At 64.4% G+C, this 110,973-nt stretch carries 116 protein-coding genes, 3 tRNA genes, 2 pseudogenes and 1 other annotated feature (1 of these 122 only partly in view); of the genes and pseudogenes, 60 read left to right on the forward strand and 61 right to left on the reverse strand.

Annotated features, from left to right (window positions below):
* From ET21_RS28090 to ET21_RS27980, 10 genes and pseudogenes are all read left to right on the forward strand, one after another.
* Positions 1–1,319 (forward strand): annotated as a pseudogene (locus ET21_RS28090) (hypothetical protein); the annotation flags it as partial.
* Positions 1,320–1,343: 24 nt separating this feature from the next.
* Positions 1,344–1,739: a hypothetical protein gene (locus tag ET21_RS0123925; protein ID WP_030541647.1), complete on the forward strand. Its 396-nt coding sequence runs from the start codon at positions 1,344–1,346 to the stop codon at positions 1,737–1,739.
* On the forward strand, positions 1,736–3,343 hold the full coding sequence (locus ET21_RS0123930; protein WP_030541648.1) for a hypothetical protein: 1,608 nt from the start codon (positions 1,736–1,738) through the stop codon (positions 3,341–3,343). The genes ET21_RS0123925 and ET21_RS0123930 overlap by 4 nt, the downstream gene beginning before the upstream one ends.
* Before the next feature lie 11 nt (positions 3,344–3,354).
* Positions 3,355–4,287, forward strand: coding sequence for a DUF3800 domain-containing protein (locus ET21_RS0123935; RefSeq protein ID WP_030541649.1), 933 nt, complete (start codon positions 3,355–3,357; stop codon positions 4,285–4,287).
* A 101-nt stretch (positions 4,288–4,388) separates the two neighbouring features.
* Positions 4,389–5,117 (forward strand): hypothetical protein, encoded by a 729-nt coding sequence (locus ET21_RS0123940; protein WP_030541650.1) that lies wholly within the window; start codon positions 4,389–4,391, stop codon positions 5,115–5,117.
* Between the two features lie 20 nt (positions 5,118–5,137).
* Positions 5,138–5,572: a hypothetical protein gene (locus ET21_RS0123945; protein ID WP_156029347.1), complete on the forward strand. Its 435-nt coding sequence runs from the start codon at positions 5,138–5,140 to the stop codon at positions 5,570–5,572.
* A 62-nt stretch (positions 5,573–5,634) separates the two neighbouring features.
* Positions 5,635–6,150 (forward strand): TIGR02594 family protein, encoded by a 516-nt coding sequence (locus ET21_RS0123950; protein WP_022681144.1) that lies wholly within the window; start codon positions 5,635–5,637, stop codon positions 6,148–6,150.
* Entirely contained in the window at positions 6,147–6,317 is a 171-nt protein-coding gene (locus ET21_RS27975; RefSeq protein WP_022681143.1) for a hypothetical protein, read from the forward strand. Before ET21_RS0123950 ends, ET21_RS27975 begins: the two co-directional genes overlap by 4 nt.
* A complete protein-coding gene (locus ET21_RS0123960) occupies positions 6,317–6,799 on the forward strand; it encodes a hypothetical protein (RefSeq protein WP_030541652.1) in 483 nt (160 codons plus the stop codon). Before ET21_RS27975 ends, ET21_RS0123960 begins: the two co-directional genes overlap by 1 nt.
* Positions 6,753–6,926, forward strand: a complete 174-nt coding sequence (locus ET21_RS27980) for a hypothetical protein (RefSeq protein WP_156029348.1) — start codon at positions 6,753–6,755, stop codon at positions 6,924–6,926. The genes ET21_RS0123960 and ET21_RS27980 overlap by 47 nt, the downstream gene beginning before the upstream one ends.
* Before the next feature lie 25 nt (positions 6,927–6,951).
* Here the strand turns inward: ET21_RS27980 and ET21_RS0123970 are convergent, their stop codons facing one another.
* Both ET21_RS0123970 and ET21_RS27985 read right to left on the reverse strand, forming a co-directional pair.
* On the reverse strand, positions 6,952–7,275 hold the full coding sequence (locus ET21_RS0123970; protein ID WP_030541653.1) for a hypothetical protein: 324 nt from the start codon (positions 7,273–7,275) through the stop codon (positions 6,952–6,954).
* A gap of 1 nt (position 7,276) precedes the next feature.
* Positions 7,277–7,453 carry a hypothetical protein gene (locus tag ET21_RS27985; protein ID WP_156029349.1) on the reverse strand — a complete coding sequence of 59 codons (177 nt, stop codon included), beginning with the start codon at positions 7,451–7,453 and terminating at the stop codon, positions 7,277–7,279.
* A gap of 165 nt (positions 7,454–7,618) precedes the next feature.
* Here ET21_RS27985 and ET21_RS0123980 point away from each other — a divergent pair, with 165 nt between their 5' ends.
* Positions 7,619–8,473 (forward strand): DNA adenine methylase, encoded by an 855-nt coding sequence (locus ET21_RS0123980; RefSeq protein ID WP_037471853.1) that lies wholly within the window; start codon positions 7,619–7,621, stop codon positions 8,471–8,473.
* 70 nt (positions 8,474–8,543) lie between these two features.
* On the opposite strand, the gene ET21_RS0123985 is transcribed toward ET21_RS0123980, so the two are convergent.
* The 7 genes from ET21_RS0123985 to cyoA all read right to left on the reverse strand — a co-directional run bounded on the left by ET21_RS0123985 (position 8,544) and on the right by cyoA (position 15,456).
* On the reverse strand, positions 8,544–9,095 hold the full coding sequence (locus ET21_RS0123985) for a response regulator transcription factor (RefSeq protein WP_030541655.1): 552 nt from the start codon (positions 9,093–9,095) through the stop codon (positions 8,544–8,546).
* The gene (locus tag ET21_RS0123990) at positions 9,088–10,428 is read right to left on the reverse strand and encodes an ATP-binding protein (protein ID WP_021237910.1); all 1,341 of its coding nucleotides are present in this window, start codon (positions 10,426–10,428) and stop codon (positions 9,088–9,090) included. The genes ET21_RS0123985 and ET21_RS0123990 overlap by 8 nt, the downstream gene beginning before the upstream one ends.
* Positions 10,407–11,114 (reverse strand): SURF1 family protein, encoded by a 708-nt coding sequence (locus tag ET21_RS0123995; protein ID WP_030541657.1) that lies wholly within the window; start codon positions 11,112–11,114, stop codon positions 10,407–10,409. The genes ET21_RS0123990 and ET21_RS0123995 overlap by 22 nt, the downstream gene beginning before the upstream one ends.
* Positions 11,111–11,485, reverse strand: a complete 375-nt coding sequence (cyoD, locus tag ET21_RS0124000; RefSeq protein ID WP_030541658.1) for a cytochrome o ubiquinol oxidase subunit IV — start codon at positions 11,483–11,485, stop codon at positions 11,111–11,113. The genes ET21_RS0123995 and cyoD overlap by 4 nt, the downstream gene beginning before the upstream one ends.
* Positions 11,482–12,126: a cytochrome o ubiquinol oxidase subunit III gene (gene cyoC / locus ET21_RS0124005; RefSeq protein ID WP_021237913.1), complete on the reverse strand. Its 645-nt coding sequence runs from the start codon at positions 12,124–12,126 to the stop codon at positions 11,482–11,484. Before cyoC ends, cyoD begins: the two co-directional genes overlap by 4 nt.
* Positions 12,127–12,132: 6 nt before the next feature.
* Positions 12,133–14,151, reverse strand: a complete 2,019-nt coding sequence (gene cyoB, locus ET21_RS0124010) for a cytochrome o ubiquinol oxidase subunit I (protein WP_030541659.1) — start codon at positions 14,149–14,151, stop codon at positions 12,133–12,135.
* Between the two features lie 165 nt (positions 14,152–14,316).
* The gene (cyoA, locus tag ET21_RS0124020; RefSeq protein ID WP_030541660.1) at positions 14,317–15,456 is read right to left on the reverse strand and encodes a ubiquinol oxidase subunit II; all 1,140 of its coding nucleotides are present in this window, start codon (positions 15,454–15,456) and stop codon (positions 14,317–14,319) included.
* Positions 15,457–15,619: 163 nt separating this feature from the next.
* Here cyoA and ET21_RS0124025 point away from each other — a divergent pair, with 163 nt between their 5' ends.
* Positions 15,620–16,951 carry an MFS transporter gene (locus ET21_RS0124025; RefSeq protein WP_030541661.1) on the forward strand — a complete coding sequence of 444 codons (1,332 nt, stop codon included), beginning with the start codon at positions 15,620–15,622 and terminating at the stop codon, positions 16,949–16,951.
* A 13-nt stretch (positions 16,952–16,964) separates the two neighbouring features.
* Here ET21_RS0124025 and ET21_RS0124030 read toward each other — a convergent pair whose 3' ends face one another.
* From ET21_RS0124030 to ET21_RS0124040, 3 genes are all read right to left on the reverse strand, one after another.
* A complete protein-coding gene (locus tag ET21_RS0124030) occupies positions 16,965–17,804 on the reverse strand; it encodes a glycosyltransferase family A protein (protein WP_030541662.1) in 840 nt (279 codons plus the stop codon).
* Between the two features lie 4 nt (positions 17,805–17,808).
* Positions 17,809–19,077 carry an ammonium transporter gene (locus ET21_RS0124035; RefSeq protein WP_037471868.1) on the reverse strand — a complete coding sequence of 423 codons (1,269 nt, stop codon included), beginning with the start codon at positions 19,075–19,077 and terminating at the stop codon, positions 17,809–17,811.
* Between the two features lie 90 nt (positions 19,078–19,167).
* Positions 19,168–19,878, reverse strand: a complete 711-nt coding sequence (locus ET21_RS0124040; protein ID WP_236613012.1) for a head GIN domain-containing protein — start codon at positions 19,876–19,878, stop codon at positions 19,168–19,170.
* A gap of 151 nt (positions 19,879–20,029) precedes the next feature.
* Between ET21_RS0124040 and ET21_RS0124045 the strand changes: the two genes are divergently transcribed.
* From ET21_RS0124045 to ET21_RS0124055, 3 genes are all read left to right on the forward strand, one after another.
* Positions 20,030–21,610, forward strand: coding sequence for a M28 family metallopeptidase (locus tag ET21_RS0124045; RefSeq protein ID WP_030541665.1), 1,581 nt, complete (start codon positions 20,030–20,032; stop codon positions 21,608–21,610).
* A gap of 86 nt (positions 21,611–21,696) precedes the next feature.
* Positions 21,697–22,692, forward strand: coding sequence for a porphobilinogen synthase (gene hemB, locus ET21_RS0124050; protein ID WP_030541666.1), 996 nt, complete (start codon positions 21,697–21,699; stop codon positions 22,690–22,692).
* Positions 22,693–22,695: 3 nt separating this feature from the next.
* Entirely contained in the window at positions 22,696–23,277 is a 582-nt protein-coding gene (locus tag ET21_RS0124055) for a gamma carbonic anhydrase family protein (RefSeq protein WP_030541667.1), read from the forward strand.
* A 66-nt stretch (positions 23,278–23,343) separates the two neighbouring features.
* Here the strand turns inward: ET21_RS0124055 and ET21_RS0124060 are convergent, their stop codons facing one another.
* From ET21_RS0124060 to zwf, 5 genes are read right to left on the reverse strand one after another with little or no spacing between them, the layout of a single operon-like run.
* Complete coding sequence (locus ET21_RS0124060; RefSeq protein WP_030541668.1) at positions 23,344–23,859, reverse strand: hypothetical protein; 516 nt, start codon at positions 23,857–23,859, stop codon at positions 23,344–23,346.
* A gap of 42 nt (positions 23,860–23,901) precedes the next feature.
* On the reverse strand, positions 23,902–24,519 hold the full coding sequence (gene eda / locus ET21_RS0124065; protein ID WP_030541669.1) for a bifunctional 4-hydroxy-2-oxoglutarate aldolase/2-dehydro-3-deoxy-phosphogluconate aldolase: 618 nt from the start codon (positions 24,517–24,519) through the stop codon (positions 23,902–23,904).
* Positions 24,519–25,535 carry a glucokinase gene (glk, locus tag ET21_RS0124070; RefSeq protein WP_272945243.1) on the reverse strand — a complete coding sequence of 339 codons (1,017 nt, stop codon included), beginning with the start codon at positions 25,533–25,535 and terminating at the stop codon, positions 24,519–24,521. Before glk ends, eda begins: the two co-directional genes overlap by 1 nt.
* Before the next feature lie 38 nt (positions 25,536–25,573).
* Positions 25,574–27,400 carry a phosphogluconate dehydratase gene (edd, locus tag ET21_RS0124075; RefSeq protein WP_030541671.1) on the reverse strand — a complete coding sequence of 609 codons (1,827 nt, stop codon included), beginning with the start codon at positions 27,398–27,400 and terminating at the stop codon, positions 25,574–25,576.
* Positions 27,393–28,856, reverse strand: coding sequence for a glucose-6-phosphate dehydrogenase (gene zwf / locus ET21_RS0124080; protein ID WP_030541672.1), 1,464 nt, complete (start codon positions 28,854–28,856; stop codon positions 27,393–27,395). Before zwf ends, edd begins: the two co-directional genes overlap by 8 nt.
* A gap of 195 nt (positions 28,857–29,051) precedes the next feature.
* Between zwf and ET21_RS0124090 the strand changes: the two genes are divergently transcribed.
* Positions 29,052–29,136 (forward strand) — tRNA-Leu (locus ET21_RS0124090).
* 256 nt (positions 29,137–29,392) lie between these two features.
* On the opposite strand, the gene ET21_RS0124095 is transcribed toward ET21_RS0124090, so the two are convergent.
* The 6 genes from ET21_RS0124095 to ET21_RS0124120 form a co-directional block, all read right to left on the reverse strand.
* Entirely contained in the window at positions 29,393–30,538 is a 1,146-nt protein-coding gene (locus tag ET21_RS0124095) for an aminotransferase class I/II-fold pyridoxal phosphate-dependent enzyme (RefSeq protein WP_030541673.1), read from the reverse strand.
* Positions 30,539–30,585: 47 nt separating this feature from the next.
* Positions 30,586–31,275 (reverse strand): 6-phosphogluconolactonase, encoded by a 690-nt coding sequence (pgl, locus tag ET21_RS0124100; protein WP_030541674.1) that lies wholly within the window; start codon positions 31,273–31,275, stop codon positions 30,586–30,588.
* Positions 31,276–31,278: 3 nt separating this feature from the next.
* Entirely contained in the window at positions 31,279–31,752 is a 474-nt protein-coding gene (locus ET21_RS0124105) for a YbaK/EbsC family protein (RefSeq protein WP_030541675.1), read from the reverse strand.
* Positions 31,749–32,753 (reverse strand): UDP-glucose 4-epimerase GalE, encoded by a 1,005-nt coding sequence (gene galE, locus ET21_RS0124110; protein ID WP_030541676.1) that lies wholly within the window; start codon positions 32,751–32,753, stop codon positions 31,749–31,751. The genes ET21_RS0124105 and galE overlap by 4 nt, the downstream gene beginning before the upstream one ends.
* A gap of 156 nt (positions 32,754–32,909) precedes the next feature.
* On the reverse strand, positions 32,910–35,087 hold the full coding sequence (locus ET21_RS0124115) for a 3-hydroxyacyl-CoA dehydrogenase NAD-binding domain-containing protein (RefSeq protein ID WP_030541677.1): 2,178 nt from the start codon (positions 35,085–35,087) through the stop codon (positions 32,910–32,912).
* Positions 35,088–35,191: 104 nt separating this feature from the next.
* Entirely contained in the window at positions 35,192–36,400 is a 1,209-nt protein-coding gene (locus tag ET21_RS0124120) for an acetyl-CoA C-acetyltransferase (RefSeq protein ID WP_030541678.1), read from the reverse strand.
* 136 nt (positions 36,401–36,536) lie between these two features.
* On the opposite strand from ET21_RS0124120, the gene ET21_RS0124125 reads away from it, so the two are divergent.
* Positions 36,537–38,198, forward strand: coding sequence for an MFS transporter (locus tag ET21_RS0124125; protein WP_030541679.1), 1,662 nt, complete (start codon positions 36,537–36,539; stop codon positions 38,196–38,198).
* Between the two features lie 11 nt (positions 38,199–38,209).
* Here the strand turns inward: ET21_RS0124125 and ET21_RS0124130 are convergent, their stop codons facing one another.
* On the reverse strand, positions 38,210–38,791 hold the full coding sequence (locus tag ET21_RS0124130; RefSeq protein ID WP_021237937.1) for a nucleotidyltransferase family protein: 582 nt from the start codon (positions 38,789–38,791) through the stop codon (positions 38,210–38,212).
* 180 nt (positions 38,792–38,971) lie between these two features.
* Between ET21_RS0124130 and folE the strand changes: the two genes are divergently transcribed.
* On the forward strand, positions 38,972–39,580 hold the full coding sequence (gene folE / locus ET21_RS0124135; RefSeq protein WP_021237938.1) for a GTP cyclohydrolase I FolE: 609 nt from the start codon (positions 38,972–38,974) through the stop codon (positions 39,578–39,580).
* Complete coding sequence (locus ET21_RS0124140; protein WP_030541680.1) at positions 39,577–40,419, forward strand: SDR family oxidoreductase; 843 nt, start codon at positions 39,577–39,579, stop codon at positions 40,417–40,419. The genes folE and ET21_RS0124140 overlap by 4 nt, the downstream gene beginning before the upstream one ends.
* A 491-nt stretch (positions 40,420–40,910) precedes the next feature.
* On the opposite strand, the gene ET21_RS0124145 is transcribed toward ET21_RS0124140, so the two are convergent.
* The 4 genes from ET21_RS0124145 to ET21_RS0124160 form a co-directional block, all read right to left on the reverse strand.
* On the reverse strand, positions 40,911–42,443 hold the full coding sequence (locus tag ET21_RS0124145; RefSeq protein WP_162180728.1) for a hypothetical protein: 1,533 nt from the start codon (positions 42,441–42,443) through the stop codon (positions 40,911–40,913).
* A gap of 325 nt (positions 42,444–42,768) precedes the next feature.
* Positions 42,769–42,843: transfer RNA gene (locus ET21_RS0124150), tRNA-Thr, on the reverse strand.
* A 32-nt stretch (positions 42,844–42,875) separates the two neighbouring features.
* Positions 42,876–43,736, reverse strand: a complete 861-nt coding sequence (locus ET21_RS0124155) for a hypothetical protein (protein ID WP_030541682.1) — start codon at positions 43,734–43,736, stop codon at positions 42,876–42,878.
* Positions 43,733–44,605, reverse strand: coding sequence for a LysR family transcriptional regulator (locus ET21_RS0124160; protein ID WP_030541683.1), 873 nt, complete (start codon positions 44,603–44,605; stop codon positions 43,733–43,735). Before ET21_RS0124160 ends, ET21_RS0124155 begins: the two co-directional genes overlap by 4 nt.
* 321 nt (positions 44,606–44,926) lie before the next feature.
* Between ET21_RS0124160 and ET21_RS0124165 the strand changes: the two genes are divergently transcribed.
* The 5 genes from ET21_RS0124165 to ET21_RS0124185 are packed head-to-tail and all read left to right on the forward strand — an operon-like array spanning position 44,927 to position 50,802.
* Positions 44,927–46,078 carry an acyl-CoA dehydrogenase family protein gene (locus ET21_RS0124165; RefSeq protein WP_030541684.1) on the forward strand — a complete coding sequence of 384 codons (1,152 nt, stop codon included), beginning with the start codon at positions 44,927–44,929 and terminating at the stop codon, positions 46,076–46,078.
* The gene (locus tag ET21_RS0124170) at positions 46,075–47,676 is read left to right on the forward strand and encodes a carboxyl transferase domain-containing protein (RefSeq protein ID WP_030541685.1); all 1,602 of its coding nucleotides are present in this window, start codon (positions 46,075–46,077) and stop codon (positions 47,674–47,676) included. Before ET21_RS0124165 ends, ET21_RS0124170 begins: the two co-directional genes overlap by 4 nt.
* 5 nt (positions 47,677–47,681) lie before the next feature.
* The gene (locus ET21_RS0124175; RefSeq protein WP_030541686.1) at positions 47,682–49,523 is read left to right on the forward strand and encodes an acetyl/propionyl/methylcrotonyl-CoA carboxylase subunit alpha; all 1,842 of its coding nucleotides are present in this window, start codon (positions 47,682–47,684) and stop codon (positions 49,521–49,523) included.
* A complete protein-coding gene (locus tag ET21_RS0124180; protein WP_030541687.1) occupies positions 49,523–49,975 on the forward strand; it encodes a MaoC family dehydratase in 453 nt (150 codons plus the stop codon). The genes ET21_RS0124175 and ET21_RS0124180 overlap by 1 nt, the downstream gene beginning before the upstream one ends.
* Positions 49,972–50,802 carry a CoA ester lyase gene (locus tag ET21_RS0124185; protein ID WP_030541688.1) on the forward strand — a complete coding sequence of 277 codons (831 nt, stop codon included), beginning with the start codon at positions 49,972–49,974 and terminating at the stop codon, positions 50,800–50,802. Before ET21_RS0124180 ends, ET21_RS0124185 begins: the two co-directional genes overlap by 4 nt.
* Here ET21_RS0124185 and ET21_RS0124190 read toward each other — a convergent pair.
* On the reverse strand, positions 50,799–52,100 hold the full coding sequence (locus ET21_RS0124190; RefSeq protein ID WP_030541689.1) for a replication-associated recombination protein A: 1,302 nt from the start codon (positions 52,098–52,100) through the stop codon (positions 50,799–50,801). The genes ET21_RS0124185 and ET21_RS0124190 overlap by 4 nt on opposite strands.
* Before the next feature lie 77 nt (positions 52,101–52,177).
* The gene (locus tag ET21_RS0124195) at positions 52,178–53,356 is read right to left on the reverse strand and encodes a glycosyltransferase family 1 protein (RefSeq protein WP_021237949.1); all 1,179 of its coding nucleotides are present in this window, start codon (positions 53,354–53,356) and stop codon (positions 52,178–52,180) included.
* A gap of 123 nt (positions 53,357–53,479) precedes the next feature.
* On the opposite strand from ET21_RS0124195, the gene ET21_RS0124200 reads away from it, so the two are divergent.
* From ET21_RS0124200 to rnr, 3 genes are read left to right on the forward strand one after another with little or no spacing between them, the layout of a single operon-like run.
* Positions 53,480–53,698, forward strand: a complete 219-nt coding sequence (locus ET21_RS0124200) for a DUF2945 domain-containing protein (protein WP_021237950.1) — start codon at positions 53,480–53,482, stop codon at positions 53,696–53,698.
* 42 nt (positions 53,699–53,740) lie between these two features.
* Positions 53,741–54,463, forward strand: coding sequence for an MOSC domain-containing protein (locus tag ET21_RS0124205; protein ID WP_081796363.1), 723 nt, complete (start codon positions 53,741–53,743; stop codon positions 54,461–54,463).
* A 7-nt stretch (positions 54,464–54,470) separates the two neighbouring features.
* Positions 54,471–56,765 carry a ribonuclease R gene (rnr, locus tag ET21_RS0124210; protein WP_030541691.1) on the forward strand — a complete coding sequence of 765 codons (2,295 nt, stop codon included), beginning with the start codon at positions 54,471–54,473 and terminating at the stop codon, positions 56,763–56,765.
* Positions 56,766–56,772: 7 nt separating this feature from the next.
* Here the strand turns inward: rnr and ET21_RS0124215 are convergent, their stop codons facing one another.
* Positions 56,773–57,228, reverse strand: a complete 456-nt coding sequence (locus tag ET21_RS0124215; RefSeq protein ID WP_030541692.1) for a universal stress protein — start codon at positions 57,226–57,228, stop codon at positions 56,773–56,775.
* Positions 57,229–57,432: 204 nt separating this feature from the next.
* On the opposite strand from ET21_RS0124215, the gene ET21_RS0124220 reads away from it, so the two are divergent.
* The 4 genes and pseudogenes from ET21_RS0124220 to ET21_RS28865 all read left to right on the forward strand — a co-directional run.
* On the forward strand, positions 57,433–58,725 hold the full coding sequence (locus ET21_RS0124220; RefSeq protein WP_030541693.1) for a pyruvate dehydrogenase complex dihydrolipoamide acetyltransferase: 1,293 nt from the start codon (positions 57,433–57,435) through the stop codon (positions 58,723–58,725).
* Positions 58,725–59,135 carry an acyl-CoA thioesterase gene (locus ET21_RS0124225; protein ID WP_021237955.1) on the forward strand — a complete coding sequence of 137 codons (411 nt, stop codon included), beginning with the start codon at positions 58,725–58,727 and terminating at the stop codon, positions 59,133–59,135. The genes ET21_RS0124220 and ET21_RS0124225 overlap by 1 nt, the downstream gene beginning before the upstream one ends.
* A 27-nt stretch (positions 59,136–59,162) precedes the next feature.
* Positions 59,163–60,560, forward strand: coding sequence for a dihydrolipoyl dehydrogenase (gene lpdA / locus ET21_RS0124230; RefSeq protein ID WP_030541694.1), 1,398 nt, complete (start codon positions 59,163–59,165; stop codon positions 60,558–60,560).
* A gap of 286 nt (positions 60,561–60,846) precedes the next feature.
* Positions 60,847–61,095 (forward strand): annotated as a pseudogene (locus ET21_RS28865) (phosphatase PAP2 family protein); the annotation flags it as partial.
* 54 nt (positions 61,096–61,149) lie between these two features.
* On the opposite strand, the gene ET21_RS0124240 reads toward ET21_RS28865, so the two are convergent.
* Both ET21_RS0124240 and ET21_RS0124245 read right to left on the reverse strand, forming a co-directional pair.
* Positions 61,150–62,637: a DUF2142 domain-containing protein gene (locus ET21_RS0124240; RefSeq protein WP_030541696.1), complete on the reverse strand. Its 1,488-nt coding sequence runs from the start codon at positions 62,635–62,637 to the stop codon at positions 61,150–61,152.
* Positions 62,638–62,724: 87 nt separating this feature from the next.
* On the reverse strand, positions 62,725–63,456 hold the full coding sequence (locus tag ET21_RS0124245) for a folate-binding protein YgfZ (RefSeq protein WP_030541697.1): 732 nt from the start codon (positions 63,454–63,456) through the stop codon (positions 62,725–62,727).
* Between the two features lie 49 nt (positions 63,457–63,505).
* Here ET21_RS0124245 and ET21_RS0124250 point away from each other — a divergent pair, with 49 nt between their 5' ends.
* Positions 63,506–64,837: a dihydroorotase gene (locus ET21_RS0124250; RefSeq protein WP_030541698.1), complete on the forward strand. Its 1,332-nt coding sequence runs from the start codon at positions 63,506–63,508 to the stop codon at positions 64,835–64,837.
* A 3-nt stretch (positions 64,838–64,840) separates the two neighbouring features.
* On the opposite strand, the gene rarD is transcribed toward ET21_RS0124250, so the two are convergent.
* Positions 64,841–65,710, reverse strand: coding sequence for an EamA family transporter RarD (rarD, locus tag ET21_RS0124255; RefSeq protein ID WP_021237960.1), 870 nt, complete (start codon positions 65,708–65,710; stop codon positions 64,841–64,843).
* A 29-nt stretch (positions 65,711–65,739) separates the two neighbouring features.
* Positions 65,740–65,961, reverse strand: coding sequence for a hypothetical protein (locus tag ET21_RS0124260; protein WP_030541699.1), 222 nt, complete (start codon positions 65,959–65,961; stop codon positions 65,740–65,742).
* A gap of 155 nt (positions 65,962–66,116) precedes the next feature.
* Here ET21_RS0124260 and ET21_RS0124265 point away from each other — a divergent pair, with 155 nt between their 5' ends.
* The 6 genes from ET21_RS0124265 (at position 66,117) to ET21_RS0124290 (ending at position 70,244) form a co-directional block, all read left to right on the forward strand.
* The gene (locus ET21_RS0124265) at positions 66,117–66,863 is read left to right on the forward strand and encodes a hypothetical protein (protein ID WP_030541700.1); all 747 of its coding nucleotides are present in this window, start codon (positions 66,117–66,119) and stop codon (positions 66,861–66,863) included.
* Between the two features lie 67 nt (positions 66,864–66,930).
* Positions 66,931–67,314 carry a fluoride efflux transporter CrcB gene (gene crcB, locus ET21_RS0124270; RefSeq protein WP_030541701.1) on the forward strand — a complete coding sequence of 128 codons (384 nt, stop codon included), beginning with the start codon at positions 66,931–66,933 and terminating at the stop codon, positions 67,312–67,314.
* The gene (locus ET21_RS0124275) at positions 67,311–68,615 is read left to right on the forward strand and encodes an RluA family pseudouridine synthase (protein ID WP_030541702.1); all 1,305 of its coding nucleotides are present in this window, start codon (positions 67,311–67,313) and stop codon (positions 68,613–68,615) included. The genes crcB and ET21_RS0124275 overlap by 4 nt, the downstream gene beginning before the upstream one ends.
* Positions 68,612–69,271 carry an HAD-IA family hydrolase gene (locus tag ET21_RS0124280; RefSeq protein ID WP_030541703.1) on the forward strand — a complete coding sequence of 220 codons (660 nt, stop codon included), beginning with the start codon at positions 68,612–68,614 and terminating at the stop codon, positions 69,269–69,271. Before ET21_RS0124275 ends, ET21_RS0124280 begins: the two co-directional genes overlap by 4 nt.
* Positions 69,268–69,552, forward strand: coding sequence for a hypothetical protein (locus tag ET21_RS0124285; protein WP_030541704.1), 285 nt, complete (start codon positions 69,268–69,270; stop codon positions 69,550–69,552). Before ET21_RS0124280 ends, ET21_RS0124285 begins: the two co-directional genes overlap by 4 nt.
* Positions 69,549–70,244 (forward strand): ATP12 family chaperone protein, encoded by a 696-nt coding sequence (locus tag ET21_RS0124290; protein WP_030541705.1) that lies wholly within the window; start codon positions 69,549–69,551, stop codon positions 70,242–70,244. Before ET21_RS0124285 ends, ET21_RS0124290 begins: the two co-directional genes overlap by 4 nt.
* 73 nt (positions 70,245–70,317) lie before the next feature.
* Here ET21_RS0124290 and ET21_RS0124295 read toward each other — a convergent pair whose 3' ends face one another.
* The 3 genes from ET21_RS0124295 to ET21_RS0124305 all read right to left on the reverse strand — a co-directional run bounded on the left by ET21_RS0124295 (position 70,318) and on the right by ET21_RS0124305 (position 72,822).
* Positions 70,318–70,989, reverse strand: a complete 672-nt coding sequence (locus tag ET21_RS0124295; protein ID WP_030541706.1) for a murein L,D-transpeptidase catalytic domain family protein — start codon at positions 70,987–70,989, stop codon at positions 70,318–70,320.
* Positions 70,990–71,076: 87 nt separating this feature from the next.
* A complete protein-coding gene (locus tag ET21_RS0124300) occupies positions 71,077–71,367 on the reverse strand; it encodes a hypothetical protein (protein ID WP_021237969.1) in 291 nt (96 codons plus the stop codon).
* 3 nt (positions 71,368–71,370) lie between these two features.
* A complete protein-coding gene (locus ET21_RS0124305) occupies positions 71,371–72,822 on the reverse strand; it encodes a murein L,D-transpeptidase (RefSeq protein WP_030541707.1) in 1,452 nt (483 codons plus the stop codon).
* A 58-nt stretch (positions 72,823–72,880) separates the two neighbouring features.
* Here ET21_RS0124305 and ET21_RS0124310 point away from each other — a divergent pair, with 58 nt between their 5' ends.
* Positions 72,881–73,792: a histone deacetylase gene (locus ET21_RS0124310; protein WP_030541708.1), complete on the forward strand. Its 912-nt coding sequence runs from the start codon at positions 72,881–72,883 to the stop codon at positions 73,790–73,792.
* A 23-nt stretch (positions 73,793–73,815) separates the two neighbouring features.
* Here the strand turns inward: ET21_RS0124310 and ET21_RS0124315 are convergent, their stop codons facing one another.
* The 6 genes from ET21_RS0124315 to hisB all read right to left on the reverse strand — a co-directional run bounded on the left by ET21_RS0124315 (position 73,816) and on the right by hisB (position 77,627).
* The gene (locus ET21_RS0124315) at positions 73,816–74,388 is read right to left on the reverse strand and encodes a hypothetical protein (protein ID WP_030541709.1); all 573 of its coding nucleotides are present in this window, start codon (positions 74,386–74,388) and stop codon (positions 73,816–73,818) included.
* Positions 74,389–74,453: 65 nt separating this feature from the next.
* Positions 74,454–74,780, reverse strand: a complete 327-nt coding sequence (locus tag ET21_RS0124320) for a phosphoribosyl-ATP diphosphatase (protein ID WP_021237973.1) — start codon at positions 74,778–74,780, stop codon at positions 74,454–74,456.
* Between the two features lie 48 nt (positions 74,781–74,828).
* On the reverse strand, positions 74,829–75,593 hold the full coding sequence (hisF, locus tag ET21_RS0124325; protein ID WP_030541710.1) for an imidazole glycerol phosphate synthase subunit HisF: 765 nt from the start codon (positions 75,591–75,593) through the stop codon (positions 74,829–74,831).
* Between the two features lie 40 nt (positions 75,594–75,633).
* Positions 75,634–76,371 carry a 1-(5-phosphoribosyl)-5-[(5-phosphoribosylamino)methylideneamino]imidazole-4-carboxamide isomerase gene (gene hisA, locus ET21_RS0124330; protein WP_030541711.1) on the reverse strand — a complete coding sequence of 246 codons (738 nt, stop codon included), beginning with the start codon at positions 76,369–76,371 and terminating at the stop codon, positions 75,634–75,636.
* 54 nt (positions 76,372–76,425) lie between these two features.
* Positions 76,426–77,043, reverse strand: coding sequence for an imidazole glycerol phosphate synthase subunit HisH (gene hisH / locus ET21_RS0124335; protein ID WP_021237976.1), 618 nt, complete (start codon positions 77,041–77,043; stop codon positions 76,426–76,428).
* The gene (gene hisB, locus ET21_RS0124340) at positions 77,040–77,627 is read right to left on the reverse strand and encodes an imidazoleglycerol-phosphate dehydratase HisB (protein ID WP_021237977.1); all 588 of its coding nucleotides are present in this window, start codon (positions 77,625–77,627) and stop codon (positions 77,040–77,042) included. The genes hisH and hisB overlap by 4 nt, the downstream gene beginning before the upstream one ends.
* A gap of 97 nt (positions 77,628–77,724) precedes the next feature.
* Here hisB and ET21_RS0124345 point away from each other — a divergent pair, with 97 nt between their 5' ends.
* The 3 genes from ET21_RS0124345 to ET21_RS0124355 all read left to right on the forward strand — a co-directional run bounded on the left by ET21_RS0124345 (position 77,725) and on the right by ET21_RS0124355 (position 80,044).
* Positions 77,725–78,201 carry an SspB family protein gene (locus ET21_RS0124345; protein ID WP_021237978.1) on the forward strand — a complete coding sequence of 159 codons (477 nt, stop codon included), beginning with the start codon at positions 77,725–77,727 and terminating at the stop codon, positions 78,199–78,201.
* Positions 78,202–78,267: 66 nt separating this feature from the next.
* Positions 78,268–79,653 (forward strand): class II fumarate hydratase, encoded by a 1,386-nt coding sequence (fumC, locus tag ET21_RS0124350; protein ID WP_030541712.1) that lies wholly within the window; start codon positions 78,268–78,270, stop codon positions 79,651–79,653.
* 40 nt (positions 79,654–79,693) lie between these two features.
* On the forward strand, positions 79,694–80,044 hold the full coding sequence (locus ET21_RS0124355; RefSeq protein ID WP_030541713.1) for a hypothetical protein: 351 nt from the start codon (positions 79,694–79,696) through the stop codon (positions 80,042–80,044).
* On the opposite strand, the gene ET21_RS0124360 is transcribed toward ET21_RS0124355, so the two are convergent.
* Positions 80,041–80,613, reverse strand: a complete 573-nt coding sequence (locus ET21_RS0124360) for a DUF2585 domain-containing protein (protein ID WP_030541714.1) — start codon at positions 80,611–80,613, stop codon at positions 80,041–80,043. The two genes, ET21_RS0124355 and ET21_RS0124360, sit on opposite strands and share 4 nt — an antisense overlap.
* A gap of 57 nt (positions 80,614–80,670) precedes the next feature.
* Here ET21_RS0124360 and gmk point away from each other — a divergent pair, with 57 nt between their 5' ends.
* Positions 80,671–81,336, forward strand: coding sequence for a guanylate kinase (gene gmk, locus ET21_RS0124365; RefSeq protein ID WP_021237982.1), 666 nt, complete (start codon positions 80,671–80,673; stop codon positions 81,334–81,336).
* On the opposite strand, the gene ET21_RS0124370 is transcribed toward gmk, so the two are convergent.
* The 12 genes from ET21_RS0124370 to ET21_RS0124430 form a co-directional block, all read right to left on the reverse strand.
* Entirely contained in the window at positions 81,324–82,409 is a 1,086-nt protein-coding gene (locus tag ET21_RS0124370; protein WP_030541715.1) for a class I SAM-dependent methyltransferase, read from the reverse strand. The genes gmk and ET21_RS0124370 overlap by 13 nt on opposite strands.
* Entirely contained in the window at positions 82,399–83,301 is a 903-nt protein-coding gene (lgt, locus tag ET21_RS0124375) for a prolipoprotein diacylglyceryl transferase (RefSeq protein ID WP_021237984.1), read from the reverse strand. Before lgt ends, ET21_RS0124370 begins: the two co-directional genes overlap by 11 nt.
* Positions 83,302–83,460: 159 nt before the next feature.
* Positions 83,461–84,873: an FkbM family methyltransferase gene (locus tag ET21_RS26810; RefSeq protein ID WP_051585599.1), complete on the reverse strand. Its 1,413-nt coding sequence runs from the start codon at positions 84,871–84,873 to the stop codon at positions 83,461–83,463.
* Between the two features lie 311 nt (positions 84,874–85,184).
* A complete protein-coding gene (gene rplI, locus ET21_RS0124390; protein WP_021237986.1) occupies positions 85,185–85,784 on the reverse strand; it encodes a 50S ribosomal protein L9 in 600 nt (199 codons plus the stop codon).
* A gap of 13 nt (positions 85,785–85,797) precedes the next feature.
* Entirely contained in the window at positions 85,798–86,022 is a 225-nt protein-coding gene (gene rpsR, locus ET21_RS0124395; RefSeq protein WP_004212076.1) for a 30S ribosomal protein S18, read from the reverse strand.
* A gap of 13 nt (positions 86,023–86,035) precedes the next feature.
* Positions 86,036–86,467, reverse strand: a complete 432-nt coding sequence (gene rpsF, locus ET21_RS0124400) for a 30S ribosomal protein S6 (RefSeq protein ID WP_021237987.1) — start codon at positions 86,465–86,467, stop codon at positions 86,036–86,038.
* A 154-nt stretch (positions 86,468–86,621) separates the two neighbouring features.
* Positions 86,622–87,023: a BLUF domain-containing protein gene (locus ET21_RS0124405; protein WP_223308153.1), complete on the reverse strand. Its 402-nt coding sequence runs from the start codon at positions 87,021–87,023 to the stop codon at positions 86,622–86,624.
* Positions 87,024–87,161: 138 nt separating this feature from the next.
* Entirely contained in the window at positions 87,162–87,524 is a 363-nt protein-coding gene (locus ET21_RS0124410) for an RcnB family protein (RefSeq protein WP_030541718.1), read from the reverse strand.
* A gap of 181 nt (positions 87,525–87,705) precedes the next feature.
* Positions 87,706–88,911: an ABC transporter permease gene (locus ET21_RS0124415; RefSeq protein ID WP_021237990.1), complete on the reverse strand. Its 1,206-nt coding sequence runs from the start codon at positions 88,909–88,911 to the stop codon at positions 87,706–87,708.
* Positions 88,912–89,041: 130 nt separating this feature from the next.
* On the reverse strand, positions 89,042–89,746 hold the full coding sequence (locus ET21_RS0124420; protein ID WP_021237991.1) for an ABC transporter ATP-binding protein: 705 nt from the start codon (positions 89,744–89,746) through the stop codon (positions 89,042–89,044).
* Between the two features lie 4 nt (positions 89,747–89,750).
* Positions 89,751–91,301, reverse strand: coding sequence for an efflux RND transporter periplasmic adaptor subunit (locus ET21_RS0124425; protein WP_030541719.1), 1,551 nt, complete (start codon positions 91,299–91,301; stop codon positions 89,751–89,753).
* Positions 91,298–92,743, reverse strand: a complete 1,446-nt coding sequence (locus ET21_RS0124430) for an efflux transporter outer membrane subunit (RefSeq protein ID WP_030541720.1) — start codon at positions 92,741–92,743, stop codon at positions 91,298–91,300. Before ET21_RS0124430 ends, ET21_RS0124425 begins: the two co-directional genes overlap by 4 nt.
* A gap of 176 nt (positions 92,744–92,919) precedes the next feature.
* Between ET21_RS0124430 and fabD the strand changes: the two genes are divergently transcribed.
* The 9 genes from fabD to ET21_RS0124475 all read left to right on the forward strand — a co-directional run bounded on the left by fabD (position 92,920) and on the right by ET21_RS0124475 (position 100,957).
* Positions 92,920–93,855 (forward strand): ACP S-malonyltransferase, encoded by a 936-nt coding sequence (gene fabD, locus ET21_RS0124435; protein ID WP_030541721.1) that lies wholly within the window; start codon positions 92,920–92,922, stop codon positions 93,853–93,855.
* Positions 93,856–93,887: 32 nt separating this feature from the next.
* On the forward strand, positions 93,888–94,313 hold the full coding sequence (locus ET21_RS0124440) for a GxxExxY protein (protein WP_030541722.1): 426 nt from the start codon (positions 93,888–93,890) through the stop codon (positions 94,311–94,313).
* 1 nt (position 94,314) lies between these two features.
* Positions 94,315–95,055, forward strand: a complete 741-nt coding sequence (gene fabG / locus ET21_RS0124445) for a 3-oxoacyl-[acyl-carrier-protein] reductase (RefSeq protein ID WP_030541723.1) — start codon at positions 94,315–94,317, stop codon at positions 95,053–95,055.
* Positions 95,056–95,260: 205 nt separating this feature from the next.
* Positions 95,261–95,494 (forward strand): acyl carrier protein, encoded by a 234-nt coding sequence (locus ET21_RS0124450; protein WP_007689016.1) that lies wholly within the window; start codon positions 95,261–95,263, stop codon positions 95,492–95,494.
* Between the two features lie 180 nt (positions 95,495–95,674).
* A complete protein-coding gene (fabF, locus tag ET21_RS0124455; protein ID WP_021236909.1) occupies positions 95,675–96,934 on the forward strand; it encodes a beta-ketoacyl-ACP synthase II in 1,260 nt (419 codons plus the stop codon).
* 10 nt (positions 96,935–96,944) lie between these two features.
* Positions 96,945–97,916 carry an endolytic transglycosylase MltG gene (mltG, locus tag ET21_RS0124460; protein WP_030541724.1) on the forward strand — a complete coding sequence of 324 codons (972 nt, stop codon included), beginning with the start codon at positions 96,945–96,947 and terminating at the stop codon, positions 97,914–97,916.
* A 252-nt stretch (positions 97,917–98,168) separates the two neighbouring features.
* Positions 98,169–98,224, forward strand: a sequence feature (sul1 is cis-regulatory element that is thought to sense ions involved in sulfur or methionine metabolism; They are found in Alphaproteobacteria).
* Between the two features lie 56 nt (positions 98,225–98,280).
* Positions 98,281–99,777 (forward strand): SulP family inorganic anion transporter, encoded by a 1,497-nt coding sequence (locus ET21_RS0124465; protein ID WP_021236907.1) that lies wholly within the window; start codon positions 98,281–98,283, stop codon positions 99,775–99,777.
* A gap of 129 nt (positions 99,778–99,906) precedes the next feature.
* On the forward strand, positions 99,907–100,446 hold the full coding sequence (locus tag ET21_RS0124470; RefSeq protein WP_021236906.1) for a peroxiredoxin: 540 nt from the start codon (positions 99,907–99,909) through the stop codon (positions 100,444–100,446).
* A 37-nt stretch (positions 100,447–100,483) separates the two neighbouring features.
* Positions 100,484–100,957: a 2'-5' RNA ligase family protein gene (locus ET21_RS0124475; protein WP_030541725.1), complete on the forward strand. Its 474-nt coding sequence runs from the start codon at positions 100,484–100,486 to the stop codon at positions 100,955–100,957.
* A 104-nt stretch (positions 100,958–101,061) separates the two neighbouring features.
* Here ET21_RS0124475 and ET21_RS0124480 read toward each other — a convergent pair whose 3' ends face one another.
* The gene (locus tag ET21_RS0124480; RefSeq protein WP_021236904.1) at positions 101,062–102,288 is read right to left on the reverse strand and encodes an NAD(P)/FAD-dependent oxidoreductase; all 1,227 of its coding nucleotides are present in this window, start codon (positions 102,286–102,288) and stop codon (positions 101,062–101,064) included.
* A gap of 172 nt (positions 102,289–102,460) precedes the next feature.
* Between ET21_RS0124480 and ET21_RS0124485 the strand changes: the two genes are divergently transcribed.
* The 3 genes from ET21_RS0124485 (at position 102,461) to ET21_RS0124495 (ending at position 105,030) form a co-directional block, all read left to right on the forward strand.
* Positions 102,461–104,356 (forward strand): potassium transporter Kup, encoded by a 1,896-nt coding sequence (locus ET21_RS0124485; protein ID WP_051209607.1) that lies wholly within the window; start codon positions 102,461–102,463, stop codon positions 104,354–104,356.
* Positions 104,357–104,443: 87 nt separating this feature from the next.
* Positions 104,444–104,731 (forward strand): type II toxin-antitoxin system RelE/ParE family toxin, encoded by a 288-nt coding sequence (locus ET21_RS0124490; protein WP_021236902.1) that lies wholly within the window; start codon positions 104,444–104,446, stop codon positions 104,729–104,731.
* Positions 104,731–105,030 (forward strand): HigA family addiction module antitoxin, encoded by a 300-nt coding sequence (locus ET21_RS0124495; protein WP_021236901.1) that lies wholly within the window; start codon positions 104,731–104,733, stop codon positions 105,028–105,030. The genes ET21_RS0124490 and ET21_RS0124495 overlap by 1 nt, the downstream gene beginning before the upstream one ends.
* Positions 105,031–105,091: 61 nt before the next feature.
* Here the strand turns inward: ET21_RS0124495 and ET21_RS0124500 are convergent, their stop codons facing one another.
* From ET21_RS0124500 to ET21_RS0124510, 3 genes are all read right to left on the reverse strand, one after another.
* Positions 105,092–105,580, reverse strand: coding sequence for a hypothetical protein (locus ET21_RS0124500; protein ID WP_021236900.1), 489 nt, complete (start codon positions 105,578–105,580; stop codon positions 105,092–105,094).
* A gap of 101 nt (positions 105,581–105,681) precedes the next feature.
* Entirely contained in the window at positions 105,682–106,113 is a 432-nt protein-coding gene (locus ET21_RS0124505; RefSeq protein ID WP_021236899.1) for a universal stress protein, read from the reverse strand.
* Between the two features lie 172 nt (positions 106,114–106,285).
* Positions 106,286–106,362 (reverse strand) — tRNA-Met (locus ET21_RS0124510).
* 234 nt (positions 106,363–106,596) lie between these two features.
* Between ET21_RS0124510 and ET21_RS0124515 the strand changes: the two genes are divergently transcribed.
* From ET21_RS0124515 to trxB, 5 genes are all read left to right on the forward strand, one after another.
* Positions 106,597–108,006: a circularly permuted type 2 ATP-grasp protein gene (locus ET21_RS0124515; RefSeq protein ID WP_030541727.1), complete on the forward strand. Its 1,410-nt coding sequence runs from the start codon at positions 106,597–106,599 to the stop codon at positions 108,004–108,006.
* 142 nt (positions 108,007–108,148) lie between these two features.
* Complete coding sequence (locus tag ET21_RS0124525; protein WP_030541728.1) at positions 108,149–109,081, forward strand: alpha-E domain-containing protein; 933 nt, start codon at positions 108,149–108,151, stop codon at positions 109,079–109,081.
* 16 nt (positions 109,082–109,097) lie between these two features.
* Positions 109,098–109,979, forward strand: coding sequence for a transglutaminase family protein (locus tag ET21_RS0124530; protein ID WP_030541729.1), 882 nt, complete (start codon positions 109,098–109,100; stop codon positions 109,977–109,979).
* A gap of 17 nt (positions 109,980–109,996) precedes the next feature.
* Positions 109,997–110,734 carry a peptidase gene (locus ET21_RS0124535; protein ID WP_021236895.1) on the forward strand — a complete coding sequence of 246 codons (738 nt, stop codon included), beginning with the start codon at positions 109,997–109,999 and terminating at the stop codon, positions 110,732–110,734.
* A 149-nt stretch (positions 110,735–110,883) separates the two neighbouring features.
* A protein-coding gene (trxB, locus tag ET21_RS0124540) for a thioredoxin-disulfide reductase (protein ID WP_030541730.1) crosses the window boundary here: on the forward strand, positions 110,884–110,973 show its 5' end (the start). The gene runs 873 nt beyond the window's last position; only the first 90 of its 963 coding nucleotides appear in the window; its start codon is at positions 110,884–110,886; its stop codon lies off the right edge, out of view.

The following is a 110,973-nucleotide window of genomic DNA, read 5'->3' on the forward strand; positions in this document are numbered from 1 at the left end:
CACACGTTCAACCAGTGAGGAACTGTCCGGGAATTAAGGGGCAACGACACCCGAAATATCGATCGGAGGCCAATAAGTGGGAATATGTCCAGTCCGAAGCGATTAGCTTCGAAAGTTACATTGCGATGGATGGCGAGCCCAAGGAAGAAGAGTATCTGTGTGAGCTCGTGACCGACAAGAACCAGGCGGCGCAGCTGACCGCCTATGAGCTGTTCAACCGGCGCGAGCTTTCAGGGATTAGCATCCCCTGCAAGCCCCGCATGTGGGAGGCCCGGTTGGGTGAAGCCTATCAGGTAATCGATCCGGACACGGGCCTTGATCGACTGTGCGTTGTGGCAGCGATCAGCAAGGATATCGCGAGTGGCACCGTCACACTGACCTTTGAAACGGAGACGACGGAAAAGCACGCTCTTGCTCTCGCCATGACCGGCACAGCGCCGCCTCCGCCGACGCTTGTCCCCCCTGGCGATGCCGATGATGCGAGTTGGGAGAATGGCGGCTCAGGCACGCCGGACGCGCCAACCGGCTGGTCGATGTCTGTTGAGGCGCTGGGCGGCAGTGCTGGCCTGTCGATCGTCGTCACCGGCAGTGCGAGCAGCAGCAATGCGGAGGAAATCACCTTTGAGTATCGGCCCTATGATGCGGGAAATGGTCCCGACGACAATTGGATTGGCGCAAGCCTCGAGCCGTCGACCACCACGACCAAGGTTATCCCTGGTGCCGTCGCCGGCGTCCGCTATGAAGTGTCTGTTCGCTACCGTGTGGCGGGCAATCAGGGCGATCGGCAGATTCTCGGTCCCGAGGCGATTAGCGAGTGGATGGGGGCTGCAGCGCTGATCGATGGCGGCAACACGACGGTCACGGCAGCTGGGGATGATATGTTCTCGATCGTCCGGTCTGTCGCCGGCCCTGGTTGGGATGCTTCGGCGGTCAGCACGACTGGCTTCATGGGCAATGCGGTCGCGCGGATAATCGCGCCGGAAGCGGCGTCCATAGTCATCGGTGGTCTTTCGGCCGCGCCAAACGCCACCGACGATTATGCGGTCGATTTCGGCTTCTTCTTCGATAGCGGAGGTGTGCTGAAGTCGATCGAGGGCGGCGGACAGAACGTCGTCGGGTCGTGGGCGCCCGGCGATGTCCTGTGGGTTGTCCAGTCTGCCGACGGCAGCGCGATATCCTACTGGCAAGGGGCTGAACTGAGGAGTGCCACGCTGCTCCGCTCGATCGGCACCTCCGCCGCGACCCTCTATTTCGACAGCAGCATCTACATCGACGCAGGCGCCGGTTTCTCGGCGGGCCTGTTCCAGCGCCGCACCTGACACCAGTCCACAATCGGAGCAATCATGACCGCCAGCCTCGACCTGACGGCCTCGCGCAACCTTGCGTGGGCGCCGACCATAGACCTGTTCTATCCGGGCGCGGAGCTCCCGCTGGATGGGGCGACCATCAAGATGGAGGTGCGTCTTTATCCGGGGCAGCCCGGCTCCCCGCTGATCATCGGGGAAAGCCTCGCCTTTCAGGATTTGCCGCCTTCGGTCCCCGGCGGGCAGCGCTGCCTTCGCGTCTTCCCCGGCGCAAATCAGGATGCGCTGGCCGCCATGCCGACCGGCCTCAACCAGCCCGAGCCGGGAGAGGCCGACGTCTACGCCTACGACATCATCCTGACCTATGCCGATGGCCAGCAAGACAAGCTGGCGCTCGGTCGCTTCATCCTCGAACCGGGAGTAACCCAGCCTTGAGCACGCAATATTTTAGCGCGCAGGTCGGCGGCCTGCGCGGCCCCGGCCTGACGGAAGAACAGCAGGACAGCGTCGATCAGGCGGTGGCAGATGCGGCCGATGCTGTCGGCAAGGTGTCGCCGATCGCGGACGTGGTGAAAACGGATAACCCCAACGGCTTTTCCGTCACTGATCCGACAGGTCGCGCGCTGCTGCTCGTGGACATGCTCCAGCGCCTCATCCTCGCAGGGCAGGCCAAGCTCATCACCGACCCGCTGGGCGGTGTCTCAGCGACCGATCCGCAGGGCCGGGCCATGTTCGCCTATGACCCGCTCCAGCGAGCTCTGACGGTGTCCGGCGAGATCCGCACGACGAAGAAGCTCAAGACACTGATGCTGGCGGAAATCAGCTTCTTCCCGGCCTATGGCCAAAGCTGGAGCATGGGCTTTGAAAACCTGCTGACGCAGCCGAAGATGCAGCGGTTCGACAATCTGATGTTCGTCGCCGGCGTCCGCACCCAGTCGTTCAACACCAGCGATCCGGACAATGCAGCGCGCTATGCCAGCCTTGCCCCCCTGACGGAGCGGCAGGACGTGGGGTCGCCAAAATACACAACCTTCCTGCCCAACGGTCTGGGGCAGACCATGGCGACCGCGCAGACCGACATGGTGAAGGAACTGCTGGCCTATCACAACAATCTGACGCCCCGCGACATTACGCATCGGCTGCTGTCGTCGACGCCCGGCGACGGCAATATGTCGATCGCGGATCTGTCGAAGGGTGGCGCCTATAATACCTATAACCGTCTGATCGCGCAGGTGGGTGCCGGATATGACCGGGCCGCTGATTTAGGGATGACCTACGACTTCCCGATGATGTCCTGGACGCAGGGCGCCTTTAGCGAAGAGTTGGAGGATGATTACGGCGCGGTGCTGGAGCAGCTGCGCCTCGATGTGCAGACCGACACCGCGGCCGTCTTCACGCGGCGCAATCCGCTGAAGCTGGTGACATGGCAGCGCTATTCGGAGCCGGGCATCACGCCCGCGACGCTCTATGAGGCCTATGTGCAGGCCGCCAAGGATCACGAGCATATCATCTGCGCCGCGCCGTCTTACTTCCTGCCCCGCGTGGCAGACGGCGCGACCCATATCAGCTCGGATGGGACGGATTGGCTCGCCGCCTATTACGGCCTCTCCTATTATCGAGTGGTCATCATGGGCCTGCCCAAGCCGCAGCCGCTCGATACTGTCGCCTTCTATCGCCAGGGCAAGCACCTGCTGGTCGAGTTCAACAATGACTATGCGCTGGAGTTCGATACCGACATCGTCGCGGCCGTGGCGAACATGGGATTCCAGCGCTTCACGTCGCTTGGCATAGAAGTGCCGATCAGCGCCGTCCAGATCGTTGGGCCGAACATCGTCAAGATCAGCTGCGCCACCAACTGGGCCGCATCCGACCGGCTAGTTTATGGCGGCAACGGTGCAGTCGGTGACGACGTTGGCCCCGTCACGGGGAACCGGGGAAATCTGCGCGACAGTCAGGGCGACTGGATCATCTATGACAGAGGATTCCGCAATCTGCCGATGCATAATTGGTGCGTCTGCTTCGACAAGGTCGTGGGCTGAGATGGTGATGCATGGCTCAAAACAATAAGATAAAGGCCTATTCTGCTTCTGCTCTGTTCGGTGGAAAGCTAGGGGGCGATTTACCGGTGAGATACATCTACATCGATGAAGCAGGCACGTCAGCAAACGAGCCCGTCACGGTTGTCGTTGGGGTAATCATCAGCCCAGATGAGCAATATTTCGAAGCTGAGAAGATGGTTGCTGAGGTGCTGGATCGCGTTCCTCTGCAATTCCGATCTAAATTCATCTTTCACGCAAAGAGCATCTGGGGTGATCCTAAATACCGAGACGGTTGGAGCCGCGAAGATCGTAAGAAACTCATCTTGGACATGTGCGATATTCCTCGCCGTCTACGACTGCCCATCGCGTTGGGAAAGGTTCGGAGGGACTCCGGCGGGCAGTCGGTCATAGATCAACGTAACATTCCGATGAAGTTATCTGAATGGCATCATTTCATGGCGTTTGCTGGCTGCCTCGTGCGAGCGGATGCCTACTTGCGCGACTCATGCGGCCCACGCGAGGTTGCTACAGTTATCGCTGAAGATGTGCCAACTATGCGGCAGCGACTGCGTGAAGCCGTCACTGTAGCTAAGGCGATGCGTCCAGCGCTGCCACCAGACCCCAATTTGCTCCGTCCGACGCAGTACGAGCGCGCAACGGGCCGGACGACGCAGCAGATACGCTGGGGTATTGAGCGGATCAGGGACGGCATTCACTTCGCCGAAAAGGGCGACGCGCCTTTTCTGCAAATAGCGGATGCTTGCGCCTTCGCTTTCCGGCGCTTCTTTGCTCAGCAGGATGGGGGTGATGAGCTCGTCCGATCCATCCTCGGATACTCACTTGCCGCTGCCGATTGGAGCGGTCCTATTTCCCAGTCGCTGTTTGACCCGCTCCCAACGGGTACAGTTGCATCGGCCTTTCGTGCCTCGCCTGATCCTATCTGACCGCTAGGCGGGGTCATTCAACATTCGTGAGACAGTGCCCGGAACGCGTTCCGGGCACGTCGCCTATCGCCTTCATCCCTCACTTCTCGGGAGACTTCTACATGCGAATTGAAATTCCCACGGCAACGGTCGTCGATCCTGCCGGCGTCACCGCTTACCCCTTCATCGAAAGCGCAACATCGCTGTTCATCCTCGGCGGCGGCGCACTGTCGTCCGTAAAGAACCGCGCCGGCGGGCCTGACGGCGTTGTCAGCGGCTCGATCCTCTATCAGCCCAGCTATGCCCGCTTCAGCGGCAGCAGCCAGACCAACTATATCCAGACATCTCAGGTCGACATCGGCTTGGCTGACGTGGCGCAGACCCTCATTTCCGTTTCCCGGATGCCGAACCCGGCCAGCGGTGACGCGGTGCCAGGGCGGAGCCTGTTTTCCTCATATAACGGCACCACGAATTTCGGGATTTCGCTGGTCAATACGGGTGGCCTGATGGCGCACGGTGACGGCGTCGATGCCGCCTATTTCGAGGATGGCGGCGCGTATCAGGAAGCGTTCTTCAGGTTCAAAGCTGTCGTCACGGCGCAGGACAATATGAAGCTGGTCGAAGTGGTCGGCGGCAAGCTGGTCATCAGCGAAGACATGGGCATTGAGAGCGCCGTGAATGGCGACAGGCCGCTGCGGATCGGTGGAGACTATTTCGCAGGCGGCTATGATGACACCTGCGATATCGCGATGGTATCGCGGCACGCTGCTAGCCTTACGCTGGAGCAGCTCCAGTATATCTACGACTATGTGAAGGCTTATTACGCCGCGCGCGGCGAGCGGGTGCTCTAAGCAGTTGAGGGGAGACGCGTGTGGCTGATGCGGGAACAGCGGGTGAGGCGGGCGGCATGGTGGCTGGCTGCGTTGCCCTTCTTTACGCCTTTGGCAAAGGGGCTGCCTGGGCGCTGAATTGGAGGGATGCCCGGGCCCGAACGCGGGCGGCCAAGCTGCAGGCGTGGCATGAAGAGCTACAGGCCCGCGAAGAGCAGCAGGACAAGCGCGATCGCGACTATCAGCAGCGGATCGAGACGCAGCTGCGGCGGCTGACGGTGGAAAACCGCGTCCTTCGCCGCGCCTTTGAACTGGTGGCGGAGCCGCTTCGGCGGCTGGAGCCGGATAATCCGAACCTCGCCCGGGCCCAGATGATGCTCGATCGCGCATTCCCGCTCGATCCGGCCATGCCCGAGGATATCGCCTCGCTCGCCGCGATGATCGACCGCCCGGCACCGGAGCCCGAGCGGGTCTGAGGCCGCCATAAAATCCGATCTTTCACGGGCGCTTTTAGCGCCCTTTTTAATGGGGGAATGTGATGAATTCGACCGATCCCGCGTGGCTGCTCGCCGCGCGGCAACTGCTCGGCACGCGTGAAGCTGCTGGCGCTGCCAACAACGGCACCATCCTTGGCTGGGCCAAGCTGCTCGGCATCAAGGTGCTGGGCATCCTCTACAATGCCGACAGCACGCCCTGGTGCGGCCTGTTCGTCGCGCACTGCCTGCGCGTCGCCGGCGTCAATCTGACGGCCATGAAGGTGGGCGTGCGGGCGAAGGCATGGGCGACCTGGGGCAGCGCGATCGCGGCCGATCGGCTCGCGCCCGGGGCAATCCTCGTCTTCGATCGAGCGGGCGGCGGGCATGTCGCCTTTTATGTCGGCGAGGATCCAACGCACTATCATGTGCTGGGCGGCAACCAGGGCGACCGCGTGAGCGTCATGCGGCTGGAAAAAAGCCGCTGCGTCGCGCGGCGTTGGCCGACGCTGGTGCCGGTCATCGGCGGTCCCGTGAAGCTCACGGCTGCCGGCGTGCCCGTGTCCAGGAATGAGGCGTGAGCGCGCTGCGCTGGCTGCGATCGCGCCTGCAGGAGCGATCGACCTTCGTCGGCATCGGGACCGCGATCGGCGCGGCTTCGGTGCTCCCGGCCCCTTGGAGTTGGCTCAGCCTCGCCGTCGGCACGCTCGCCGCGCTGATTCCTGACAAGAATTATGGAGGTGAGTGATGGGAGCGATCTTCTCGCGAATCTGGCCGCATCTGCTCGCCATCGCGGCGATCGCGGCCGTCATCTGGTATATCGACCATCGCGGCTATGAGCGGGCCCAGGCGGATGAGCGCCTTGATCGCGCTGAGACGGCCGCAACCTTCAACATCCTGCTGCGCCGGAGCGAGGGCCGCCTGGCGGCCGTCGTCACCTCGAACGACCGAACCTTGGCCGACAAGATCGCGGCCGTGCGGACCTATCACCGCACCATCATCCAGCCTGCCCTTGAAAAGGAGATCGCGCATGATCCGCTTCTCGCCCGTCCTGATGCTCGCCTGTCTGACGGCGTGCTCCGCGAGCTCAACGCCGCCCGCACCGGCAGCGCCTGTTCCCGCCGAACTGACGGCGGAATTGAGTGCGCCTTGCCCGTTGCTGTCTCAGATCTGGGATCCGCTGGTGGCGACGCTAGTGCGGGTGAGCCAGGTGGACGCCCGCCTCTATGAGGAATGCCGGCTGCATCACGCCGGCGTGGTCAATGCCTATGTGGAGAGCCGGGCCGAGATCATCCGGCACAATGAGGGGCGATCGCCTCCCGCGCCCGCGCGGGCGGACATCATCGACCCTCCCTGAACTGGAGGGGCTGGTCGGATGCCGGTCAGCCTCGGAACCGATTGACGATCCGCTTCCATTCCCGTTCGTCGGGGAGGGTTAGCGTGATTTGCGGGGGCGCATCGACCAGGTCGATCCCCTTCGGCCGAATGCGCTTGCCGAGTCGGCGGGCGCATTCCCGGCACCAGAATTTCTCGCGGGCCGCCCCGAAATTGTCGTCCCATCCTCGGCGGTGGAAGTGCCACCAGATGCCATGAGGGTGGAACAGGCCGAAGTGACCGCACCGGCAGATAACCTTCACCGTGCGGTGCCAAGCCGCCGCCTCGAACAGACAGGTGGCTACCTTCAGCCCGTCTCGATAGCGCGCCACGTCATTTCGTCATGGCGGCCAGTTCATCAAGGCTGGCGTAGCGAACCGCCACGAGCCTTTCCAACCGTGCCGCGATGACCTTCAGGTCGCGGCCGGTAAGGCCGCTATCGTCCACCGTTTCATCGTCCCGCCAGCGTTCGGCAAACTGCCGAAAGCGGGCCTTCAGTTCATCGTCCATTTGGTTCTCCATCCGGTGAGCCAGTGAGTTCCCCGCCTCGGCGGGGGTTGAGGCGCGCCAACGCCTCAAGCCGGCGGAAACGACCCGCCATGTCACCGGCTGGCCTGCCGGATTCATCCCGCCTCCCGGCGCTCGGGAGGGGTGAACAGATATGGAACAAACGTAATGGAGTCGAGTCCGCTTTTTGATGATTTCGTCGCGCCCGTGTCGCCCGTAGCGGCCTATATCGGGGGCAAGAGACGGCTATGGAAGCGCGTCACGCGCGCGATCGACCTGGTGCCGCACCAGTCCTATGGCGAGGTGTTCATGGGCATGGGCGGTGTCTTCCTGCGCCGTGGCAGGCGACCGCGCGCCGAATTTATCAACGACTGGTCGGAGGATGTGTCGACCTTCTTCCGGATCCTGCAGCGCCATTATGTCGCGTTCCTGGACATGCTCCGGTACCAGCTGACGACCAGGAGCAATTTCGAGCGGCTGATGCGGGTCGATCCCTCGACCCAGACCGACCTGGAGCGGGCGGCCCGGTTCCTCTATCTCCAGCGGCTGGCGTTCGGGGGCAAGGTGGCTGGTCGCAACTTCGGCGTCGATTCGGCGAACTCAGGCGCGTTCGATGTGACCAAGCTGCAGCCCATGTTGGAGCAGCTGCACGAGCGGCTTGCCGGCGTAACGATCGAGCGGCTGCCCTGGTCGGATTTCGTGCGGCGCTATGACCGGCCCGACATGCTCTTCTATCTCGACCCGCCTTACTATGGCAGTGAGGGCGACTATGGAGCCGGGATGTTCGATCGCGGCGAGTTCGCCGGGATGGCCGAGCAGCTGCGCGCGATCGACGGACAGTTCCTGATGAGCATCAATGACGTGCCGGAGATCCGCGAGGCTTTTGCCGGCTTCGCCATGGCGACCGTCGATCTGCAATATACGGTAGGCAACGGCTCGCCGGTCGCAGCGCGGGAACTCATAATCACAAACAGTCGTGAGGTGGCGATCGAGCGGCTGGTGCCAACTAATGGGCCGATTTGAGGCTTAGCGCGTCGCTGTCAGGAACTTATGTTTTTGGCTGGTTCCCTTCACCCGCTCCAAGCGTCCTCCTTCATCCGATCTGCCGCTTGGCGAGCTTCCGGGCGAGCGTGCGGCGGTGCATGCCCAGACGCCGCGCGGCTTCGGAGATGTTGAAGTCGCTGTCTTTGAGCACTTCATGAATATGCTCCCATTCCAGGGTCTTGATCGAGGTTGGCCGGGGCGCCAGCGGGGTGGACGCGTCACCCGCCGACCGGGCGAAAGCGGCCTCTATATCATCGGTGTTGGATGGCTTGGCGAGATAGTGGGACGCGCCGAGCTTGATCGCCTCGACCGCCGTGGCGATGCTGGCAAAACCAGTCAGAACGACGATCAGCATTGCCGGATCATGAGCGTGCAAGGCCTGAACGCATACAAGGCCGGATTCCGCGGCCAGTTTCAGGTCGACCACGGCATATTGCGGGTTATGGCTTTCCAGAAGCGCGTTCAGCGCAGCCTGATTGTCAGCGGTGAGCACGCGGTATCCGCGCCGCTCGAACGATCGTTTCAGGGTCCGGGCAAAGGCTTCGTCATCCTCCACCAGGACGAGCAGCCTGTCCTCGCTCCGGGGCTTTTCCTCACTCATCCGCCTGCTCCTCCAGCGCCACGGTGCCCAGCGGCAACCGCATCAGAATGAGCGCGCCGCCGTCCGCGCCATTGCTGGCGCTGACGCTGCCGCCCAGCTTGCGCACCACGTTCACGACCAGAAACAGGCCCATGCCCCGGCCATCGCTGCCCTTGCTGGAGCGGTAGGGCTTGCCGAAGTCGGCCAGCATCGCCTCGCTGAACCCGCTGCCATTATCCCGCACGGCGATGTTCAGCGAATGGCTGTCCCGGCCGACGAGCAGGTCGATATAGCTCGCGCCAGCCTCCCGCGCATTGTCCAGCAGGTTGCCGATCGCTTGCCGGATCACCGGATCGGCGACGATGCGTGGATAATCATGCGGGCCAAAGTCGCAATGCAGCGGCATGCCGGGATTGGCCGTCCGCCAATCCCTTGCAATGCCTTCCATGAAATCGCGCACGTTGGTGACTTCGGGCGCTTCGCCGCGCGCTTCGCCAGCGGACAGCAGAATGCCGGTCACGATCGCCTTGCAGCGTTGGACCGCCGCCTGCATTTCCTCCACCTCTTCCTTCAGCGCTGGGTGGCCGCTGATCTCCGGCATGTGACGCCAGTCGCCCAGTACCACGGCGAGTTGGGACAGCGGCGTTCCAAGCTCATGCGCCGCACCCGAAGCGAGCAGGCCCATGCGGACGATATGTTCCTCCTCTGCCGCCTGTTGCCGCAACCGCGCCAGATAGGCTTCGCGCGCCTGGAGGTTGCGGGCCACCGGGGTCATGAACAGCACCAGCAGAACCGCGATCATCGTCAGGCAGATCCATGTGCCTACGATGTGCAGGTCGAACAGATGTCCTTCCAGCGCGTCGGTCAGATGCAGCGGCCGGTAGACGAAGGACAGCATTGCAATACAGAGCGCCGACATGATGACGATGCCCCAGATGCTCCAGCGATCAAGCAGCACCGCGCCGAGAGCGACCTGTAGAAGGTAAAGCGAGATGAACGGGTTGGTCGCGCCGCCGCTCAGGTAAAGCTGCACCGTCAGCAGCAGGACGTCGAACAGCAGCGCCACGAACAGTTCCGCATGGGCAACGTCGGTGCGGCGGCGCAGCGCGGCGAAGGTGACGATGTTCACCGCGGCGGCGATGCTGGCGACCAGCAGCATCGCCAAGATGGGCAGGCTGATGCCCATGCCCCAATGCACGAACAATATGGTCACGATCTGCCCGGCGATGGCCACCCATCGCAGTTGCACCAGCAGCGCCATATTCTTGCGCCCAGCGGCATCCGCGGGCCACTGGCCCGGCAGCCAGCGGCCGCTTATAGATGGGCGCAGCTTCACGCGTGGCGCGCTTTCCATTCATGACGCATCACGACTATGTAGGCGCCCGCCACCATCGCCGCCAGCGCGAACCATGTGATCGCATAGGGCAGGTGATTGTTGGGAAAGCGGACCACTGTCAGTCCTCCCACAGGAAAGCCGTTGGCGGGAACCGCCTGCTCCTGATCGACGAAATAATTGGCCACCGGCGCAGGGAGGCTCTTGGCGCGCGCGATTGCTTCCACATCACGCGAATACCAGCGGCCGCCGCTGGGATCGTTGGCGCGCAGGAAGCCGCCGCCCGGCTCCGTCAGGCGCAACAGGCCGGTCACGCGCACAACGCCGCCGGGCCGCGCATAGCTGGAGCGTTCCTCGGATGGCACGAAGCCGCGATTAACGATCAGGGTAAAGCCGCGATCCGTGCGCAACGGCGTCATCACCCAATATCCCAAGCCGCGCACCGTCGATGCCTGCACCAGTGCCGCACGGTCATGCAGGAATGTGCCGCGCGCCGTGACTCGCAGATAGGCATCGTCGCTACCGGCGGATGAAGGGGCAGGGCGTGCCGGCGCATGGATGCGTGTTTCGACCTGATGGATCAGCGCCCGCTTCCAGTGGAGGCGCTGGATCTGCCATACGCCCAGGCTGACGAGCCCCGCGAACAGAAGGGCGGCGGCGATCGAAAAACCAATCAGGAAACCCGTCGCCCGCCGCCTTGCCGTCACGGCATCTGGCTCATGTCATGCGGGGACATGGCCTGCATCTGGGGCATCATGTTGGTGTTCAGGTGGTACATGACCCACATCGATCCCGCGAGGGTGATGACAACCAGGACGATGGTAAAGATCAGCGCCATCATCGTCCACCCGCTTTCCGACCGCGTATTCATGTGCAGGAAGTAGATCATGTGGACGATGATCTGCACCACGGCGAAAGCCATGATGACGATCGCGGTGGTCTGCGGATTGGCGAAGGCGCCGGTCATCACCAGCCAGAAGGGGATGGCGGTCAGGATGACGGACAGGCCAAAGCCGATCATGTAGCTGCCGAAGCTGCCATGGCTGTGCCCGGCGTCGTGCTGGTCGTGCGCGCTCATCGCAGCATCCCCATGAGATAGACGAAGGTGAAGACGCCGATCCACACGACGTCAAGGAAGTGCCAGAACATGCTGAGGCACATGAGGCGGCGCTGGTTCGCGGGGATCAGCCCTTTCTTGGCGACCTGCGCCATCAGCGTCACCAGCCAGATGATGCCGAAGGTGACGTGCAGGCCGTGCGTGCCGACCAGCGCGAAGAAGGCGGACAGAAATCCCGACCGCATCGGCGTCGCGCCTTCATGGATGAGATGCGCGAACTCGTACATCTCGATGCCCAGGAAGGCGAGGCCGAACAGGCCGGTGATGGCCAGCCAGCCCTGCGTGGCGGCGACCCGGTTCTTTTCCATCGACAGCATGGCAAAGCCGTAGGTGATGGAGGAAAAGAGCAGCATCGCGGTGTTCAGCGCGACCAGCTCCAGGTCGAACAGGTCCTTGGGGCCGGGCCCCGCCGCATAGCTGCCGCCCAGCACCGCATAGGTGGCGAACAGGCAGGCGAAGATGAGGCAATCGCTCATCAGGTACATCCAGAAGCCCAGCATGGTGCTGGACCCTTCGGGATGATGTGGTTCTTCCGCCAGGTGGAAGAGGGGATTGCCGTCCTTGTCCAGGAAGGCAGGGTCTATGGTGGATACACTAGCCATGATGGTTCAGCCCTGCATCGCGAGCTGACGCATGTGCTCGCCTTCGGTGCGTTCCACCACATCCTCGGGGATGTAATAGTCGCGCTTGTAGTTGAAGGTGTGGCCGATCGCGACGGCCAGGATGCCGATGAAGCTCAGCCCCGCGAGCCACCACATATACCAGATCATGCCGACCGCGAAGGCCACGGACAGGCCGCCTAGGATGATGCCCGTCCCGGTGTTGCTGGGCATGTGGATCGGCCGGTAGCCGCCCGTGGGCCGCTGATAGCCGCGCTTCTTCATGTCGGCCCATGCGTCGGTGTCGTGAATGACCGGCGTGAAGGCGAAATTATAGTCGGGCGGCGGCGAGCTGGTCGCCCACTCCAGCGTGCGGCCATCCCACGGGTCGCCGGTCGTGTCGCGCAGCTTGTCGCGGTTGATGATGCTGACCGCGAACTGGATGAACATGCAGGCGATGCCGCCAGCGATCATGAAGGCGCCCAGCGCAGCGATCTGGAACCAGATCTGCAAGCTTGGATCATCGAACACGCGCATGCGCCGGGTAACGCCCATCAGGCCCAATATGTAGAGCGGCATGAACGCGACCCAGAAGCCGACCACCCACAGCCAGAAGCTGCGCACGCCCCACTTCTTGTCCAGCTTGAACCCGAACGCCTTGGGCCACCAATAGTTGATCGCCGCGAACAGGCCGAACAGCACGCCGCCGATGATCACGTTATGGAAATGCGCGATCAGGAACAATGAATTGTGCAGCACGAAGTCGGCAGGCGGCACCGCCAGCAGCACGCCGGTCATCCCCCCGACCACGAAGGTCAGCATGAAGGCGACTGTCCACATCATCGGCAGTTCGAACCGGATGCGGCCGCGATACATGGTGAACAGCCAGTTGAACAGCTTCGCCCCGGTCGGGATGGAGATGACCATCGTCGTGATGCCAAAGAAGCTGTTCACGCTGGCGCCCGATCCCATGGTGAAGAAGTGGTGCAGCCAGACGAGATAGCTCAGGATCGCGATGACGACCGTCGCATAGACCATCGACGAATAGCCGAAGAGGCGCTTGGACGAGAAGGTCGATGTCACTTCGCTGAACACGCCGAACAGCGGCAGGATCAGGATGTAGACCTCCGGGTGGCCCCAGATCCAGATGAGGTTCACATACATCATCGGATTGCCGCCCATGTCGTTCGTGAAGAAGGCGGTGCCGACATAGCGGTCGAGGCTCAGCAACGCGAGAACGGCGGTCAGAACCGGGAAGGCGGCGACGATCAGCACGTTGGACAGCAGGGACGTCCACACGAAGATGGGCAGCTTCATCATCGTCATGCCGGGGGCGCGCATCTTGACGATGGTCGCGATCAGGTTGACGCCCGACAATAATGTCCCGACGCCCGCCACCTGCAAGCCCCAGATATAATAGTCCACTCCGACGCCCGGCGAGTAGGCGATGCCCGACAGCGGCGGATAGGCCAGCCAGCCGGTCCGCGCGAATTCACCCACGAACAGCGACATCATGGTGATGACGGCACCGGCCGTCGTCATCCAGAAGCTGAAATTGTTGAGGAAGGGAAAGCTCACGTCCCGCGCGCCGATTTGCAGCGGAACCATATAGTTCATGATCCCGGTGATCATCGGCATCGCCACGAAGAAGATCATGATGACGCCGTGCGCCGTGAAGATCTGATCATAGTGATGGGCGTTCAGATAGCCTTCCGAGCCATTGAACGCCCAGGCCTGCTGGATGCGCATCATGATCGCGTCGGCGAAACCGCGCACGAACATGATGAGGCCCAGGATCATGTACATGATGCCGATGCGCTTATGGTCGACGGTCGTGAACCAGTCGCGCCACAGCATGCCCCATAGCCGGTATTTGGTGACCAGCCCCAATATGGCGGCGCCCCCCACGGCGACCGCGAGGAAGGTGGCGATCAGGATCGGCTCGTGGATCGGGATGGCGCTCCAGTCGAGGCGGCCGAAGACCAGCTTCCAGATGCCGCTATTTTCGGAGGCGGGATGGGGAGACATAGGGTTCAGGGCCTCTGGAGAAAGGTGTGGGGGAGTGCTTGGTTCAGCGGCACATCGGGCGCAAAGGCCCGTTCGTTTCGAGCGCAGTCGAGGAACATTGGCATCGCGCTTCCCATGTCTTGGCTACGCGTGACACGAATGGAGGCAGGCGGGGCTGCCGGCATCTTACTGGCCATGATGCCCCATATGCCCATCGGCATCCTTCTGCCCCGGCGCTTCATTGCCCTGTGCTGCGGGCGTGCGCCCGGCGGCAGGGGTCATCCCTGCGGGCTGAGCGATTTCGCCGCGCTTTCCGGGCGGAAGGGGATGGAAGCCGCCGACATCGATCGTGCCGTCATGGCGCAGCCCCTGGGTGTCATGCGCCGACTCCTTGCCCGCGCCGCCATGCATGTCGGTCATCATGACCTCGTCCATGCAGCGCTTGCCCGGCTGGGCGCACATGTTGAGCGCGGCATGGAACAGCTTTGGCTCGACACTGCTGAAATAGAGCGGCGGCACTTTCTCGCTCGGCTGCTCCAGCTTCACATAGGCGGCCCGGTCCAGCTTCGCGCCGCTCGCCTTCACCTTGGCCACCCACTGGTCGAACCCGGCCTGATCCATTGCATGGAAGCGGAAGCGCATGTTGGAAAAGCCCGCGCCGGAATAATTGGCCGAAAAGCCTTCGAAATTGCCCGGCTTGTTCGCTACGGCGTGCAGGACGGTTTGCATGCCGGGCATGGCGTAAATCTGCCCGGCGAGCGCGGGCACGAAGAAGCTGTTCATCAACGTCGATGACGTGATCTTGAACTCGATCGGCTGATCGACCGGCGCGGCCAGTTCGTTGACGGTGGCGATCCCCAGTTCGGGATAGATGAACAGCCATTTCCAATCGAGCGCGACCACTTCGACTTGGAGCCGCTTCGCCGCCGGTTCGACCTTCCGCTCGGCATTGATGCGCTCGATCGGGCGATAGGGGTCAAGCAGATGCGTGCTGGTCCAGGTGATCGCGCCAAGCGCGATGATGATCAGCAGCGGCGCCGACCAGATCAGCAGTTCAAGGCTGGTCGAATGGTCCCAGTCAGGATCATAATCCTTCGCCTTCGCCCTTTCCCGGTAGCGCCACGCGAACCAGACCGTCATCGCCATCACCGGCAGGATGATCAGCAGCATCAGCAGCGTCGACACCAGAATGAGGTCGCGTTGCTGCACAGCGACATCGCCCGCTGGTGACATGACGACCCAGTCGCACGCGCCCAGAGGCAGCAGCAACACAGGGGCAAATCGGCGGAAAACAGCGGTTGACGGGATGAGTCGGCGAACGGTCATGCTGGCCGAATAGGGGGGAGGGGAGGGGTTCGACATTGGACCTTTTGTCCTATCCCCTCGCGGGTGCGAAATCATGCATGGCCCCTTTCGACCACCGGGATGATTCGCCGTGCCGCAGCGATGCTGCATGGATTTCCCGCAGCATGAAGGCCAGCGACACCCCATGACTTCCGCGACGACCACGCCGTCTTCCACGTCGATGGAGCGCGATGCCCGCAACGTCACCGCGCGTGACAAGCGGGTTGCGCCTGGCGAGATCGCCATTGGCGTGATCATCGGCCGGACTTCGGAATTTTTCGATTTCTTCGTCTATGCCATCGCGTCCTGCATCGTCTTTCCCGCGCATGTCTTCCCTTATCTGAGCCCGCTGTCGGGCACGATCTGGTCCTTCGCCATCTTCGCGCTCGCCTTCGTCACGCGGCCGATCGGCTCCTTCCTCTTCATGGCGATCGACCGGGCCTATGGGCGCGGCGTGAAGCTGACCATCGCGTTGTTCCTCCTTGGCGGATCGACGGCCTTCATCGCCTTTCTTCCGGGATATGAGACGATCGGCGTCTGGTCGGCGGTGCTGCTCGCCGCGTTCCGCGCGGGGCAGGGCATCGCGCTGGGGGGAACCTGGGACGGGCTGGCCTCGCTGCTGTCACTCAACGCGCCATCGAACAAGCGCGGCTGGTATGCGATGATGCCGCAGCTTGGCGCGCCCATTGCCCTGCTGGTGGCCAGCGGCCTCTTCGCCTTCTTCCTGTCCACCCTGTCACGCGCTGACTTTATCGAGTGGGGCTGGCGCTATCCCTTCTTCGTGGCGTTCGCGATCAATGTCGTCGCGCTGTTCGCCCGGTTGCGCATCGTCGTCACCCATGAATTTGAACGGCTGTTCGAAGCGCGCGAATTGCAGCCGTCGCCGGTCGTCGAAACGGTGCGCAACGAAGGCCGCAACATCGTGATCGGCGCCTTCGCCCCGCTGGCGAGCTTTGCCCTGTTCCACATGGTCACCGTCTTCCCGCTCAGTTGGATCGCGCTCTACACGGATCAGCCGCTGGAGCGCTTCCTCGTGATCGAGGCGATCGGCGCGTGCGTCGGCATCCTGGCCATCATCGTGTCGGGTTTCGTCGCTGACATGGTGGGCCGCAGGTCTCTGCTCGGCTGGTCGGCGCTCGGCATCGGCATTTTCAGCATTCTCGCCCCGCTGCTGCTGAACGGAGGAGAACTGGCGGAGATCGCCTTCATGATCCTGGGCTTCATCCTGCTGGGGCTGAGCTTTGGCCAATCATCGGGCGTGGTCGCCTCCAACTTCGCCAGCGCGACGCGTTACACGGGGTCCGCGCTGACGTCCGACCTTGCCTGGCTGGTGGGCGCGGGTTTCGCTCCGCTCGTCGCGCTGCTGCTGTCGAGCAATTTCGGGCTGGCGGCGTCTGGCGCCTATCTGCTGTCGGGCGCGATCGTCACGGGCCTTGCCCTGTTCATCAACAAGGAACTGGCTGGCAAGGATCGCTGAGGGTCGAGGGGCTCTATGCCCTCATCCGTTTCAGGGCTTGCCGGTCGAACCACCATGCCGTGCCGCGACGGGGTCTGAACCGCTCAAGCCAGAGCGGATATAGGTCGGCGAGGCGCGGGGGCAGCCCGTCCGGGCCGATGCGGCTCATAATGTCGGACACGATCCGGTTCTGGTAGAAGCGCACGGAATAGTTGATCAGCCGCCGATATTGCATCCGCCAGCTTGCCGGACTGGTCAGTCGCACCGGATCGCAGAAGAAACCAGCGTCTTCACAAGCAACTACCCGGTCAAGGCTCCAGGCCGCATCCGATTGCAGGTCCGTATAGGCCCAGGCCGCGACCAGACCATCATCGCCGATCAGATCCTGCGGCAGATGAAGCCCGCGATCGCGGATCCGCTGGACGAAGCTGCCCGACAGAGCATAAAGGTCCCCGAACAACCCGCCTTCCTCGCGCAGCATGCGGCGATAGTGGCTGGCGAGCCTTCCGTTCATCGGCATTCCGGCGGCTGCATTGACCTGAGGATGCCCGGCCAGAGCCGACAGCAGCGCATTGATGGAGCCTTCTGCGATCCGAGCGTCGCCGTCCATGCAGATGACCGCATCCTCATGTCCCGCGAGCAGGTCATGCACGAAATGATTCCACGTCCGCGACTTTCCGCCGAAAGTGAGGTCATGCACGATCACGTTGGCCCGTCCCGCCGCTGCCTCCCGCGCGCGTGAGGCGGTCGCGTCAGTCGATCCGTTCACCAGCACATGAAAGACTATATCGGCGCGGTCGAGCGGCAGCGAACGCAGGCAAGCGGCGATCCTCTGTTCCTCCTGATGCGCGAAGATGCCGGCGGCGATGCGCATGGTGTCAGCGGAAATCCCAGGCCTGCTGGCCATGCTGCACACTGTCCAGCCCGTCCGCTTCCTCCTGGGCCGTACCACGCATGGGCAGCAGCACGGACAGGATCAGCGCGGCGATGGCGGAACCAGCCATCGACCATAGCACCACCACCCCAACGCCAGCCGCCTGCGACGCGAGCGCGCCGGTCAGGCTGATGCCCGGCTCAAACCCGGCCCCGCCCATCACCGGCAGCACCATCACAGGCATCAGCATCACGCCGGTCAGCCCGCCCAGTCCATGGATCACGAAGACATCGCACCCATCGTCGATCCGTTTGGCGAACGCAGCCTTGCCAGCCCGGCAGACGAGCACCGCCACGATGCCGGTCAGGATCGCGCCGCCCGTACCGGCAAGAGCGCCCGAAGCGGATATGGCGGCAAGCCCCGTCAGCGCTCCCGACAACGGCCCCGTGGCGGACGGTTTCCCTCCCGCGAGGCGGTCTATGAGCATCCAGCAAAGCGCGCCGGAGCAGGCCGCGAAATGAGCGTTCAATATGGCGGCCGCCGCGTCGCCGGTAGCGCCCAATGCCCAGCCGCCGAGTGCTCCCGTCCATCCCATCCATATGAGCGCGCCGCCCGCGATGCTGAGCAAGGGCGCATGGCCAGCGTCCGGCGATGAGCGCCGCCGCCCGATCATCAGCATGAGCGCCAGGCCGGAAAAGCCCGCGCTGACATGGACCACCAGAGCGCCCGCGAAGTCCATGACGCCAAGCCCTGCGAGCCAGCCGCCGCCCCAGATCCAATGGGCCACCGGAGCATAGACGATGAGCAGCCAGAGCGGCGCGAGCGCAGCCATCCAGCCCAGACGCGCCCGCCCTGCCACCGCGCCCGGCAGCAGGCAGGCGGCGAAGACCGCCAGGCTCATCTGGAAAAGGACGAAAGCGGATTCGGGGACCGTCATCCCCTCTTGCAAGGGGTTGAGGTTCGCCAGCAGCATATTGGCTCCTCCGCCAAGCCAGCTGCTTCCCGGCGCATAGGCTAGGCTGTAGCCCGCAATCCCCCAGACCAGCGACGCACCAGCAGCCACGGCGGCGGTTTGCGCTGCGATGGCAAGGCCGTTGCGTACATTGACGAGCCCCATGTGCCGCAGCGCCAGTCCCGGCAGGGCGGCAAGCAGCACCAGAAGGCCGCACAGCATCATCCAGCCCGTATCGCCGCTATCGGCAACCGCCACCTGCGCACCGGCGGGCTGCGGGGCTGCGACGAAGAGGAAGAGGAGCAACAGGCGAGCGAACATCGGCATATCCGGCGGTCTATATTCCAGCCGTCCTACCCGCCGCCGGGTAAACAAGTTGATAAGCAAAGCGCCATGCGAGGGCGCAAGGCGCTAATAGGCCTTGCCGCCGCAGGAAATGCGTCCCGTGCCGCGATTTTCGACCTGGCAGGCGGCTTTGCCGAGGACAGTGACATCGCCCGATCCCGATGCGGTCACCTTTGCCGTGACATCGGCGGTCAACGCGATGTTGCCCGGCCCGTCATTGCCGACCGTCGCTTGCCTGACATGCAGTTCTTCCGCCGCCACCGCGCCGGGGCCGTTCACCCGCACCGTCGCCATGCCAGCCCGCCCGGCGAGCGTGACCCGGCCAGCGCCAGCAAGGCCCAGGTTCAACTGGTCGACATCGATGGCGGCAACGCTGATGTCGCCATTGCCGCCCAGGATGATGTCGCCGCGCCCGCCCCTGATCCGGCTGACCGACACGGACCCGCCGCCTGTCAGGACGATTCGCGACAGGTCCCCGGTGGAAAGGCGCAAGGTAGCGCGTCCGCCGCCCTTGTCGCCAGACGGGCTGCGGTCCAGCGACACCGTCAGCAAGCGTCCCGACACGTCGATGCGCAGCCGGTCGATCAGGCTCTGGTCGCCTTCGATCCGTGCCGAAGCGCCCGCTCCGGTGGTGACGATGACCTCGACGGGCGCATCGACCCGGATCGCGCTGAAACTGGTGATGGTGTAGCCGCGCGTCGCCGCCGCGGCAGGATGGCTGAGCAGAAGGATCGCACAGAAAGCGAACCAGTTCCTCGATAGCCTTGCGATGCGCACCAGCCCGTTGCTCCTGCCCGATAAGCCTTTAAGCTCCGACTGATAGCTTCCTCTGCTGGCGCTGCAAGGGCAGGTGGCGGCTTCAAGCCCCTTCGTTCGTCGGAGGCGTTGGGGCAAGATCATGTCCGGCGCGATGGGAGGCTGATCAATCATGCGCATATTGTTCCTGGCATTGGGCCTGCTGGCGATCGCCGATGCTCCTGCCATCGCGCAGGACAGGGCGGCGCGATGGTGGTCCCATGTCGAAGCGTTGGCGAGCGATGCGAATGAAGGCCGGGCGACGGGCTCCCCCGGTTATGATCGCGCCGCAGACTATGTGATCGGCCAGTTCCGCGCGCTTGGGTTGAAACCTGCCGGGGCGGAAGGCTACCGCCAGCCGATTTCCTTCGTCGAACAGAGAATATCGGCGGAAGAGAGCAGGGCAATCCTGATCGGGCCAACAGGGGAAAGGCCGCTTTCCACGCCGGGCGACATCATCTTTTCGGCCGCCGGTGGCCCCCTGCCGCAGTCGCTGGACGCGCCGTTGCTGTTCGCAGGTTATGGGCTGCATTTGCCGGAGGCCGGGCATGACGATTTCGCCGGGCTGGACGTCAAGGGCAAGATCATCGTCGTGATTTCGGGTGGTCCCAGGACGATTTCGGGCGCGCTTAAATCCCATGCCCGGTCCGATCGGGCGGCATGGCTTGCCCGCAGGGGCGCGGCCGGCCTCATTACGCTGGTCACGCCCAGGCAGGTGGAGATTCCATGGGAAAGGCGAATGGCGCTTTCCACTCAGCCAGCCCTGTTCTTCAAGGACGCATCGCTGCGCGACAGCGCCACGCCCTTCGTCACGGCGCAGTGGGACCCGGCCAGGTCGGCCCTCCTGTTCGAAGGCAGCGGCAAGGACTTTTCCGCCATCGCGGCGGCTGCCGATGCGTCCGCACCGGTGCCGTCCTTTCCACTTGCCCAGCGTCTGAAAGCCGACATCGCCAGCCGCCGCGCTGATCTGTCATCCTCCAATATCATCGCGGTCATGCCCGGCGCCGATCCGCAATTGAGGAACGAATATGTTATCCTGTCCGCGCATCTGGACGGCTATGGCGTGGGCACCCCGATCAGGGGAGACGCGATCTACAATGGCGCCCTGGACAATGCATCAGGGGTGGCGAGCCTGATCGAGATCGCGCGCGCCCTGCGGGAGGGGAAGGAAAAGCCTCGCCGCTCCATCCTCTTCGCGATCGTGACGGGGGAAGAGAAGGGGCTGCTTGGCTCGCGCTATTTCGCGCGGCGGCCGACGGTTTCGCGCAAGGCGATTACCGCCAACCTCAATTTCGACATGGCTCTGCCCATCTTTCCGCTCACCAGCGTCACGCCCATCGGCTATGACCAGAGCAGCTTGGGCGATGCGGCCGCCGCCGTCAGCACAGAGATGAAGCTGCCGATCACACCCGATCCCTTTCCCGATCGCAACGTGTTCATCCGTTCGGACCAGTATAGTTTCATCCGCGAAGGCATCCCCGCTCTCTTCTTCAAATATGGTTTCAAGGCGGACAGCCCGGAAGCCACAGTGGAAAAGGCGTGGCGCGCCAATATCTACCATTCGCCCTTCGATGACGCGCGGCAACCCGTCCTCCCCGCCGAGTCGGTCAAGCTCAACGACTATGTCACCGCTGTCACGCTGCGCGTCGCCAATGCGGATGAGCGTCCTCAATGGAACAAGGACAGCTTCTTTCGCCGCTTTGCCGGGGAATGAAAAAAATGCGCGTGTGCGGCATCGCTGCGGCGGGAAGGCTTCACCGGAACCTTGATCGGCCTCCCATGGCGGCCTAGACCGCGCGGATGAGCTATGCCCCTTATCCGGCGCTTCGCCTGCGCCGTACTCGCGCCGCGACATGGAGTCGCGCCATGCACGCGGAAAATCGCCTTCATCCCAGCGACCTCCTCTGGCCGTTGTTCGTGACTGATGGAGAAGGTGTGGAAGAACCCATCGCATCGCTTCCCGGCGTGTCGCGCTGGTCCGTCGACGGCATCGTCGCCCGCGCCAGGGAAGCACGGGACGCGGGTATCCCCTGCCTCGCCCTCTTTCCCAATACGCAGCCGGACCGGCGCAGTGACGATGGCGCGGAGGCGCTCAATCCCGACAATCTCATGTGCCGCGCGATCCGTGCGATCAAGGATGCGGTGCCCGGCATCGGCATCCTGACCGATGTGGCGCTTGACCCCTATACTGTCCATGGGCAGGACGGGCTGCTGGACGAGGCGGGCTATGTCGTCAATGACGCGACGATCGACGTTCTGATCGGCCAGTCGCTCAATCAGGCCGCCGCCGGTGCCGACATCATCGCGCCCAGCGACATGATGGACGGCCGCGTCGGCGCGATCCGCGAGGCGCTGGAGGAGGAGGGGCACGCCAATGTCCAGATAATGGCCTATGCCGCCAAATATGCGAGCGCCTTTTACGGTCCATTCCGCGATGCGGTGGGCTCGCGCGGGCTGCTGAAGGGCGACAAGAAAAGCTATCAGATGGACCCCGCCAACAGCGAGGAAGCGCTGCGCGAAGTGGCGCTGGACCTGGCCGAAGGCGCGGACAGCGTCATGGTGAAACCGGGGCTACCCTATCTGGACATCATCGCGCGGGTGAAGGACGCCTTTTCCGTGCCGGTCTTCGCCTATCAGGTGTCGGGCGAATATGCGATGATCGAGGCGGCCGCCGCTGCGGGCGCGGGCGACCGCGACGCGCTGGTGCTTGAAACGCTGCTGGCCTTCAAGCGCGCGGGTTGCTCGGGCGTCCTTACCTATCACGCGCTCCACGCCGCGCGCCTGCTGGGAGCCTGAGGCATGGCCGGTCATCTGTCCGCCGATCATCCCGGCGTCACCATCCTGCCCTTCAACGGCAAGACGCCGGTCATCGATCCCAGCGCCTTCATCGCGCCTGGATGCCACATTATCGGCGATGTGGAGATCGGGGCCGATGTCAGCATCTGGTATAATTGCGTGGTCCGGGCCGATGTGAACATCATCCGCATCGGCGCGCGCACCAATATCCAGGACGGCACCGTCCTCCATTGCGACAGCGGAAGTCCGGGTAATCCGCCCGATGGATGGCCCACTATCATCGGGGAGGAAGTGCTGATCGGGCATATGGCCATGGTTCATGGCTGCGTGCTTAAGGATCGCGCCTTTGTGGGCCTCGGCAGCATCGTCATGAGCGGATGCACGGTCGAAAGCGATGCCATGCTTGCCGCGGGCGCGCTGCTCGCGCCGGGCAAGACCGTGCCGCATCGCCAGCTATGGACCGGCCGCCCCGCCGGATATGCGAGAGACCTGACTGACGAGGCGCTGATCACCATGCGCGAGAGCGTCGACCATTATGTCCATAATGGGAAAGCGCATAAAGGCGCGCTCAAAGCGGACGGTTGACAGGAGGCGGCGGAGGCCGATGGCGCGGTCCGCGCTTCCTATCTAGGTAAGCTGACGGACAGGCGCTCAGGGCTGCGCGAGTCTGCTCTTGAGCGCATCGACCCGGTCATTCTGCGAATCCACGATCGCCAGCGCCGATGCGCGGGCGGCGTCGATCTGCTCCACGCCGCCGCTGGCCTTTCCATCGGCGATGGCGTTGTTTCGCTCGACATAGAGAACATCCAGGCTGGCGAGCGCCGATACGCTGTCGTTGCGCGCCGCTTCCAGCGCGCTGAGCGAAGTTTGCGCCGCCACCCATGCTTCGCTGGCGACCGCTGACCCCGATGCCGCGCGGACGGCGCGTTCGGCAGCCGGATAGGCCTTGTCGAAGGCGGCGGCTCCGGCTTGCGCCTGAGCGGTCAGCTTGCTGACCTGCGCCTGCACGGCGGGGTCCGTCTGCGCCACGGCAGGCGCGGCGGCGGCCGGTTCGCCCATCGGCGCATTCTCGATCGAACGCTTGGCGAGCGAGGGGTAGCCGGTCAGCGTCCCCGCGCAGCCGGACAGGAAAAGGGCGAGGGAGGGCAGCAACCGGCGCAGCATCATGGGGCACTCATCTAGGCAAGCTGCGGGCGGCGCGCAATGGCGTCAGCGCGCCAATGCAGCGGCTGTCCGCGCCAGCGCCTCGATCTTGTCCGCATCGACCGGACCCTTGGGCACGACCCAGCTGCCGCCGACGCATTTGACGAAGGGTTCCGCCAGCCATTTGGGCGCGCTCTCCGCCGTGATCCCGCCGGTGGGGCAGAAGCGCGCTTCGTGAAGAGGCGCGGCCAGCGCCTTGAGCGCGGGCAGTCCGCCAGAGGTTTCGGCGGGAAAGAATTTGAAATGGGAAAGGCCCATGTCCATGCCGCGCATGATGTCCCCGGCCGTGGTCGTGCCGGGCAGGAATGGCACGCCCGCAGCGACGGCGGCCTTACCCAGCGGCTCCGTAAGGCCGGGGCTGACGATGAAGCGCGCGCCCGCATTCATCGCGGCGTCCAGTTGCGCGGGATTGAGCACGGTGCCCGCGCCCACGACCGCGCCGTCCACTTGCGCCATTTCGCGGATCACGTCGAGCGCGGCGGGCGTGCGCAGCGTCACTTCCAACGCCGGAAGGCCGCCTTTCACCAGAGCGCGGGCGATCGGCAGGGCGTCCTCGACACGCTCCACCACCAGCACAGGGATGACGGGCGCCAGTTCCATCACTTGCGCAACGTTCAATTGCATCACTTCGTCTCCCGGAAGGCGGCGGCGGCGCCATACAATCCAATTTCCTCATGCAGCGCGAGGCGGATCGGCACCGTCGCCATCAGGCTTTCGAACCGGCCCTTGGCGATGAAGCGCCGGTGAAATCCGGTCTGCGGCAAAAGGTGGCGCATGCGCTGGGTAAGCCCCCCGGCAAGCACGACCGCGTGCGGGCCGTGCGCCAGGGCCAGATCGCCCGCCACTGACCCGTAGCAAAGGCAGAAGCGTTCGAACGCCGCCCGTGCGAACTCATCCGTGCCATCGACTGCCGCCTGCCACAGTTCGGCATCGTCCATCAGCATGACGCGCTCATGGCCGATCGTGGCCATCGCCTTGTAGATATTGTTGAGGCCGGGACCCGACACCATCCGCTCCGTCGACACGCGCAGGAACTTGTCGCGCAGATAGTCGAGGATCTTGTCCTCCAGCGGATCGACCGGCGCGAAGTCCTGATGCCCGCCTTCGGTCGCGACGATATGCGGTTCGCCATCGTCAAAGGCGATCATCGCCACGCCCAGGCCTGTGCCGGGGCCAAGGACGGTCACGCCGCCATCGCGCGGAAAGGGGCGGTCCTCGCCGAACAGCAAAGGCAGATTTTCCTGCGGCAGCCGCGCGACGGCATGTGCCACTGCCTCGAAATCATTGACCAGCCGCATCTGCTTGAGGCCCAGTTCCTCGTCCAGCGTTTCGGGCCGGATCATCCAGCTGCTGTTGGTCAGCTTGATCACGTCGCGCCCGATCGCCGTTGCAAAGGCGATGGAGGCGGCCTGCGGCAGATCGCCGCCCTCATCCTTGACGAAGGCCGCCCAGCAAGCCTGCAAGCTGGGGAAGTCCGCGACCTTATATTTGCGCACCTTGCCCAATGAAGGGACATTGCGCTCGTCCAGCCGCGCACGGGCGAAGCGGGCGTTGGTCCCGCCAATGTCGGCGGCGATGATATCGGTCATTGCAGGCACTTCCATCTCTTTTTTTTGCGTCGCATCGTCATGAGCGGACATCCGCGCGAGCGCCGCCGCCAGCATTGTGGCGGCGCCGATCACATTTCCGTTTCCATCGCCGCCAGGATCGGTGACGCGCCCTGTTCGGCAAGGTCGCTGTGATGGCGGAAGAGGGCGAACAGCTCGCGCCCCGTGTTGTAGGGCGGCGGCGGGGGCGCAGGCAGGTCCCGCGCATTCCATTCGGCGGCATCGACCAGCGCCTCGATCACGCCGGTTTCGGCGCAGACGCGGACCATGTCTCCATCCTTCAGCCTGGCGATCGGCCCGCCGCCCAGAGCTTCGGGCGACAGATGGATGGCGGCAGGCACCTTGCCCGAAGCGCCGGACATGCGGCCGTCCGTCACCAGAGCGACGCGGAAACCCCGGTCCTGCAACACGCCCAGCGCGGGGGTCAGCTTATGCAGTTCCGGCATGCCGTTGGCGCGCGGTCCCTGGAAACGCATGACGACCACCACGTCCCGCTCCAGCTCTCCCGCCTTGAACGCCCGCAGCACATCGTCCTGATCGTGGAAAATCGCGGCGGGGGCTTCGATCGTCCAGCGTTCGCGATCGACCGCGCTCACCTTCATGACGCAGCGGCCCAGATTGCCCGCGAGCAGGCGCATGCCGCCATCCGGGCTGAACGGATCGGAAACGGGGCGCAGGATCGAAAGATCGCGGGAAGCAGGAACATCGCGCCATTGCAGCGCCTCATCCTCGATCACCGGCTCCTTGCCGTAATCGGTCAACCCGTCCCGCGCGACGGTCAATATGTCCCGGTGCAACAGGCCATTGTCCAGCAACTCGCGGATCACCACGGACATGCCGCCCGCCGCATGGAAATTGTTCACGTCACCCGCGCCGTTGGGATAGACCCGCGCCAGCAGCGGCACGACATCGGAAATCTCCGCGAAATCGGTCCAGTCGATGGTGATGCCCGCTGCACGGGCGATGGCGGGCAGATGGATGGCGTGATTGGTCGATCCGCCCGTCGCCATCAGGCCGATGATCGCGTTGACGATCGCCTTTTCATCGATGCAATGGCCCAGCGGCCGATAATCGTCGCCGTCCCAGCCGATCGCCGTCACGCGATGCACCGCCGCGCGGGTCAATTCGCTGCGCAGCTTCGTGCCCGGATTGACGAAGGATGCGCAGGGCATGTGCAGGCCCATCACCTCCATCATCATCTGGTTGCTGTTGGCGGTGCCGTAGAAGGTGCAGGTGCCAGCGCCATGATAGCTCGCGCTTTCCGACTCAAGCAGTTCCTCCCTGCCTACCTTGCCCTCCGCATAAAGCTGCCGGATGCGCACCTTTTCCTTGTTCGCCAGCCCCGATGGCATCGGCCCGCCGGGCACCAATATGGTTGGCAGATGGCCAAAGCGCAGCGCGCCGATCAGCAGTCCCGGCACGATCTTGTCGCAAATGCCCAGCAGCAGCGCGCCTTCGAACATGGCGTGGGACAGCGCGACCGCCGTCGCCAGCGCGATCGTGTCGCGGGAAAAGAGCGACAGGTCCATGCCTGCCTGCCCCTGGGTCACGCCGTCGCACATGGCGGGAACGCCGCCCGCCACCTGCGCCGTCGCGCCGACTTCGCGCGCGGCGATCTTGATGGCTTCGGGATAGCGGCCATAGGGCTGATGCGCCGACAGCATGTCGTTATAGGCGGTGACGATGCCGATATTCATCGCCTGACCGGACCGGATCACCGGCTTGTCCTCGCCACTGGCTGCGAAACCGTGCGCCAGATTGCCGCAGGACAACTGCGTCCGGTTGGTGCCCGCGTCGCGCCCGCGCTCGATCAGGTCGAGATATTTGCGCCGCTGCGGCGCGCTGCGTTTGATAATGCGATCGGTGACCTTGGCGATCACCGGATGAAGGTCAGTCATGCCAGCTGGCTCCGTCTCGTTCGATAAGGGCAATGGCCGAGGACGGTCCCCAGTTCCCCGCTGCGTAGGGAGCGGGCTTCATCCCCGCTGCCTTCCAGCCGTCGATGATCGAATCGATCCAGGCCCACTGCGCTTCCACCTCGTCGCGGCGCACGAACAGCGTCTGGTCGCCCGCGAGCAGGTCCAGGATCAGCCGTTCATAGGCGATCCGGCGGCGCTGGCCCGCAAAGGCGGCGGTCAGCGACACGTCCAGCGTCACTTCCTCCAGATGAACGTCCCGCTCCAGCCCCGGCCTTTTGCTCATGATCAGCAGGCGGATATATTCCTCCGGCTGAAGGCGGATGATGAGCCTGTTGGGTTCCAGGCCGGACCCGCGCCCGTCGCGGCCGAAGATGGAATGACGAACGGGCTTGAACTGGATCTGGATTTCCGACTGACGCGTCGGCATCCGCTTGCCCGTGCGCAGGTAGAAGGGGACGCCCTGCCAGCGCCAATTGTCGATGAAGGCCTTGAGCGCGACGAATGTTTCCGTGTCCGATGGCCGCCCCAGCTCATCGGCATAGCCCGCGACGATCTCTCCGCCCACGGCCCCGGACGTATATTGACCGCGCACGCTCAGGGTCTTGACCGTTTCGGCCGTCATGGGCCGCAATGAACGCAGCACTTTCACCTTTTCGTCGCGCACGGCGGTCGAATCCATGCGGGCGGGGGGCTCCATGGCGATGATCGACAGGATTTGCAGCACGTGATTCTGCACCATGTCACGCAGCGCGCCGACGCCGTCATAATAGGAAACGCGGCCTTCCAGGCCGACCGTTTCCCCGACGGTGATCTGCACATGATCGATCGCCGTGGCGTTCCACAACGGTTCGAACATCACATTGCCAAAGCGCAGCGCCAGCAGGTTCTGCACCGTTTCCTTACCCAGATAATGGTCGACGCGGAAAATCTGGCTTTCATCGACCAGCGCGCCGATGCCGTCATTCACTTGCTTGGATGAAGCGAGGTCCTTGCCGATCGGCTTTTCCATGGCGATGCGCGACGTGGGCGTCAGCAGCCCCGCATCGGCCAGCCCTTGCGCAGTGGGCGCGAACAGCGACGGCGGGGTGGAAAGATAGACGGTCAGGCCCCGTTCGGCGCGTCCGTCCAGCCGTTCCGCCAGCTTCCTGAACTGCCCGGCATTGCCTGTTTCCACCGGCTGATAGACGATCATGCCGCACAGCTTGCCCGCGACCTCGGCATCATAGCGATCGGCGCCGACGAATTTCCGCAGGGCCTGATCGATGTCCTTGCGAAAGGCGGCATCGTCCATCTCTGTCCGCCCCGACGCCACGATCAGGAAGTCGTCCGGCAACAGCCCGTCCGCCAGAAGATTGTAGAGCGAGGGAAAGATCATGCGGTGCGCCAGGTCGCCCGTGGCGCCGAACAGCAGGAAGGTGGCAGACGGATCGGTCAAAGGATGCCCTTTTCCGTTGGAGTTGGTCATGTCTGCACGAAACCGCCCATATACCGGCGAAGTTTCGTTACGCAAGGAGGCTATAAGCCGTAGGGCGGGGACGCAACGGCAGATGGCGGAGCGATCGCATCCCGGCCTGATTTTTGTCTGGACGATGCGGCTCTATTTTGCCATTTGGCGCGAATATCCAGGCACGCGGGCGTGGTGAAACTGGTAGACGCGCCGGACTCAAAATCCGGTTCCGAAAGGAGTGTCGGTTCGATTCCGACCGCCCGCACCAAAGCGCAATCTGCTCCTGCGAAGGCAGGAGTTCAGATCGAACCTTGAAACTGGCTTCTTGTCATCGCCTGAAATAATTGATGGCGGCATGGACCTTGGCGCCAATAAAAACCCGATGGCCGAAGCCATCGGGTCAGGTGAGCTTTTACCAGGTAAAAGCCTCGGGTCGCATCGCCGGACCTACAGAAAAAATGTGACCGATCCACGAAAATCGGCCGGTCCATCCATATCGGACCAATTCATCCATTATTGAGAGATCAGGCGGTGACGTGCGCCGCCTGCGTCTTGAACCAGGGAATCATCCGGCTGATTGCATCTTGCACCTGGGCCGTGGACACGGCGAAGCTGAACCTTATATGCCGCCGCCCCTCATCCGGGTCGAAGTCGACCCCCGGCGCAGTCGCCACGCCGGTGTCATGAAGCAGCTTCCGGCAGAAAGCCAGGCTGTCGCCGGTCAGGTGGCCCACATCGGCATAAATGTAGAAGGCGCCGTCAGGCGGCGCGATTTCCCGCAGGCCCAGTGCTGGCAAGGCCGCCAGCAGCAGTTCGCGATTGCGCCTGTAGGTGGCGACATGGCCGTCAAGTTCGTCGCGGGCGTCGAACGCTTTCAAGCCCGCATGTTGCGCGAGGGAAGGGGGCATCAGGAACAGGTTCCCCATCCGCGCCCGCGCTGTTTCCACCAGGTCATGCGGCACCACGACCCAGCCCAGCCGCCATCCCGCCATGGAAAAATATTTGGAAAAGCTGTTCACCACCACCGCGCCGGGCGCATATTCCAACATGCTGCGGGCAGGCGCGCCATAGGACAGGCCGTGATAGATTTCGTCCGATACGATCCTGATCCCGCGCTGCGCGCACAGGCCGGCGATGCGCGCCATCTCTTCGGGCGGAATGATGGTGCCGGTCGGGTTTGCCGGACTGGCAACGATCAGCCCTTGTGGCGCGGGATCGATCGCCGCCAGCGCATCGGCGCTGATCTGGTATCGTTCCGCCGGGCCGCAGGCGACCTCCTCCGGCTCAAGGTACAGGGCTTTGATCGTGTTGCGATAGGCGACATAGCCGGGGCGGGCGATGACCACCCGGTCGCCGGGCATGAAAAGGCTGTTGAGCGCCAGGACCAGCCCCGGCGATGCCCCGCAGGTGAGCAGGATCTGCTCCGCCTCGACCGTCACGCCGTGCCGCTCGCGATAATGGCGTGCGATCCGTTCCTTGAGCGCGGGACTTTCCCAATAGCCCATGGGGTCCCTGTCCAGCACGCGATGCGCTTCGGCAATGGCGGCGGCGGGCGCGCCTGTCGACGGCTGGCCGAACTCCATGTGCAGGATCGATCGGCCTTCCGCCTCCAACCGATGGGCTTCGCGGCTGATGGCAATGGCGTGAAAGGGATCGATCTGCGCAACCATGCAGCTTGCCTAGGCGCGGAGGTGCCGGCCCGCAACCATCTTGACCGCTACTCGCTGATCCAGACCTCGACCGATACGCTCTGCTGGTTCAGCGCAAGGCGGATCGGCAGTTCCTCGACCGGTCCGCCAGCCAGTGCGCGATCGTAAATGGCGATCTTAGCCGCTCCGCTGATTTGCAGGAAGATATGGCGGCTGGACAATATCGCCCGTGCGCTCATCGACATGCGCTGGTGCGGCGCGGCGGGCGGCGTGACCGCGAGCGTCAGCGCCTCCGTCGAAATCCCTTCGGCCAACTCCTTCGCCTCCGGGAAGAGAGAGGCGGTATGCCCGTCTTCGCCCATGCCCAGCGCTATGATGTCGATCGGCCATGGCAATTGCGCGAAGGCGGCTTCGCAGGCGGGTTGCCCGGCATAGGCGTCAGCGGCGTCATTCTTCATGCCCACGAACCGCGCCTTGGCCGCTTCTCCCCGAAGCAGCGTTTCGCGGATCAGCCGTTCGTTGCTGTCCGCATGATCCGGCTCTACCCAGCGTTCATCGACCAGGGTGACGATGACCTTGGCCCACTCCAGCCTGGCCTGCGACAAAGCCTCCAGCACCGGCCGGGGCGACCGGCCGCCAGACAGGGCGATCGTGGCCACGCCGCGCGCCGCTATGGCGTCTTCCAGCAAGACGGCGATCCGCCGCGCGATGTCCGCTGCCGCCAGCGCGCTGTCGACGAAGCGATGTTCGGTAGGCATGGTTCAACTCTCTTCGGGAAGGGTGCAGATGTCGATCCATTTCGCACCGGTCAGTTCGGCAAGCCTTTCCGGCCTCAACTCGACGGAGGTGGTGCGCGATCCGGCAGCGGGAAACACCGTGTCGAAATCGCGCAAGGATATGTCGCAATAGACGGGCAGGGGTGTGGCGAGGCCGAAGGGGCAGACACCCCCTACCGGGTGGCCGGTCAGTTCCTCCACCTCCTCGCGGTCCAGCATGCGCGGCTTCGCGCCCAGCGCCGCCTTCGCCTTGCCATTGTTCAGCCGGGCGTCTCCCCGCGCCACGACCAGCGCGACCTCGTCGCCGATCCGCAGGGACAATGTCTTGGCGATGCGGGCGGGGATGACGCCCAGCGCTTCGGCCGCTTCCGCGACCGTGGCCGTGCTGACGCCCTGATCGATGACCGGCACGTCAGGCGCATGAGTGGAAAAGAAGGCGCGAACCGTCTCTTCGCTCATTCGCCGCGAATCTCGCTCAGCTTGCGTTCCCAGGCGAGCGCATGGGTCACGATCTGGTCCAGATCGGCATAGCGCGGCTGCCAGGGAAATTCCGCCATGATCGCGCGATTGTCGGAAATGAGCGAATCAGGGTCGCCCGCGCGCCGCCCTTCCATGCGGCGTTCGATCTTGAGGTTGGTCACCCGGTCGACGGCATCCAGCACCTCAAGCACGGAAAAGCCGCGCCCATATCCGCAGTTGAGCAGATAATTCTTGTCCGGCGCCGCCATCAGGGCGGCGAGCGCCAGGACATGCGCCGCCGCCAGGTCCGTGACGTGAATATAATCGCGCACGCCGGTGCCATCGGGCGTGTCGAAATCCGTGCCAAACACTGAAACGCCCTCGCGCTTCCCAAGCGCCGCCTCGACCGCCACCTTGATGAGGTGCGTCGCGCCCGCCGTCGACTGGCCCGACCGGCCGTCCGGGTCGGCACCGGCGACGTTGAAGTAGCGTAGCGCGCAGAAATTCATCGGATGCGCCGCCGCCACGTCGCGCAGCATATATTCGGTCATCAGCTTCGACATGCCATAGGGGTTGATCGGCCGCTGCGGCGTGCTTTCCTTGACCGGGCTTTCCTCCGGGATGCCATAGGTCGCGGCGGTCGAGGAAAAGATGAAGTGCGGCACCCCTGTGGCGACGACGCTTTCGATCAGGTCGCGAGTCTTGGCGCTGTTGTTGTGATAATATTTGAGCGGGTTTTCGACCGATTCCGGCACCACGACCGATCCGGCAAAGTGCATCACCGCCTTCACGCCATGGTCGCGCAGCGTCTGCTGCACCAGCGGCTGGTCGGCAATGTCGCCCTCGACGAAAGCCACGTCCTCCGGCACCGCCCAGCGGAATCCCGTCACCAGATTGTCGATCACCACCACGCCATAGCCCGCATCGCGCAGCGCCAGAACCGCATGGCTGCCGATGTAACCGGCGCCCCCCGTGACCAGAACCGTCGGCTTGTCGCTCATAAAGGGAATCTCTCCAGCTAAGTCGGTGGCGGATACCATGGCGGCAGCCGCTGCCCGACGACTAGCCCAGCGGCGCCGGAAATCCCACCCCGTTCATGCTGCACCGCGAGATGAAAGGAGTTGGGCGAGAGACGCGCCGCTGTCCGATGACATGCCTCAAGCCGCCGCCTGCACACGCCCGGCGTCATAGAAGGTCGCGCCGCTCGCCGCCATGTCCTGCAACTGCACCGTTGGCGCGAAACGCTCCCCATGCCGCGCCGCAAGCCGCTCCAGCACGGCGACGACAGGGCCGATGCCCAGCGTGTCCATGTGGCTGAACGGCCCGCCAGTCCAGGCCGCGAAACCCCAGCCGAAGATCGCGCCGATATCGCCGTCCTCCGGCGTCTCCAGCACGCCTTCCTCATAGCAGCGCGCGCATTCGACCAGTTGGCGGTAGAGCAGCCGCTCCTTCACCTCCTCGACATCGGGCTGGACGGGCGCGCGGGGGAACATCTCCTCCAGCCCGGTCCACAGATGCTTCTTGCCGCCTTCGGGATAGTCATACCATCCCTTGCCGCTTTTCCGCCCCAGCCTGCCCAGTTCCACCATGCGCGCCATAACCGCATCGGACGGCTGGGCGACATAGGCGTCGCCCAGATCCTTCTGCGCCGCCAGCACGACCTTGTGGCCAAGCTCGATCGACACTTCGTCGCCCACCGCCAGCGGGCCCACGGGCATCCCAAGCTGCCGCCCGGCATTTTCGATCAGAGCGGGGTTGATCCCCTCCGCGACCATCTCCACCCCCTCCTGCACATAGGTGCCGAAACAGCGTGAGGTGTAGAAGCCGCGCGAATCATTGACGACGATGGGCGTCTTCTTGATCTGCGCCACGAAATCCATCGCCTTGGCGATAGCCGCCGGGCCCGTTTCCTTGCCCAATATGATCTCGACCAGCGGCATTTTCTCCACGGGCGAGAAGAAGTGGATGCCGATGAAATTGGCTGGCTTGCTCCATGCCCTGGCCAGCTTGGTGATGGGCAAGGTGGAGGTGTTCGACCCGAAGATGACGTCCGGCCCCAGAACCTCCTCCACCTTCTTCGTGACCTCGGCCTTGATGGCGGCATCCTCGAACACGGCCTCGATCACGAAGTCCGCTCCCGCGAGCGCGGCATAGTCAGTGGCCGGGGTCACGCGGGCGAGCGTTTCCGCCATTTTTTCAGGCGTCATCCCCTTGCCCAGCCTCTTTTTGAGCTGCTCCTCGACATGCGCCTTGCCCTTTTCGGCAAAGCTCAGGTCGCGGTCGAACAGGATGACCTCCATGCCCGCCTGCGCTGCAACGGTGGCGATGCCCGCGCCCATCATGCCCGCGCCCAGCATGGCCAGCTTCCTCGTCGGCGCCTTGGGCTGATCGGCAGGCCGCCTCGCGCCGCGTTCGGCCGCCTGCTTGTTGACGAACAGGCTGCGGATCATGTTGGCGGCCTGAGGATCGGCGGCGACCTTGGCGAAATATTTGCTCTCTATGCGGATCGCGCGGTCGAACGGCAGGATCGCCCCTTCATACACGGCCGACAGCAGCGCGATGGGCGCATTCATGTTCCGCTGCGTCTGTTTCAGCGTCATGGGCAACGCCCCCGCCATCGTCTGCACGAAAGCCGGATTGAATCCGCCCGCGCCGCCGGGGAATTTGAAACCTTTCTGATCCCATGGCTGAACGCTGGCGGACGGGTTGGCCTTTACCCACTGGATCGCCGCCGCGACCGCCGTTCCCTGCGGCACGACTTCGTCCACCACCTTCATCATCGCCGCTTCGGCCGGCCGGAACAGCTTGCCCTGCAACATATAGAGCAGCGCCGCCTGAACCCCGATGATCCGGGGCAGCCGCTGCGACCCGCCGCCGCCCGGAAACAGGCCGATCAGGATTTCGGGCAGGCCCATCTGCGTCCTGGAACTGTCGCCCGCGACGCGGTGATGACAGGCAAGCGCCAGTTCGAATCCGCCGCCGACACAGGTGCCCTCGATCGCGCAGGCCACTGGCTTGCCGCAGGTTTCAAGGCGGCGGAGCAACCGGTTGAGGATGAAGACCTTGTCGAAAATCTCGGCTGGGGCATGGCGCTTGCCGCTCTCGCTCGCCAGCATCGACCCGAAATATTTGAGGTCCAGGCCCGCCATGAATCCGGCTTCCTTGCCCGATGCTATGACCGCGCCCTTCACCGCCTCATCCGAAGCGATCCGCGTGACCGCCTCGTCCAGGTCGGCCAGAAACTCCGGTCCGATGACGTTCATCGACTGTCCCGGCACATCGATGGTCAGGGTGGCGATGCCGTCCGCATCTACGTCGAAATCGATGGTCTGCATGGTGATGCTGCCTCTCAACTCGGTTCGCCCTGACATTGTCGAAGGGCTGTTCTTGTCTTCAGGATCGTGAAGCGTCTCGACGGGCCGGGCCCGGACGGAGCGCGTCAGATCCTCTCGATGATGATTCCGGTGCCCATGCCCGCGCCGACGCACAGGTTGACCAGCGCCGTGCCCTTGCCGGTCCGCTCCAGTTCGTCCAGCGCCGTGCCCAGCACCATCGCGCCGGTCGCACCCAGCGGGTGACCCATGGCGATCGCGCCGCCATTCACGTTGATCTGGCCATGATCCAGGTCCATCGCCTGCATGTAGCGCAGCACCACGCTGGCGAAGGCTTCGTTGAGTTCCCAAAGGTCGATGTCGCCCTTGCTCATCCCCGCGCGGTCCAGCAGCTTGCCCGCGACATATTCCGGGCCGGTCAGCATGATCAGCGGTTCGGAACCGATGGAGGCCATGGCCCTGATGCGCGCGCGCGGCTTCAACCCATATTTCTCGCCCATATCCTTGTTGCCGACCAGCACGGCGGCCGCGCCGTCCACGATCCCCGAACTGTTGCCCGCATGGTGGATATGGTTGACCCGCTCCAGTTCGGGGTAGCGGAGCAGCGCCACCGTATCAAAGCCCGGCATGTCTTCGCCCAGCGCGGCGAAGCTGGGTTTCAGCGCGCCCAGCGACTGCATTGTGGCGTCGGGGCGCATATGTTCGTCATGGTCCAGAACTACCTGGCCGATGACGTCCTTCACCGGCACGATCGACCTTGCAAACCTTCCCTCGTCCCATGCGATCTTGGCGCGGCGCTGGCTTTCCACCGCATAGGCGTCCGCATCGTCGCGGCTGATGCCGAACTTGGTCGCGATCACGTCCGCGCCGATGCCCTGCGGCGCGAAATAGCTTTTATAGGCGACCGCCGGGTCCATCGCCCATGCGCCGCCGTCCGACGCCATGGGAACCCGGCTCATCGATTCGACCCCGCCGCCGATGGCAAGGCCGGCTTCGCCCGAATAGACCTTCGCGGCCGCCATGTTCACCGCTTCCAGCCCCGATGCGCAAAAGCGATTGATCTGCACGCCGGGGACCGTCTGGGCGTAGTCCGCGTTCAACGCCGCCAGCCGCGCGATGTCCGCGCCTTGCTCCCCGACCGGGCTGACGCAGCCCAGGATCACGTCATCGACATCGCCGGTGTCGATGCCGGTCCTGTCGCGCACGGCTTGCAGAACCTGGGTCGCCAGTTGGATGGGCGTGATTTCGTGCAGCGATCCATCGGGCTTGCCGCGTCCGCGGGGCGTCCTGACGGCATCGTAGATAAAGGCTTCCATCGCTATCATTTCCTCTCCGCCGGTAAACGCCAAGGCTGCCGGCCAGGGCCACAGATGTATTTACGTTTACGTAAAGCGCAAGCGTCTATTCCGCTGATTTGACGGCTGACGCCAAATCCGCTTGATCATTCACCGCGTGTCAGAGGCCGATTCCCTTAAGGCGCCTTCGCCCTTTTCCATCCCGGTTTTCCGCGCGGTCTGGTTCGCCAGCCTTGCGTCCAACTTTGGCGGGCTGATCCAGTCGGTGGGCGCGGCATGGATGATGACCTCGCTCTCCGCTTCTCCGCAACTGATCGCGCTGGTGCCCGCGTCGACCACCTTGCCGATCATGCTGCTGTCCCTGTGGGCGGGGGCCGTGGCCGACAATCTCGACCGGCGGCTGGTGATGCTCTGCTGCCAGATCTTCATGCTGCTCGTGTCGGCCTTGCTGGCCCTGTCCGCCTGGGCGGGCATCCTGACGCCTTGGAGCCTGCTGGCCTTCACCTTCGCGGTCGGTTGCGCGACGGCCATCAACGGCCCGGCTTGGCAGGCTTCGGTCGGCGACATGGTGCCAAGGGCCGCCTTGCCCAGCGCCGTGTCCCTGAACAGCATGGGTTTCAATCTGGCTCGCAGCGTGGGGCCGGGGCTTGGCGGCGTCATCGTGGCTGCGGCAGGCGCGGCGGCGGCGTTTCTGACCAATGCGCTCAGCTACATCGCACTTGTCATTGTCCTGTTGCGCTGGCGGCCCGACCGCCCGCCGCACCCCTTGCCGCGCGAGCGGCTGGGCGACGCCATGCGGGCTGGCGTGCGCTATGTTTCCATGTCGCCGAAAATCCAGACCGTCCTGTTGCGGAGCGGCGCTTTCGGGGTGGGCGCCAGCGCCATATCCGCGTTGATGCCGCTGATCGCGCGCGATCTTCTGCATGGCGGCGCGATGACCTTTGGCACTTTGAGCGGCGGCTTCGGCATGGGCGCGGTACTCGGGGCGCTTTCCACCAGCCGTCTCAGAAGTCGTTTCCGCATCGAAACTATCGTCCGGGCCGCGTCGGTGCTGCTGGGCCTGGGGATGGCGATCGCCGCTTCGTCCAGCCTTCTCGTGTTCGCCTTTGCGGGTCTGCTGCTGGGCGGGGCGGGGTGGGTCGCTGCGCTCGCCACCTTCAACATCTCCGTCCAGATGTCGGCTCCCCGCTGGGTGCTGGCGCGCGCGGTCGCGCTTTATCAGATGTCGGCGTTCGGCGGCATGGCCATGGGTGCATGGCTGTTTGGCTGGCTGGCGGAACATCATGGCGTCGCCGCCGCGCTCTACATCGCCGCCGCCTCGCAGATCGCCGTCGCCCTGATCGGCTTTTTCCGCCCCTTGCCGCAAACGGGCGAAGACAATCTGGACCTGCAAAATCACTGGCGGGAACCGCAGACCGCCGTGCCGGTCGAAGGGCGGAGCGGGCCGGTGGTCGTGACCATAGAATATCGCATTCCCGCAGGGTCGGTCGTGCCGTTCCTTGCGGCGATGAACGAGCGCAGGAGGATTCGCCGCCGCGACGGCGCGCATGGCTGGTCCTTGCTGAGGGACCTTGGCGACCCGGAACTGTGGCTCGAACGCTATCATGTCTCCACCTGGCTGGACTATGTCCGCCACAACAGCCGCCGGACCATGGCCGACCTCGCCAATTCAGAAGAAATACGGCGATTGCACATCGGCCCTAATCCGCCGGTCGTTCACCGCATGATCGAACGGCAGACCGGCTCCCTGCCCTTGGGCCGGACGCCTGATCCCCGCGAACTGGCCGACCCCATGACCGATCCGACCCGGTCTAGCTGACGCGCTTTTCTCTATATTTCGCTCATGTCTTCGGGCGTATCGATGTCGCGCAGATAGCTCCCATGCGTCTCCACCTGCACGCCATGGCTCAGCAATGCGCGAGCGCCCTGGTCCCCCCGCAGGCTGAGCAGTTCGGGAAAGTGGCTGCGGCCGATGAAGGCGGGCGGAGAGGACGAAAAACCATCGCTGCTGGCAACAACGGACCTCACATCCCGCGCGGCCATGCAGATGCGGTTGTAATGGGATTGCGGCACGCGCGGCATGTCGGCAAGGCAGATCAGGATGCCGCGATATTTCCGCAGCGGCATCACATGCTCCACTGCCTTGACGATGCTCGCCGACAGGCCGTCTTCCGGCCGCTCATTCACCAGAATCGTATAGCCGCGCCTTTCCAGCTTGCGATGAATGACCGGCGCCTGCCCGGCCGGGCGGACGACGGCGATCAACTCGCCAAAAGCCAGCGACGCCACCGTTTCCAGCGTATGCGCAATCACCGGCTTGCCGTATAGATCAGCCATTAGTTTGTCGCCCTCGCCGAACCGGGAAGAAGCGCCCGCTGCCAGCAGCACGGCGGCGATCTGATCCGTCCGCATCTAGCGGAATAGACTACGCGGGAAGGCGGAAGAGGACGTTGTGGGCTCGTTCAATGGACGGTCTTCCTTGGTCGATGCCGATGTGCCACCCGGCCGATAATGTGTCCAGAGCGGGAAAGGGGTGGCCATCGCAGGGTAGAGCCGCCATATGCGTGGGCGAAGAACAGGAGTGGCAGCTTGATGGATTATGATCCCGACGCAGAGGCTGTAGGCGAAGCGATCAAGGAACCCGTGCCCGCCGATGTGGCGGAGGCAATCCGCACGTTGATCCGCTGGTCGGGCGATCAGCCTGATCGTGAAGGCCTGCTGGAAACGCCAGAGCGCGTCGCGCGGGCGTGGCGCGAATATTGCCGCGGCTATAATGACGATCCGGCTTATCATCTGTCGCGCATATTCCACGAAGTCGGCGGCTATGACGATGTCGTCCTGTTGAAGGACATTCCGTTCCAGTCGCACTGCGAACATCATATGGCCCCGATCATCGGCCGTGCGCACATCGCTTATCTGCCGGGCAAATATGTGGTCGGCATCTCCAAGCTCGCTCGCGTGCTGCACGCCTTTGCCAACAGGCTGCAAGTGCAGGAGCGTCTGACGTCGGAGGTCGCTAACTGCATCTGGGAGCATTTGAAGCCACAGGGCGTAGCCGTGGTCATCGAAGCGACCCATGGCTGCATGACCGGTCGCGGCGTGCGCACCCCCAATGTGCTGATGAAGACCAGCCGCATGCTGGGCGTGTTCCGCGACGATGAAAAAAGCCGTGAAGAAGTGTTGAAGCTTATCAGCGCGTGAGCAGTGAAGAAGCGCCTTCCTACCGGCCCCTGAGCGGCGGCCGCGAACGATCTGCCGAGGCGGGATCATTGCCCCTGGCGAACAAGCGCCTTGCGCTGGTCACGGGTGGTCATCGCAGGCTGGGCGGCGTCATAGCGGCGGGCTTTGCGCGGGCGGGCTATTCCCTTGCCATACACGGGAGCCATGATACGCGGCTCGACTCGCCTCTCGCGCTGGCGCTGGAGGAGAACGGCACGGAATGGGAAGGGTTCACGGCCGATTTCGCTGATCTGGAAAATGCCGAAGAACTGGTGGCCAATGTGGCCGAGCGGTTCGGGCGGCCACCGGACATATTGGTGAACAGTGCGGCGCTGTTCGGGCAGGACAGGCTGGATAGCGTCACCGCGGACGATCTGACGCGTCATTATGCCGTCAACTGCGCTGCGCCCGCCCTGCTGACGAAAGCCTTTGCGACGATACCGGCGGGTGTGGGGGATCGCTGCATCATTAACATACTCGATCAGCGCATTGACCATCCGCACGGTGATCAACTGGCCTATACGCTTTCGAAAATGGCCTTGTCGGGACTGACGCGGCTTTCCGCTTCAACTCTGGCTCCGCACATCCGGGTAAACGCCGTCGCGCCGGGGCTTACCATCGCCACGCCCGATTATGACGAAGTGCAGATGGAACGGCTTCAATCGATGATGCCCCTTCACAGCCTGCCGTCGGCCGAGCAAATCGCGGATGCTGTCCTCTATTTGGCCCAAGCGCGCGCGGTGACAGGGCAGACCCTCTATATAGACGGGGGCGCGCACCTGCGCAGCTATGATCGCGACTTCATGCATATGGGCCGGTGAACGAGGCTGGCGGCCGTCGCAAAATTTATCCACATCTATCCACAGATTTAGCCCTGCGTTGACTTTGAAAAGTCAGATTCCGCTTTGAGCGACTCGCCTTTGGTGAGACCATCTTCTTATCGGAACGAACGCCGAGACGGAGAAATCCGCATCTGCAAATCGGTGAGAAATCAGCGGTTGAAGGGTCGTCCCGAGCATCTGGAAAATGTTGGATCGTCACGGTCGAACATGAACTGGATGGTCCTAGATCAAACGATGCCGGGTACGCGCGAAAGTGAACGTCGGGCTTCGAATGAAAAGGACAGGCTGAGGCAATATGATCCAAGGATCAGACGTGTCAGGCCACAAGCATGCGGACGCCTTCAAGGCAGAAGCATCGCACGCCGCGTCAGATGATCGCATCCTGCAAGGGAAGCGGATCGAGAGACACGACGGAAGTGGGGACCGGCAGAGATGCCGGCCCCCATTTTGCATTCTGGGGCTTGCCGATGTCAGGCAAGGAAGCGCGGGAACTTGGCCGATCGGCTGCCTTGCCGGAAGCAGCCAGTGAAGATCGCGATCCATCGGCGCGTCTCCACGACCCGGCAACCGAATGTGCGGATGGTCTGGAGCTTTCCGATGGAAGGCTTGATTCTGTGCGGCGGAGGCATGGTGTGCCGGTATTTTTGCGGCAGAATACCCGTGCTGAGAAAAGCGCGGTCGAATATCAGGAGGTCCGTGTCGTGGCGCTTGAGCAGGCGCCGAAAAGCGGGACTGCCATCAAGCGCCGCCATCCGCATCGACGCGCGCAGCCCGGCCTGGTTCAACTGATGATATCGCCGGTGATAGGGGATGTCATGCTCCGTGCTTGCCAACAGCGCGCGTGACGTGAGTAGGGGCACGAAATCGAGATCCTGTTCGATGCCTGCAACATGAGTGGTGCGAGGAGTTGCCGATATCAAGGCAATCAGGTCACCGTTGCGGGGGGAAACGATCGTTGTCTGCGGCGTTGCAAAGGTGGCGATGAGCCCCAATGCCAGAACCATGGCAAGGATGATGCCGGGCACGCGAAAAGATCCTGCCAGCGCCCGCTTCAACAGCCCTGCCATGCATAGCCCCAAGGCCAGCATTCCCATGATCGCAAGCACCGGCTGGCTATAGCGTGAGGGAAGATGTACCGAAAAGGCGACCGACGCCGCGAAAATGTAGCATAGCAGCGCTGCCACCAAGGTATAGAGAAAGAAGCGCCAGGCCTTCGCGCCAGAAGCTAACCTGCCTTGTTTTGCGCGTTTCTGGTAGGCGATGGCGAGTGCGATCATCGGCGCGATCGTCACCGCGAAGTTCAGCAGCAGCCGGGGATCGTCATTCCCCCTGCAATTCAAGATGGCGGGCAGGAAGCCGATCCGGCGCGAACATAGCCACGCAACGCTGCCGTCCGCTCCGACGATCGTGCTGCGCCCGCCAAAATCCGTCATGCTGTATATATGCAGGGCTTCGTCGAGCCGCAGTGCGGGGCCCCATCCAGCCAGCCCTTCCTTGAAGATCAGCCCGGCCGTGACGACTGCAAGTGTCGTCAGCACCAGCACTGTGACACGCCGCGCGTCCCATGCCAGAGTGAAGGGTGGATTCCACCTCAGCATGTCGAGTGCATAGATTGCGAGGCACGTTATCGCCGGGGCAGGATAGACTACGGCTTGCAGCAACAGGCCGGTCACGGCCAGAATGCGGCGTTCGGACGCGATGGCATAGAGGGTCATCAGTATCAGCGGCACCGCGATCGCGCGCGGCGTTCCAGAAAACACCGCATCGATATGCAATATAGCCCCAATGACGCAGGAAGAGGCCAGGAAGCGGGCAAAGGGGTCCGCCGTAAAGGCGCTCGCCAGCCGCCAGGCGAAATAGGCGCTGGCTGGCAGGACGATGAGGCCGAGCGACTTCATCATCACGAGCGGTTCGATGCCGACTGCATGTGAAGCATAGAGCAACGCGCGATAGAATAGGGGTGCCGTCTGTTGCCAGTAATCCGCGAGGACGTTGCCTTGCATCGCGCCTGGGTCAGAGATGCGCGCGGTCCAACTCAAAAACTGGCGGGCGTCATTGGGGACCGCCCATTTCTCCCCCGCAAAAGCCGCACGCCAGTAAAGAAACAGCGCAAGAGCGTTGAGGGCAGCGAACATTAGCGCAAGAGGGGCGAGGCGTTGCAGATCCGCCGGGCGCGGAGTTGCGCGGGGAGCCGCCATCTGCTCATGGAAACCGTCGGTCAAATGAAGATTGTCCCAAAGCTGCGGGGCAAGGCCCGCGTCAGCGCAGGTTGATACGCCCTTGCTGCCGAGGGATGACACGGCAATTCGGAGGGTTCTTGTCGGGATATGGTGCCGGCTGAGGGATTCGAACCCCCGGCCTTCGGTTTACAAAACCGCTGCACTACCACTGTGCTAAGCCGGCATGTCCATTCCGGACGGGGAAGCGCCTTACTATCAGATGACGCCGAACGTCCAGCCCTCCGTTCGGGCAATTTGCGGCGTAAGGGGCGCGGGGCTCCACAGGGCGGGATGGCGAGCGGCATTGCGCAACCATGCGGCTGTGACCAAAGCGTCCGCGCCATGATCGTCCGGCGGCAAGCCTGTATGGGATGCGGAGCCGAGCGTGGACAGGGCGTCATTCAAAGCGGTGAGGTCACGCATCTTCGTGCGGCCCTTTGGACGGCCTGCCGCTTTTGCCGCGATGCTGGTGTAGATTTCCACGATCAGCGACCCTGATAACGGTGCGGGGTCGAACGGCCAGACGGGAATGTGGGGGCGCACATGATGCAGCATCCGCATGCCTGCAAAGCTTGCCTTCGCGACCTGAGCCGCTCCGATGGCGTCGTAAACGGTGGAAGGCTTGCCTCCGCCGCCCGCATTGTAATGCGCTTCGCAGGCGCGATTGTGCATGAAGTTGGCCTTCGGTCCATCGGCCTTGCCGAAGTAAAAATGCCGCCTGTGAGTCTGTTCCAGCAGGCTTGCCGCGCCAAGATCGGCATCCTCGCAGATCGCATCGACATAGGCCCAGAAATCAGGCGCATTGGCGGGAACCGGATCGCCGGGCAGGTAGGAAGCGCGAGTGACGAAGGGCGGGGCGAAGCTGAAATCGAAGCCAAAGAGCGTCGGCGCTTCCGCAGCGGACGCAACGAGCCATTCCGCTACAGCCCTGCGCGACCATAGGCTTCCGTCCGGGGGATGCACGAGCATGGGCACGGCCGTTCCCGTTTCGCAGAGGGCGAGGGCGATGCCCTTGTGCCGGACGCCTTTAGCCCCGGACCAGTCGATCGCGGCATAGCGGGCGAAGCGCGGGGTCATGATCCGGTGGCCTTTTCACGCAGAACCCTGCAGAATTGGGAGAGCGATATGCTGTCCTCGACCCGCGCGGCGGCGGCCGGATCGATCAAGGTTCCGATCTTTCGCTGTTGGTCGAACCCTGCAAGGGCGGGCATGGCGACGCCGGGCTGCGCGAAGCAGCGCGGCATGACGGTGATGCCCAATCCCGCGCGGAGAAAGGCGATCGTGCGGTCGTCATTGACTGTCCGCGCGGCGAAGAAAGGGCGCACGCCGCGTTGGGTGAAGAAGCGGCTGACCATGGGAAGCGCCTCGCAATTGCGGCGGACGATCATGTCCATGGCCGCGACATCCTCCGCTTCCAGCATGCCGCGGCTGGCGAGCGGATGACTGTCTGACATGGCGAGGGCATAGCCTTCCTCGAACAGGACGTCCCGCCCGCGCGGGTCATTGCCCAGAACGCCGATCACGGCGTCGATCCGGCCGCGTTCCAGGCGGGGCAGCAGTTCGCGCATGCGGCCCTCGACGATTTCCAGCTTCTCGCCTTCCACCCGGCAGGCCTGGCGTGCGGCGTCCTCGATCCAGGCGGAGGGCAATGTCGATATGATGCCCAGGCGAATGAGCTTGCTGCTGTCGCTTTCCGCCATGGCGTTTTGGGCGCGGGCAAACTCCGCTTCTATGCGGCGGGCGTGGATTGCGAAGCGGGTGCCTGCTGGCGTGAGTTCGACGCGGCGGTTGGTGCGGTGGAACATCAGATGGCCGATTTGCGCTTCCAGCTTGGCGATTCCGGCGGACAAAGTAGGTTGTGAAATATCACATTGCAGCGCTGCGCGAGAGAAGTTGCCATGATCGACCACGGCCAGGAAATAGCGGATCAGATAGCGTTCAATCATAGATGGCGTCTATGATATGATGGGCGTCCGGTCAATTTTCCGGCGGCTGCTTCCGGTGGTAGAAGGGCCAAAGGCTGAGATCGGCATGCAAGGTGAGGATTGGCATGCCAAAGGCGGGATCTGCATGCTGGGCCCAGGGATCAGCCTGCCAAAGCCAGGCATGCCAGGATCAGGGATAGGCATGCCGGGATCGGGGATAGGCATGCTGGGGCCGTGGCTGGGCATGCGGAAGCCGGGGATCGTTGTGCCAGGGCCAGGGATTGGTGTGCCAAGCCGGGGATCGGCATAAAGCTGAGGACCAGAACAGGATCAGGAGAGGCCATGACGCCGGATTTCGATTTCGCGCTGGGCGAGGACGCCCGGATGATCCAGGACGCGGCGCGGCGCTTTGCGACGGAGCGGATCGCGCCGATCGCTGCCCGGATCGATGCGGAGGACTGGTTCCCCCGCCAGGAACTGTGGCCCGCCATGGGCGAGCTGGGGCTGCATGGTATCACCGTTCCGCAGGAGGATGGCGGGCTGGGGCTGGGATATCTGGAGCATGTGGTGGCGCAGGAGGAGGTGGCTCGCGCATCCGCTTCGATCGGCCTTAGCTATGGCGCGCATTCGAACCTGTGCGTCAACCAGATCCGCCGCTGGGCCAATGATGAGCAGAAGGCGCTCTACCTGCCCAAGCTGATTTCAGGCGAGCATGTCGGCAGCCTTGCCATGTCCGAAGCAGGCGCTGGGTCCGACGTCATGTCGATGAAGCTGAAAGCGGAGAAGAAGGGCGATCGCTACATCCTGAACGGGACGAAGTTCTGGATCACCAATGCGCCCTATGCCGACACGCTGGTGGTCTATGCCAGGACCGGCGAGGGATCGAAGGGCATCACCGCCTTCCTGATCGAAAAGCAGTATAAGGGTTTTTCCATCGGGCAGAAGATCGACAAGGTGGGGATGCGCGGATCGCCTACCGCCGAACTGGTGTTCGATGATTGCGAGGTGCCGGAGGACAATGTGATGGGGCCGCTGAACGGCGGGGCGGCCGTGCTGATGTCCGGCCTCGATTATGAGCGCACCGTGCTGGCGGGCATCCAGCTTGGCATCATGCAGGCCTGCCTCGACACGGTGCTGCCCTATGTGCGGGAGCGCCGCCAATTCGGAAAGCCGGTCGGGGCATTCCAACTGATGCAGGCGAAAGTCGCGGATATGTATGTCGCGCTCAATTCAGCGCGCGCCTATGTCTATGCGGTGGCGCGGGCATGCGACGCGGGCAGGACGACGCGTTTCGACGCGGCGGGGGCGATATTGCTGGCGAGCGAGAATGCGGTGCGCGTATCGCTGGAGGCCGTGCAGGCGCTGGGCGGCGCTGGCTATACCAGGGACTGGCCCGTGGAGCGCTATATGCGCGACGCCAAGCTGCTGGACATCGGCGCTGGCACCAATGAGATACGCCGCATGCTGATCGGCCGGGAGCTGGTAGGCGCATGAGCGGGCCCGTTCTCGACACGAAGCTGTCGCCACAGGCGGAGGCGTTCCGCGCCAATGCAGCGCATAACCGCGCGCTGGCCGGGGAATTGCGGGCGAAGGTGGCCGCCGCGGCGACGGGCGGCCCGGCGAGGGCACGCGAGAAGCATGTGGGGCGCGGCAAGCTGCTGCCGCGCGAGCGGGTGGAGCGGCTGCTGGACCCCGGCAGCCCCTTTCTGGAGGTCGGCCAGCTTGCCGCGAACGGCATGTATGATGACGAAGTGCCGGGCGCGGGGCTGATAACCGGCATCGGCCGGGTGGAGGGGCGGCAGGTCATGATCGTCTGCAACGACGCGACGGTGAAGGGCGGCACCTATTATCCGATGACGGTCAAGAAGCATCTGCGGGCGCAGGAGATCGCGATCGAAAACCGGCTGCCCTGCGTCTATCTGGTCGATAGCGGCGGGGCCAACCTGCCCAATCAGGCCGATGTGTTTCCCGACCGCGATCATTTCGGCCGCATATTCTACAATCAGGCGCAGATGTCAGCGCGCGGCATAGCGCAGATCGCCTGCGTCATGGGGAGTTGCACGGCTGGCGGCGCCTATATGCCCGCCATGTCGGACGAAACGGTGATCGTGCGCAACCAGGGCACGATCTTCCTGGCCGGGCCGCCGCTGGTGCAGGCAGCGACGGGCGAGGTCATCAGCGCCGAGGATCTGGGCGGCGGCGACCTGCACGGGCGCAAGTCGGGCGTGGTGGACCATGTCGCGGAAAATGACGAGCATGCGATCAGCATCGTGCGGGACATCATATCCACGCTGCAACCCGCGCCTGCGATCGACCTGAACCTGCGCGAACCTACCCCGCCCAAATATGATGCGCAGGAACTGTACGGCATCGTGCCGCAGGATGTGCGCGCGCCCTATGACGTGCGGGAAGTGATCGCCCGGATCGTCGATGACAGCGCCTTTCACGAGTTCAAGGCGCTTTATGGAACCACGCTGGTCTGTGGTTTCGCCCATATCTGGGGCATGCCGGTCGCGATCCTGGCGAATAACGGCGTGCTGTTCAGCGAAAGCGCGGTCAAGGGCGCGCATTTCATCGAACTGGCCTGCCAGCGGCGCATACCGTTGCTGTTCCTACAGAATATCTCCGGCTTCATGGTCGGCGGCAAATATGAGGCGGAGGGCATCGCCAAGCACGGCGCGAAGCTGGTGACGGCGGTCGCCACCGCCAGCGTACCCAAGATCACGCTGCTGATCGGCGGCAGCTTTGGCGCGGGCAATTATGGCATGTGCGGCCGGGCCTATGGGCCGCGTTTCCTGTTCACCTGGCCCAACAGCCGCATATCGGTGATGGGCGGCGAGCAGGCGGCAAGCGTGCTGGCGACGGTGCATCGCGATGCGGCGGCATGGACGGCGGAGGAGGCGGAGGCGTTCAAGGAGCCGATCCGCCGGAAATATGAGGAAGAGGGCAATCCCTATCATGCGACGGCCCGCCTGTGGGACGACGGGGTGATCGATCCGGTGCAGACCCGCGACGTGCTGGGCCTGGCCTTTGGCGCCGCGCTGAACGCGCCTGTCGCCGATCGCCCGTCCTTCGGCCTGTTTCGGATGTGATGCCGATGATCCAGTCCCTGCTCATCGCCAATCGGGGCGAGATTGCCTGCCGCATCATCCGCACTGCGCGGCGGATGGGCATTCGCACCATCGCGGTCTATTCGGACGCCGACGCCAACGCTCTGCATGTCCGGTCGGCCGACGAAGCGGTGCATATCGGGCCGTCGCCGGTACGCGAAAGCTATTTGCTGGGCGATCGCATCATCGCGGCGGCGAGGGAGACGGGGGCGCAGGCCGTTCATCCGGGCTATGGGTTCCTGTCGGAGAATGCGGAGTTCGCGCAGGCGGTGATCGATGCTGGCCTGATCTGGGTCGGGCCCAGTCCGGCGAGCATCACCGCCATGGGTTTGAAGGATGCAGCCAAGACGCTGATGCAGCAGGCCGGGGTGCCGGTGACGCCCGGCTATCTGGGCGAGGATCAAAGCCCCGAACGGTTGAAGGCGGAAGCCGATGCGATCGGCTATCCCGTGCTGATCAAGGCGGTCGCGGGCGGCGGCGGCAAGGGGATGCGCAAAGTCGAGAGCGCTGCCGGTTTCGCTGACGCGCTGCTGTCCTGCCAGCGCGAGGCGGCTTCGTCCTTCGGGAATGATCAGGTGCTGCTGGAAAAATGGGTGACGAACCCGCGCCATATCGAGGTGCAGGTCTTCGGCGACAGTCATGGCAACGCCGTTCACCTGTTCGAACGCGACTGCTCGCTCCAGCGGCGGCACCAGAAGGTCATAGAGGAAGCGCCCGCGCCGGGCATGGACGAAGGGACGCGCGCGGCGATCTGTCAGGCTGCGGTGCGGGCGGCGCAGGCCGTGGATTATGTGGGCGCGGGGACGATCGAGTTCATCGCGGATGGATCGGAAGGGCTGCGGGCGGATCGCATCTGGTTCATGGAGATGAACACCCGCTTGCAGGTCGAGCATCCGGTGACGGAGGAGATTACCGGGCAGGATCTGGTGGAATGGCAATTGCGCGTGGCGGCGGGCGAGCCGCTGCCCAAGGCGCAGCATGAACTGTCGATCAACGGCTGGGCCATGGAGGCGCGGCTTTATGCGGAGGACCCGGCCAGGGGCTTCCTGCCTTCGACCGGGAGGCTGGAGCGGTTCGACATCGGCCCTTCTTATCGCACCGATACGGGGGTGGAGCAGGGGGCGGAGATTTCCCCCTTCTATGATCCGATGATCGCCAAGCTGATCGCCTGGGGGGCGGACCGGGACTCCGCGCGGGAGAGGCTGGCGGAGACGCTGGAGCAGACGGTGATATGGCCGCTCAAGACCAATGCCGCTTTTCTGGTGAAGGCGTTGCGGCACCCGGATTTCGCCCAAGGGCGGATCGATACGGGGTTGATCGGGCGTGAGGGCGAGGCGCTGCTGCCTGCGGCGATGCCGTCCTGCGCCGTGCTGGAGGCGGCGGCGGCAAGGCTGGCCGCGCCGGGGCCTCTGGCGGGGTTCCGGCTGAATGCGGAGCCGCGGCGGGATGGCTGGTTCCTGCTGGACGGATCGCCCGTGACGGTCGCGCTGGGGGCGTCGGCCGATCGCGAGATGCTTCACAGCACGATCGTTGCCGAGGCGGGGCAAAGCTGGCTTTTGACCCCCTGGCGTGCTGGCGGCTCAGGGAGTGGCGAAGCGTCGGATGGCGCGATCCTTTCGCCCATGCCCGGCCGCATCATCGCCCTGTCCGTTGCCGCCGGGGACAAGGTGGCGAAGGGGCAGAAGCTGCTCACGCTGGAAGCCATGAAGATGGAGCATAGCCTCGTCGCGCCCTTTGATGGCACGGTTGCCGAACTGGACACTATGGAGGGGGGGCAGGTCAGCGAAGGCGCGCTGCTGGCGAGGATCATGAAGGCGCAGGAGGATTGATGGCGGGAAGATATTTCGGCCAATGGGCGGTCGGCCAGACCATCGTCCATGACATACGCCGCACGGTGACCGAAACCGACAATCTGCTTTTTTCCACCATGACGCATAATCCGCAGCCGCTGCATATCGATGCCGAAGCGGCGAGGGCGAGCGAGTTCGGCCAGATCCTGGTCAACGGCACCTTCACCTTCGCGCTGATGATCGGCCTGTCGGTGGGGGACACGACGCTGGGGACGCTGATCGCCAATCTGGGCTATGACCGGCTGGTGATGCCGAGGCCGGTATTTCTGGGCGATACCTTGCGCGCCGAAACGGAGGTGGTGGACATGCGGGCGAGCAAGTCCCGTCCGGGCGCGGGCATCGTCACCTTTTCCCACCGCATGTTGAACCAGCGGGACGAGATCGTGTGCCAGTGCCTGCGCATGGCGCTGATCAAGGGAGGCGAGGCATGAGGTTGCGATCGCTGCTGTTCGTGCCCGGCGACCGGCCCGAACGCTTCGCCAAGGCGGAGGCGAGCGGGGCGGACGCCATCATCCTCGACCTGGAGGATTCGGTGGCGGCTTCCGCCAAGGACCGGGCGCGGGATGCGGTCGCGGCTTATCTGACAGGCTCTGCCGCCGTGCGCAGGTTCGTGCGGATCAATCCTGTCGATGGGGCATATTGGCAGGCCGATCTTGGCTGTATCGCCGGGGCGGACGGCATCGTGCTGCCCAAGGCGCAGGGCGCTGCGACGGTGGAGGCATTGGCGGGGCATATCGATGCTGGCCTGCCCATCCTGCCGATTGCGACGGAAACCCCGCAGGCTCTGTTTGCGTTGGGCAGCTTTGGCAGTGTTGCGGAGCGGCTGTGCGGATTGAGCTGGGGCGCGGAGGACCTGTCCGCCGCGATCGGCGCGGTGTCGAGCCGGAGGGAAGACGGGGCCTTCACCGCGCCCTTCGAGATGGTGCGCGGGCTTGCCCTGTTCGGGGCGCATGCGGCGGGTGTCGCCGCGATCGAGACGGTCTATCCGGCGATCGGGGATCTGGCGGGGCTCAAGGGCTATGCCGCGCGGGGGAGCTATGACGGCTTTACCGGCATGCTGGCTTTGCACCCGGCACAGGTGCCGGTCATCAACGCCGCCTTTACGCCCAGCGAGGCGGAGGTCGCCTTCGCGCGCCGGGTCGTGGAGGCGTTCGCGGCTGCTCCCGATGCGGGCGTGCTGAAGATAGACGGCAGGATGATCGATGCGCCGCACCTCGCCCAGGCGCGCAAGATATTGGCGCGCGCGGCAGTGCCCTAGCGGCCTGATTTGCGCCTGGCGGACCAGTAGGCGAGGCGTTTCCTGATGTCCCGCTCAAAGCCGCGCTCATTGGGAGCGTAGAGCGGTTCGGGGTGAGCGGCGGCTATCTGTTCGGGATAGAATTCCTGGCCGGAAAAGGCGTCCGGCTGATCATGGTCATATTGATAGCCGGCATGGTAGCCCAGGTCTTTCATCAGGGCCGTCGGGGCGTTCAATATATGCTTGGGTGGCGGCAGGGAGCCGGTGCGGCGGGCAAGGTCCATCGCGCGGTCGAGCGCCAGATAGGAGGCGTTGGACTTGGGCGCGGTCGCGACATAGTTGATGGCCTGCGCCAGGAACAGCCGTCCTTCGGGCAGGCCCACCCGCTCGAACGCCTGCCAGGCGGTGATCACCTGCACCATGGCTTGCGGATCGGCCATGCCGACATCCTCCGACGCGGCGCAGGCGAGCCTGCGGAAGATGACCGCCGGGTCCTCGCCGCCCGTCAGCATCCGCGCCGCCCAATAAAGCGCCGCGTCCACGTCGCTGCCGCGCAGGCTCTTGTGGAAGCAGCTGAGCAGGTTGAAATGTTCTTCCTTGCCCTTGTCGTAGAGCGGCGCGCGGGACTGGATCACGGATGCGAGCTGATCGGTGCCGAGGGGGGCGTCTGGCGGAAGGCTCATCAATTCTTCGCACAGGCCCAGAAGATAGCGGGCGTCGCCATCGGCCATGGCGATCAGCGCATCCCGCGCGCCGGGCGTGAGTGGCAGGGGCTTGCCGAAATGACGCTCCGCCCGTTCGATCACCTTGGCAAGGTCGCCGGTGCCCAGCCGGTCGAGGGTGAGGACCTTCGCGCGCGACAGGAGGGCGGATACGAGGCTGAAACTGGGATTTTCCGTGGTCGCGCCGATCAGGACGAAGGTGCCGTCCTCGATAGCGGGGAGCATCGCGTCCTGCACCGGGCGGGAAAAGCGATGAAGCTCGTCGATGAAGACGGCGGTGGGGCGTCCGCTGCTGTCGCGCAGCGCCGACGCGGTGGCGATCGCCTTGCGCAGGTCGGCGATGCCGGTGGATACGGCGGATAGCTGAATGAACTCATATCCCGCCTCCGCCGCGATCAGGCGGGCGATCGTCGTCTTGCCCACGCCCGGAGGACCCCAGAGGATGAAGGAGGACAGCCGCCTGTTTTGAAGCATCCGGCCGAGCGGTCCTTCGGGCGACAGGAGATGTTCCTGGCCGATGACCTCGGCGATGGCGGCGGGGCGCAGGGTTTCCGCAAGCGGCCGGGGCGCGTCGCGGCTGAAAAGCGAAGCGGTCATCGAAGCACCATGCGGGGCCGGGGCGCGGGCGGGATGAAAAGGTCAGCCATCGCCCTGATATAGGCAGAGGCGCCGGATCATGGAACCGGGCTGGATCGCGGCGTCGCGCCCTGGCTGCGTTGACGGATCACGCGCAGATAAGTGTCGACCAGCGCCTGATTGACCTGATCCCAGCCATAGCGTTCGGCCTCCGCCACGGCGGCTGCGCCTGCTGCCCTGCGGCGGTCCGCGTCGTTGCAATAGGTGGTGAGCGCATCGGCGAAAGCGCCGATCGCGCCGGGACGGATCAGCCGCCCCGTCACCCCTTCGCTGACAAGGCTTTCGCTGCCGGTCGCGCGGGCGGCGACGGTGGGAAGGCCGCAAGCCATAGCCTCCAGCGTCACATTGCCGAAGGTTTCAGTGATGGAGGGATTGAACAGCATGTCCATGCTGGCCACCGCCCGGCCAAGGTCGGCACCCTGCTGAAACCCGGTGAAGATCGCCTTGGGCAGGCGGTTCTGGAACCATTCGCGCGCGGGGCCTTCGCCGACGACCAGCACCTTGTGCCGCACCTGCCGCAGCGCAAGCTGGTCGATCGTGTCGGAAAAGACGTCCAGCCCCTTTTCCATTACCAGCCGTCCGATGAAGCCGATCACCGGGTCTTCATCAGCAATGCCGAGCGACCGCCGCCAGCCAAGGTCGCGCCGGTCCGGGTGGAATATCTCGCGGTCGATGCCACGGGTCCAGATGCCGACATCATAGCTCATCCGCTGTTCCCGCAGCAGCTGGGCCATGGATTCGGACGGCGCGACGATGGCGTCGCAGCGCCTGTAGAAGCGGCGCAACAGGGATTCGATCGTCGATTCCAGAAAGGCGAGGCCGTAATAGCGCGGATAGGTTTCAAAGCGGGTGTGCACGGATGCCACCGCAGGCAGGCCGTGCCGCCGCGCCCAACTGACTGCGCGATGCCCCAGCGGGTCCGGGCTGGACACATGGACGAGGTTGGGGCGGAAGGATTTGAGGTCGCGCCGGACATGCCCCGACATGCAATAGGATACGCGATATTCCTTGCGGCCCGGAACGGGAAAGGATGGCGCGCTGACCAGATCGCCCGCCGGTTCGAAAGCGGGCGTATCGGTGGTCGGCGAATAGACGCGCACCGCCGCGCCCTGACGAAGCAGATAGCCCACGAAACGGTTCAGCGCCTGGTTGGCGCCGTCCCGCACATAATTATAATTGCCGCTGAACAGGGCGACGCGAAGGCCGGTGACATTCATCACTGGCCCCTTAACGCAGGCAAACGCAAAACCCAAGGGAACCCGGCCAGCCGCCGGGATTTTTGCCTTGCGTCAGTAACAGGAAACGGCCGGCGCGGTTGCGCCCCGCAGGAGAGGATGCGGATGACCGAAAGCTTTCGCAAAGGAGCACGGGTCAAATGGAATTGGGGTCAGGGCGTCGGCCGCGGGCATGTTGCTGAACGGTTCGACCAGCAGGTCGAACGCAGGATTGAAGGCGCGCTGGTCCGGCGCAACGGATCGCGCCGGGACCCCGCGTATCTGGTCCGTGCGGACAATGGCGGCGAGGTGCTGAAACTGGGATCGGAATTGAGCCGGGCCTGATCGGCCATCGCCAAGAGCCTGCGCCCATGTCATAGGAGCGCGATGGCGACCGATCTGATCATCGATGCCTTGCTGACCGGCAAGCCCGCCCCGTTTCGCGACGGCGATTACAGCGCCATCGCGAAACGGCCGGTGACCGGCCCGGTGCGCATCGGATGGCTGGGGCTGGAAGGCGATACGGTTGCCGATCCGGTTCATCATGGCGGCTGGGACAAGGCCATTCATCTTTATCCACAGGAACATTATGACTGGTGGCGCGAGCGGAAGCCGGGCCATCCGCTGCTCGACCGGCCGGGCGCGTTCGGCGAGAATGTTGCGTCGCGAGGCATGACCGAGGAGGATATCTGCCTTGGCGACCGCTTTTCGCTGGGCACCGCGATCGTCGAGGCGAGCCATGGACGGCAGCCCTGCTGGAAGCTGGACCATCGGTTCGGCCAGCGCGACGTCATGGCGGCGATGGTGAAGACGGGGCGCAGCGGCCTCTATTTCCGGGTGCTGCGTGAAGGCGAGGCGGAGGCGGGGATGCAGATGCAACTGATCGAGCGCGTTCTGCCCGAATGGCCCATCGCGCGCGTTTTCCGCCTGCTGATCGGCGGCGGGCACAAGGCGGAGCCTGAGGCCGTGCGCGCGCTGGCGGACATGGCTGTGCTGGCCGAAGCATGGCGGGATCGCGCCCGCAAGCTGTCGGGCCATGGCGCGGCCGGGAGCACAACACGGTCTGCGGCCTCCTTAGCATCTGGTAAGGGGCGAGGCGGCTCCCTATAGCTGCATGATGGCATCGACCGAAAAGAAGAAATCCCTGAAGGTACGGCGCGCGGGCCTGCCGACCCGCGAACAGGTGATGGAGTTCATCACCTCATCCGGCCAGCCAGCGGGCAAGCGGGAAATCGCCAAGGCCTTCGGGCTGAACGGGCAGGAGAAGATCGCGCTCAAGGCGCTGCTCAAGGACATGGCGGACGAGGGGCTGATCGATGTCGGCCCTGCTCGCGCTTTCCACAAGATGGGCGGCTTGCCCAAGGTGACCGTGTTGCGCATCGTCGATGTCGATGGATCGACGCTGATCGGAACGCCGGAGCGGTGGGAGGCGGAAGGACAGCCAGCGCCCCGATTGCGCGTCATGGAACGGGGGAAGCGCGGCGCGCTGACCATCGGCGATCGCATTCTGGCGCGGACCGAGGAAGCGGGGCGCGGCTTTGTGGCGCACCCGATGAAGAAGCTCGCCAAGGCGAGCGAGGAACTTCTGGGTGTGGTGGAGGAAGCGGACGGCGGCAAATTATGGCTGCGCCCGGTCGACAAGCGCATCCGAAAGGACACGCCCATCAGTGACGCGGGAAGTGCGAAGCCCGGCGATCTCGTGCTTGCCGAGCCGGTGGGCAGGCCGCCGCGGATCAGCGCGCGTATCACCGACATATTGGGCGATCCCTTCGCACCACGCAGTTTCAGCCTGATCGCGATCCACAAGCATGGCATTCCGCATGTCTTCCCCGACCGGGCGGAGGATGAAGCCGTCACGGCGTCCGCCCTTCCGCTGCATGAGGACAAGCGGGAGGATTTGCGGCACCTGCCCATCGTGGCGATCGACCCGGCGGATGCGCGGGACCATGACGACGCGGTGTGGGCCGCGCCGGACGATGATCCGGCCAATGCAGGGGGCTATCGCGCGATCGTCGCCATCGCCGACGTCAGCTATTATGTTCGGCCCGGCAGCGCGCTGGACAAGGAAGCGCGCAAGCGGGGGAACAGCGTCTATTTCCCCGATCTGGTCGTGCCGATGCTGCCGCACCAGCTTTCCTCCGATATGTGCTCGCTGCGCGCGGGCGAGGACAGGGCGGCGATGGCCTGTCATCTGGTCGTTGACGCCAAGGGCAAGGTCACAAGCTGGCGCTTTTCGCGGGCGGTGATCCGCGTCGCCGCCGTGCTGGCTTATGAGGACGCGCAGGCCGCGGTCGATGGCACGCAGGATAATGAACTGCTCGAACCGGCGCTGAAGCCCCTGTGGGAATGCTGGAAATTGCTGCGGAAGGCGCGGGAGAAGCGCGATCCTCTGGCGCTGGACCTGCCCGAACGGCGGGTGGTGCTGGACGAGGATGGCAAGATCGTCAGCGTGGCGGTGCGGGAACGGCTCGACGCCCATATGCTGATCGAGGATTATATGATCGCCGCCAATGTCGCGGCCGCCAAGGCGCTGGAGGCGAAGAAAGCGCCGGTCATGTATCGCGTGCATGAGCCGCCAAGCCGGGACAAGCTGGTGGCGCTGAAGGACTATCTCGGCACGTTCGACATCGAATTTGCGCTGGGGCAGGTGATCAAGCCTTCCACCTTCAACCGCCTGATCGAGCGGGTGGGCGATCTGGAGGAACGGCCGCAGATCATGGAGCAAATATTGCGCAGCCAGACCCAGGCCTATTACAGCCCGGAGAATATGGGGCATTTCGGGCTGGCGCTGGGGTCCTATGCGCATTTCACGTCGCCGATCAGGCGCTATGCCGACCTGCTGGTCCACCGGGCGCTGGTGGGCGCCTATGACATGGAGCTGCCCGCGCCCAAGGGCGGCGTTATCCCGGACCGGACAGCGCTGAGCGGCGAGGATTTCGAGAATATGGGCCGCATCGGCGAGATGATCAGCCAATATGAGCGCCGGGCGATGGAAGCGGAGCGGGAGACGATCGACCGCTATGTCGCGGCCTTTCTGGCGGCGCATGTCGGCGATCTGGTGGAGGCGCGGATCACGGGCGTCCAGAGCTTCGGCTTCTTCGCCACGGTCGAGGGGCTGGGGGGCGACGGGCTGGTGCCGGTTTCCACGCTGGGCGACGAGCGTTTCTTCTATGACGAGGCGGGGCGCGCCCTGGAGGGCGTGGAAAGCGGGGATCGCTATACGGTGGGGCAGCGGTTGCAGCTCCGGCTGGCGGAGGCTGACCCGATCAACGGCGTCCTGCGCTTCGAACTGCCCGACGCCCTGCCGCAGCGGCCAGGCTTCAAGAAGGACCGGACGCGCCCCGGCGTGAGGCGCGGCCGTCCCGCCAACATCCGCCATATCGGATCGAAGCGGGGCAAGCACCGGCGCTGAGCGGCGCTTAGCTGAGGCGGTCAATCGCCTCCGCATCGAGGCCGCCGGGGATGATCATGATGGGGCAGGGAAGCTTGCCCGCATCCGCGCCCGCGAAGTGCGACACCAGCGCGCCGGGCGGGCCGCTGGCCGCGGCGCCCAGCACTAGCGCGGCTACATCCGTGGTTTCCTCCAGCGTTTCGCGCACCACCGCCACGGGATCGCCCTGCCGCACGGTGATGCTGGGGCGGATGCCGGATTCCTCCGTCAGCGTGCCGGCCGCGCTGGTCACCAGCGCTTCGGCGCGTTGCACCGCTTCATCCTCCATCGTCGCCTGAACGCCGCCCCATTGGACGAATTCGGCTGGCGGGATCAGGGCGAGGATGCGGACAGCGCCCGCGGTCTTGGCGGCGCGGCGCGCGGCGAAGCGCAACGCGGTCTCCGCTTCGGGCGATTCGTCTACCACGACCAGATATGTGCGCATGAACTGAAAATCCCGCATCCTAAAGCTGGCAGGCCAGCGCCGTCATGGGTCTTTGAACCGATCTGGAAAATTTTGAACCGGTCTGGTGAGATGTGACTCATTCTGACCCTTGATGCAAGGCGCGGCCTTGACCGCCCCGGCCAAAGGGTGAAAACGGCTGACAACGCAGCCCAACGGCTCTGAAAGAAGAGAGGTTCATCGCCCATGAGCAAGAAAATCCAGATGCCCGCTTTGTCGCCCACGATGGAAGAGGGCACCTTGGCGAAATGGCTGGTGAAGGAGGGCGATACAGTATCGTCGGGCGATCTGCTGGCCGAGATCGAAACAGACAAGGCGACGATGGAATTCGAAGCCGTGGATGAAGGCAGGATCGCCAGGATACTGGTGGGCGAAGGGACCGAAGGCGTGAAGGTGGGAACCGTCATCGCCATCATCGCCGAAGAGGGCGAAGATGTTGCCGAAGCGGCGCAGGGCGACGGTAGCGCGGCCAAGGCGGAGGCTGCGCCTGCTCCCAAGGCCGAGGCTGCACCCGCTCCGCAGGCGGAGGCTGCCGCGCCCGCGCCCAAGGCGGACGCAGCGCCCGCAAGGCAGGAGGGCGATCGCGTCAAGGCGAGCCCGCTGGCGCGCCGTCTGGCCGAACAGACGGGCGTTGACCTAGCCAGCATAAAGGGGAGCGGGCCTAATGGGCGCGTGGTGAAGGCTGATCTGGAGGGCGCGGCGAAGGGCGCGCCTGCCGCTGTCCAGGATCAGGCGCCTGTTGCCGCAACTCCGGCACCCAGCGCGCCCGCTGCGGCTCAGGACTTCGGCATTCCGCATGAGGTGGTCAAGCTGAGCGGCATGCGCAAGACGATCGCGCGCCGCCTGACCGAATCCAAGCAGCAGGTGCCGCACATCTACCTGACCGTCGACATTCAGCTCGACAGACTGCTCAAGCTCCGCTCCGAACTCAATGCGGGGCTCGCCGGGCGAGGCGTCAAGCTGTCGGTCAACGATCTGCTCATCAAGGCGCTGGGCGCGGCGCTGGTGCAGGTGCCCGAATGCAATGTGCAGTTCGCCGGTGACCAGATGCTGCAATTCAAGCGCGCCGACATCTCTGTCGCCGTATCGATCCCCGGCGGCCTGATCACCCCGATCATCACGGAAGCGGACAGCAAGAGCGTTTCGGCGATCTCCACCGCGATGAAGGACCTGGCCGCCCGCGCGAAGGACGGCAAGCTGGCCCCGCAGGAATATCAGGGCGGCACGGCGTCGCTGTCCAACATGGGCATGTTCGGCATCAAGCAGTTCGAAGCCGTGATCAATCCGCCCCAGGGCATGATCATGGCCATTGGTGCGGGGGAGAAGCGGCCCTTCGTCATCGACGACGCGCTCCAGATCGCGACCGTCATGTCGGCGACCGGCAGCTTCGATCACCGCGCCATCGACGGCGCGGACGGCGCGCGGCTGATGCAGGCGTTCAAGGAACTGGTCGAAAACCCGCTTGGCATGCTGGCCTGATGGCGCGGCCCGACGAAATGCCGCCGGAAATGAGTCCGGCCGTGCGCGTCATCGCCATGCCTGCCGATACCAATCCCTATGGGGATATATTCGGCGGCTGGCTGATGAGCCTGATGGATTCGGCGGCGGGATCGGTGGCGGCGCGGCATAGTCATGGGCGCGCCGTGACGATCGCGGTGGAGGGCATGACCTTCCTGCGGCCGGTTGTCGTCGGCGATGAAGTTTCGGTGTTCGCGACGCTGAAATCCGTCGGGCGCACGTCGATGAAAATCGATGTCGAAGCCTGGCGGCGCACGCGGCACGACGACCGGTCCTATCGCGTGACCAAGGCGACCTTCACCTTCGTGGCGATCGGAGAGGATCGCCAACCCCGCTCCGTGCCGCCCTTCACGCCCCCGGCAGCGGCTTGATATTCCTGCGTAAAAGGAAAGTTTACCATGGCTGACAATTACGACCTGATCGTTCTGGGTTCCGGCCCCGGCGGCTATGTCGCCGCGATCCGCGCGGCGCAGCTTGGCCTGAAAACCGCCATCGTGGAGCGCGAGAATCTGGGCGGCATCTGCCTCAACTGGGGCTGCATCCCGACCAAGGCACTGCTCCGCTCGGCGGAAATCTACCATTATATGCAGCATGCTGGTGATTATGGCCTGGCCGCGGAAAAGATCAGTGCCGACATCGCGGCGGTGGTGAAGCGTTCGCGCGGGGTCGCCAAGCAGCTCAATCAGGGCGTCACCCACCTGATGAAGAAGAACAAGATCACCGTCCACATGGGTGAAGGCAAGCTGACGGGCAAAGGCAAGCTTAGCGTCACCAAGGACGGCAAGAAGCAGGAATTGACGGCGAAGAACATCATCGTCGCCACCGGCGCGCGGGCGAGGGACCTGCCGGGCACGCCAGCGGACGGAAAGCGCGTATGGACCTACCGCCACGCCATGACTCCGCCGGAAATGCCCACGAAGCTGCTGGTCATTGGATCGGGCGCGATCGGTATCGAATTTGCGAGCTTCTACAACGACATGGGCGTGGACGTCACTGTGGTCGAGATGATGGACCGCATCGTGCCGGTGGAGGATGCGGACGTGTCCGCCTTCCTGGAAAAGGCGCTCAAGAAGCAGGGCATGACCATCCTGACCGGCGCTGGCGTGAGCAACATCCAGGTGGGCGCCAATGGCGTGAAGGCGGTGATCAAGGACAAGGCGGGCAAGGAAAGCGCCGCCGAGTTCAGCCACATGATCGTCGCGATCGGCATCGTGCCCAATACGGAGAATGTGGGCCTCAAGGAACTGGGCGTCGCGATGGACGATCGCGGTTTCCTGAAAACCGACGAGATGTGCCGCACCAATGTGGAAGGCCTGTGGGCAATCGGCGACATCACCGCGCCGCCATGGCTGGCGCACAAAGCGAGCCATGAAGGGGTGATCGCGGCTGAGGCGATCGCGGGCCAGCATCCCCACGCGATGGACCCGCGCAACATTCCGGGCTGCACCTATTGCCACCCGCAGGTCGCCAGCGTCGGGTTGACCGAGGCCAAGGCGAAGGAAGCGGGCTATGAGGTGAAGGTCGGCATGTTCCCCTTCATCGGCAATGGCAAGGCGATCGCGCTGGGCGAGGCGGAAGGCTTCACCAAGACGGTGTTCGACGCCAAGACCGGCGAATTGCTGGGCGCGCACATGGTCGGCGCGGAAGTGACCGAGATGATACAGGGCTTCACGGTCGGCAAGACGCTGGAAACCACCGAGGCGGAGTTGATGCACACGGTCTTCCCGCATCCGACCATTTCGGAATCGATGCATGAAAGCGTGCTCGCCGCCTATGGCAGAGCGCTTCATATCTGATCGAGGCGCATGGCGAAGAGGCGGGGCGGCTTTGGCCGTGTCGCTTCTTTGCGTCCTGTTGATCGCACTGGTTCAGCGATCGAGCGCGGCGGACGCGCTCAACCTTGGTCTAATGGGCGCGGCTGGAACGGCGCGGGATACGCCCGTTGGCGCGGTCGTGACATCAATCATGCGGGCCGCGTCGCTTGCTGGTGGAAGCGAAGGCCGCTTTCTGCTGTTCAACGTCGTGCTCGCCATCCTGCTGTGGCGGGGAAGGAAGCTGTCCGCGCTGTGGCTGACCTTCACCATGGCGGGCGGCACCTTGCTGAACCTGGGCCTCAAGCAGGTTTTTGCCGCGCCCCGGCCTGATTTGTTGCCGCACCTCGACATCGTCAACAGCTACAGTTTTCCAAGCGGGCATGCCGCCGGAAACATGATGCTGTTCGGCGCGATTGCGCTGCTGATCGGCAGCCGGGCAGCCTATGTCATGGCAGGCGCGATCATCCTGCTGATCGGCGTCAGCCGGACATGGCTGGGCGTCCATTGGCCGACCGATGTCGTGGCCGGATGGATCGAGGGGCTGGGCTGGCTCGCCTTTTGCCGCTGCTGGCTACCAGCGGGGGGAGGGGAGCAGCAAGGCGTCGCTCCAGCGGTCGAAGGGCGGCATGCCGTCAGAGGTGATGAAGCCATGCACCCAGAAGCTGTCGAAGACGGTTGCCATGGCGATGAGGAGAAGCAGTAGCGCTGCGCCAGCGAAGATCGCGTGGGAGCCGCGCAGGCCCTTTTCCGGCGTCAGCGCGAGCAGGACGAGCGGCAGGATCGGCAGGAAGTAGCGGCCCTGCGTCCCCTGAATATAGTCCGCGCCCAAGGGGGTGCCAGTCAGATACATGGCCGTTTCGATGAGCAGTGCGCTTCCCGCCGCCACGGTTAGCCACCACAGACGCTGGCCGATGCCGATCCGCAATCCCGATCCGGTGAGGATGGCCGCACCGATCATCAGGGCGGCCAGCGCATAGGCGGCGAGCGGCAGCAATATGGCGTTCCAGCCGAACCGCCCGGCGATTTGCAGCGCGTAGACCGGCGCGCGCTCAACCACGCTGGAACAGAGAATGCGCACATAGGCCACTGGATCGGCCAGGATCACGCCCAATTGCGCGGCCAGAGGCGCGGTCATGACATTCTCGCCCGTCTTGCGGGAGGCAATGTGATAGAGCGCCTGGCTGCCTCCCGACATCTTCATCCACGCCACGAAAGCCGCCGCACCGGCGATCATCGCGCCCAGCAGCAGCCAGGGGCGCACATCCTTCCGCCCTTCCGGCCTGTCCAGTCCCGCGGCGATCAGGGGCAGATATACGCCCTTCGCCAGGGCAAGCAGCGGCGCCGTTACCAGCAGGGCGGCGGACCGCGCGGGCGTGGCTCCCATGAAGGCGATGCGCAGGGCGAGCGCGAGGCCAAGGAAGCCGAGGCCGTTGATAATCGCGTCGGGCGAGAGCGATCCTGTCTGATAGCAGAATGTCGGCAGCAGCGCGGCCGCCAGCATCGCATTCCGTCCGAAGGGCAGCAGCGCAAAGGCCGCGCCCAGCAGCATCAGGCCAGCGAGCGCGTTCACCATGCGCCCGGCGTAGAAGCTGCCGAGCCGGGGCAGCCCCGCCGCGTCGCCCAGCATCAGCCCAGCCGCGCCGGGCGCGTAAAGGGTGGGCGCATAGCTGGCGACGTTGGGAAAATCGGCGAAGGACTTGCCCGGACGCGCGGCGTCGGCGCTCCATGCCTTTTCCAGCATCGCGCGGTCGAACTGGCGGAGCTTCGGCGGCACATCGGTGGGGAAGTCGGTGGCATGCAGGTCAAGCGCCGAACGCGGCAGTTCAGCGCCGATCATCCCTGCCTGCGTCTGTGTGAACACGCGTCCGTCAGCGAGGAGCAGCGCCTTCATATAATGCTGATTCTCGTCGGGAGCCTGAAAGGGTGGAGTAACCAGCGCGAAGAACAGCGTCGCCAGGCAGATGGCGGCCAGCAGCCATTGCTGCATGGGCGACACCGGCGCTGAGACAGGCAGGCTGGCCCGCCTGCCTTCGGCAACTGTTATCCGTTCGTTTCTCAAAGGACCGCGCCCCCTCCTGATCACATGCAGGAGGGATGTTAATGGCGATGCCTTAATATTTCCCGTTCATTGCTTTGTTGCGGGTCGTTACAGAGGCGAAGGCATTGTTTGCGCGAGCCAGGGCGGCAGCGTCGCGGGATCGATATCCTCCACCCGGCGATGCTCGATCGACAGGCCAAGGTCGGGCAGCGCCGCGCGCTGGCGCTTTGCATCGGCGCTGGCGAGGGGAACCGCAACGAGCCGCCGGTTCACCTTGCTGCGATAATGCATGCGGGCGGTATTTTCCTGCCCCACATAGCAGCCCTTGTCATAATCGACGCCGCCCAGTTCCTCTGCATTGGCTTCCAGCCAGAGGGTCTGGTCCTGACCAAGCTCCGCCACGCCTTCGAACACGCCGAGCGAGAGGCGGTGCGCGCGGAAGGCGCCGCTCGCGTCACCCGGTTCCGGCGGCGCGATCCAGCGGTGGCCAAGGGCAGGAAGGCGCGGGTCGAGCGGTTTGCCGCTCTCCTCCAGCGACCAGTGGACGGCAAGAGCATCCTCCCGCGCTATCGCGACCTTGCGGCGCAGGCGGTAGAGCGTCAGCCGTTTGGCAAGGGCGTCGGCCTGCGATGCCTCGCAATCGATCAGCACATCATTGCCATCGCTCCAAAGGATGAAATCATAGAGCGCCTTGCCCTGCGGCGTCAGCAGCCCGCCCCAGCGCGGCTCACCGTCTTTCAGCGTCAACACATCGCGCGTCAGCAGTCCCTGAAGGAGGGGCCTGGCCTCTTCGCCTGAAATTCTAAGGAGCGCACGGTCGGTGAGGGTGGTGCCGGTCATCGGCTTTAGGTAGGACAGGCGGCGACCATATCCAAGCGGCGAGCATTTCATGTCCGAGACTTTTGACCTGATCCTGAAGAACGGCACCGTCCACACGCCCGGCGGGACGGAAAGCGTGGATGTCGGCGTGCGCGGCGGCAAGATCGCGGCGATCGGCAGCGGATTGGGCGATGCGGGCGAGGTGATCGATTGTACCGGGCTGGACGTGCTGCCCGGCTGCATCGACAGCCAGGTCCATTTCCGCGAGCCGGGGCTGGAGCATAAGGAAGACCTCGAATCAGGCAGCCGCGCCGCGGTGCTGGGCGGAATCACCGCCGTGTTCGAAATGCCAAACACCAATCCGAATACTGACAGCGCGGAACGGGTACGGGAAAAGCTCGATCGCGCGCATCATCGCATGTGGTGCGACCATGCCTTTTATGTCGGCGCGACGGCGGACAATGCGGAGGCGCTGAAGGAACTGGAGCGGATTCCGGGAACGGCGGGGGTCAAGATCTTCATGGGCGCATCGACCGGCAGTCTGCTGGTGGACGATGACGCCGCCCTGTCGCGCGTGCTGGCGAGCGGAACACGCCGCGTTGCCATCCATGCCGAGGATGAGGCGCGGATGAACGCGCGCAAGGATTTGCGGGTGGAAGGCGATCCTTCCTCTCATCCGGTGTGGCGCGACGATGAAAGCGCGATGATCGCGACGCAGCGGATCATTGGGCTTGCCCGCAAGGCGCGGCGGCGCATCCACATCCTGCATGTGACGACCCCGGCCGAACTGGAATATATCGCGCGGAACAAGGATATCGCCACTTGCGAGGTGACGCCGCAGCATCTGACGCTGGCGGCGGAGGACGCCTATCCGCGCCTTGGCAGCTATGCGCAGATGAACCCGCCGATCCGGTCGGCCGCGCATCGCGACGGGCTATGGCACTGGCTGGCGCAAGGCGTGCCCGATGTGCTGGGCAGCGACCATGCGCCGCATACGATCGAGGAAAAGGCCAAGCCCTATCCCAACAGCCCCAGCGGCATGCCGGGTGTGCAGACGCTGGTGCCGCTGCTGCTGAACCATGTGGCGGAGGGCAGGCTGTCGCTGCGCCGCTTCATCGAGCTGACCTCTTCGGGGCCGCAGCGCGTGTTCGGGCTGGTGGGCAAGGGACGGATCGCGCTGGGATATGATGCCGACTTTACCGTCGTCGATCTCAAGAAGCGGTGGACGGTGGGCAGCGACTGGCTGGCTTCGCGCTGCAACTGGTCGCCCTTCGAAGGGATGGAGCTGACGGGCAAGGCGGTGGGCACCATCATTCGCGGCCATCGCGTGATGTGGGAAGATGCGCTGGCCAACGAAGCGGTGGGCGAGCCCGTGCGGTTCGAAGCGACGGAGTTCGCCTAGCACCTAGGCCGCGGCAAGCTGGCTGCGGCGGGCGGCGGCCAGGCCGTCGCCCGCGAAGAGGATGAGGCCAAGCCAGATCAGGGCGAAGCTCGCCATCTGTCCGTGCGTCAGCTTCTCGCCATAGAGGAAGACGCCGCACAGGAATTGCAGCGTCGGCGCCAGATATTGCATCAGCCCCAGCGTCGACATGGGCAGGCGGATCGCCGCCATCGCGAAAAGGATGAGCGGCACGGTGGTCAATGCCCCGGACGCGACGAGCATGGCGGTGAGATAGGTGTTCGTGCCGAAGCTCATCCCGCCATGACTTGCCAGCCAGATCAGATAAGCGACGGCGAAGGGCGTCAGGATCAATGTCTCCGCGCCCAGCCCCGCCATGGGCGAGACGGGCGTCAGCTTGCGGATCAATCCATAGAAGGCGAAGCTCAGCGCCAGCACGACGCTGATCCACAATGTCGTAAGCGCAGCCGCCGCCATGATGGCGACGCCCAGGGCCGCCGCGCTTATGGCGAGCTTCTGCACGCGGCTGAGCCGTTCCTTGAGCACCAGCACGCCCAGCGCGACATTGACCAGCGGGTTGAGGAAATATCCAAGGCTTGCGGCTATGATGTGGTCGCCATTGACCGCCCAGACGTAGGTCAGCCAGTTGATGGCGATGAAGAAGGCCGATCCGGCGAGCGGCAACAGCAGCTTGCGGGTTCGGAGCGCCGTGGCGAGGGGTCCCAGACCCCGCCGCGCGGCGAGAAGCCCAAGGATCAGCAGCAGCGACCACAGAACGCGTTGGGAGACGACCTCGACCGGAGCGACTTCATGCAACAGCTTGAAGAAAATAGGCAGCAGGCCCCAGAGGCCATAGGCCGCAAGAGCCGCGAGCATGCCCGCCCGCAGTTCGGGATTATGCCCGGTCAGAGAAGGCCTCCGCCCACGAACAGGCGCAGCGCGCCGAATGCGGCGACGACCAGGCAGAAATTGCGGCCGCTCGTCCGGCTGGATGCCATGCCGATCAACGCGCCGAATAGCGCAAGCGGCACCAGCAGCCAGTTGAGGATCGCCACGAACGGCAGGATCGCGGGAATCATCAGGATGAGCGCGACGAGGCCGATCAGGATGGACAGTATGTTGAGCATCGCCGACACATGGCCATTCCGCAGCCCGTGAGCAAGCCGTCCGCGAAGGCCAATGCGCATCGACTGGCATCGCAGCTATTTTCCGCCGTTTACCAAAAAGCCTAACGGAAAATTAACTCGCGTTCTTCATGCCTTGTTTACGAAGGAGTGAGTCGATGGCGCGTTTCCAACTGGCCTGTGCGGCCGCGATGCTGCTGGTGCTGCCCCTGGGCGGATGCGGCAAGGGCGGCAAGGACGCCGATCTGAACGCGCTGGACGCGCAGCTTACGAACGATGCGGTTGACCCTGCGCTGAAAGGCGCGCTCGCCGGGCAGATCGTGGTCGATCCGAACCTGACGAAACAGTCGAACCGCAATGCCGTGCGCCCCGCCGACCGGCCAGCCAGCGCCACATTGCCGGTGTTGAAGGGCGACGCTGCCAAGGCGCTTGCCGAATCGGTGAAGCTGGCGGGCGGCAAGCTGCTGGCCGCGCCCGCTCCGTCGAAGGGCGAAGCGATGGAATCGACCACGACGCTGGCCGCGCTGGCGCGCGAACAGGCGCAACCCGGCGGGAACGCCTATTGCCGCAAGAAACTGACCTACGGCATGCAATGGGCCAGCCGCTTGCCCGATCCCTTTACCGTCTATCCCGGCGCGCAGCTGATGGAAGCGGCGGGCGCGGACAAGGATGGATGCACGCTGCGCGCGGCGACCTTCGTAACGCCGGTGCCACGCCAGAGCGTGATGGATTTCTACTATACCCAGGCGCGGCGATCGGGATTTGACGCCGAACATCAGATATTGGGCGGCAGCCATGTGCTGGGCGGCACCCGCAAGGATGATGGCAGCGCCTTCCTGCTGCTGTTCACCGACGCGCCTGGCGGCAGGACCAGTATAGACATCATTGCTGACCAGGGCCGCTGAGCCGCTGTCCGGCCTGCCGGAGATCGGCCCATTTCCTTTGCCGTGATTTCCCTCTAGGGCGGGCGGCATGAACAATATCCTTCTCGTCATGGGCGGCGGAGCCGTGGGCGCGCTCGGGCGGTATCAGCTTGGCCGCTGGTCGGGCCATCTGTTTCCTGGTGCTTCGTGGCCTTGGGGAACCTTCGCCGCCAACCTGCTGGGCGGCTTTGCCATGGGACTGGTCGCTGGCTGGCTGGCGCGCTTTCAGGGCGCGTCGGGCGAGTCCTTGCGCCTGTTGCTGGCCGTAGGGCTGCTCGGTGGCTTCACGACCTTCTCTTCTTTCAGCCTGGAAATCGTGCTGATGATCGAGCGGGGGCAGTTCGTCACCGCGTTTGCCTATGCCCTGCTCTCGGTGATTGGTGCCGTCGCGGCGCTGATCGGCGGCCTTAGTCTGATGAGGGCCTTCGCATGAAGGGGCGTCCACCGGGCAAGCCGCCTGCGCCGTCACGCGGTGGCCGCAAGCCAGGGAGCGGCGCTGCGCCGGGCCGGGCACGGGGTGGGGCAAAGGCAGCGCGCGCACGCAATCCCGAAGCGCCCAAGGCTGCGCCCAAGCCAGCCGCGAAGGCTCCGGTTGCAAAAGCCTCTCCGGCGAAAGGCGTATCGCTCGATGTCCGCCAATTCCGCGTCGGCGCCGACGATGACGGCATTCGCCTCGATCGCTGGTTCCAGCGGCATCTGCCGGATGTGGGCTTCAACACCGTGTCCCGCTGGGCGCGCACGGGGCAGTTGCGCGTCGATGGCGCGCGCGCCGCTCCGGGCGACAGGATCAGCGAAGGGCAGAGCATTCGCGTTCCTCCCGCCGAACCCAAGGCAGCCGAAACGGCAAAGCCTCGCCGCGTGCGGCCGCAGCTCAGCGAGGATCAGGTGGCTTTCGCGCAAAGCCTGGTCATCCATCGCGACGCTCAGGCGATCGTCATCAACAAGCCTCCCGGCCTTGCGACCCAGGGCGGCACGAAGACCGAAGATCATGTAGACGGCCTGCTGGATGCGCTGGAGTTCGATCTCGATCAGCGGCCCAAACTTGTCCACCGGCTCGACAAGGATACGTCCGGCGCGCTTCTGGTCGCCCGGACGGCGCGATCGGCGGCGTTCTTCGCAAAGGCCTTTTCCAGCCGCACCGCGCGTAAGGTCTATTGGGCGATCGTCATCGGCGTGCCGTCCATCGACGATGGGATGATCGAACTGCCCATCGCCAAGCAGCCGGGCACGGGCGGCGAGAAAATGCATGTGGATGAGGAGGAGGGGCTTCCCTCCCGCTCGCGCTATCGCGTGATCGAACGTGCCGGAAATCGCGCCGCATGGGTCGAATTGCAGCCCTATACCGGCCGCACCCATCAGCTGCGCGTCCATATGGCGGCGATCGGCCACCCTATCGTGGGCGACGGCAAATATGGTGGAAAGGATGCGTTCCTGTCCGGCACCATCAGCCGCAAGATGCACCTTCATGCGCGGCGCATTCGGGTGGATCATCCCGATGGCGGGCGCGTGGACGTGCGTGCGGAATTGCCCGAACATTTCGCGGCCAGCCTTGCGTCGCTGGGCTTCGACCTGTCGGCTGGCGACCTTCCGCTGGACGAGGAAATCGAACGGAAGCCGACGCGCGAGGATGAGAAGAAGGCGGCGCGCGCTCATGCCAAGCAGGTCCGCAAAGGCCGCCGGGGCGAGCGCCGGTCGCGTGGCGCGGGCGAAAGCCGGAGCCCGCGAAAGAAATGAGCAATCGCCTTGCCGTCTTTGATTGCGACGGCACGCTTGTGGATAGCCAGCACAGCATTTGCACCGCCATGACGCGCGCGTTCGAAGGGGAGAAGCTGGCCGCGCCCGATCGCGCCGCCATCCTGTCGGTCGTGGGACTGTCATTGCCGCTCGCGATTGCGCGGCTGCTGCCGGATGCCGAGGAAGATTATCACCTGCATCTGTCGGAAGGTTACAAGCGGGCCTTTCAGCATCTGCGCCGCGAAAATATGGTTTCGGAGCCGCTTTACCCCGGCATGGCGGCACTGATCCGGGATCTGGACGCTGACGGATGGCTGCTGGGCGTCGCAACCGGGAAATCCGATCGCGGACTGGCGCTGTGTTTGGAGCATCACGGCATCGCCGCGCATTTCGTCACGCTCCAGACCGCCGACCGGCATCCGTCCAAGCCGCACCCGTCCATGCTGCTGTCCGCCATGGCCGATGCTGGCGCTTCGCCGGAAACCACGGTGATGATCGGCGACACGAGCTATGACATCGACATGGCTCTGGCCGCTGGAACGCGCGCTCTGGGCGTTGGCTGGGGCTATCATCAGCCTGCCGAACTGGTGGCGGCGGGCGCGCATGGCGTGGCCATGGACAGCAGTGAATTGCATCGCCATATCCACGGCCAATGACTGACTCTTCTCCCCCGCCGCCGTCCCCGGCTGACCCTGAAAAGGTGGCCCGCCAGCGCTTCTTCGCGCTTGGCCTCTTCCGGCTTTCGGGCGCGATTATCGTGATGTTCGGCTTCCTCATTCTGATGCAGCGCTTCGACTGGGTTCAGGGCGGGAAGGCCAAGGCGATGGGGGCGATCTTCGTGATGGTCGGCCTGTTCCAGTTCGTGATCGTGCCGCGCCTGCTTCTGTCCCTGTTCCGCAAGCCCGCGCCCCGCGACAACGGGGAGCCGCGCCCGTGAAGCGCTTTTACACGCATGTCGCTGTCCTTGAAGGCGAGGCAGGTTTCGAGATTCATCTGGACGGGCGGCCGGTTCGCACGCCCGCTCGCGCGCCGCTGGCGTTGCCCAATGCGCCGCTGGCCGAAGCGATCGCTGGAGAATGGCGGGGACAGGGCGAACGCATCGATCCACGCTCCATGCCGTTCACCGGGCTGGCGAACGGCGCGATCGATCAGATCGCGGCCGATCGCGAAGGTTTCGCGGCCGGGATTGCGCGCTATGGCGAGAGTGATCTACTTTGTTATCGCGCCGAGGGGCCAGGCGAATTGGTCGCCCGTGAAGCGGCGGCATGGGACCCGCTGCTGGAGTGGGCGCGGCGGCGCTATGATGTGACGTTCCGCGTCACGCAGGGCGTCATTCCCGTTGAGCAACCGGCCGAAACGCTGGAGCGGCTCGGTGCGGCGGTGGGGGCGTTCGATCCATTCACCCTGGCGGGGCTGTCGACGCTGGTCACGCTTTCGGGATCTCTGGTGTGCGGCCTCGCCATTGTGGAGGGCGGTCATGACGGCGATGCGATCTGGTCAGCGGCGGAAATCGACGAAGCCTGGGAAGTCGAACAATGGGGAGAGGATGCCGAAGCCGCCGCGCGCTCTGCCCGGCGAAGGGCTGAGTTCGGCATGGCGCATGCCTTTTGCGCTCTGATACGGGGTTAGGGCAACGGGCGCGACAGGCTTAGCCCGACACAGGTTAAGCAATGTAGAAGGTCTGGCGCTGGCCCATTATGCCTCAGGCGACGCCCGAAGTCAGCTTGTTCGCGTAGAGCAGCCGCCCCGGTCCGAGCAGGCCGAGCAATTGCGGCAGCATATGACGCGCGACGGCAAAGCAGCCTTCACTGCGGCCGACCTTGCCCCAGGTGGCGATGTGGTTTTCGCTGACATAATCCGCGCCATGGATGACGATCGCGCGCATTTCGGCATTGTTGTTCTGCGGGTCGAGCCCAGCCAGGCGCATCGCCCGGCCATGCTGGCCTTCATAGATCGTGCCGGTCTTATACGCTCCCGCGCTGCTGGCCAGCGAGTTGGGTTCGTTGGAGAAGCTTTGCAGCCAGCCGGAATGTTCCGGGTCCGATCCCCGGCCGTGAGCCACCAGATAGGAACTGGCATGTCCGCCGACGAGATCGACGATATGGAAACGCAGTTCCCGCGAAGGGGCGTTGAAGTCCGCCAGCGCCACGCGGTCGCGCAGCTCGAACATATGCTGATGCTCGTCCAGCGCGGCCTTGGCGCGGTCGAGCAGCTTTGCATAAGGCTGGTTGGCGAGCGGTCCGGGGACCGGCGGCTTGGGGACGGGCGGCGGTGCGGGCTGTGGCGCCACGGGCATTGCGCGTCCGGCACTGTCGGCGAGAAATGAAAATGCGAGCCCGCTTAAAGCGAGCTTCGTAAAACTACGGCGATCCATGGAACCTATATAACAAATCGAATGCCCCGCTCCAAGGGCGGGATCAACGGCTGGCCGCCCTTCTGCGGCGAACGGCCAGCCTTTGCGTCAGTCCGTGGCGTTGCTGGCGTCGTCAGCGCTGCGGTCCAGCCGTGCGGTCATGCCGGTCGCTTCGGCATCATCCAGAATCTGCTGCTGTTCCGAAATGGACGGCGGCGGAGCAGGTTCGGGCGCTGACGCATTGTTGCCGGGCGGGGGCAGGGGCGCTTCGGGCTCCTCGACGATTACATTTTCCACCGGCGGTTCGACCAGATTGTTGACCACGGGTTCTTCTTCCTTCTTGCCGCAAGCGGACAGGGCAAGGGCGCCGGCGAGTGCGGCAAGAGCGATGATGCGCATGGATCAGTCCTTTGATGCGATGGCGGGCGATGGTGCGGCGGTGGGATCGAGACGGCGGCTCGACGCCTCGATCTTCTGGGCGAGCAGCTTGTCCCAGCCATAGGGATCGGAACGGAAGTTCATCGTGCCGTTGCTGCTGGCGAAGGCGGTCCAGTAGAGGAGGTAGACGGCGACCTCCTTGGGCAATTGCACCCGCTGGGTCTTGCCGGTGTCGATCAGCGCCTGGACCTTCCCCGCCAGATCGGGATTGCCAGCGACCATCAGCTCGGCAAGCGGCACCGGCTTTTCCAGACGGATGCAGCCGTGGCTGGCGAGCCGGTCGTAGCTGGCGAACTTGGCGCGCGCGGGCGTGTCATGCAGATATACGGCGAAGGGATTGTTGAAGTCGAACTTCAAGCGGCCGAGCGCGCTGTTGGGACCGGCGGGCTGCACGATCCGTTCCCCGGTTTCGGGTGTGCCGACGATCTTGTAGCCCTGCCGCTTCAAGGCCGCGCGGCCCTTTGGCCACAATTCCTTCTTCGCGATCGAGGCGGGCACGTTCCACGGCGGATTGATGACGATCGAATGAATGCTGGACGACAGCATGGGCGTCGCATTGTCCGGCGCGCCCGTGACAGCGCGCATGGAGGTGACGGGCTGGTCGCCTTCGAACAGCGTCAGCACCGCCGCGGCGATGTTCACCTGCACGCGATTGACCGGCAATTGGCGCGGCATCCAGCGCCACCTTTCCATATTGGCCATGATGGCGGCGATGCGATCATCCACCGGCACGTTGAGTTCGCGCAGCGTGCGCGTGTCGAGCAGCCCGGTCGGATTGAGGCCATAGCGGCGTTGCGCCCGTTGGAGCGCGTCGACCAGATTTTCGTCCGGCTGCACGCTCTTGTCCTCGATCATCAGCCGCTTGCGGATGGCGTCGGGCGAGGACTTGGCGGTGAGCGTGGGCCAGCCGCCTTCATCCCGGATGCGTTCATAGGTGGCGAGCCCCCGGCGCAGGCCGTCATAGCCCGCATAAGGCGGCGTGAGGCTGCTCACCCACTGGGGCAGGCGGTCTTCGGCAATGGCGCGGGCGAGGCCGGGACGCGGATCGAACGGAGCGGGGCGAAGCGCCCAGATTTGCAGGAAGTCGGCCGTATCGACGCGGCCGGTGCTGAGCGCCTTCGCCCGGTCAAGGACGGCGGATACCAGCGCATCGCCGCTCAGCCGTTGGCTAGCCTTGCTGCGGGCCATCAATCCTTCCTTCGTGCCCCCTTTCAACCAGTCGTTGAGCCAGCTTTCCTGCGCGGCCGACATGGGCGGGATCGGCACTGGCGGCATGACTGTGACCGGCGGCGGAACGACGGACTGCGTGGCGGGCGGCAGGGTGGGGGACACTGCCGGAGGCTGCGCCAACAGGGGCGCGGCGGCCACGGCGAGCAGGGAAGAGACGGATAAACGGATCAAATTGGGACGGTTCATGCTGGACCAGATAGCGCAAAGCCCTCATCCTTCAAACTCGCCTTTGCGGAAAAATATGATGCTGCATGTCGTTCACCATCCCGCCTATGTCTCTGCGGCAACAGCGGGAAGCAGTTTCCGCTTCGACAAATATGGGCTGGTGATGGAGGCGCTCGCGCAAAGCGGAGCGGCGTTTCTGGTCCATGAACCTGCCCCCATGCCGCTGCCATGGATCGAGGCGGTGCACGATCCTGGCTATGTGGCGGAAGTGATGGCGCTGAACGTCCCGCGCGACAAGGAGCGCCGCATCGGCTTTCCGGTCACCGCGCATGTCAGGCGCCGCTCGCTTCTGTCGCCCGGCGGCACATGGCTGGCGGCGAAGCTGGCGCTGGCGCATGGCTATGCGGCCAATGCGGCGGGCGGAAGCCATCACGCGCTGTATGACAGCGGCGCTGGATATTGCGTGTTCAATGACCTGGCCATCGCGGCCGACCGGCTGATCGCGGAGGCTGACGCGCGGCGCATCCTCATATTGGACCTTGATGTGCATCAGGGTGACGGGACCGCACAGTTGATGGCGGGCAGGGATGATGTCTTCACCCTGTCCATTCACGCCGAAAAGAATTTCCCGGTGCGAAAGGCGCGGTCGTCGCTGGACATTCCACTTGCCGATGGGACGGATGACGATAGCTATATGGAGGCGCTGACGGGCGTATTGCCCAAGGTGCTGGACGCGTTCGCGCCCGATCTCATCCTCTATCAGGCGGGCGTGGACGCGCATGGGGAGGATCGTCTGGGCCGTCTGTCGCTGACCGATCATGGGCTTGAGCAGAGGGATCGCGCGGTGATGCTGGAGGCGAGGCTGCGCGCCATTCCCGTCGCCAGCACCATGGGCGGCGGCTATGGCGCTGACCGCATGGCGATCGCGCGGCGGCATGCGGCCTGCATGGTCCGGCTGGCGGAGGAATGCCTGCGCCATGCCCCCGCATGAGCCGGAGCATGGCGCGGAGCCGGTCAGTGCATGGTCGAAGGAGGCACGACTGCCTCCTGCCTGTGACCCATCACCCTGGCGGCGATCAAACCGGCGGCGGCGAGCGCGACGAAATCGCTGAACGCCAGATAGAGCATGTAGCCCCACGGCGCATGGTTGAAGACCGACTGTCCGATATGCAGCCATAGCACGGCCGCGATGGCGAACAGGATGGTCAGGCGCGCGCGGCTGCCGAAGTCGGCGGCGACGAAGCGCAGCGCAAGGGCGATCAATATGCCGACCGCGAGCGCCAGGATGAACCCGCCGATCAGCGCCGCGCTGTCAGTGACGGGAAAGCCGCTGCTATTATAGAAGACGGTGGCGACCGGCCCCCTGCCGTAAAGTATGGTGCCCTGTGCGGTCGCCGGATCGGGGATGACATAGACGCCCGTGCCATTGGGAGTGAGCGCCTGCGCCAGCGCCGCCTGGAGGTTGGCGCTCGCCTGTCCATCGGCGCGATGATAGGCGAGGGCGCTCAGCGGCGTGCCCCAGAATATGAAGCCGATGATGTACATGGCGATGCCGCCCACTACGCCGCCTGCGATCGACCTGACCATATACGCTCCTGTCCCTGTTATCGATGTGACAGGAGGAACGCTGCGGAGCCGGAATATTTCCGGCGCTAGGCTTGGTCGCTCGCGCGCGCAGCCTTTTCAGCAATCCCCGAAACGCCTTCGCGCCGGTCCAGTTCGTCCAGCACGGCATCGAACGGAACGTCCAGATCGGCAAGCAGGATGAGCAGGTGGAACAGCAGGTCGGCGCTTTCACCGATCAGACCCTCACGGTCGGCAGCCATGGCGGCGATAACCGCCTCCACCGCTTCTTCGCCGACCTTCTGCGCGATCTTGGCACGGCCACGGCCCGTCAGCTTCGCCACATAGGATTGGCCGGGGTCGGCGGTCCGCCGTTGATGGATGGTCTTTTCGAGATCGGACAGGGTTGAGCGCATGGCGTCTTTCAAAGCCTCAGTCGCGTGGGGGCGTCAACCGAAAGTTGGTCAACTCCTGCGGACCGGAACGCCTGCGGCGGCCAGCGCCGCATGCGCTTCCGCCACCGTATGCTGGCCGAAATGGAAGATGGACGCGGCCAAGACCGCGCTCGCATGGCCTTCGATCACGCCTTCGACCAGATGCTGGAGCGTTCCCACGCCGCCGCTTGCGATGACGGGGATCGATACCGCATCGGCAATGGTGCGGGTAAGGGCAAGGTCGTATCCCGCCTTCGTCCCGTCGCCGTCCATCGACGTGACCAGCAACTCGCCAGCGCCAAGCTCCGCCAGGCGGATCGCATGTTCCACCGCATCGATGCCGGTCGGCTTGCGGCCGCCATGGGTGAAGATTTCCCAACGGTTCGCGGCCACGCGCCGCGCATCGACCGATCCGACGACGCACTGGCTGCCGAAGCGATCGGCGATGTCGGCGACGACTTCGGGCCGGGATACGGCGGCGCTGTTGACCGCCACCTTGTCCGCTCCGGCGAGCAGCAGGGCGCGCGCATCGTCCGGGCTGCGAACGCCTCCACCGACTGTCACAGGCATGAAGCAGACTTCGGCCGTGCGGCGGACCACATCCAATATGGTGCCGCGCGCTTCATGGGTGGCGGTGATGTCGAGGAAGCAGAGTTCATCCGCCCCGGCCGCGTCATAGACGCGCGCCTGCTCCACCGGATCGCCAGCGTCGCGCAGGTCCACGAAATTGACGCCCTTGACCACGCGGCCGTTGGCGACGTCCAGGCAGGGGATGACGCGGGTGCGGACTGTCATCGGAGCGCCTTCTTCCAGCAGCAGGCGGTGGAGAAGCCGGTCACGCTGCCGCCTTTGCGATCGACAGGGCGGTCTTGAGATCCAGCCGGCCGTCATAGAGCGCGCGGCCGGTGATCACGCCTTCAATTCCCTCGTCGGCATGCAGGCTGAGCACGCGAATATCGGCAATGCCAGCAACGCCGCCGCTGGCGATCACCGGGATGTCCGTGGCCCGCGCCAAGTCAACGGTCGCATCGATGTTGCAGCCTTTCAGCAAGCCGTCGCGGCCGACGTCGGTGAACAGCAGGCTGGCGACGCCCGCATCCTCGAAGCGGCGCGCAAGGTCGGCCACGGGCATGTCGGACTTTTCCGCCCAGCCGTCCGTCGCGACAAAGCCATCCCGCGCATCGACGGCGACGACGATGCCGCCGGGAAAGTCGCGCGCGGCGGCTTTGACGAACTCCGGGTCCTTGAGCGCAGCGGTGCCGATGACGATGCGGGACACGCCAAGGTCGAACCAGCGCTCCACCGCTTCCCGATTGCGGATGCCGCCGCCGAGCTGCACATGACCGGGGAACGCCTCCACTATGCGCTCGACCGCCTCCGCATTGACCGCGCGGCCAGCGAAACTCCCGTCGAGATCGACCACGTGGAGATGCTGGGCGCCAGCTTCGGCGAACAGCAACGCCTGCGCGGCGGGATCGTCACCATAGACGGTGGCGCGGTCCATGTCGCCTTCTGCAAGGCGCACGACCTGTCCGGCCTTGAGGTCGATAGCGGGGAAGACGATGAGGGACATTCTATTATCCAGAAAAGCCAAGAGGAGCGATCGCCCGCGTAAAGCTGCCTAACGTCACGGACGCCACTCCAGGAAGCGGGAGAGGAAGGAGAGGCCGTAAGCCTGGCTCTTTTCCGGGTGGAACTGGCAACCGATCACCGTGTCGCGCGCGACGGCGGCAACCAGCGGGCCGCCATGCTCCGTCACCGCAGCGACATCGGCCGGGTCCGTCACTTCAAAATGATAGCTATGCAGGAAATAGGCTTCTCCGGCTGCGAGCAGCGGCGGCGATCCCTGAAGGATCACATCGTTCCAGCCCATGTGCGGCACCTTGATCGCGGGATCGGAGGGCTCGATCAGGCGAACGGTTCCGGGAATCCAGCCAAGCCCCTCATGCCGCCCGAATTCCTCGCCTGCTTCGGCGAGCAGCTGCATGCCGACGCAGACGCCAAGGAAGGGGGTGCCATGGCCGTGGACCGCATCGTTCATCGCCTCGACCATGCCGGGGATGGCCACCAGCGCGTCGCGGCAGGCCCGGAACGCGCCGACGCCCGGCAGGACGATGCGGTCCGCCCTGGCTACGGCATCGGGATCGCCGGTGATGACGACATCGTCCGCACCCGCCTTGCGCAGGGCGTTGTAGACCGAATGAAGGTTGCCCGCGCCATAGTCGATGAGGGCGAGCGCGGTCACAGCATCCCCTTGGTCGAAGGAATGGCGTCGGCCTTGCGCGGGTCGATCTCCACCGCCTGCCGCAGCGCGCGGGCAAGCCCCTTGAAGCAGCTTTCCACGATATGGTGGTTGTTGCTGCCGTAGAGATTTTCGACGTGCAGCGTGATCCCGGCGGCCTGCGCGAAGCTGTGGAACCAGTGCTCGATCATCTCGGTATCCCATTCGCCCAGGCGCTGGACGGTGAAGGAAGCCTTGAACACCAGCCAGGGGCGGCCGGAAATATCGAGCGAGACGCGGGTCAGCGTTTCATCCATCGGCGAATAGACGCTGCCGTAGCGGGTGATGCCGCGCTTGTCGCCCAGAGCCTTTGCCACCGCCTCACCAATCGCGATCGCCGTGTCCTCGGTCGTGTGGTGCTGGTCGACATGCAGGTCGCCGACCGTCTTCACATCCATGTCGATCAGCGAGTGACGCGAGAGCTGTTCGATCATATGATCGAGAAAGCCGATCCCGGTGGACACGGCATAGACGCCCGTCCCATCCAGGTTGAGGGTCACGTCGATCTGCGTTTCCGCAGTGTTGCGGTGAATTTCGGCCGTGCGCATGGCTGCGCCCTATACCCAAGTGGGCGCTCTATGCAATGTGGCGTTGCATGATGGGGCGCACTTGACCAGCGGCGTCGCGCCGTTAGGACATTCACCCATGAGCGAAGACCTGCCCGACAGCCTGATTCCCTATGATGAAATCGTTCAGGAGGCGCTGCGGGCCGTGGTCGGCCGCGTGCTCGGCGAAGTGGAACGATCCGGCGGCCTGCCGGGCAACCATCATTTCTACATCACCTTCAAGACGCAGGCGGTGGGCGTCGACATTCCCAGGCATCTGGTCGAGCGCTTTCCCGACGAAATGACCATCGTGCTCCAGAACAAGTTCTGGGACCTGAAAGTCAGCGAGGACGCGTTCGGCGTCAGCCTGACCTTCAACCAGGTGGCGGCCCATCTCCATATCCCGTTCGCCGCCATCACCGCCTTTGTCGATCCGGCGGTCAACTTCGCCCTGCAATTTCAGGTGCAGGCGGATGAAGCGCCCGAACCGCATGAAGAGGCCGAGAATGACGCGCCTCAGGTCAAGAGCGAAGACGGGTCGAACGTCGTCACGGTGGATTTCGGCAAGAAGAAATAGGGGCTGGCGGACTGCGGGTCCGTTCCCCAGATTGGCCGCGTCCCGGATGAAAGAGGGGAGTGCGCCTTGACTGACACCCGTATCGAAACCGACAGCATCGGCCCCGTCGATGTGCCCGCAGATGCCTATTGGGGCGCGCAAACACAGCGCAGTATCGAGAATTTTCCTTTCGGGGCCGAAGAACGCATGCCCATAGGCATCGTTCATGCCCTCGCCATCGTGAAGCAGGCGGCGGCGCGGGTGAACCGGCTGCACGGGCTGGACAGCTCCATCGCCGATGCGATCGAAGCCGCCGCGCGGGAGATCATCCAGGGGCGGCACGATGATCAGTTTCCGCTGGTCATCTGGCAGACGGGCAGCGGCACCCAGTCGAACATGAACGTCAATGAGGTGATCGCCGGGATCGCCAACGAGGCGCTGACTGGCCAGCGCGGAGGCAAGGCGCCGGTTCATCCCAACGATCATGTCAATATGAGCCAGTCGTCCAACGACAGCTTTCCCACGGCGCTGCACATAGCAGCGGCGCGGGCGGTCACCGGCGCATTGTTCCCGGCGCTCGACCGGCTGCACGACGCATTGGACGAGAAGGCGAAGGCGTGGGTGGGAATCGTGAAGATCGGGAGAACGCATCTTCAGGATGCCACTCCGCTGACGCTAGGGCAGGAATTTTCCGGCTACGCTCACCAGCTTTACCGCTGCCGCAAGCGGATAGAGCCTGCCGCGCTGCATGGGATGATGGCACTGGCGCAGGGAGGAACGGCGGTGGGCACCGGCCTCAATGCCCCCGATGGCTTCGGCGCGGATGTGGCGAGGGAGATCGCCGCCATCACCGGCATGCCGTTCCGCACCGCCGACAACAAGTTCGAGGCGCTCGCATCCAACGACCCGCTGGTGCATTTGTCCTCCGCCCTGGCGACGCTGGCGGTCGCGCTCACCAAGGTCGCCAATGACATTCGCCTGCTGGGCAGCGGGCCGCGATCGGGCCTTGGAGAGCTGGACCTGCCCGCCAACGAGCCGGGCAGTTCGATCATGCCGGGCAAGGTCAACCCGACCCAATGCGAGATGCTGACCATGGTCGCCGCTCAGGTGATCGGCAATCATCAGGCGGTGACCGTGGGCGGACTTCAAGGGCATCTGGAGCTGAATGTCTTCAAGCCGATGATCGGCGCGGCGGTCCTGCGATCCATCCATCTGTTGAGCGTTGGAATGGACAGTTTCGCGCAGCGCTGTGTCGAGGGGTTGGAGGCGAATGAAGGGCGCATCGCCGAACTGGTCGACCGGTCCCTGATGCTGGTGACGGCGCTTGCCCCCGAGATCGGATATGACAATGCCGCGAAGATCGCCAAACATGCGCATGCGAACGGATTGACGCTCAAGGAAGCCGGGCTGGCGCTGGGTCTTGTCGATGAAGCGGCGTTCGACCGATTGGTGCGGCCGGAAAATATGGTGTGACGGTGGCGGAACCGCGCGGGGTTCGATACATTGACGCATCATGAAGAAGAAGCCCCTTGCCTCTCAACCGCTTGTCACCATTCGCCCGCCGCGCAAGGCGGGGCTGCTGCGAAAGACGGCGCGCCTGGGCGCCACCGTCGTTGCCGCGCGAGTCGCGGCGGCGACGGGCAAGAAGGGCGTCGTCGGGCTGATCGCCGGAGTCGGGGCCAAGCGGGTGATCATGCGTTACCCCATGGGCGCCTTGTTCGTGACGGGCGCTTATCTGGCGGGCAAGGCCTATGAGGCGAAGCGCGAGGCCGATCGCAAACGGGCCGTGCGCGCCCTGCTGGACAAGAGCGGCGAACAGGTCCTGATCGAAGCGCCCGCGCCGGACAAGAGCAGCGCATCCTAAAGCGCCGATTGCCATTGCTTTACGGCCTCGATGGGCCACGCCAGCATCAGTACGTTCAGCGTCAGATTGTCGCGGATCACATAGAGCGCGACCAGTTCCATCGCGATGGCGGCAAGGATGGTGACGGCGGCCGGGGCGCGGGCGGCGAACAGGAAGCCCAGCGTCATCATCCCTATATCGCTCATGGAATTGATGATGGTGTCGCCGCTATAGCCAAGCGCGATCGTGGCAGTGCGGTAGCGATCGATGATGATGGGGGAGTTTTCCAGTATCTCCCAGGCTGATTCGATCGCCACAGCCAGCGCAAGGCGCGGCCCCAGCGGCTGGCGGCGCATCAGCAGGCGCGCGGCGGCGTAGAAGAGGAAGCCGTGGATTATATGGCTGAGGCTGTACCAGTCGGCGATATGCTGGCTGTTGCCGCTGTCGAGCGCGCCATGCCACAATTCGATGTGGCCGCAGGTGCAGATTGGCGGACGCGCCATCAGGGACAGCAGGGCGCAGGCCAGCAGCGCCACGGCGGCGGCGATCAGGAATCCGCGCCGGTTTCGCGCCCGTTTGCTTTTCGACAATTGCTTTCCCCCTCCGCGGCCCCTTGCCAAATCCCGCGCGCGGCGTCACTAGCGGCCATGGCCGACAGCATTCCCACCGAAACGCCCGATTTCAAGCGGCGCGGCGTGCTCTTCGTACTTTCGTCTCCCTCCGGCGCGGGCAAGTCCACGATCGCGCGCAAGCTGCTCGCGGCCGAGCCTGACCTTGCCATGTCGGTATCGGCGACCACCCGCCCGATGCGGCCGGGGGAGGTCGAGGGCCGCGATTATCATTTCGTCGATCTGGAAGAGTTCCGCCGGATGACGGCGGACCATGAGTTTCTGGAATGGGCCCATGTCTTCGGTCAACGCTACGGAACGCCGCGCGCGCCGGTCGAAGCGATGTTGAAAAGCGGGCGCGATGTCCTGTTCGACATTGATTGGCAGGGCGCGCAGCAGTTGCACCAGATCGCCGGTGGCGACGTGGTGCGCGTCTTCATCCTGCCGCCATCCATGCAGGAACTGGAAAGGCGTCTGCGCGGCCGGGCGACCGACAGCGAGGAAGTGATCGAGGGCCGTATGTCGCGCGCCGCCAACGAGATCGCGCACTGGGATGGCTATGACTATGTGCTGTGCAACGTCGATGCGGACGATTGCTTCCGGCGAGTCCAGACCATTCTGCATGCCGAGCGGATGAAGCGCAGCCGCCAGACGGGCCTGATCGGCTTCATCCGCAAGCTCAGCCGCTACCATCAGGAAGACTGAGCAGGCGCTTCGAATCCGGCCGGGTCCACCCATTGGGGGTGCACCAGCGCCATCACCTTGAACAATGTGCCCATCGCGTCGTCAGCGGTCAGGCGGTGGCGCGCAGCTTCCACATCGGCGGCGCGGGCGGGCGTGGTGCGCGCGAGCTGATCGGCGCGGGCGTCGATGCCGAGCTGGCGCAGGAATTCGCCCTGGCCGACCGGTCCGAGCACACGCAACCCCGCCTGCCGCGCCATGTTGCCGATCATGGTGAAGTCGACATGAGTGGTAAGATCGCTCTCGCCCGGATCGGCGAAGGGGTCGGCGAAACGATGCCCGCGCACGGCCTGCAACGTGTCGCCGACCGCAGGGCCTTCATAGCCATAGTCGATGATGATCGCGGCGCCGCCCTGCCGCGCGATGCGGGATGCGAGGTCGAGGGCGATCGCTGCTCCCGCCATCGGCACTTCGAGGATGGAGCCTTCCGGCGCATCGGCGGCGATCGCCGGAATGCCCGATTCAACGCGGCGATAGCCCGGCATGGGGAGGAAATGATCCTCATCATCCACGGTGGAGCGGATCACGACCCTCTCGCGCCATTCATTGCCGGCTCTCACATATTGTCGAACGGGCAGGGCATCGAAAAATTCGTTGGCAACGACCAGTAGCGGGACATTATCCGGCAATCCGGCGACGTCATCGCAATGGCAGGCGTTGGGAACGGCCGCCTGCTGGCGTTCGCGCAAGGTGGGGCTGGTCTCGACAAAGCGCACTTCGGGAGTGAAGCCGACGCTGGCCATGGCGCGAAGGGCGTCGGCGGCCAGCGTGCCGCGTCCGGGGCCGAGTTCGGCATAGAGAGAATGCGGACGGCTGCCGGAGCGCATCCAGACATCGGCGAGGCAGAGGCCAACCAGTTCGCCGAACATCTGGCTGATTTCCGGGGCGGTCGTGAAATCCCCGGCGGCGCCCAGCGGGTCGCGGGTACCGTAATAATGCTGGTTGGCCTCAGCCATATAATGGGCGATCGTGATCGGACCGCCGGAATCGATCTGCCGCGCGAGCCTTTGGGCAAGCGTCAGCGCGTCAGCTGACACTTGCGCTTCCCGCGATGGGTTCCACACGCACGCGGCGGCCTTTTGCCGTGACGATCAGATAGAGGCCGCCCACGATCATCGGCACGCACAGCCACTGACCCATGTGGAGGCCGGTACGGGCGGCGAATTCCATCAGTTGCGCGTCGGCTTCCCGATAAAATTCGACGCAGAAGCGGAAGAGGCCGTAGCCGAGCAGGAAAATGCCCACCAGCATGCCCGGCTTGTAGCGCGCCCGCGTCTTCCAGAAGGCGAACGCCAGGATCAGGAACAGCAGGAGGCCTTCCAGCGCGGCTTCGTAAAGCTGGCTCGGGTGGCGGGGGAAGGGGCCTCCGGTCGGGAAGACGATCGCCCAGGGGACATCGGTTTCCTTGCCCCACAGTTCGCCATTCACGAAATTGGCCAGACGGCCGAAGAAGAGGCCGAAGGGGACGCAGCAGGCGACATAATCATGGATGCGCAGCCAGCTAAGCTTTTCCTTGCGCGCCATGTAGAGGATGCCGAGCGAAACGCCGACAACGCCGCCGTGGAAGGACATGCCGCCATTCCACAGCTTGAAGATGTCGAGCGGATTGCGGAGGATTTCCGGCTGGTAGAAGAGGACATAGGCCAGCCGCCCGCCGATGATGATGCCGAGCGTCGCGTAGAAGATCATGTCGTCGGCATGCCGCCGCGCCATGGGCGATCCGGGCTGCGCGACGAGCTTGAGCAGATACCAGTAGCCGACGAGGATGCCCGCGAGATAGGCGAGGCTGTACCATTTAAGCGTGAAGAAGCCGAGGTCGAGCGCAACGGGGCTGAGCCCCAGCTGGTCGAAATGGATGGCGCCGGACGCCGCGGCGGCAAGGTCTAGGATCAACTTATCGTTCCCCCTTGGGAAATTCGCACCCGCCATAGATCAGGTCGGGGGGAATAGGAAAGGGGCAAGGCACGGATCAGGGTGACAAAGGTGACACGATGAAGGCGCAGAAAAGCGCCATTTCCTGGAAATTTTCCTACAGATTTCCGCGCCTTTTTTTCGTCCGCGCGCGGGGCAGCGGCCGCCGGGAGCAAGTTAGGAGGTGACGTTGTCCGCTATATCCTCCGCCAGGCGATCGAGTTCGGCGGGGGGGCGCCTCTTGCTGATCAGCGCGTAGGCGAGATCGCCCTCCTGCCAATAGGCGACGGTCTTTCCGTCGCGGGTGAGCACGGCGGGCTGGGCGGGGGCGACATGATCGTCGCGGATGGCGAAAAGCGAGATGGGGCGGCTTTTCCCGTTCGTGATGATCATGTGCAGGCTTGGCCCGCTGTCGGAGGGAAACAACTGGACATCGGTGATGCGCCAGCCCGCGGGCAATATGGGAAGCGCTATGCGCGCCGACGATCCGACCTCGCCAGCGTTGAACGTCGCGGCGGGGGAGCGGCGCAGATGCTGCCGCATTTCTGCGACCTGGAAGGATTGCAGCGCTTCCTCGACGAAATTCTCCTCCGCCTGGGCCGGTTTCACGAAGGGCTTGCTTTCGAAAGCGAACCAGCCGGTCGCGAGCGCCAGCATGGCTGCGGCGGCGCGTGGAAGATAGGCAGGGCGCGGCGCTCTGCGCGCGGGCGGGGCGGCAGCGATGCCGGGGGAGCGATGCCGCCTGCGCGCAGCGGCGGGCGCTGGCAAACGGGCGGCGGCAGGATTGCGGTGGAATATGGCGTCGAAATGCTGCCCCGTTTCGTGCGGGCCGGCGCGGGTGAAGCCGTGCTGGCGCAGCAGGCCGAATATGGCCTCCGCGCTGGAGCCGTAGCGGCCGAGATTGCGGTCGTCGATCTCCACCACCACGCCCCTGGTCTGCGGCAGAGCGAGGATGGGCGCCAGCCCCCGGAGCGCGGCATATTCGAACCCTTCCACATCGATCTTCACCGTGACCGGGCGATCATCGATAAATGCGAGCAGGCCGGGAAAGTCAGTGATGGACAGGGACATGATCCGCTCGCCCGTTTCGACCGGCGCATGGGCGATGGCGAAGCGGCCGGAATGGCCCGCGCTGCTGTTGTCGAGCAGGTCTGGCCGGGTCAGGGAGGATAGCGCCATGTTGAACGGCAGCACGTTGCCAAGGCCGTTGAGGCCGATATTCCTCACAAGCTTGGTGAAAGTGCCGAAACAGGGTTCGAACGCCATGACCAGACCATCCGGCCCCACACGCTCCGCCGCGAGCAGGCTGAAAACGCCGCAATTGGCGCCGACATCGATGAAGCAATCGCCCGGCCGAAGGCTTTTCACCTCATTGGCGACCCGTTCCCCATATTTGCCGGACAGGCCGAGCAGATGGGTGCGGTCGCCAACGTCGAAGCCGAGATGGACATCGCCATAGCTGGACCGGACCGGCGTGCCGTCCAGCACCGGGGCAAAGGGCCGGAGCAGCCGCCATTTCCCACGGAAAGGCGGAAGGCGATGAACATAGAGGTTCAACAGCCAAGACCGAATCACGCTCGTACCGGGCATCAGCGCACCTCGCTTCAATCCTCCACAGGTCTAGGCGGCTGACAGCCCTTATGGTGAACTTTTCCGAGGTAATCCCGTGGCGGGCTATGCCTGCGCGCGGCCATTGCGCCGGATTTGCGGTGAGACGGGGCGGAGCGAAGATGCATCGCCTGTCCCGCAGGGCCGCTGGCCCCGGCACTTCCGATTGACAAGCTCATGAGGATTGGAGGCGGCGCGAAAGCGTTACCCATTCCGGCTAAAGGCGGATCATCCCAACAAAAAAGCCGCCCGGCGAGGGGCGGCTTTCCTGCTTTTCGATCCGGGAAGGAAGATCAGGCTTCTTCGGCCGGAGCTTCTTCTTCCGCTGCGGCGGCGATTTCGCCCGGTTCCGCATTGGGATCGTAATCTTCGGTGAAGCCGCTCTCGTCCTTTTCGAACAGGTCGGCCATCACGTCCACGCCCTGGGCCTGGAGATCGGCTTCTTCCGGCGAGCGGGCGACGTTCACGGTGATGGTCACCGCGACTTCGGGGTGCAGCGCGACCTTGACGTCGAACACGCCCAGCGTCTTGATCGGGCGTTCCAGCACGACCATCGACTTGGTGACGTTGCTGATGCCTTCGGCCTGCAACGCTTCGACCACGTCACGAACGGCGACCGAACCATAGAGGTGGCCAGCGTTGGACGACTGGCGGATCAGGACGATCTGCTTGCCGTTGACGCCTTCGGCAGCCTTTTCGGCGTCCGAGCGGCGGGCGGCGTTGTCCGCCTCGATCTTCGCGCGGTTGGCTTCGAAGACCTTCTTGTTGGCGGCGTTGGAGCGCAGCGCCTTCTTGTTGGGCAGCAGGAAGTTACGGGCATAGCCGTCCTTCACGGTGACGACGTCGCCGATGGCACCCAGCTTCTCGATCCGTTCGAGGAGAATGATTTCCATGGAGATTACTCCCTCACTTCACGATGTAGGGCAGCAGGCCCAGATGACGGGCGCGCTTGATGGCCTGGGCCAGTTCACGCTGCTTCTTGGCGGACACCGCAGTGATGCGGCTGGGGACGATCTTGCCGCGTTCGGACACGAAGCCCTGAAGCAGACGGACGTCCTTGTAATCGATCTTCGGCGCATCCTTGGCGGCGAAGGGGCAGCTCTTGCGGCGGCGGAAAAACGGGCGTGCCATGTTTCAGATCTCCTTATTCGCCGGCGGCTTCTTCGCGATCGCGGCGCGGGCCACGGTCGCCACGATCTTCGCGCGGGCCACGATCGCCGCCACGGGGACCGCGATCACCGCGATCGCCACGCTCCTGCTTGCGCATCATGACGGAGGGGCCGGTTTCCAGCTCATCGACCTTGACGGTCATGTAGCGGATGACGTCTTCGTTGATCTGGGTCTGGCGCTCCAGCTCGGCCACGACACCGGCGGGGGCGTCGATGTTGAGCATGACATAATGCGCCTTGCGGTTCTTCGCGATCTTGTAGGCGAGGCTGCGCAGGCCCCAGGTTTCCACCTTGGTCACCTTGCCCTGATTATCCTCGACGATCTTGGTGGCGGTTTCCGCCAGCGCGTCCACCTGCGCCTGTGCCAGATCCTGGCGCGCAAGGAACACATGCTCGTAAAGAGCCATGGGTATTGCCTCATCTGTTGGCCGATCGCTGACGCCCACCCCATGTGGAACGCCCCTCCGGCTGTCGTCTCAAGCATTGATCCGCACGGGCGCCGAGTCACCCGGCGTCATGCGAAGCGGGGCCTATGGCGGAAACGGGTCCGCTTGGCAAGGGTCAAGGCCGGTGCATCTCCGCCGACCCGATGAAATGCGCGCGGGTGGAGGGGCCAGCCTTATCGAGCAGCGCGTCGACCTTGTGCCTGAGGCTTTCGGACGGGTGCGCCGGGTCGTCATAGGCCATGCCCCAGTCGCCGAATTCGCGTGCCGCAATGTCCTGCCTGCGCAGCATCACGAGGGCGCGGTGCCTGCCGTCCCGGCCGATCCGCTCATAGATCCGTTCGACATTCTGCCTTGGCCCTTCAAGCACCTGAAGGAAGCGCCTGCCGTTGAAGAGAAGCAGGCCGGTCACATCGTCACGGCTGTTCCGTAGGGCCGCGTCCTGCGCGATCTGCGCGCATTGGGCGGGTGATACGGGGCTGGCCGCGCTGCTGATATACATGATCTGGTACAAGGACATTCCGGTTCCTAACGCATCGCTCCCCCGAACCGCCCAAGATAGCCGCAAAGGCTTTCCATATTATGTTTGACATGGATCAGGAAACGCCCCGGAGAGACTGGCTCGCCGGGGCGTTCGCCGCAGGAGTGGGGGGACGCTTTACCGGATCACATTACCGATCACCGCGCCGATGATCCCCCCTGCGATGGCGACGAGGACCGCGTCATTGCCGGAGCGGACCCAATGATAGCCGCGCGGCGGGGAGGAGAGGCGGTAGGCGCGATAGTCGTTGATCACGCGGTAGTCGCGGGCATAGCGGCGGTCGAAGCGCTGGCCCTTCGCCCAGCGGCGATGGTCGTTTTTGCGGACGACCGCCTTCTGCTTGTAGACGGTGCGGCCGTGCGGGCCCTGCTTTACGACGCGGGTGACTTCCCGGTGGGGGGCGGCCTGCGCCTGGGCGGCGAGCATGGGGCTGGCCACCATGGCGGTCGCGGCGAGGCTCATCAGCAGTTTCTTGATCATCATGACTTGGCTCCTTGTCTTGAACTTTCGCGCCGTTGCTGCGGCGTTGAAGACAGATTTAGGAGGCAGTTGTCGCAAGGATGTGCCGGGGCGCGGGGGAAGTGTCGGAAAGTGTAATGAGGTGGGAATGTTGCGCGCTTTTCCCTTCCCCCTCCCCATCTTGTGATGGGGAGGAGTGGGGCTATTCGTGGCGCAGGGCGTCTATCGGGTTGAGCGCGGCGGCCCGGCGGGCGGGGAAATAGCCGAAGACGACGCCGATCGCCGCCGAAAAGAGGAAGGCGATCAGGTTCACGCGCGGGTCGAAGATGAAGGGCACCTGCATCAGCGGCGCGATGGCGACCGAGGCAATGAGCGCGAGGAAGAGGCCGATCAGCCCGCCGAGGCAGGACAGGACGATCGCTTCCACCAGGAACTGCATCAGCACCTCGCGCGCGACGGCGCCGATGGCGAGGCGGATGCCGATTTCGCGCGTGCGCTCCGTCACGGAAACGAGCATGATGTTCATGATGCCGATGCCGCCCACCAGCAGGGAAATGGCGGCGACCGCAGCCACGATCTGGGTCAGGATGGTGGTGGTGCCGGTCAGCGTGTCGCTGATCTGCTTGGTGTCGAAGACGTTGAAATTATCCTCGGCGCCCGGCTTAATCTTGCGCCGGTCGCGCATCAGTTCCTCCAGGCTGGCCTGCACGGTGGAGGTGTCATAGGCGTCGTCCACCGCGATCATGATCTGGCTGATGTCGCGGTCGCCGGTGAAGCGGCGCTGCACGAACTTGATCGGCATGACGACGACATCGTCCTGATCGCCAAAGCCGCCCTGTCCGCGCGTGGCCAGCGCGCCGATCACCTGACAGGACACGCCCTTGACGCGCAGGCGCTTGCCGACAGGATCGCTGCCCTGGAAGAGGTTGGTGCGCACCGTGTTGCCGATGATGCAGACGGGCTTTCCGGCTTCCTCCTCCTCCGGCATGAAAAGGCGGCCAGTGTCGGCCTTCCAGCTTTGTACCTCGAAATAGGATGCGGTGGTGCCGTAGACGGTGGTTGACCAGTTGCTGCCTTCGTAGATGGCGGTGCCGCTGGACTGGACGAGCGGCGCCACGGCGCGGACGCCGGTCAACTGGTTTTCGATCGCGGTGAGGTCGGCAGGCTTGAAGTCGGGCGGGCGCGGGCCGCCACCGCCACGGCCGAAACCCTGGCCGGGACGCAGTTGCAGGACATTGGCGCCAAGCGAGCTGATCTGCTCGCGCACGGCGGCGGTCGCGCCGTTGCCCAGCGTCACCATGGTGACGACCGCCGCCACGCCGATGATGATGCCGAGCGTGGTGAGGAAGCTGCGCAGCTTGTGCCGGTTGATCGCGCGAAAGGCGAGGATGACGGTGGTGCCTAGCATGATGCTGACTGCCTCTGTTCCGTTCGGGCTGAGCGAAGTCGAAGCCTGGCACTGAGCGGAGCGAAGTGGCCTCGATAAGCTCGGCCGAGCCCTTCGACAGGCTCAGGGCGAACGGATGTGGGACGGTAAATCACGCCGCCGCCACCCCTTCCTCGATCCGCTCCACCAGCCCGTCCTTGAAGTGGACGATGGTGCGGGCGAAGGCGGCCATGTCGGGCTCGTGCGTGACCATGAGGACGGTGATGCCGCCGTTACGGTTGAGGTCGGTCAGAAGCTCCATGATCTCGATGGAGCGTTCCGAATCGAGGTTGCCGGTGGGCTCGTCCGCCAGCAGCACATCGGGCTGGGTGACGATGGCGCGGGCGATGGCGACGCGCTGCTGCTGGCCGCCGGACAGTTCGGCCGGGGTGTGATCCCACCAGTCCTTGAGTCCCACCTTGTCGAGCGCGGCCATGCCCGCGTCATAGCGGGTCTTCCTGTCCTCGCCGCGATAGAGGAGGGGCAGTTCCACATTCTCCAGCGCGGTGGTGCGGGAAAGCAGGTTGAAGCCCTGGAAGACGAAGCCGAAATAGCGCCGGCGCAGCAGGGCGCGCTGGTCGCGGTCGAGCGTTTCGACATGGCGGCCCTTGAACAGGAATTCCCCGCCCGAAGGCACGTCGAGGCAGCCGAGGATGTTCATCGTCGTTGACTTGCCGGAACCGGACGGACCCATGACGGCCACGAAGTCGCCCTGCGCGATGTCGAGGTCGATGCCCTTGAGCGCCTGGAAGGCCGTGGGGCCGGAGCCATAGACCTTCGTCACGCCGCGCAGGGAGATGATGGGATCGGCGGGCATCGGATCAGGTCCCGCTCTGCCTGCCGGTGCCGCGCGCTTCGCTGCCCTGCGGCGATGCCGGAGCAGGGGCGACGGGCGCGGTTTCGGGCGCTGCGTTGCCGCTGTTGCCGATCTGTCCGGCGGTGGCGGGGCGGCCGTCCGTAGCGGGGTTACGATTGCGGTCGCGGGGCTGTTTGCCCTGACCTTGACCCTGGCCGCCGCCATTCTGGTCTTCGGGCGGCGCTTCCTGCCCGGCGGCGAGTTGGCCGGTGATGACGCGCATGCCCGGTTTCAGGTTGCCGCTGGTGATGACCGTCCGCGCGCCGTCGCTGGCGCCGACGACGACCTGGATCGCCTTGGGCTTGCCGTCTTCTCCCACGACATAGACGGTCTGGCTGCTGCCCGCGCCGAAGCTGGTCTGGCGGTTGTTGCCGCGCCGGAAGCGGCGGGGGCCGGGGACGATCTGGCTGGTGATGCCGCCGCCCTGGCCTGCATCGGCGCTGGGCTTGAAGCGCAGTGCGGCGTTCGGGACGAGCAGGACGTCCGCAAGCTGTTGCGTCACGATGTCGGCAGTGGCGGTCATGCCGGGGCGGAGGATCTGGTCCTTGTTATCCACCGCGAGGACGGCGGTGTAGGCGACGACGGTGCCGGTGGTGGAAGTGGCGGTGCTGCTGCTCGACGAACTGGAGGAGGAACTGCCCGAAGCGTTGGAGCCGACATTCACCCGCGTCACGCGCGCGGGGAAGCTGCGTCCGGGGAAGGCGTCGACGGAGAAGGTCGCGGCCTGGCCTTCCTTCACCTGGCCCACATCGGCTTCGTCGACCGACACTTCGACTTCCATCTGCGTCAGGTCTTCGGCGATGGTGAAGAGGACGGGCGCGTTCAGCGATGCGGCGACGGTCTGCCCCGGTTCGATGTCGCGGGACAGGACGACGCCGGTCACCGGGGACACGATCTGCGCGATCGACAGGTTGGTCTGCGCCGTCGAAAGCTGGGCGCGCGAGACGTCGACCTGGGCCTGCGCGGCGCGCAGCGTGCCGAGCGCGGACTGATAATCGGCGCGGGCGGCGTCCAGTTCGGTCTTGGCGGGCACGCGGCCGCCAGAGAGCCGGTAGACGTTGAGCTGCCGGTCGAGCGTCGCCCTGGCGAGAGCGGTCTGAGCCTGCGCCTGCGCGACGCTGGCCTGCGAAGCCGCGACCTGCGCCCGGTTCTGCGTTACAGTGTCGACAAGGCGGCGGGTGTCGAGTTCGGCCAGCCTCTGCCCCCGCGTCACGCGATCGTTGACGTCGACATAGACAGCGGTGATCTTGCCCGACTGTTCGGAACCCACGTCCACCTGATTGATGGGCTTCAGGTTGCCGGTGGCCGACACGGTGACGGTCAGGTCGCCGCGCCGTACTTCGCGCGTGGCATAGTTGGGCTGGTCCTCGCCGGAAAAGCAGCGGGCAAGGAGCAGGATGAGGATCAGCAGCGCGACGCCGATCGCCCCGCGCACGACCCATTTGCGCCATGGCCTGGCGGGCTTTGCGCCCAGGAAATCGTCGAGGTCCTGATCTTTGGTCACATCGTTGCTCATACGGGCGGTGTTTCCATATTCTGCCAGCCGCCGCCCAGCGCGCTGTAAAGCTGGGCGATGGCGAGCGCCTCATCCGCCTGGGCGGAGGCGAGGCTGTTGCGCGCGTTCAAAAGGGTGGTTTCGCTGTTGGAAAGCGTCTGGAAGTCGATGAGGCCCGCCTGATACTGGCTGCGCGCGAGGATCGCGGCATTGTTCGACGCTTCGAAGGCGACGGAGAATTCCGCCTTGCGGGAGCGGGCGCTGTTGAGGGAGGCGATGGCGTTTTCGACATCTTCGAGCGCGGTCAGCACATTCTGCTTATAGGCGGCGAACGCGCCCTCCGCCGCTGCACGCTGGGATCGGACCTGCGAGGCGAGGCGGCCGCCGTCGAATATGACCTGCGCGACATTGGCGAAGATGCCGCCGGTGATCACGTCGAACAGGCTTTTGAAGGCGGTCGCGCTGGTGCCGATATTGCCGCTGATCCCGAGGGCTGGATAAAGCTGCGCCTGGGCGACGCCGATGCGGGCGGTGGCGGCGGCCAGGGCGCGTTCGGCCGATCGCACGTCCGGCCTCTGGCGCAGCGTGTCGGCGGGGATGCCGGTCGCGATGCTGGCGGGCGGAACGGGGATGGGCGCGGGCGTTTCCAGCGCGCGGGTGGCTTCGCCCGGCGCCTGTCCGGTCAGCACGGCGATGCGGTTGAGGCTGCCGCGCAGGCTGGCCTCAAGCTGCGGGATGGCGGCACTGGTCTGGGCAAGCTGGGCGCGGGCCTGCTGTTCGTCCAGCGAGGAGACGAGACCCGCCTGCAAGCGCCACCCGGCGATGTCGAAATTATCCTTCTGGACCGCCTCCGTCTCACGCGCGATGCGTAGCTGCTCCTGCGCGAGGCGAGCCTGCACATAGTTGGTGACCAGTTCGGCGATGATCGTCATGCGCACATTGGCAAGGTCATAGCCCGATGCCGCGAGATCGGCGCGGGCAGCTTCGGAGGAGCGGGACAGTTCGCCGAACAGGTCAAGCTGCCAACTGGCGTTGGCGCCCAGCGTATAGCTGCTGCTCCAGCGGTCGGCGCCGCCCGATATGATGTTGCCATTGTCATCCACCCGCGTCGCGCCGCCACGGTTGGAATAGTTGCGGCCTGCATTTCCCGATCCGTTCACCTGCGGCAGGAAGGCGGCGTTCGCCTGGCGCAGCGATTCCCGCGCCTGGCGAAGGCGGGCCTGCGCCTGGGCGATGTCTAGGTTGCTGGCGACGGCGCGATCGATCAGGCTGTCGAGCGCGGGGTCGTTCAGCCGCGTCCACCAGCTTGCGAGCGCGGCTTCGTCGATCGGGACGGCCGGGCCCTGGCTGTAGGATGCGGGCACGCCCAGCGCCGCAGGCTGGGGCGGCCGGTAGTCAGGGCCAGCCGCGCAGGCCGACAGGGTCAGCGCCGGTCCGGCAATCCAGGCAATGCGATATCGCACCTTTTCCTTGCACTCCGTCGTCGTTAAAGGGGCCCGCAGACATAGCGGGAGCGGATGGGGCAACGCATGGGAACGTGCCGAAATGACGTCCATGCCTCAACGCCATTAATGTCGTAAAGTGTAACGGTTTTGGTGAAGCGGCGCTTTCCGTAGCGTTCTTTGGTTTAAGGTGGATGATGAGGGCATTTGTATTTCCGGGGCAGGGCAGCCAGTCGGTGGGGATGGGCAAGGCGCTGGCCGAGGCGAGCCCGGCGGCGAAGGAACTGTTTCAGGAGGTCGATGACGCCCTGTCGCAGCATTTGTTCCGCATCATGGTGGAAGGCCCGGAAAGCGACCTGACGCTGACGGAAAATGCCCAGCCCGCGATCATGGCCAACGCTCTGGCGACGCTGCGCGTGATGCAGAAGGAAGGCGGCTTTTCGCTGGCGGAAAAGGGCGATTTCGTCGCCGGTCACAGCCTGGGCGAATATAGCGCGCTCTGTGCGGCGGAGGCGTTCGACATTGGCACCACGTCCAGGCTGCTGAAGCTGCGGGGGCAGGCGATGCAGGCGGCCGTGCCGGTGGGCGAGGGCGCGATGGCGGCCCTGCTGGGTGCGGACATCGACAAGGCGCAGGCTCTGGCCGATGCCGCCGCCGAAGGGGAAGTGTGCACCGTCGCCAATGACAATGATCCGAGCCAGGTGGTCATTTCCGGCCATCGCGGCGCGATCGAGCGGGCGGTGGCGATGGTCAAGGATCATGGCATCAAGCGGGGCGTGCTGCTGCCGGTTTCCGCGCCTTTCCACTGTCCGCTGATGCAGCCCGCCGCCGATGCGATGGAAGAGGCGCTGGCGGGCGCGAAGATCAACACGCCGCTGCTGCCGGTCTATGCCAATGTGCTTGCGAGCGCGATCGCCGACCCGGACGAGATCCGCCTGCGGCTGGTGGAGCAGGTGACGGGCCGCGTCCGCTGGCGCGAATCCGTGGCGGCGATGTGGGAAGCGGGCGTGACGGACTTCGTCGAACTGGGCGGCAAGGTGCTGGGCCCGATGATCAAGCGCATCGCCCCCGACGCGACCGTGCGCAGCGTCGTGACGATGGATGATGTCGAGGCGGCGCTCGGCAGTTTCTGATTCACGCGGAGGCGCGGAGACGCGGAGGGGCCTTGGTCGAAATCGATCGCATCAGTGGTGATGTCCTCGACATTGCACTGAAAATGCATCGCGAACTGGGTCCTGGCCTGCTGGAAAGCGTCTATGAGATGATCATGGCGGCCAAGCTGACCGCCATGGGCCATCATGTCGAACGGCAGCGCCCGGTGAACATCCAGTATGACGGGCTGAGGTTCGACGCCGCATTCCGCATCGATTTGCTTGTGGACGGGCGCCTGCTGGTGGAGATCAAGTCGACCGAGCGGTTGAATCCCGCGCACGGCAAGCAGTTGCTGACATATCTGCGTCTGACCCGGCAGCCTGTCGGGCTGCTCATAAACTTTGGCGGCGCGACGTTGAAGGAAGGCGTGAAGCGTATAGTCAATGACTATCGGCCCTCCGCGTCTCCGCGCCTCCGCGTGAACCAAAAAGGAGAATGATATGTTCGATCTGACAGGCATGACCGCGCTGGTGACGGGCGCTTCGGGGGGGATCGGGTCGGCGATCGCCAGGGCGCTGGCGGGGCAGGGGGCGCGGCTGGCGCTTTCGGGGAGCAATGAGGAGAAGCTGAAGGCTTTCGCGGCGGAGCTGGGCGGGGGCCATGAGACGCTGGTTTGCAACCTGTCCGATCCGGCGGCGGTGGATGCGCTGGTGCCGCAGGCGGTGGACGCGCTGGGCGGCAAGATCGACATTCTGGTCAACAATGCGGGCATCACGCGCGACAACCTGATCCTGCGGATGAAGGACGACGAATGGTCGGACGTCATCTCGGTCAATCTGGAGGCCGCGTTCCGCCTTGCCCGCGCCGCCGCCAAGCCGATGATGAAGGCGCGTTTCGGCCGCATCATCTCCATCACCTCGGTCGTGGGGGTGACGGGCAATCCGGGCCAGTCCAACTATGCCGCGTCGAAGGCGGGCATCATCGGCATGTCGAAGTCGCTGGGCCAGGAACTGGCGAGCCGAGGCATCACGGTGAACTGCATCGCGCCGGGCTTCATCCGGTCGGCGATGACCGATGCGCTGAACGAAGCGCAGAAGGCCGCGATCCTCCAGAAGATCCCGGCGGGCGGCCTGGGCAGCGGCGAGGATATCGGCGCGGCGGTCGTCTATCTGGCCAGCAGGGAGGCAGGCTATGTCACCGGGCAGACGCTGCACGTCAATGGCGGCATGGCGATGATCTGACCGCGCGCGGCGTGCATTGCGGCGGGCGGGACGAGCGCCAAGTCCCTTTGCAACGCCGCCGCATTGTGCCATCCGGGCGAGCGTAGGGGACGGAAATCATCTTTTTCGATCGTTTCTTGCCTCTTGCCTCGCACGGGGCTTGGCTCTAGGGCATGCCTTAACAGTTATTCATAACCTCAACGATACCCAGTAAAAAGGACCACTCATGAGTGAGACCGCGGATCGCGTTAAGAAAATCGTCGTCGAACATCTGGGCGTCGAAGCCGAAAAGGTGACCGAAGACGCAAGCTTCATCGACGATCTGGGCGCAGACAGCCTGGACATCGTTGAGCTGGTGATGGCGTTCGAAGAAGAGTTCGGCGTGGAAATCCCTGACGATGCGGCTGAAAAGATCGCCACCGTCAAGGATGCCATCGATTATATCGACAGCAAGCAGTAAGAACGTCTGGCGGCCCGATCCCGGAGGGTTGCGGCCGCCATACGTTGTGAAGGGAATGGCTCCTCCTGTCCGGGCAGACCGGACCTTGGGGAGCCTTTTCGTATCTGGACCGCCGTTCACAAGCGCTTTGGAAGCAGCTAAGGAACGGCGCAAGTTCGTGAAGTTTTTCGGAGCAGATATATGCGTCGCGTCGTCGTAACCGGCCTCGGCATGGTAAGCCCGCTGGGCGGAGATGTCGAAACCTCGTGGAAGAATATCATCGCGTCAAAGTCCGGCGCGGCGACGATCACGCGCTTCGACGCCAGCGAGTATAAGTGCCGCATCGCGTGCGAGGTAAAGCCCGCGGATCATGAATATGGCTATGATCCCGGTCTGGACGTCGATCACAAGATCCAGCGGCAGGTCGATCCCTTCATCGTCTATGGCATTTCCGCCGCCAGCCAGGCGCTGCGCGACGCGGGGCTGGACAATATGAGCGAGGAGGAACGGCTGCGCGCTGGCTGCTCGATCGGTTCGGGCATTGGCGGGCTCCCGGGGATCGAAAGCGAGTCGCTGGTGCTGGCGAACAAGGGGCCGGGCCGGGTGAGCCCGCACTTCGTCCATGGGCGCCTGATCAACCTGATTTCGGGGCAGGTCTCGATCAAATATGGCCTGATGGGGCCGAACCATGCGGTCGTGACGGCCTGCTCGACCGGCGCGCACTCGATCGGCGACGCGGCGCGGATGATCGCGATGGACGATGCCGACGTCATGCTGGCGGGCGGCGCGGAAAGCGCGATCTGTCCGATCGGCATCGCCGGTTTCGCCCAGGCGCGGGCGCTGTCCACCGCCTTCAACGACACGCCCGAAAAGGCTTCCCGCCCCTATGACGTCAACCGCGATGGCTTCGTCATGGGCGAAGGCGCGGGCGTGGTCGTGCTGGAAGAATATGAACGCGCCAGGAAGCGCGGCGCGCACATCTATGCCGAAGTGATCGGCTATGGCCTGTCGGGGGACGCCTATCATGTCACGGCGCCGCACCCGGAGGGCAATGGCGGCTATCGGTCGATGGAAATGGCGCTCAGGAAGTCGGGCCTCAGCTTGTCCGACATCGACTATGTGAACGCGCATGGCACGTCGACCCCGCTGGGCGACGAGCTGGAACTGGGCGCGGTCAAGCGGCTGTTCGGCGACAATATCGCCACCATGTCGATGAGCAGCACCAAGTCGGCGATCGGCCACCTGCTGGGCGGCGCGGGCGCGGTGGAGAGCATCTTCTGCATCCTGGCAATGCGCGACCAGATCGTGCCGCCGACGCTGAACCTGGACGAGCCGAGCGAAAGCTGCGCGGGGGTCGACCTGGTCCCGCACGTGGCCAAGGAGCGCAAGGTGCGCGCGGTGCTGAACAACAGCTTCGGCTTTGGCGGCACCAACGCCTCGCTCATCATGAAGGCGATCTGAGGCCATTTCCATGCGGCGGCTTGGCTGTAGCATATTGCTGGTCGGCCTGGCCGTCGCGGCCTTTATCGCGTTCCGGTTCGTCCATGGCTGGACCGAGGCGGGACCGGCGGCGAGCGACATCAATGTCGTCGTGCCCGAAGGCGCGTCGATCGCGGATGCGGCGGTGCTGCTCAAGCGGGCCGGGGCGGTGCGCTCCGCCGATGCCTTCCTGACGCGGACCAAGGTGTTCGGGCGCGGCAAGTCGATCAAGGCGGGCGAGTTCGTGATCCCCAAGGGCGCGAGCAATGCGGAGATCTTCTCTATCCTGCAAGGCGGCAAGACGCTGACGCGGCTGGTGACGATCCCGGAAGGCATGCCGTCGATCCTGGTCTACGAACGGCTGATGGCGAACGATCAGCTGACCGGCACGATCGAGGTTCCGCCCGAAGGCAGCGTGCTTCCCGACAGCTATGCCTTCGACAAGGGGGAAAGCCGCGCCGCCGTGCTCAAGCGCATGCAGGATGCGATGACCCGCACCCTGGCGAAGCTGTGGGCGGAGCGTTCGCCCGCCGCTGTCGTCAAGACCCCGCGCGAGGCGATCATCCTTGCCAGCATCGTGGAAAAGGAAACCGCCGTGCCAAGCGAGCGGCCGATGGTCGCGGGCGTCTATGGCAACCGGCTGAAAAGCGGCATGATGTTGCAGGCGGACCCGACGATCATCTACCCGATCACGAAGGGCAAGCCGCTGGGGCGGCGGATCAAGAAGTCGGAAATCGCGGCGGTCAACGACTATAATACCTATGCGATGACGGGCCTGCCCAAGGGGCCGATCGCCAATCCGGGCAGGCTGTCGATCCTGGCGGTGTTGCAGCCCGCGCAGACGAAGGCGCTGTATTTCGTCGCGGACGGGAGGGGCGGGCATATCTTTGCCGACACGCTGGAGCAGCATAACCAGAATGTGCGGAAATGGTTCGATATCCGGCGGGCGCGGGGCGAACTTTGAGGGGTGGAGTTCCGGTTGCCGTTTGAGGCGTGTTGATGCTTCCTGTGCTGTAGGCTTGGGGAAAGGGGTCGCAGGCTGTGGAGAAGGGGGCTGGTGGCGCATTTTCCCCTCCACCATCGGCTCAATCGATGGTCCCCCTCCCCATCGTTGATGCGGAGGATTTTTGGGTGAGGGCTGGCCATTCTTTCAATAGCCGCCTTTTCGCAGGCCTGTTGATTCACCGGCATGCGCCCTCTATAGGGCTCGCATTCGCAAGGACCCGGTGAAAGTCCGGGTGGCTATTCCGGCCGCTGATCCGCCGGACAACAACATGCACCAATGCTGAGGCGCCGTTCGGCGTCCGGTGCCCTGTTGTGGATTTTCAATGACATTCGATCTTCCCGCTTACCGCCGCCAGTGGTTCACTGACGGCGCCGCCGCCCGCCGCGACATCCTGGCGGGCATTGTCGTCGCGCTCGCGCTCATTCCCGAAGCGATCGGCTTTTCCATCATCGCGGGTGTCGATCCGCGCGTAGGTCTATACGCTTCCGTCACCATCGCCATGACCATCGCCCTGATCGGCGGCCGTCCGGGCATGATTTCGGCAGCCACCGCCGCCGTCGCCATCCTCGTCGTGCCGCTGGTGCGCGAGCATGGTGTCGAATATCTGTTCGCCGCCACCATCCTGATGGGCGTCATTCAGATCATCGCCGGTCTGCTGCGGCTCGACCTTGTCATGCAGTTCGTGTCGCGATCGGTCATCACCGGCTTCGTCAACGCGCTCGCGATCCTGATCTTCATGGCGCAACTGCCGCAGCTTACCGGCGTCGGATGGGAGACATACGCCATGGTCGCCGGAGGTCTGGCGATCATCTACGGCTTTCCCCGCATCACCAGGGCGGTCCCGTCGCCGCTCGTAGCCATCCTGGTGCTGAGCGCGATCAGCATCGGCCTGGGCCTGTCCGTCCATACGGTGGGCGACATGGGCAAGCTGCCCGAGGGGCTGCCCAGCCTGGCCCTGCCCAACGTTCCGCTGACGATGGACACGCTGCGGATCATCCTGCCCTATTCGCTCACGATGGCGGCGGTCGGCCTGCTGGAGTCGCTGCTCACCGCGCAGATCGTCGATGACATGACCGGCACCGACAGCGACAAGCGCCAGGAATGCGCCGGTCAGGGCGGTTCCAACATCGTTGCGGCCCTGTTCGGCGGCATGGGCGGTTGCGCGATGATCGGCCAGTCGGTGATCAACGTGACCTCCGGCGGGCGCAGGAGGCTATCGACCTTCGTCGCTGGCGCGTTCCTCCTTTTCCTGCTGGCGGTCCTTGGACCTTATGTCGGCCGCGTGCCGATGCCTGCGCTGGTCGCCGTCATGATCATGGTGTCGATCGGCACGTTCAGCTGGAATTCGATCGCGAACCTGCGCCGGCATCCGCCCACCTCTTCGGTGGTCATGCTGACGACCGTGATCGTGGTCGTGGCGACCCATGATCTGTCGCTTGGCGTGCTTGCAGGCGTGCTGCTCTCCGGCATCTTCTTCGCCGCCAAGGTGCAGCGCATGTTTTCTGTCGAGCGCGAAGTCACGGGCGACGGAACGCAGGCGACCTATCGCGTCACCGGCGAGATCTTCTTTGCATCGGTCGAGCGGTTCACGCGCGCATTCCAGGCGGAGGATACAGCAAAAGACGTGCGCATCGACGTGTCACAAGCGCACTTCTGGGACATTTCCGGCGTCGGGGCACTCGACAAGATCGTGGCGCGGTTGCGCCGCGATGGCCGCTCGGTCGAGGTGACCGGCTATAACCGCGCCAGTGCGGACATTGTGGATCGTTTCGCCTTGCATGACAAAACCGGCTTCGAGCTAGGCGCGGTCCCGCACTAGCCACGCCATACCATTAACGTGGGATGGTGGAAGGATCGGCTTGCGTTGCCGGGTGTTCCATGCCCTGATTGCCGCATCCCACGTGCGGCGGCAGGGCGCGGGAGCGCGTGAAGACAAGGAGATGCGACGATGCTGGGACGTTCTGTGCCTGATGTGACGCTGAAAACCCGTGTGCGCGATGAGAGCGTGGGCGGGCCCAATCCCTTTCGCTGGCAGGATGTGCAGACCGGCGACCTGTTCAAGGGCAAGCGCGTGGTCGTCTTTTCCCTGCCCGGCGCGTTCACGCCGACCTGCACGACCGAACAATGCCCCGCCTTCGAGCGCTATTATGACGAGTTCAAGGCGCTGGGCGTGGACGATGTCTATTGCATATCGGTCAACGACGCCTTCGTCATGTACCAGTGGGGCAAGCATCTGGGCATCAAGAATGTGAAGCTGCTGCCGGACGGGTCGGGCGACTTCACGCGCCGGATGGGCATGCTGGTGAAGAAGGACCATCTGGGCTTTGGCGACCGTAGCTGGCGCTATGCCATGGTGGTGGATGATGGCGAAATCGTCGCCTGGTTCGAGGAGCCCGGCATCAACGATGTGGGCGAGGATGACGATCCCTATGGCATGAGCAGCCCTGAGCCGGTGCTGGAGTGGCTGAAAGCGCATCCGGCTGACTGACGGCCCGGCCTGCGCGCCGATCGTCGTGACGGCGCTGATGGGGGCGCAGGACTTTGCCTGGGCGGATGGGCTGCGGCGGGCGCACTTCCCGCCGGAGCGCAACCTTGTGCCCGCGCATATCACGCTGTTCCACCATCTGCCGCCATCGCTGCTGCCCGAACTGGCGGAGCGGATGAAGCGGCTCTGTGCGGAACCGGCTCCGGCGGCGGCGCTGACCGGCGTGCTGTTCCTGGGGCGAGGGGTCGCCTTTCAGGTGGAGAGCGAAGGGCTGCTTTCGATCCGGGAGGAGTTGGCGGAGGCTTTCGCCGGGCTGCTGACGCCGCAGGATCAGGCGCGGCCCAGATTGCATCTGACGGTGCAGAACAAGGTTCCGCCGGGGCAGGCGCGCGCGCTGGCTGATGAACTGCGCGCGGGATTCCGGCCGCGTCCGCTGCGGATCAGCGGACTTGCGGCGTACTATTATCGGGGCGGGCCTTGGGAACTGGCGGTGAAGGCGGGTTTTCGCGGGTAGCGGGTTTCAGGCGGCGGCGAATAACATCGACGCGGGACCGGGCTCTTACGAGCCGCTTGTCCCGTTCGAGTGCTTTCGCGGGAGCATAGGGTCAGCCATTCGCCTTAGGCCAGACCGACTTCCTTGAGAGGGATCGACGAGTCGGCAAGCTGTGATTGATCGAGCACCGCGCCAGACAGGACATGGGCGCGGCCCTGGACATAATCCTTGACGGCGTTGACGCAATCGAGCGCGATCAGCTTGCCCGCCTTGAGGTAAAGCACCGAAAAGCTGCGGGTTGCCGGGTCGCCGCGCAGGATGGTCTGGTCATGGCCGGTGGAAAGGCCCACGGTCTGGAGCTTCAGGTCATATTGGTTGGACCAGAACCATGGCACGGCGTCATAAGCTTCTTCCTTGCCCATGATGTGCGCCACCGCGGTCTTTGCCTGATCATTGGCGTTCTGCACGGATTCCAGGCGGATCTGCGCTCCACGGGCGAAGCGGTTCGCGTGCGATGCGCAGTCGCCCACGGCATAGATGTCGGGCAGGCTGGTGCGGCAATATTCGTCCACGTCCACGCCATTGCCGCCCGCCGCGCCCGCCGCGATCAGCGGGCCGGTTTCGGGGATGATGCCGATGCCCACGATCACCATGTCGGTTTCGATCCGCTCGCCATCCTGCATCAGCACGGCGGTCGCCTTGCCATCGCGCACTTCGATGCAGTCCATCTTCGCGCCGGTGCGCAGGTCGACGCCATGGGCGCGATGTTCAGCCTCGTAGAAGCGGGACAGTTCCTCCCCGGCGACGCGGGCGAGAACGCGGTCGAGCGCTTCCAGAAGCACGACCTTCTTGCCGAACTTGCTGAGGACGGCGGCGGCTTCCAGGCCGATATAGCCGCCGCCGATGACGGTCACATGGTTGATCTGGTCCAGCTTCGCCATCATCGCGTCGACATCGTCGCGGCGGCGGACGGCATGGACGTTGGACGCGTCGGCGCCGTTGCAGGTCAGCATGCGCGGGCTGCCGCCGGTCGCCCAGATGAGCTTGCCATAGCCGATCTGCTCATCGCCTGCGGTCAGCACGTGCGCCTGGGCATCGACGGTCTTCACCCGGCGTCCCAGCAGCATGTCGATATTGCGTTCGGCCCAGAAGCTGGCCGGGCGGATCAGGATGCGGTCGAAGCTCTTGTCCCCCGCGAAATATTCCTTGGAAAGGGGAGGGCGTTCGTAGGGCGGGTCCTTTTCATCGCCGATCATGGCGACGGACCCTTCGAAGCCGAGCTGCCGCAGGGAGATCGCGGCCTGCGCCCCGGCATGACCGGCGCCCACGATCACAACGTCATAATGGTTCATCGGCCCCCAATCCTCTCGAAAAGTGCATTGGAGCCGTCATTGGCGCGCTTTGCCGGGGGTTGCAAGGGGCGGTTGACGAAGATTGCGCCTGCGGCCGCCGCTTCCCCGGTGGCGGACCCCCTGGCGAATGTGGCATAGGCGGCCTCGCAAAAGGGGACTCGTGCGCATGTCGATGCATGATGAGCTGACCGGCCGGGGCGCCGCTCATGGCGCGCGCGGGCCGCTTCCCGCGCTTGCGCTGGGGGCGCTGGGCGTGGTGTTCGGGGATATCGGCACGTCGCCGCTCTATGCGCTGAAGGAAAGCTTCGTCGGGCATCATCCGCTGACGGTCGATCCGGCCCATATCTACGGCGTGCTGTCGCTGATCTTCTGGACCATGATGATGATCGTCACGGTCAAATATGTGTTCATCGTCATGCGCGCCGACAATGATGGCGAAGGCGGCAGCATGGCGTTGCTGGCTATGATCGGGCGCAGGCTGGGCAGCGGGCGCTGGACGCCTGCGATCACGGCGCTCGGGGTGCTGGCGACATCGCTTTTCTATGGCGATGCGATCATCACTCCGGCGATTTCGGTGCTTTCCGCGATCGAGGGGCTGACGGTGGTGGAGGCGGGATTGAGCCCGCTGGTGCTGCCGATCGCCATTTGCGTCCTGATCGCGCTGTTCGTCATCCAGAGCTTTGGCACGGCGAAGGTCGGCGCGCTGTTCGGGCCGGTGATGGCGGTCTATTTCCTGACGCTGGCGGTGCTGGGGATCGCGAATATCCTGCGCCACCCGGAAATCTTCCAGATCATCAACCCGGCCTGGGCGTTTCACTTCTTCCAGCTTGACCCGCGGCTCGCCTTTCTGGCGCTGGGGTCGGTGGTGCTGGCGGTGACGGGGGCGGAGGCGCTTTACGCCGACATGGGCCATTTTGGGCGCAAGGCGATCAGCATCGCGTGGCTTTACGCGGCGCTGCCTTGCCTGATGCTCAACTATCTGGGGCAGGGCGCGCTGTTGCTGGACAATCCGGCGGCGGCGCAGAACCCCTTCTTCCTGCTGGCGCCGGAATGGGCGCGGCTGCCGCTGGTGATCCTCGCCACGCTGGCGACGGTGATCGCGAGCCAGGCGGTCATATCCGGCGCATTTTCGGTGACGCGGCAGGCGGTGCAACTGGGCTTCCTGCCGCGGTTGCGCATCCTGCACACCAGCGCTTCGGCGGCGGGGCAGATCTATGTGCCGCTGATCAACTGGGCGTTGCTGGTCTTCGTCATATTGCTGGTGCTCGGCTTTGGCAGTTCCAGCAATCTGGCGGCCGCCTACGGCATCGCGGTGACGGGCACGATGGTGATCACGACCTGCATGATGGGCGTGCTGGCGTTCAGCGTGTGGCGCTGGAACCGGCTGCTGGCGGCCGGGGTGACGGGGCTGTTCCTGATCATCGACGGCGCCTATTTCCTGTCCACGGCGACCAAGATACCCGATGGCGGCTGGTTCCCGCTGCTGGTGGCGGCGCTGTCCTTCCTGGTGCTGACGACATGGGCGACCGGGCGGCGGATCATGCGCAATTCTCTGCGAGAGGATGCGATGGACCTCGACCTGTTCATCCGGTCGGCAGGGCCGTCGCTAAAGCGGGTGCCGGGCACGGCGATCTTCCTGTCGTCATCGGCCGAAGGCGTGCCGCCCGCGATGCTCCACAATGTGAAGCACAACCGCATCCTGCACGAACGCAACATCATCCTGACGGTGCGGACCGAGGATGTGCCGCACCTGCCGTTCGACGGGCGCACGGAAGCGCAGGATCATGGCCAGGGATTTTACCGCCTGATCCTGCGCCACGGCTTCATGGAAAATGTGGACGTGCCCGCCGCGATGAAGGCGGTGCGGGATTGCGGCGGGCCGATCGGCGTGGCCGACACAAGCTATTTCCTGAGCCGCGAAACGCTGGTGCCTTCGTCGCGTCCGGGCATGGCGATCTGGCGCGAGCGGCTGTTCGCGTGGATGGTCCGCAATGCGGAAAGCCCGATGGCCTTCTTCAAGCTGCCAACGAACCGCGTCGTCGAACTGGGATCGCAACTGGAGATTTGAGGCCGCGCCTGCGGCGCGAAAACACCGGCAACAAGGCTTTATGTAAAGCGACACTTGACATATCTACGGAAGGCAATACTTTCCTTCATGGAGATTGAAAGCGTCGCCCATAAGGCGCTCCGGCGGTTTTTGGAGACTGGCAAACCCAAAGGATTGCCCGGCGGCCTGGTCGACCGATTGTTCAAGATGATTAACTTCATCATCGATGCTGAGACGCTGGATGAACTTTCGACGCCGCCAAATTACGGCCTTCACCCTCTCACCGGCGACCGGGCAGGAACATGGGCGATGACCGTGACACGCAATTGGCGGCTGACCTTTGTAATCGACGGGCGGGGCGCGATCGTAGATCTGAACCTGGAGGATTATCACTGATGACTATCAAGATTCATCCATCGTTCGCGATCCATGCGGGTGAGTGGCTCAAGACCGAGATTGTCGAGGCCCACGGCGTTTCGATCAACGATCTCGCCAAGGCTTTTGGAGTGAGCAGGCAGTCGATCAGCGCACTTCTCAACGGTCGAGCGGCCCTGTCCGCTGATATGGCGATCCGCTTCGAACATGCCTTTGGCGTAAAAGCCGAGACCCTGATGCGGATGCAGGCCCGGCATGAGTTGGGCAAGGCACGTGAGCATGAAGCCGATCTGATGGTTCCGAGTTTGATTGCCGCTTGACCGCCTCCATGCTGTCATCTGGCATCCGATCGGCTGATGCGCCGAGCCGTTGCGGGGCCGTTTATCGTTGCGGGCGGCAGGGCTTTCCCTGATATTGGTGACGGTTCAGGACATATTGCTTGCCGTTCCAGCGTTCGACCGGGAAGCAGAAGCCGGGGCCGCCAACTTCGATGTCCGGCCATCCGCCCGCGCCCTTCGTCGGCAGGAAAGTGGGAATGCCCTGGTTCGCGGTGATCCGCTTCCAGGTGGCGTCGGCCTGTTTGCTGACGATCGTGTAACCCATGCCTGTCATGCCGAAGCAATAGGTTGACCCCTCGGTAATGACAGCTTCGGGCCTGCCGTCGCCGTTCAGGTCGCGGACTGTCTCTATCGTGCCCGGACTGTAGCTTGGCGTGCCCGGATCGCCGCAGGCGCGCCATTGCTTGCCCGCGAGCTTGAACCCGCCAGCGCGGAAGGCGGCGGCGCGGTCGGCGGGGGAGAGGGAGGATTGGGCGTAGGCAGGCGCAGGCAGCAAGGCGATGGATGCGGCAAGGGCGATGACTCGGTGCATGGCGCTCTCTCCCTGTGAAAGGGCCTGCCTATCATGTTTCGTTGCCGAAAGCATCCCGGCTGAGCCGGCCGATCGCCCCCGCGCTTGCGCCTGGCCCCTTGTCAGGCGGCCTTGCCCTGCCGCGCGATAAGGACGCTGATGGGCGAGTTGCGGACGATCGCGGCGGCATTGGAGCCCAGCACGCGCGAGGACAGCGATGGCTGATGCGATCCGATGACGATGAGGTCAGCGCCGATATGCTGCGCTTCGTCCAGAACTTCGTCGCGGACGCGGCCGCGGCGGGAGACGAATGTAGCCTTTTCCAGCCCGAACTCGACCTTCCACTGGTCGATCAGGCGCTGGGCCTCGCCAATTTCCTGCGTGTCGAAATCGACCGTGATCATGCCTTCATAATTCACCGGCAGGAAGTAGCGCACATAGAGAATATGCACCTTCGCGCCGCTCACAGAGAGAGCGCGGGCCGCTTCCAATGCCGACCTGGCATGGTCATGATCGTTGATGTCGATGGCGACCAATATGGATGAAAAAGCCATAGTCTCTCCTTTCCTGATCAGATCGCCCTACCATGGAGCCTGATCCGAAAGGTGTAGCGTCTGTAACAAAGCATTTCGGGCGAAGGCGCAGGACATTTGTCCACCAGCTTGCGGATGCTGGGACGCATTGGCAACGCAAGCGCGAAAGCCGCTGATTTCGGGATATTTTAGGTGGTAGCGGAGGAGGGACTTGAACCCCCGACACGCGGATTATGATTCCGCTGCTCTAACCAGCTGAGCTACTCCGCCCCAAGGGCTGCGCCGGGCCATCGGCCCTGCGGTGAGGGCGCGCTATAAGCAGGGTCATCGGCGGGGGCAACGGGGTTTGCATGGCGCCGCCGTAAATTCTGCCATGTTTGCCGCGCGCGACAATTTTGGCAGCCTTCCGCCGGAAAACGCGTTTTGCGCTTGCAATCGCGCCGTCGCGTTGCACTAATGTTGCAATGCACAACCGGCGGTTGCCGCCGAGGGAGGATCGACACCTTGCCCTTCCACGAAATGTTTGAGCCCGACGGTTCGCTACGCGCCTGCTATGCCGAAGTGCAGAACTGGGTGGAGCGGACAGGCATTGCCGGGCTCAACCGCAGGCTGGAGGAGGCGGAGGCGATATTCCGCCGCATCGGCATCACCTTCGCCGTCTATGGTGAGGGAGGCGACCCGGAAAGACTGATTCCGTTCGACCTGTTGCCGCGCATCTTCACAGCGCAGGAATGGCGGGTGCTGGACCGGGGCATCCGGCAGCGGGCGAGGGCGCTCAACGCCTTCCTGCACGACGTCTATCATCGCGGGGAGATCGTGAAGGCGGGGATCATGCCCGCCGGCATCATCTACAGGAACAGCGCCTATCTGGCCGAGATGGCGGGCTTCACCCCGCCCGGCAAGGTGTACAGCCACATCGTCGGGATCGACATCGTGCGCACCGGCCCCGCGCGGTTCGAGGTGCTGGAGGATAATTGCCGGACCCCGTCCGGCGTATCCTACATGCTGGAAAACCGGGAGATCATGACGCGCATGTTCCCCGAACTGTTCGGGCAGGGAATAGTGGCGCCGGTGGATGATTATCCAGCCGAACTGCTGAAAAGCCTGAAGGAAGTCGCGCCGCCCGCCTGTTCGGGCGATCCGGTGGTGGTGCTGCTGACCCCCGGCGCGCTCAACGGCGCCTATTATGAACATAGTTTCCTGGCCGACCTGATGGGCATCGAACTGGTGGAGCCCGCCGACCTGTTCGTGGATGAGGACCGGGTGTGGATGAAGACCACGCTGGGGCCTCGCCAGGTCGATGTGATCTATCGCCGGATCGATGACGAATATCTCGACCCGCTCGTCTTCCGCGCTGACAGTCTGCTGGGGATACCGGGCATCTTCAACGTCTATCGCAATGGCGGGGTGACGCTGGCGTCGGCGCCGGGAGCGGGCATCGCGGACGACAAGGCCGTCTATATCTACGTGCCCGAAATGATCCGCTTCTATCTGGGGGAGCAGCCGATCCTGGAGAATATCCAGACATGGCAATGTTCCCGGCCGGACGAGTGCGCCTATGTGCTGGAGCATCTGCACGAACTGGTCGCCAAGGAGGTCCATGGATCGGGCGGATATGGCATGCTGATCGGACCCAAGGCGACGCGGGAAGAGATCGCCGCCTATGCCGATCGCATCAGGGCCAATCCCGGCGAGTTCATTGCCCAGCCGACGCTGGACCTGTCGACTGTGCCGACTCTGGGACCGGCGGCGGTGGTGGGCAGGCATGCGGATTTCCGGCCCTACTGCCTGGTCGGAAAGCAGATCAGGCTGGTTCCCGGCGGGCTTACCCGCGTGGCGCTGACCGAAGGGTCGCTGGTGGTCAACTCAAGCCAGGGGGGCGGGGTCAAGGATACATGGGTGTTGCAGGACTAACCGGGATGAACAGCATGCATCCGTTTGCCATGATCCTGCCGGAGGGCATGAACGGACGAGGCGAGTTGTCTTCGCCTGCGCTGGGACATGGGCTTCGGCTTCGCTCAGCCCGAACGGACCTTGATATTGAGGAAGGCCGCACATGCTGAGCCGCACCGCCGAAAATCTGTTCTGGATGGCGCGCTATATGGAGCGGGCGGAAGCGACGGCGCGGCTGTTGACCATGGGACAGCGCATGGCGATCCTGCCAGGTGCGCATCATCGCGACGAATGGCGATCGGTCGTGCGGGCGACGGGTAATGAGGGGGAGTTCCCCGAAGGCGTGCAGGTGACGGAAAGCGCCGCCGTCTCCTATCTGATGCTCGATCTGGACAATCCCAGCTCGATCCGTTCCTGCCTGCTCAAGGCGCGGGCCAACGCCAAGTCGGCCCGCACCATGTTGACTCAGGATATGTGGGAGGCGCTGAACGAAGGGTGGCGCAAGCTCGACAGCTATGACGTCGCGGAAGCGCGGCAGCAGCTTCCCGCGCTGATCGACTGGGTCAAGACGCGGGTCATGACCTTCCGGGGCGCGGCCTATTCAGGGCAGTTGCGCAATGAAGGTCATGATTTCCTGCGGGTCGGATCCGCGCTGGAGCGGGCGCAGATGACGTTGCGGCTGCTGGACGTCAAATATTATGTGCTGCTGCCCGAAACGGAGGTGATCGGTGGCAACCGCGACCATTATCAGTGGACGTCTGTGCTCTATGCCCTGTCGGGTTCGCGGGCCTATCACCATGTCTATGGCGGCACCTATACGCCCTGGCAGATCACGGATTTCCTGATGCTCAACCGGCTGTTCCCGCGCAGCGTCGCCTATTGCTACGACCAGATGGCCTACCGGCTGAACCGGCTGGCGGGCTGGCACGACAGCCGGGGGCCATGCCACCAGACCGTGCGGCAGATGGTGACCGATCTGGAACAGCTCGACAGCGGGGAGATTTTCCGCGCCGGATTGCATGAGACAGTGCAGAACGGGCTCCAGATGACCAACCGGCTGGGCGGCGAAATCGCCCAGACCTACCATTTCGGATGAAGGGACGGGACGCGGCATGAAGCTGCTTGTTCGCCATCAGACGACTTACCGCTATCCCGCATCGGCCGGGCGGGTGGCGATGCGCCTGAAGCTGATGCCGGCCGATTGCGCCATGCAGAAGGTGCTGGAATGGCAGGTGACCGTGAACGGCGAGCCTGTCGAGGGCTTTCGCCCCAACAGCCTGGGCGAGATGGAAGCGATATGGGTCCGGCACGACCGGATGGACGATGCCGTCATCGTGGCGGAAGGGCTGGTGGAGACATATGACACCAGCGGGGTGCTGGGCCCAGCTTCGGGCGCGGTGCATCCGCATTATTTCCTGCGCGATACGCCGCTGACCCGCGCATCGGAGGCGATAAGGGCCATGGCGTCGGCACTGCCACAGGATGGCGGGATGCTGACATGGCTGCATCTGTTGTGCGCGGCGGTCAGGGACGCGGTCGCCTATCGCAGCGGCGTCACGACATCGCAGACCGAGGCGGCGGAGGCTTTCGCGCTGGGTGCGGGAGTCTGCCAGGATCATGCGCAGATCTTCATCGCAGGCGCCCGCGCCATGGGCGTGCCCGCGCGCTATGTGACCGGATATCTGCTGGCGCAGGAGGGGATGGCGCTGCACGAGACCCACGCATGGGTGGAGGCGTGGCTGCCCGATCTTGGCTGGGTGGGGTTCGACCCGTCCAATCGTGTCTGCGTGACGGATCATTATCTGCGGCTCGCGTCCGGGCTGGATGCGGACGACGCCGCGCCGATCAGGGGCTTCGTCACGGTGGCGGGCGATATCTGGATTGACGCGGACGTCCGTATCGCGCAGGCGGAAGAAGGGGTGGAGGAACGGCAGTTGCAACGGCAGCAGCAACAATGCGCCCAGCCGTCCATCCCGCAGGCTTGTACGAACTGATAGGAGCCCGGCGGGCAATGACCTATTGTGTGGCGGTTCGCGTTGATCAGGGTCTGGTCATGCTGTCCGACACCCGCACCAATGCGGGCATGGACAATATCGCGCGCTTCCGAAAGAGTTTTACCTACAGCATCACTGGCGAACGCGCGATCACCCTGATGTGTTCGGGGAACCTGTCGATCACGCAGGGGGTGAAGGCGAAGCTGGGCCGGGCGATCAAGGATTCCCAGCTTGATCCCGATATCGAGAGCATCTTGAACTGCCCCACCATGCACCGCGTCGCGCAACTGGTCGGCGACGCGATGTGCGATATGCAGAATCATTATCGCAGCACCATAGAGATGCAGGGATCAGGCGCCGACGCCTCCATTCTGGTGGCGGGGCAGCGCAAGGGCGGCAAGCCGCGCCTGTACCTCGTCTATTCTGCGGGCAACTTCATCGAAGCGACCGAGGACACGCCTTTCTTCCAGATAGGCGAGCATAAATATGGCAAGCCCATCCTGGACCGCATCATCAAGCGCGATACCACGCTGGAGGACGCGACCAAGGCGGTGCTGGTGTCGATGGATTCGACGCTGCGGTCCAACCTGTCGGTCGGGATGCCGCTGGACCTGACGGTGATCGAACGGGACAAGTTCGATTTCAAGGTGCGCAGGCGGATCGAAGCAGATAACGAGGAATTCCAGCTGCTTTCGCTCGGCTGGTCGGCGGCGTTGCGCAAGGGGTTCGAGGATTTGCCCAACGTGCTGGATTGAGTGGTTCAGCCTATCGGGGCGCACTGCCGGGATGGATCGCGGAGCTTCCTCCACTCCAAGGAAATGCATTGGCCGCTTGGGCTTGCGTGCGCGCGGTTGCGGCCTATTTCATCGCGACGAACGAATCTTGAAAACGCCGGGGATAATTGATGACCGCCACCCATTCCACTCGCATGCTGATCCTGGGATCGGGACCCGCCGGTCTTTCCGCCGCCATTTACGGCGCGCGCGCGGGGCTG

The organism is Sphingobium sp. DC-2 (genome assembly GCF_000722555.1).
Taxonomy (GTDB): Bacteria; Pseudomonadota; Alphaproteobacteria; order Sphingomonadales; family Sphingomonadaceae; genus Sphingobium; species Sphingobium quisquiliarum.

Coding starts and splice junctions, on each gene's coding strand:
- ET21_RS0123925 (WP_030541647.1), top strand. CDS start 1,344: ATGACCGCCAGCCTCGACCTGACGGCCTCGCGCAACCTTGCGTGGGCG.
- ET21_RS0123935 (WP_030541649.1), top strand. CDS start 3,355: ATGGCTCAAAACAATAAGATAAAGGCCTATTCTGCTTCTGCTCTGTTC.
- ET21_RS0123940 (WP_030541650.1), top strand. CDS start 4,389: ATGCGAATTGAAATTCCCACGGCAACGGTCGTCGATCCTGCCGGCGTC.
- ET21_RS0123950 (WP_022681144.1), top strand. CDS start 5,635: ATGAATTCGACCGATCCCGCGTGGCTGCTCGCCGCGCGGCAACTGCTC.
- ET21_RS0123960 (WP_030541652.1), top strand. CDS start 6,317: ATGGGAGCGATCTTCTCGCGAATCTGGCCGCATCTGCTCGCCATCGCG.
- ET21_RS27985 (WP_156029349.1), bottom strand. CDS start 7,453: ATGGACGATGAACTGAAGGCCCGCTTTCGGCAGTTTGCCGAACGCTGG.
- ET21_RS0123980 (WP_037471853.1), top strand. CDS start 7,619: ATGGAGTCGAGTCCGCTTTTTGATGATTTCGTCGCGCCCGTGTCGCCC.
- ET21_RS0123985 (WP_030541655.1), bottom strand. CDS start 9,095: ATGAGTGAGGAAAAGCCCCGGAGCGAGGACAGGCTGCTCGTCCTGGTG.
- ET21_RS0123990 (WP_021237910.1), bottom strand. CDS start 10,428: ATGGAAAGCGCGCCACGCGTGAAGCTGCGCCCATCTATAAGCGGCCGC.
- cyoD (WP_030541658.1), bottom strand. CDS start 11,485: ATGAGCGCGCACGACCAGCACGACGCCGGGCACAGCCATGGCAGCTTC.
- cyoC (WP_021237913.1), bottom strand. CDS start 12,126: ATGGCTAGTGTATCCACCATAGACCCTGCCTTCCTGGACAAGGACGGC.
- cyoB (WP_030541659.1), bottom strand. CDS start 14,151: ATGTCTCCCCATCCCGCCTCCGAAAATAGCGGCATCTGGAAGCTGGTC.
- cyoA (WP_030541660.1), bottom strand. CDS start 15,456: ATGACCGTTCGCCGACTCATCCCGTCAACCGCTGTTTTCCGCCGATTT.
- ET21_RS0124025 (WP_030541661.1), top strand. CDS start 15,620: ATGACTTCCGCGACGACCACGCCGTCTTCCACGTCGATGGAGCGCGAT.
- ET21_RS0124030 (WP_030541662.1), bottom strand. CDS start 17,804: ATGCGCATCGCCGCCGGCATCTTCGCGCATCAGGAGGAACAGAGGATC.
- ET21_RS0124035 (WP_037471868.1), bottom strand. CDS start 19,077: ATGTTCGCTCGCCTGTTGCTCCTCTTCCTCTTCGTCGCAGCCCCGCAG.
- ET21_RS0124045 (WP_030541665.1), top strand. CDS start 20,030: ATGCGCATATTGTTCCTGGCATTGGGCCTGCTGGCGATCGCCGATGCT.
- hemB (WP_030541666.1), top strand. CDS start 21,697: ATGAGCTATGCCCCTTATCCGGCGCTTCGCCTGCGCCGTACTCGCGCC.
- ET21_RS0124055 (WP_030541667.1), top strand. CDS start 22,696: ATGGCCGGTCATCTGTCCGCCGATCATCCCGGCGTCACCATCCTGCCC.
- ET21_RS0124060 (WP_030541668.1), bottom strand. CDS start 23,859: ATGATGCTGCGCCGGTTGCTGCCCTCCCTCGCCCTTTTCCTGTCCGGC.
- eda (WP_030541669.1), bottom strand. CDS start 24,519: ATGCAATTGAACGTTGCGCAAGTGATGGAACTGGCGCCCGTCATCCCT.
- glk (WP_272945243.1), bottom strand. CDS start 25,535: ATGTCCGCTCATGACGATGCGACGCAAAAAAAAGAGATGGAAGTGCCT.
- edd (WP_030541671.1), bottom strand. CDS start 27,400: ATGACTGACCTTCATCCGGTGATCGCCAAGGTCACCGATCGCATTATC.
- ET21_RS0124095 (WP_030541673.1), bottom strand. CDS start 30,538: ATGGTTGCGCAGATCGATCCCTTTCACGCCATTGCCATCAGCCGCGAA.
- pgl (WP_030541674.1), bottom strand. CDS start 31,275: ATGCCTACCGAACATCGCTTCGTCGACAGCGCGCTGGCGGCAGCGGAC.
- ET21_RS0124105 (WP_030541675.1), bottom strand. CDS start 31,752: ATGAGCGAAGAGACGGTTCGCGCCTTCTTTTCCACTCATGCGCCTGAC.
- galE (WP_030541676.1), bottom strand. CDS start 32,753: ATGAGCGACAAGCCGACGGTTCTGGTCACGGGGGGCGCCGGTTACATC.
- ET21_RS0124115 (WP_030541677.1), bottom strand. CDS start 35,087: ATGCAGACCATCGATTTCGACGTAGATGCGGACGGCATCGCCACCCTG.
- ET21_RS0124120 (WP_030541678.1), bottom strand. CDS start 36,400: ATGGAAGCCTTTATCTACGATGCCGTCAGGACGCCCCGCGGACGCGGC.
- ET21_RS0124130 (WP_021237937.1), bottom strand. CDS start 38,791: ATGCGGACGGATCAGATCGCCGCCGTGCTGCTGGCAGCGGGCGCTTCT.
- folE (WP_021237938.1), top strand. CDS start 38,972: ATGGATTATGATCCCGACGCAGAGGCTGTAGGCGAAGCGATCAAGGAA.
- ET21_RS0124145 (WP_162180728.1), bottom strand. CDS start 42,443: ATGCAAGGCAACGTCCTCGCGGATTACTGGCAACAGACGGCACCCCTA.
- ET21_RS0124155 (WP_030541682.1), bottom strand. CDS start 43,736: ATGACCCCGCGCTTCGCCCGCTATGCCGCGATCGACTGGTCCGGGGCT.
- ET21_RS0124160 (WP_030541683.1), bottom strand. CDS start 44,605: ATGATTGAACGCTATCTGATCCGCTATTTCCTGGCCGTGGTCGATCAT.
- ET21_RS0124165 (WP_030541684.1), top strand. CDS start 44,927: ATGACGCCGGATTTCGATTTCGCGCTGGGCGAGGACGCCCGGATGATC.
- ET21_RS0124170 (WP_030541685.1), top strand. CDS start 46,075: ATGAGCGGGCCCGTTCTCGACACGAAGCTGTCGCCACAGGCGGAGGCG.
- ET21_RS0124175 (WP_030541686.1), top strand. CDS start 47,682: ATGATCCAGTCCCTGCTCATCGCCAATCGGGGCGAGATTGCCTGCCGC.
- ET21_RS0124180 (WP_030541687.1), top strand. CDS start 49,523: ATGGCGGGAAGATATTTCGGCCAATGGGCGGTCGGCCAGACCATCGTC.
- ET21_RS0124185 (WP_030541688.1), top strand. CDS start 49,972: ATGAGGTTGCGATCGCTGCTGTTCGTGCCCGGCGACCGGCCCGAACGC.
- ET21_RS0124190 (WP_030541689.1), bottom strand. CDS start 52,100: ATGACCGCTTCGCTTTTCAGCCGCGACGCGCCCCGGCCGCTTGCGGAA.
- ET21_RS0124195 (WP_021237949.1), bottom strand. CDS start 53,356: ATGAATGTCACCGGCCTTCGCGTCGCCCTGTTCAGCGGCAATTATAAT.
- ET21_RS0124200 (WP_021237950.1), top strand. CDS start 53,480: ATGACCGAAAGCTTTCGCAAAGGAGCACGGGTCAAATGGAATTGGGGT.
- ET21_RS0124205 (WP_081796363.1), top strand. CDS start 53,741: ATGGCGACCGATCTGATCATCGATGCCTTGCTGACCGGCAAGCCCGCC.
- rnr (WP_030541691.1), top strand. CDS start 54,471: ATGGCATCGACCGAAAAGAAGAAATCCCTGAAGGTACGGCGCGCGGGC.
- ET21_RS0124215 (WP_030541692.1), bottom strand. CDS start 57,228: ATGCGCACATATCTGGTCGTGGTAGACGAATCGCCCGAAGCGGAGACC.
- ET21_RS0124220 (WP_030541693.1), top strand. CDS start 57,433: ATGAGCAAGAAAATCCAGATGCCCGCTTTGTCGCCCACGATGGAAGAG.
- ET21_RS0124225 (WP_021237955.1), top strand. CDS start 58,725: ATGGCGCGGCCCGACGAAATGCCGCCGGAAATGAGTCCGGCCGTGCGC.
- lpdA (WP_030541694.1), top strand. CDS start 59,163: ATGGCTGACAATTACGACCTGATCGTTCTGGGTTCCGGCCCCGGCGGC.
- ET21_RS0124245 (WP_030541697.1), bottom strand. CDS start 63,456: ATGACCGGCACCACCCTCACCGACCGTGCGCTCCTTAGAATTTCAGGC.
- ET21_RS0124250 (WP_030541698.1), top strand. CDS start 63,506: ATGTCCGAGACTTTTGACCTGATCCTGAAGAACGGCACCGTCCACACG.
- rarD (WP_021237960.1), bottom strand. CDS start 65,710: ATGCTCGCGGCTCTTGCGGCCTATGGCCTCTGGGGCCTGCTGCCTATT.
- ET21_RS0124260 (WP_030541699.1), bottom strand. CDS start 65,961: ATGCTCAACATACTGTCCATCCTGATCGGCCTCGTCGCGCTCATCCTG.
- ET21_RS0124265 (WP_030541700.1), top strand. CDS start 66,117: ATGGCGCGTTTCCAACTGGCCTGTGCGGCCGCGATGCTGCTGGTGCTG.
- crcB (WP_030541701.1), top strand. CDS start 66,931: ATGAACAATATCCTTCTCGTCATGGGCGGCGGAGCCGTGGGCGCGCTC.
- ET21_RS0124275 (WP_030541702.1), top strand. CDS start 67,311: ATGAAGGGGCGTCCACCGGGCAAGCCGCCTGCGCCGTCACGCGGTGGC.
- ET21_RS0124280 (WP_030541703.1), top strand. CDS start 68,612: ATGAGCAATCGCCTTGCCGTCTTTGATTGCGACGGCACGCTTGTGGAT.
- ET21_RS0124285 (WP_030541704.1), top strand. CDS start 69,268: ATGACTGACTCTTCTCCCCCGCCGCCGTCCCCGGCTGACCCTGAAAAG.
- ET21_RS0124295 (WP_030541706.1), bottom strand. CDS start 70,989: ATGGATCGCCGTAGTTTTACGAAGCTCGCTTTAAGCGGGCTCGCATTT.
- ET21_RS0124300 (WP_021237969.1), bottom strand. CDS start 71,367: ATGCGCATCATCGCTCTTGCCGCACTCGCCGGCGCCCTTGCCCTGTCC.
- ET21_RS0124305 (WP_030541707.1), bottom strand. CDS start 72,822: ATGAACCGTCCCAATTTGATCCGTTTATCCGTCTCTTCCCTGCTCGCC.
- ET21_RS0124310 (WP_030541708.1), top strand. CDS start 72,881: ATGCTGCATGTCGTTCACCATCCCGCCTATGTCTCTGCGGCAACAGCG.
- ET21_RS0124315 (WP_030541709.1), bottom strand. CDS start 74,388: ATGGTCAGGTCGATCGCAGGCGGCGTAGTGGGCGGCATCGCCATGTAC.
- ET21_RS0124320 (WP_021237973.1), bottom strand. CDS start 74,780: ATGCGCTCAACCCTGTCCGATCTCGAAAAGACCATCCATCAACGGCGG.
- hisF (WP_030541710.1), bottom strand. CDS start 75,593: ATGACAGTCCGCACCCGCGTCATCCCCTGCCTGGACGTCGCCAACGGC.
- hisA (WP_030541711.1), bottom strand. CDS start 76,371: ATGTCCCTCATCGTCTTCCCCGCTATCGACCTCAAGGCCGGACAGGTC.
- hisB (WP_021237977.1), bottom strand. CDS start 77,627: ATGCGCACGGCCGAAATTCACCGCAACACTGCGGAAACGCAGATCGAC.
- ET21_RS0124345 (WP_021237978.1), top strand. CDS start 77,725: ATGAGCGAAGACCTGCCCGACAGCCTGATTCCCTATGATGAAATCGTT.
- ET21_RS0124355 (WP_030541713.1), top strand. CDS start 79,694: ATGAAGAAGAAGCCCCTTGCCTCTCAACCGCTTGTCACCATTCGCCCG.
- gmk (WP_021237982.1), top strand. CDS start 80,671: ATGGCCGACAGCATTCCCACCGAAACGCCCGATTTCAAGCGGCGCGGC.
- lgt (WP_021237984.1), bottom strand. CDS start 83,301: ATGGCGGGTGCGAATTTCCCAAGGGGGAACGATAAGTTGATCCTAGAC.
- ET21_RS26810 (WP_051585599.1), bottom strand. CDS start 84,873: ATGCCCGGTACGAGCGTGATTCGGTCTTGGCTGTTGAACCTCTATGTT.
- rplI (WP_021237986.1), bottom strand. CDS start 85,784: ATGGAAATCATTCTCCTCGAACGGATCGAGAAGCTGGGTGCCATCGGC.
- rpsR (WP_004212076.1), bottom strand. CDS start 86,022: ATGGCACGCCCGTTTTTCCGCCGCCGCAAGAGCTGCCCCTTCGCCGCC.
- rpsF (WP_021237987.1), bottom strand. CDS start 86,467: ATGGCTCTTTACGAGCATGTGTTCCTTGCGCGCCAGGATCTGGCACAG.
- ET21_RS0124405 (WP_223308153.1), bottom strand. CDS start 87,023: ATGTCCTTGTACCAGATCATGTATATCAGCAGCGCGGCCAGCCCCGTA.
- ET21_RS0124410 (WP_030541718.1), bottom strand. CDS start 87,524: ATGATCAAGAAACTGCTGATGAGCCTCGCCGCGACCGCCATGGTGGCC.
- ET21_RS0124415 (WP_021237990.1), bottom strand. CDS start 88,911: ATGCTAGGCACCACCGTCATCCTCGCCTTTCGCGCGATCAACCGGCAC.
- ET21_RS0124420 (WP_021237991.1), bottom strand. CDS start 89,746: ATGCCCGCCGATCCCATCATCTCCCTGCGCGGCGTGACGAAGGTCTAT.
- ET21_RS0124425 (WP_030541719.1), bottom strand. CDS start 91,301: ATGAGCAACGATGTGACCAAAGATCAGGACCTCGACGATTTCCTGGGC.
- fabD (WP_030541721.1), top strand. CDS start 92,920: ATGAGGGCATTTGTATTTCCGGGGCAGGGCAGCCAGTCGGTGGGGATG.
- fabG (WP_030541723.1), top strand. CDS start 94,315: ATGTTCGATCTGACAGGCATGACCGCGCTGGTGACGGGCGCTTCGGGG.
- ET21_RS0124450 (WP_007689016.1), top strand. CDS start 95,261: ATGAGTGAGACCGCGGATCGCGTTAAGAAAATCGTCGTCGAACATCTG.
- fabF (WP_021236909.1), top strand. CDS start 95,675: ATGCGTCGCGTCGTCGTAACCGGCCTCGGCATGGTAAGCCCGCTGGGC.
- mltG (WP_030541724.1), top strand. CDS start 96,945: ATGCGGCGGCTTGGCTGTAGCATATTGCTGGTCGGCCTGGCCGTCGCG.
- ET21_RS0124465 (WP_021236907.1), top strand. CDS start 98,281: ATGACATTCGATCTTCCCGCTTACCGCCGCCAGTGGTTCACTGACGGC.
- ET21_RS0124470 (WP_021236906.1), top strand. CDS start 99,907: ATGCTGGGACGTTCTGTGCCTGATGTGACGCTGAAAACCCGTGTGCGC.
- ET21_RS0124475 (WP_030541725.1), top strand. CDS start 100,484: ATGGGGGCGCAGGACTTTGCCTGGGCGGATGGGCTGCGGCGGGCGCAC.
- ET21_RS0124480 (WP_021236904.1), bottom strand. CDS start 102,288: ATGAACCATTATGACGTTGTGATCGTGGGCGCCGGTCATGCCGGGGCG.
- ET21_RS0124485 (WP_051209607.1), top strand. CDS start 102,461: ATGCATGATGAGCTGACCGGCCGGGGCGCCGCTCATGGCGCGCGCGGG.
- ET21_RS0124490 (WP_021236902.1), top strand. CDS start 104,444: ATGGAGATTGAAAGCGTCGCCCATAAGGCGCTCCGGCGGTTTTTGGAG.
- ET21_RS0124495 (WP_021236901.1), top strand. CDS start 104,731: ATGACTATCAAGATTCATCCATCGTTCGCGATCCATGCGGGTGAGTGG.
- ET21_RS0124500 (WP_021236900.1), bottom strand. CDS start 105,580: ATGCACCGAGTCATCGCCCTTGCCGCATCCATCGCCTTGCTGCCTGCG.
- ET21_RS0124505 (WP_021236899.1), bottom strand. CDS start 106,113: ATGGCTTTTTCATCCATATTGGTCGCCATCGACATCAACGATCATGAC.
- ET21_RS0124525 (WP_030541728.1), top strand. CDS start 108,149: ATGCTGAGCCGCACCGCCGAAAATCTGTTCTGGATGGCGCGCTATATG.
- ET21_RS0124530 (WP_030541729.1), top strand. CDS start 109,098: ATGAAGCTGCTTGTTCGCCATCAGACGACTTACCGCTATCCCGCATCG.
- ET21_RS0124535 (WP_021236895.1), top strand. CDS start 109,997: ATGACCTATTGTGTGGCGGTTCGCGTTGATCAGGGTCTGGTCATGCTG.